We start from the raw sequence: 115,343 nt of genomic DNA on the forward strand, positions 1-115,343 counted from the left end.
ACACACAAAGCATTCGGCCCGCATCAACACGCCGGAAGATGGGCGGTAAGCGGGGCCGCTGATATATTATATTTCTTAAACCGTACTACCCGCCCAACATGATGGAATGTGAGGCTTTAAATATAATTCAGGGGACCAAAACTGTATAGATCAAATCGGCGAAGAAACCAGCTTATTTATCACATGCTTGGGCTTTGCAAGATCCACGGTTTCCGGTGTCGGCAACGCCGGAACGACGTTGATCTCTCCATCACCTTCAGGCATGGCGTGGGCCTGGTTTCATCAAAAAGGCAAGCGCAAATACCATTTTGCATATGCAAAACACAAGCAAAAAAAGACCGGGGTTGTTTTGACGGATGTGAAGGGGAGGGGCAACCAGGGAGGCTGTCCCATGGATGGTGTCTGTAATGGTTTGATATTTGGAAGGAATGTGACTCGTGTGGGATGCGTGTTGGCGACGTTGCCGGGCCGGACAGTTCCTTCATATTCCATACCGGCCCGGCATGGTGCGTGACGTCAAAGCTTCGATACGGGACTGACGGCCACTTGGTATTAGTGTTGAAGCAAATATTGTGATCTGTGGCGATATTACTGATATTAGGTTTGTCGAAATCAAAATGCATTAATTTCATGATAAATCGATGCAATAGGTATGGAATCTTTTGTGGCGGATGATATAATGGGCATAAAAATAGTATTGATAGTTTAGAAATTAGTTTTTTGTTGTGTAAGCTGTTTGACCGTCCGGCCCCACCCCGACCCATTGCCGGACCGGTTATGCCTCGCAAGGGGGAGGAGGCGCTCATGGCAACGTTCAGTGACATGAGACATACGTCGTGGGATGCATTGAATATTCCCGTTACCCGCACGTCAGGCCACGCCACAACGCACCACATCGCCATGATGCACAATTTCAGCGAAGACGGACTCTATTTCGAATCCAGAGACCCGGTTGGGCCAGGTACCCACGCCATCGAAACAACGGCAGGTACAAGTGCCGTAACCAGGGTGCCCAAAAACCGGCCATGACGTTGCCGATCGGTTTGGATTGATCTTCTCTGTTTTACCTCTTTCGTATGACCCACTCTCTTCATCCACACTCTCACCCATGTCAGCTTTGACGTTCTGGTACAGGCCTTCAATGACCCCGCAGCCCCTGAGATCGGTCCCCATAAGGGCTCAACCTTTTGTCTGTTTACCTGTTCGCTGCCGCGACAAGCAGGAAACAAAGGGGAGTGGCTTTTGGAATCTACGGTGATCTCAATAAACGGAAAGAAAGTCGGTTGCCCGGCCGGGACATCCGTTCTCGGGGCTGCGGACTTGGCGGGGATCTATATTCCGAGGCTTTGTTATCACCCGGAATTGAAACCCCACGGGGCCTGCCGCATGTGCCTTGTTGAGGATGAGTACAGCGGAAGGCTGCTGGCCTCGTGCGTCACCCCGGTCTCGGACGGGATGAGCGTATTGACTGACACAAAGGGCGTTTTGCGACACAGGCGCAATATCGTGCGGCTGATGATAGCCGAGCACCCGGAATCCTGTGTGGTCTGCAGCAAGGGCAACAGGTGCCAGCTCCGACGGGTTGCGGCCGAGCTCGGGGTAGGGGAGCCCGAGCTGTATCCCATGCCCCATGTCAATGAACTGGACCAGTCGAACCCCTTTATCGTTCGGGACCTCTCCAAGTGCATCCTGTGCGGACGGTGCATCAGGGGCTGCAAGGAACTCGTTGCCCAGGGCACCATCGACTACAGCTTGCGTGGATTTGATTCACGTCCGGCAACGCTCCATGATCACCCGTTAACCGAGTCGTCCTGCACATTCTGCGGGACCTGCGTTTCCCTGTGCCCCACCGGGGCCCTGTCCCAGAAAAAGAGCGCGTTTTCCGGGACCCCGGAGCGCGAGCATGAAACGATCTGTGGGTATTGCGGCGTGGGCTGTTCCCTTTCCCTGGGTGTTTTCGGCAGCAGGGTTGTGGAGGCGGGTCCTGCCCGTTCCCAAGAAAGCGTCAACGGCGTCACCCTGTGCGTCAGGGGGCACTTTGCCCATGACTACCTGAACTCAACGCACCGGCTTCGTTGCCCAAGGTTGCGGAAGGCCGGAGAACAGGCTTCCGTCCCATGGGCTGAGGCTGTGTCTGCAGTATCTGAAAAGCTCCTTGAGATCAGGGACAAGCACGGTGCTTCGTCCATCGGTTTTTTCGGCTCCACAAAATGCACGAATGAGGAGAATTACCTTTTCCAGAAAATGGCAAGGGGGATGCTCGGAACACACAACATCGACAACGGGGGCGTTCTCTGCGGGCGAAACCGGTTGGCTGATTTTTTCAGGAAAACCCGTGGCATCTTTGGGGCTACCCGGCTTTCCGATATTGGAAAGGCTGACGTCATCGTCATGGCCGGGGCCGATCAGGGGGAAACCGTCCCGGTTGCGAGTTACCACGTGAAAAGGGCCGCACGAAATGGGGTCCCGCTCATCGTGATGGACAGCCTGGCCTCGGATTTTACATCCCTTTCGACACGCTGGCTGAGGCCATTACCCGGTAGCGGGCATCTGGGGCAGGTGATGCATGCCCTCTCCGCCCTGGTGCTCAGCCACAGCAACACCCATCGAGACGGCATCGCCGGGTTGACCGATAATTTGGGTGATTTCGAACGGGACGTTAGCCGCCTTGACATCGAAACGATGTGCCGCACAGCAGGCGTGGGCGTTGAAGTGCTCAAGGAGGCCGCAGGAATCATCGCAGGCCGCCGGGTTGTGTTGGTTGCCGGGTGCGAGGTGTTGGAGGCCGACGACGGGGGCTCGGCGCTGAATGCCCTGGTCAATCTTGCCCTTGTCTCAGGAGACCCGGGACGCTCGCCTGCGGGGGTATGGTTCTCAACACGGGAGAACAACTTGTTGGGTGCATGGGCGATGGGCACGGATTTTTCTCCTGACGCGGGGCTGTGCATGGGCGGCATGATTGAGGCCGCTGAAAAGGGCGACTTAAAGGCGCTCTACATCATGGGGGAGAACCCCCTTCGGGCCATGCCCCAGCAGCAGAGGGTGAAGGCGGCCCTTGAAAACCTCGAGCTTGTGGTGGTGCAGGATATCCTTGAAACCGAAACCGTGAACATCGCGGATGTGGTGCTTCCCGGAGCAGCCCCAGCTGAAAAAACCGGATCGTTCACAAATATGGAAGGAAGAACTCAGGCCTTTACCCCTGCGGTGCCTCCTCCGGGGGAAGCCAAGGCCGATCTCGATATCCTGGGCCTGGTTGCAAAAGGGCTGGGATACCGTGGAGATGACCTGGGGTTGGAGGCGGTTCGGGCCGAGATCAAACGCATAATCCCATCGTGGACACGTGACCGGAGCCCCGCAGAGAACCATGGGGACGGTGCCAGGATCTCTTTTCAGCCCATCGCATGTGCGGAAGGCACGGACGATCCGGCTTATCCCTTCATGATGGTTGCAGGATCCCGAAGGCTTCACGCAGGCAGCGGAACACGGACATCTCACTCGGAACGGATCAGGACGGCAGGAGAGGGCGGGGCCATGGAAATTTCCGAAGCGGATGCCGGGATGCTCGGCCTTCGGGAGGGAGACCCGGTGCGGATTGAATCCCGCCATGGAACCATAGAAAGACGCGTTGTTATCGCGTCGGACATGGCCAAGGGCGTGGTGCTTATCCCCAGGAGCTTTTTCGGCAACGACGTCATGAATCTTTTTCCCCTTTCGCATCCGGGTAAAGAGGGCATGCAGGGGTGGCTGACGTGTCGGGTGAATATCGAACGATCAGTGAGTGGTGAATAGACAGTAGTGAATAGTGATGGAGTCGCTTCGCTCCAGCCGTTTTATTCTGCGAGAAGCAGGGCCGTGAAAGTTGGCAATCCACAGCGACTTGTCGAACAAAGAATGCTTTTTGTTATCTACTCACTATTCACCATTCACGACTTACCAGAAGGCAAGGCAACCCATGGAGGATGCTGATGAAACCGCAGGAGATCGACTGGAAAAAGCTATTGGCGATTATCGAGAAGCACCGGGGGGAAAAGTGGGGGCTCATCCCGCTTCTGCAGGAGGTGCAGGAGGCCCTGGGTTACATTCCGCCGGAGGCCATTGCTCCCATCGCCTCGGCGTTGAAGCTTTATCCCAGTGAGGTGCAGGGGGTGATAGAATTTTATGCCGGTCTGAGTCTGAAACCCAAGGGCAAGCATGTCTTCAAGGTCTGTCGCGGCACCGCGTGCCATGTCAAGGGGAGCCGGAGCATCCTGGCCATCATGAAAAAGGAACTCGGCCTCGATGAAGGGGAGACAAGCCCTGATTACAAATATTCCCTTGAAACCGTCGCCTGTCTCGGGGCCTGTTTTCTCGCCCCGACCATGATGGTGAACAAGGAGTACATGGGCAGGCTGTCCCCCAGGAAGATCGAATCTGTTTTAGCGCACTTTACCGAAAGCAAGGAAGAGGAATCGTGATTGTTCGGTAAAAATAGTTGGTTACGATGCCGGTGAAGAAGCCACCGATCGAGAATCGACACAGTTAGGCTGGGATAACCTGCCGTGCTGTTGAACCACGGGCGCAGCCCGTCAGCACATGTGAAGGGCCCGAGGAACGAGGGCTCAGAGCATGTGCGAGCCTGGGGTGCAGGGGCTTAGCCCCTGCCCGCCGGAGGCAACATGGAGTGGACGTCATATGAATAAACTCCTTTCCATAGGGCAGCTTGAATGGCTCAGGAACACGCTCCGTGTGGGCAGTGGTGATGAGAAAACCACCGTGTTGGTCTGCATGACAGGGTGCAGGGCATATGGGGCTAAAGAGGTGCTCGCGTCCATCGGGGACGAGGTGGAGAGGCAGGGCCTTTCGGGGCGTGTGGAGGTTCGCTCCACAGGCTGCCACGGGTTTTGCGCCAAGGCGCCTGTGGTTGCCATCGAGCCCATGGGGATCCAGTACCAGGAGGTCGCACCCGAAGACGCCTCTGATATCGTTTCGGAGACGATCAAGGCCAACAGGCTGGTGGACAGGCTGGCCTACAGGGACATCACCACGAACCAGCCGATATTCTACAAGGACAGGATTCCTTTTTACAAAAAGCAGGTACGTCGCGTCCTGGCAAACTGCGGGAAGATCGATCCGACAAAGGTGGAGCACTATATCGCCTCCGGTGGGTATCGTGCCCTGGCCAAGGTGCTGGGCACCATGTCCCCCGAGGAGGTCATCGACGAGGTGACGGCAGCCAGGCTTAAGGGGCGTGGCGGGGCCGGTTACGCCACGGGCCTTAAGTGGGCGTATACCAGAAAAGCCACGGGCTCGCCCAAGTACGTCATCTGCAACGCGGACGAGGGCGACCCCGGGGCCTTCATGGACAGGGCCATGCTTGAGGGGGATCCGCACTCCGTCATCGAGGGTCTCATGATCGGTGCCTATGCCATGGGGGCCGAGCACGGGGTGATCTATGTAAGGGAAGAGTACCCCATTGCCGTGGAGCACCTCTCCATTGCCATCCGTCAGCTGGAGGCCTTGGGGCTTCTCGGGGAAAATATCCTCGGAACAGGTTTTTGTTTTGACCTCTCACTGAAGAAGGGGGCCGGAGCCTTTGTGTGCGGGGAAGAGACCGCCCTTATGGCCTCCATCGAGGGGAGGCGGGGAATGCCCAACCCCAGGCCTCCGTTCCCGGCCCAGGAGGGGCTGGACAGGAAACCGTCCAACATCAACAACGTGGAGACCCTGGCCAACGTCCCGTTGATCATCAACAACGGGGCGGCCTGGTACACCGAAGTGGGCACGAAACAAAGCGGGGGCACCAAAATTTTCTCCCTGGCCGGGAAGGTCAACAACACCGGGCTGGTGGAGGTCCCCTTCGGCACCAGCATCCACGACATCGTCTTCGGCATCGGCGGCGGGATTCCCAAGGGGAGAGCATTCAAGGCGGTCCAGATGGGCGGCCCGGCAGGGGGATGCATCCCGGCGCAGCTTATGAACACGCCCATCGATTACGAGACGATTTCACGGCTGGGCGCCATCATGGGGTCCGGCGGCATGGTGGTGATGGACGAGAACAACTGCATGGTGGAAATCGCGCGGTTCTTCCTCGGGTTCACCCAGTCCGAGTCGTGCGGGAAGTGCGCTCCCTGCCGCCTGGGAACCACCCAGCTCCTCAACATACTGACGCGGATCACCCAGAAAAAGGGACAGCTCCGGGACCTTGACACCATCCGGGAGATCGGCGCCACCGTAACGGAAACCTCCCTGTGCGGCCTGGGGCAGGCCTGCGCAAAACCGGCCCTCTCCACCCTGAAGTACTTTGAGGCGGAGTACAGGGACCACATCCTGGAGCACCGCTGCGCCGGGGCCACCTGCGACGAGATCGTGATCTCCCCGTGCCAGCACGCCTGCCCAGCAGGCATCGACGTGCCGAACTACGTGGCCGCCATCGCCAAAGGGGAGTACCAAAAGGCCGTGGATATCATTCGGGAGCGGAACCCCTTCCCGGCGGTGTGCGGCAGGGTGTGCATCCATCCCTGCGAATACAAGTGCAGGCGGGGAGAGCTCGACGAGCCCGTGGCGATCCGCTCCCTCAAACGGTTTGCCTCGGACTGGTATTTTAAGAACATCGGGCTTCCGGAAAGCCCCTTTCCCCTTACTCAGGCGCAAAAAGTCGCCGTGGTGGGGGCTGGGCCGTCCGGCCTCTCCTGCGCCTACTTTCTCCGAAAGGCCGGATACGGGGTCACAGTCTTTGAAGCCCAGCCAAAGGCCGGGGGGATGCTCAGCATCGCGTTGCCGGAGTTCAGGCTGCCGCCTGAAGTCATCGACGCGGAAGTCCGCTACATCGAAGCCTGCGGTGTGGAGATCCGGTACAACACGCCGGTGGACTCACGGCACACCGTGGATGATTTGATGGGCGAAGGGTATGACGCCGTGTTCATCGCCGCCGGTGCCCAGACAAGCAAGCGCATGGGAATCCCGGGCGAGGAGAGGGGGCTTTCCGGGCTCCATTACGGCCTCGGGTACCTGTGTGATGTGCGGCAGGGAAAGGTAAGGGGCTTTGACGGGAAGACCGTGGTCATCGGCGGCGGGAATGTTGCCGTGGATGTTGCCAGGACGGCCCTGAGGACCGGGGCCGCCGATGTTCACCTCTTCTGCATGGAAGACAGGGACATGATGCCTGCTTGGGAAAAGGAGGTGGCCGAAGCCCTGGAAGAGGGGGTTGTGATCAACCCGAGGTGGGAGCCCAAACGGATCATCCACGACAACGAAAAGGTGACAGGGATCGAGTTTGTCCGCTGTGTTTCGGTGTTTGATGAAGAGGGGCGCTTTAACCCGAAAAGCGATGAGTCGGACCGTCAGGTCATCGATGCGGACCATGTGGTTATTTCCATCGGCCAGGCCCCGGACACCTCTTTTATCTCAGAGGACAGCCAACTTGAACGGGAACTCTGGGGAAGCCTTGTGGTGGATGAGAACAGCCTCTCCACCAATATCCCCGGGGTGTTTGCCGGGGGGGATTTCACCTCAGGCCCCACCTTTGTGATCCGGGCCGTGGCATCGGGGCGCAGGGCCGCCATCGCCATCGAAAGGTACCTCAAAGGGCTCAAAGGGCGCATCAAGATAGCAGATGAAAAAACGGACATGGCGGTGGATGCCGGGCTGGCCCTTGAAAGCGAGAAAGAGGGCGACACACCGAGGGTCTGCACCAAGCAAGAGGATCCGTGCGACCGCATCAGGGATTTCCGTGAAGTGGAGATGGGGTTTACGGAAGAGGAGGCCATTCGAGAGGCCGTAAGATGCCTCCGGTGCGACCTTGAAAAGGAGAAGAAATAATATGATCCGGGCCATTACACGACAAAAAACGGAAGAGGAGATTGACCGGCTTCTGGACGGGTGTGCCAGGGTCTTTATCATCGGCTGCGGCACCTGCACGACCCTTACCCGCACCGGCGGCGAGCCCGAGGTCCGTGCCATGAAAGAGCGGTTGTCCGGCGCAGGCAAACTGATCACCGGCCATACGGTGGTGCCCGTGGCCTGTGATCACCTGACAGGGGAGATTCTTGCCGACCACGGCAACAGCATCTCCCAGGCCGATGCCCTCCTTATCATGTCCTGTGCCTTCGGGGTCCAGACCATCGCAAGGCAGCTCAAGGCCATGGTGGTCCCGGCGCTGGATACCCTCTTTGTGGGGAAAGAGACGGCCCCCGGCGAATACAACGAAATCTGCACCCAGTGCGGGACCTGCATCATCGGCGAGACTGGGGGGATCTGCCCGGTGACGGCCTGCCACAAGGGGCTGGTAAATGGTCCCTGCGGCGGGACCGATAACGGGAAATGCGAGATCGACAAGGAAAAGGCCTGCGCCTGGACCCTCATCTACAACCGGCTGAAAGAGCTCGGAAAGCTCGATCTGATGCGAAAGCTGCAACAACCCAGGAATTGCCTCGGAGAGCCGTCCCCCGGCAAATCCAGGCTGCCTTTTGAGTAAGGTTGAGGGCTCAGAGAAAAAACAAAAAAAGCCTTCTATCTGGAAAAAAGCATGCCTCCGGCGGCGAGGTGAGCCACCTCGAAAGCTGATTGCCGTTGCGATTTGTCCCTCGTTCCTCGGGCCAAATCGTAACGGCCTTCGCCTGAAGCATATGCTGGTGGTTTGTACGAGCGATGCGATAAGCCTTGAATGGCTATGATTCGTTATCGTAACTCATTGATTATCAGCTTTAACCGGACTGCCTCCGGCAGGCTTTATTGAACTGAGTCGTTACGGCTGACCAACTTTTTACAGTCTGCCACGGGCGAAGCCCGTAAGCGAATGTGCAATGGGCGAGAAACGAGCCCATGGAACATTTGCGAACCCGTAACATTTCAATGGGGAAAGACGCGATATGGCATCCTTATTTAAGCAAGCACTCGATTCGGGAAAATTTGTCGTTACCTGCGAGGTGGCACCTCCCAAGGGGACAAACCTGGAGGCGATGGCTCACCATGTGGAGCTCTTGAAGGATAAGGTGGATGCCATGAACCTCACCGATCACCAGAGTTCGGTGATGCGCTTTCCGTCCCTGGGCGCGGCCCTGCTCGTCAAGGAGATGGGAGGGGAGCCGATCCTGCAGATGACGTGCCGGGACCGCAACCGCCTTGCGCTCCAGGCCGATCTGTTGTTCGCGCACAGCAGGGGCATCAACAACGTCCTCTGCCTCACCGGCGATTCGGTGATGCTGGGCGACCACAAGGAAGCCAAGGGGGTGTTTGATCTTGATTCGAGCCAGCTTGTCATGGCGGTGAGGATGCTGGAAAACGGGAAAGACTTAGGGGGAAGCGAACTGGAAGGCGGCATCTCCTTTTGCGCCGGTGCCATTGTGACGCCTGAGGCGAATCCCCTTGAGCCCCAGTTGATAAAGTTTGAGAAGAAAATTGAGGCGGGGGCGGAATTCATCCAGACCCAGGCGGTGTTCGACATGGAGAAGTTTACCTCGTTTATGGGCTACGCAAGGCAGTTCCCGGTGAAAGTGCTGGCAGGGATCATCCTGCTGACATCGGCTCCCATGGCCCGGTTTATGAATGCCAACATTGCAGGGGTGTACGTCCCGCCGGAGCTGGTTGATGAAATGGCATCAGCCTCCAAGGGCGGGGCGCTTAAAAAGGGAATAGAGATTGCCGGTCGCATGATCAGGCAGATCCGTGACGAAAAGGTGTGTGACGGTGTCCACATCATGGCGATCGGTAAGGAAGAGCTTGTGCCGGAGATCATGGCTGCGGCAGAGATCCAATGATCACTGGCAGGGCTGGCCCTTTTCCGGCCCGCGACGTTTCCGGGCCCGGGGGCGGGGACATAGGGTGCCGCCCCATTGAAAGGGCATGATTGCTTTACCCTCGTTTGGGGAAAGGGGGAGACCATGAACGAATCAAAGGAGAAACGACACGAAGAACGCAATGAGTTTGATACCCAGGTTGTATTTACCGATGGGTCTGCCGATCACTACCATGATGCCATGATGTGCAACTTCAGTGAAGACGGCATGTGCTTTGAGTCCGACACGCCCATGGAGCCCGGAACCGAGGTGTTCATCAAAACGGTGAACTTTCCTTCCACCAATAAATGCACGGTGGCATGGTGTCACAAAATCGGATCCGGGGACGACGAAAAGTACGATATCGGCCTCAAGTGTGAGATTTGATCGACATCGGGGGGCCTTGGGATCGTTCGCAGGGAAACAGGCGGTGTTCTTGTTCTGTCTGAAGGGTGAGTGGCGTCGGGCCCGGGAGCCCGGGCCGCCCATCCTGTCTCGGAACATACAAAAACCACAGCATGGGGGATGCTGTGGTTTTTTTGTTTTTGACAAGGTCTCGGAGAATGCGTAGTATTGCCGAGAGACCGACCGGTCTGTCCTATGGATTGTTGAACAGGAAACAGCATGGCACTTAAAGACAAGATTATTACCGAATCCCTGCGTTTGTTTTCCACAAAGGGCTTTATGAACACCTCCATCTCCGATGTCATGGCAGCGGCCGGGGCATCCAAGGGGGGGCTCTACAACCATTTTAAAAGCAAGGACCAGCTCTTTTACGCGGCCCTGAGTGAGGCCCGGAGCATCTGGCGGGACAAGAACCTGGACGGTCTGGATGAACTGGACGACCCGGTGGGCAAGGTGGTCCGTCTCTTTGACAACTACCAGTATCGGTACTTGACGTCCGACGATCTTCCGGGCGGGTGCATCTTCGTGACCTTTGCCGTGGAGCTCAATGATCAGCGGGCCGACCTGGCGGCCGAAGTGAACAAGGGGTTTGAAAGGCTAAAGGCCATGGTGAAAGGGCTCCTGGATGAGGCCCAGGGCAAAGGAGGGCTGAACGCCTCTGTCGATACCGGTGCCGTGACGGAGATGCTGGTCTCAGGGCTTTTGGGGGCCTGTGTGATGTATACTTCGGATAAGTCCAAGGCCAATCTGGAGGCCACCATCCAGTCGCTGATGGGGTATCTTACAAGCCTCAGGCCTTGAGTTTATTCCGGTGGGCAAAGGATTTTTGGGCTTGCCTCCGGCGGGTCGCTTTTTTGAAAAAAAGCTCCGCAAAAAACGTTCCTGATGCAAACAGGCAAAGACATCACCTCTCCGTCGAACGGGAGGTTTGTATAATAACCGCTCAAAGCGGTCTGTTTCTGCGCCTTAAGGCGCCAATATCAGGTTTTTTGGCCTTTTGCATCGTTCCATTAGCTTGTTTTCATTACCATTGAGTCCCCCTTGACCCCTGGAGCGCCGCACTCCGGTGCGGCATGGGGAACAACGGACCAAAAAGCCGCACAGGAGTGCGGCGCTCCGTTTCAGTGCGTCTCGCTCAGTATGATGAACCGTTCATATTTTTGATAAGTTGTCTGCTTCTACTGGTGGAAGTGTCAAATTTTTTAAGTGTTTGGCCCCTGGCAAGGCCGCCGGAGGCATAAGCTGAATAGTTACTACTTTTTTTGTTAATCAAAAGGGGAGACCGGTCGGTCTCTCATGAAAGGAGAAAACATGATGAGAACATTCAATGCGTTGGTGGTTCGGGAGATGGCAGACGGGTCATGCAAGGGCACCATTGAGGCCAGGAGCATCGACGATCTGCCCGAAGGGGAGGTTGTGGTGCGGGTCTACTACTCCTCGTTAAACTACAAGGATGCGCTGTCCGCCACGGGGAACCGGGGGGTGACAAAGGCTTATCCCCATACCCCGGGCATTGACGCGGCAGGGGAGGTGTACCGGAGTTCGGATGCGCGTTTCAAGACCGGGGACAAGGTGATCGTGACAAGTTATGACCTCGGGATGAATACATCGGGGGGCTTTGGTGAGTACATCCGTGTGCCTGCAGGATGGGTGGTGCCGCTGCCTGAGGGGCTCTCCCTGAAAGAGAGCATGGCCTACGGCACCGCAGGCTTCACCGCGGCCATGTCCGTGGATTCCCTTGTGGCAGGCGGGGTGACCCCGGACAGGGGCGAGGTGCTTGTGACCGGAGCCTCTGGGGGCGTGGGCAGCGTTGCCGTGGCAATCTTGAACAAACTGGGGTACCGCATCGCCGGGGTTACGGGCAAAACGGACGAAACCCCGTATCTGAAGTCCCTGGGGGTAGAGACAGTGCTCTCCGTGGCCGAGGCTGCGGATACTTCGGGGCGCCCCATGCTGAAGGCACGGTGGGCCGGGTGCATTGACACCGTGGGGGGCGATATCCTGGCATCGGCCGTTAAGGCCACAGCACCCACCGGGGTGGTCACAAGCTGTGGCAACGCTGCCGGGGCGAATCTGGACCTTACGGTGTATCCCTTTATCCTGCGCGGGGTATCCCTGGTGGGTATCGATTCCCAGAACTGCCCCATGGTGCGCCGCCAAAACATCTGGAAAAAACTGGCCTCGGACTGGAAGCTCGACACCATGGACGAGGTGGCCAGTGAAATCCGGTTGGACCAGCTGAGCGCAAGGATAGCCGACATGCTGGCCGGTCGCCACAAAGGGCGGACCGTTGTTGGGCTGGGGTAGGTCGGGGTGTCACCGAACCGATGGAGGGATGCCCGGTACAATAAGAAGCCGGGAGGTGCTGATTGCCTCCCGGCTTCTTGCAGACCCCTGCGGGGACAGTGACCCAGCTTATGAGGCCATGTCAATCACCAGGACATGGTCCCTGGTTTCGACGGCAAAATGATGAACCGGGCGTTTGGCGGCCCCTGCCACCGGGGTGCCGGAGCAATCGAAGGTCGAGCCTGAAACACTGCAACACGTCACGGTTCCCGGCTTGCTCCCGGGGTCCAGCCGCCGCCCCATGTGGGTGCATTTGTTCTCCATGGCGTGGTAGGTATCCCCTTCTCCGCGGATTACAAAGATCCTTTTGTCAAGGCCCTTGCCCTCCAGTCGAATGGCCCCTCCGTGCTCCTGCAGTTCGGGAAGCTTTGACAGGTCCAGGGTCAGCAGGGAGCCGGTCCGTGTCCATGCCTCGGGGTCTGCCGGTAAGCGTGTGTCGCAAATGCCCAGTATCTTCTTGATCAAGCCCAATGTGTCCATCCTTTGTTGTGGGTGGGTTTTATGTGTCACAGGGTGGTGTTTGCCTGCGTCCGTAAAGGTCTCGTTTTTTGTTGATAGGATGTTGACGCACCAGCTTAGCCCCTGTGATACCTTAACGTCAATCCATAACAGGTGGTTACAAAGAAGGAAGAGCTGAGGGTTCCGGTGGGCCCTTTGCAAGGTTTTTATCTCTGTAGAAGAAAATCATGTTGGAGTGCAGACGTGGCATGGAATCAGGGCTTGGATGCCGCATGGGCTGATAGAACCAGGGGCGTTTTTGGGGCGATATCTCGTCGGGGTGGCCTGTCCTCTGACGTTATGTCGCCGGTTGCCCGTTCCCCAAAACTTGAGAGAGGCCTCTCCTGATCCTTAATGCTGGCTTTTCCCTTTTTGGCTCATACCTTGCTTTGCTCATTCGTCAACCCCGATCTCTTGGTCGGGCGAGGGGTCTCTCCGGTGAGGAGTCGATGGTCACAGAGGCTGCTAAAAGGCTCGGGAAACACATGGCATCTCTCGATGCCAACCTTGATGATGGAAACCGTGACTTGCGGGCTTCAGTGTTGAACCTTTACCTAACCCGGCTCGCCCGAAGGGTGAGAAAATCAAACAGCAAACGCTGATTTACATTTTAAAAAGAGCTGATATTTTTATTGTAGCTGTATGAAATTATGAAAGTTTCTTTTGGAGTAGTTGTTTTCTCATGAAATATCCGGGCTAAAAAATCAGGAGAAGGACATGTTTGATGCAAGACGATTGAAGATTGCTGTTTTTATGGGGGTTCTTTGCGGGATTGCCTGCTTTCTCATGGGGAAATACCTTTATGGTCTTCCCTTGGGGGCATCGAATTTGGGCTTTATCCTTCTCAACAGGGCCATGATCGGGTTTGCCGTTGGCATATCGAGCATCACCACACTGACCTGGAGTCGACACGGTGCCCTTATGGGGGCGGTTGTGGGAGCGATTTTCGCCTATGCCGATGCCATGCTCGGGTTCTCGTGGATTGTCATTGTCTCCATTCTTTGTATCAATCCGATCTTCGGCACTATTATTGAGTTCGGAACCACGGTTCTGTTCGGCGCCCCCATCAAAAAACCGTGACAAAGGCCCGGATATCTCTCAGAATTTTTTGTCGGATGTTCAATATGTTGCTGTTTGCTGGTATGATGAGCACCCCCCAGAAAGTGGGTGGGGAGAAACCAAAAAAGGAGCATAGCACATGACCGAAACAACATCGTATCAACGCTTTGCCGCCAACATGCTTCACCCGGATTCCGTATATATCCCACACATTTTAAAGAGCATGATTACTGACGTCCAGGCCGATCTCCTGGTGGCCCTTCCGGGCACCGTGGCTGACCTTGCGATGAAAACGGGTCGCCCGGAAGAGGCGATTGAAAACGACCTGAACGATATGTTTCGCAAAGGGCTTGCCTTTAAGAAAAAGAAGCCCGGCCAGCCAGTAAGCTGGCGTGCTCCCATGCACATTGCCCAGTTCCACGATGCAAGCATTGTCTGGCCCGAAGCAACGCAGGAGTTCCTCGGGTACTGGCAAGCCTATATGGAAACCGAGTGGCCCGTCCTTGCACCTCAGCTCGCAGGGTTTCTGCCCAAGCCGTATACCCGGGTGATCCCCGTCAATGAGGCCCTTTCTCCGGTTGAACACACCATACTGACCTCTGAAAACCTGATGGGGATCGTAGATAACGCCAAACAGCTTGCCGTCACCAAGTGCACCTGTCGCCTGACCATGCAGAAGTGTGATGCCCCCATTGAGGTCTGCCTCCAGATTGGCCGGAGTGCGGCGTATGCCTTGGAGAGGGGATCCGGGCGGGAAATTGATAAAGAGGAAGCCCGTCGGATCATCCGGGAGTGTGCCGAGGCAGGCCTGGTCCACGTGGCAATGAACACCTCTGATGCAGGTCATTTTATCTGCAATTGCTGTGGTTGCTGCTGTCAGTCCTTTTCCATGATGATTTCAGAAGATGTCTCCCTGTGTGATCCCAGCAGGTATCAGGCCCGGGTGGATGGGGCGCTGTGCACGGCCTGCGGAACCTGCGTGGACCGATGCTACTTCAATGCCATCAATCTCCCGGAAGGGGATCATGCCATGGTTGATCTGGAAAAATGCATGGGGTGCGGGCAGTGCGCTGTGGGATGCCCGGAAGGGGCGGTCTGCATGAAAGAGGTCAAGGAGCCGTCATTTATCCCCGGTTAAATGCGGGTTCCCAGAGCATGAAGCGCGTTCATCCTGTCGGTGTGGTGGCGAATTATCTGTGAAAATAAGATAAGTGCTTTAAATGACAGGTTGATGGTGGTAATATTCTGTTCGAGTCAATTCCCGGGATTTCCTGTGGCGCATGGCGTGCCATCGCCACACGGGGTGATCTCGCCTCTCTCCATATCATTCTTACCTTACCGATTACGAACGTGAAACAGAGAGCGTGCAACGCGACGTCGAATCGTTGTGCGATATGTGGGGCCACATGGCTCTGAAAGGGCGGCAAGGTGGTTCTTTGGTTTTCAACCAGGGGAAGGGCCGATGTGCATCGTCATGCGTCACCATATCAGATTGTAAACAGAAAATTTCAAAGGAGAAACGAACGATGAAACAGCGAATCAGTGCAGTTGTGTTTGTGGTTTGTCTTGCTCTCTTTGCCCTGCCTCAGGTTGCTTCGGCCGGAGACGACGGATTCTTTATCGGTGCCAGTCTTGCGTATGCCGAGGTAGGGGCGGATTTTGATTTTGATGATGCCACAAAGGGGGAGTTCGAGGAGAGTGACCTGGGGTATAAAATTTTTGGGGGGCTCAAGTGGGGGCTTCTCGGTGTTGAAGGGGGCTATGTGAACTTCGGCAACCCCGATGGCGATACCAACGGCAGGAACGGTGATGTCGAGCTGGACGGCTTTGATCTTTTCGGGATGCTGATTTTTGGGTTGGGGCCCGTGGATGTATTCGGCAAGCTGGGCGGCTTTGTCTGGGATGCAGATTTTTCCGGAAGTGACCTCGTCAACGGTGGTGACGATGGCTTTGATGTGGCCTGCGGGCTGGGTGCGGCCATCAATCTGGGGAGCTTCGGTATCCGGGCCGAAGTGGAGTATTTTGACGTCAGCGGCAGGATGGACGGGGCCACCATGCTCTCAACCGGCCTTGTGTATACCTTTTAAGAAAACCCATGGAGGGGCGGTGAATGGCAGCAGGGTTGCCATGTCACCGTGCGATTTTTTAAAAAGAGGTTATGGGTAAAAAATGGGCCGCAGCATCCGTGGATGCTGCGGCTTTTTGTTTTTGCATAAACCGGGGAATACCGTGCCCTTTGAGGGGCTAATCAATGACAAAGACGATGAGGTCCGTGGGCCCGTGCACACCGAACTGGAGGATCAACTCGATGTCCGCTGTCTTGGAGGGGCCGGAGATAAGCAGGCTGTTGGTGGGGGCTTTTTTGGACCAGTTCAGTTTTTTGATGGCCTCTGGAAAGGATGTGAAAATCTCCTTGGACCTGACCAGTGCGATATGAACCGGAGGCACCAGGGAGAGAAGGCGTGGTTCCTGGGGTGTGGGCCAGAGGATCAGGGCAGCGGCTTCGGCGATGCCCCCCATGGTGGTGGTGATCCCGGCGTTGATATCGAACAGCTCATCGCGAAATGCCTCCACGTCTTGGGTCCAGGGGATGAGGTCCGTGGGGTGGGCTTTCTCTTTCCAGCTTTTTTCAAGGATATCCCCGCACCACGTCCCCTGGCCGTAGGCCATGGTGGCAATTTCCCGGGTGCGAAGGATTTTTCGCAGGGCAGGAGCCCACTCGTCCCCCTTGACGCGGTAGACTTCCGATCGCACAGCCTCCATCAACTCCACAAAGCGGTTGATGCGTTTGGCCGGGCTCAGGGTAGGGGGGCTCCAGGGCGGGGCCTCCGGGGTGTAGCCCGCTGTTTCGGCGTTTTTGTAGAGGCGCGAGAGGATCCGGGCTCTGGCAGACGATCTACTCATGGCGTATTCCCTCCTGTCGAATCAGCTCTTTGAGGCTCTCTTTGGCAAAGACGGGTTTTGTCCGGACGCGGGACCAGGTTTTCAAGGGGCCAACCTTCGGGAGAATGCGGCCGGTAATGGCCAGGGTTTTCAGCATGGCCCAGTGGAGCAGGGGAATGGTGTGAGCATACCGCCACCCCTTCCAGATTGCCCACTCAAGGGCATTGCGTTTTGAGCCGTGCCCCGGAACCACCCCGGTGCCTTTTTTCAGGTAGCTCTCATCTCGCATGCGTCGCAGCAGCTCGGGGATGGGGATTTTTACGGGGCAGACATCGCTGCAGGCGTTGCAGAGGGAGGAGGCAAAGGCCAGCTCCCCTTTGGCCTTGAGCCCGGCCAGTTGCGGCATGAGGATGGAGCCGATGGGGCCGGGGTAGGTGGCGTCGTAGGCGTGGCCACCGATGCGTGTGTACACAGGGCAGTGGTTGAGGCAGGTACCGCATCGGATGCACTGCAGGGTCCGGCGAAGCTGGGGATCCCCAAGCATCCGGGATCGACCGTTGTCCAGGATCACCAGGTGCACCTCTGTGGGGCCGTCTTTTTCCCCTTTTTGTCGCGGGCCCTTGATCATGTTGAAGTAGGTGGTGATGCGCTGGCCGGTGGCCGACCCGCAGAGCAGGCGGTACAGGGGCGGCACATTTTCCAGTTTCTCCACCACCTTTTCAAGGCCCATGAGGGCCACATGCACGGGGGGCACCGTTGTGCACATGCGCCCGTTGCCCTCGTTTTCCACCAGGCAGAGGGTGCCTGTTTCGGCCACGGCAAAGTTCACCCCGGAAAGCCCTATATCCGCCGTGCGGTAGTGCTCCCGAAGCACCCTTCTGGCCGTTGCCAGGAGGATGTCCGTGTCTTCGGTGTAGGTGGTACCGGGGATGTTGTCGGCAAAGATTTTTCCGATCTGTTTCCTGTTTTTGTGGATGGCCGGCACAATGATGTGGGAGGGGGGCTCGTTGTTCAGCTGGATGATGAATTCCCCCAGGTCGGTCTCAAGGGCTTCTTTGCCGTGCTCTTTCATAAAGGCGTTGAAGTGCATCTCTTCGGAGACCATGGATTTGCCCTTCACCACCTTCCGGGCACCGTGCTTCTCCATGATGGACAAGACGATGCGGTTGGCCTCGTCCGTGGTCTCCGCCCAGTGCACGGTCATGCCGTTTTCCGTGCAGCGGGCCTCCAGTTGTTCCAAGAGATCGGGCAGCCGGGTGAGGGCCCCCGCCTTGAGGAGGTTTCCCGTATCCCGAAGGGCCTCGGTGGCTTCAGGGTCGTCAAAAACGGCCATGCGCTTTTGCCTCAGGCTCTGGGTGGCAAATCGCAGGTTGTCCCGAAGCTGGGTATCGGCAAGGGCACCGGCCGCTTTCTGGGCAAAGGTGGATTTTCTGGTCTTATCCATGGATTCGCTCCAGTATGAATTCTGCAATGTGATACCCGGAGACAGGTTTTTTGACGGTTCCCATGTGGCCGCTGATGTTCATCATGCAGCCGCAGTCTCCGGTAAGGTAGGCGGTGGCGCCTGTGTCCTGAATGTCGCGGACCTTGTCCTTCACCATGGCGGCAGAGATTTCCGGTCGTTTTACGGAAAACGTCCCGCCGAATCCGCAGCACTCGTGCTCATTGGTCAGCTCCACCAGGGTGACGTTGGTCAGTTGCCGGATGAGGGCTTTGCTGTCTTCGGTGCAGGCCATTTCACTTCTGGCGTGGCAGGAGCCGTGCCAGGTGAGGGTCACGGGAGGGCCCTTGTCCGTGTAGGTGACCTTGAGGCTGTGGCGTAAAAAGGAGGTGAGCTCAAAAATGCGTTCGGAAAAGCGCTTGACCTCGAAGTACTCGGGTTCGTTCTCAAAAAGAAGGGGGTAGTGGATGTGCATCATGCCCGCGCAGGATCCCGAGGGAACCACAATGGGCGCGTTGCTTCCGGAGAAGGCCTTTACCTGGGCCAGGGCCACGGCCCGTGCCTCATCCGGAAAGCCTGAATTGTAGGCAGGCTGTCCGCAGCAGGATTGTTTTTTGGGGTAGATGACTTCCACCCCTTCTCGTTGGAGAAGGCGGATGCCCGCCAGGCCGGCCTTTGGGTAGATCATGTCCGACAGGCAGGTTCCAAAGTAAAACACCGTGGAGGGGTTTTGTGGAAATTCGGTCATGGTATCGTCCTGTATCCGGGATGGATGGGGAAAGTTGGAAGGATCCTGTGAGGGTGAGATGATGGGGTGATGCGGTCAGGATCAAAGAAAAATCAATGGCTTATTATGCCGAATTGAGGGGCGGGTGTCAATGAGGTGCCGTGGGGCGGCGTTGCCAGCTGGTGGGTACGTGGCTGACGTGTGAACTAGGGAATCGACCGGGATGGGATGACGTGATGCATCGGGGCGGACGGGGAAATTGAGCAAAAAAAAAGGGCGCCTCGGCTCGAAAGCCGGGCGCCCCTGGATAAGCTAAATCTATACGACAGTTACGTTAACTGCGGCGGGACCTTTCTGGCCCTGCTCGATGTCAAACGTAACTCGCGCACCTTCTTCAAGGGATTTGAAGCCGGTGCCGTTGATACCTGAGTGATGTACGAAAACATCGGGTCCGTCTTCCTGCTCAATGAAACCAAAACCTTTTGAGTCATTAAACCATTTTACGATTCCATTAGCCATAGTGACTTTTCCTTACTTAACTTTGATGATTTAAAGTTGGTTCGATGTTCAGGTATCGCCAAGCATTACATGGATCTTCCTAAATAACGAAACCCTTCGTCCCTTTTGAGACACTGGCGGACATTTTTATCGATCTCAAAGAAAAGGTCAATGATTTTTTTATGATTTTTCAAAATATTGGGCCCATTAGGGTGGATATCGCGGCCTGTGGTGGCCCTGGTTCGTTTCGCCGGTATGGTTCTTTCCAAGGTAACCCGTTTGATATTAAACCAAATACGTGTTGGATGGTGAAACGTCCGGCAGGCAAGGGTCTCACACCCCGTGGCGTCCGTCAGGGGGGATTCTCCTTGATTCCATTGGAGCAAAGGGGTATGGAGAGCGGATGATCCGGCCGCTTCGGGAGAGGGCTTCTGGGGCAGAACCGGTGAATCGCCCTTCGGGATGCTGTATTAACGCCGTTGTGTTTCGTCGACACAGGCATGCCCCTTCATACAACGGAGTGCCAATGAACCTGACCACGCCAGCTTTGCTGTTTCCCGCCATTTCCCTGTTGTTTCTCGCCTATACCAACAGGTTCCTTGTCCTTGCGCAGTTGATCCGCCAGCTCCATGACCGGGAAGGGGATCAGGTGAGGGAGATGGTGTATCGGCAGATCAACAACCTAAAGAAACGGATTGCCTTGATTCGCTGGATGCAGGGGCTTGGCGTGTTTGCCTTTATTCTCTGCGCCGTGGCCATGTTTTGCCTGTTTGTCAAGATGGACCTGGTGGCGGAGGTGAGCTTCGGCCTCAGCCTGTTGCTTCTTGTTTTATCTCTTGTGGTGTCTCTGTATGAGATAGCCATCAGCACACGGGCCATACAGATCGAGCTCGAAGACCTGGCCATGCACCATCCCAAAGACAAGAAGGCAGATTAAAGGTAAGGGCTGCAGGTGACGGATTTTGGCGGTTTACATCTGCTTAACCGTTATGTATTCTTTGGTATACACCAACAATTTACACATAGGGAGGGGTTATGTTTTGTAGCGCATCAAAACTGGATGACAAAAAACTTGACGCCATCAAGGCGCTGGAAAGGGATCTCGGCAAAACCCTGGTGGCATACTCCTGCTCAAACCCCGAGCCAAGCACCCTCAGCGATGCCGAACTCATGAAGATCAAAAGCCTTGAGGAGAAATTGGCTGTCACGCTCGTTGCCTTCGAATAACCCGTCGGCCTTGTCCGTCGGTATCAGATGAAAAGCACCTTCCGGATTCGGAAGGTGTTTTTGTTTTTGTCCCTTTGCATGTCCATGCTGTAACGTTTATTTTTCTTGATTGTGATGTTTATGACACTCCCCGCACGTACCTCAAACTTCCATGGAGCCCCAAGAAGCCGGAAGGCGGAAGCCTTCTCCATTGCAAGGCTCGCCCTTCCCATTATCCTTTCCCAGCTTTCCGTAGCGGCAGCGGGTTTTATCGATACCATGATGGCAGGGCATTACAGCAGCAACGCCCTTGCAGGGGCTGCGGTGGGCGGCAGCCTGTGCTTTCCTTTTATCATCGCCATGAACGGGTTGATGATGGCTGTAACCCCCATCACGGCTCAGCTGACCGGCGCAGGCCGGAAAGGAGAGTCCGGCCGGGTGGTTCGCCAGGCGTTGTGGCTGGCCCTGGCATTTTCCATGCTGCTGTTTGTGGGGATTCGGCACATGGACCCTGTGCTGGACTTGATGAAGATCACGGATGAGGTGGTTCCCATCATCAAGGGGTACCTTGAAGGGATCTCTTTCGGGTTTCCGGCCATTGCCGGGTACTTTGTCCTGAAGTCCTACGCCGAAGGCATCGGAAGGACCAAGCCCCAGATGATCATCTCGTTGCTGACGGTTCCCTTTAACTACGTGGCCAACGATATATTGATATACGGGAAATTCGGGCTGCCTGCCCTGGGCGGGGCGGGGTGCGGATGGGCCAGCGGGCTCACCTTCTGGCTCTTTTTCCTGCTGATGCTCCTTTACACCTTGTCCAGCGAGACCTGCAGGGAGGGGGCGCCCTTTGCCGAGTTCAGCCTGCCGTCCCCGGCCGGTATGGGCGAGCTGCTGGCGTTGGGGCTTCCCATTGCCGGGACCATCTTTATGGAGTGCAGCATTTTTGCCTGCATTACCCTGTTTCTGGGGGTGCTGGGCCCTGTGGTGGTGGGCGGCCATCAGGTCGCCCTGAACTTTTCCGGGCTGGTGTTTTCCATTCCATTGAGCATCGGCATGGCCCTGACCATCCGGGCCGGGCACGCGGTGGGGGCACGGGACCCTGAGGGGGCAAGGTACTCCTGTTTTACCGGGTGCATGATGGCCATGGTGGTGTCCCTTTTTACCTTGAGCTTCACCCTTGGGTTTGCCCGGGAGATCGTGGCGGTGTACACCCGGGACCCCGAGGTCACGGCCGTGGCCGTGGATCTTCTCTTTCTGGCTGCCCTCTATCAGGTCTCCGACTCCGTGATGACCACGTCCCAGGGGGCGCTTCGGGGGTACAAAGACGCCAAGGTGACCTTTTTCCTGACCTTTACGGCGTACTGGGTCATTACCCTGCCCCTGGGCTACACCCTGTCCATGACCGATTTTCTGGTTCCGGCCATGGGGGCTCGCGGGTTCTGGCTCAGCCTGATTGCGGGGCTGACCGTGTCCGGGTTGTTTCTCGGGGTGAGGCTGGTGCTGGTGAGCGGGCGTGCCGTTGCGTCGGGCAGGGCGGCTGATGACGCCGGGGAGGGGCGGTTGGCGGCCTGAGGGAACGTTCTTCTTTCACGACTCCGTCGGCAGCCATTTGCTGAGGATTTCGGCCAGGTCTCTGGGGGAGAACGGCTTTGAGATGAAGTCGTTCATGCCTGCATTGAGGCACTTCTCACGATCCCCGGCCATGGTGTTGGCTGTCAGGGCGATGATGGGGATGGCGCGGTTCAGGGCCGTGGAGCCCGATTCGCGAATCTTTCTGGTGGCATCAAAGCCATCCATCTCCGGCATCTGGCAGTCCATGAGCACCAGGTCGTAGGGAATGGATGAAAGGGCCTGGATCGCCTCTTTGCCGTTGGCCACGGCATCGGCCCGAAGACCCAGCTTTTTCAGGATTCCCATGCCCACTCTCTGGTTGATGGCGTTGTCCTCCGCCAGGAGAATGCGACCGCTTTCGGTTTTCATCTCCGGGATGATCTGACGGGTCATCACAGGCCTCCATGTGTTGTCCTTGTTGCCTGCCAGGACCGTGACCAGGCTGTCGAACAGGTCGGACTGGCGGACAGGTTTGGTCAGGTAGGCGGAGAAGCCGATCTCTTCGAGTCGCCGTCTGTCGCCCCGTTCTCCCAGGGAGGTCATCATCATCAGGCGTGTTTCGGAAAACCGGGGGTTCGATCGAATCGCCTTTCCGAGCATCTCGCCGTCCATTTCGGGCATCTGCATGTCAAGGATGGCCAGCTGGTAGGGAGCCCCCTTGTCAACGGCCTCCTGCAGCCGTTCCAATGCTGTCCGACCGTCCTCCACCTCCTCCGGTTTCATGCCCCATGTGGTCAACTGAATGCGAATGATGTCCCGGTTGGTCCTGTTGTCGTCCACCACAAGGATTTTTGTGCCCTGGATGTCGGTGGTGGGGAGCTGTTGGGGCTTCTGGTCCGTCTGTTTGATGAACTGGGTGGTAAACCAGAATTCCGTTCCCTTGCCGGGCTCCGAGTGGACCCCGATTTCCCCGCCCATGGCTTCTGTGAGCTGTTTGGAGATGGCAAGGCCCAGGCCGGTGCCTCCGTATTTGCGCGTGGTGGAGGCGTCCACCTGGGTGAACTGCTCAAAGAGGGACTCCTGCTTCTCTTCGGGGATGCCGATGCCGGTATCGCGCACTGTAAAGCGGATCATGGCGGTGTTGTCGGTCTGGGAGTCGAGGTCCGCATGCACTTCGACTTCTCCTTCATGGGTAAACTTGATGGCGTTGCCCGTCAGGTTGATGAGCACCTGGCGCACGCGCCCGGGATCCCCCCTGAGATAGGAGGGGGTTTCAGGTGAGCTTGCGCAGATGAATTCCAGGCCTTTTTCATGGGCCTTAAGGGCCATGAGCTCTCCGAAATCTCCCAGCAGGGAGTTAAGATCAAAGTCCAGTTGCTCCATTTCCAGCTTGCCGGCCTCTATTTTGGAAAAGTCGAGGATATCGTTGATCAGGCAGAGGAGGGACTCGCCGCTGGTTCGGACGGTTTCGGCATAACGGCGCTGTTCCTCGGTGAGCCGGGTGTCCAGCAGGAGACCGGTCATGCCGATGACTCCGTTCATGGGGGTCCGGATCTCATGGCTCATGTTGGCCAGGAACTCCGATTTGTATTTGGAGGTGACCTCCAGGTCTTTTGCTTTCTGTTCGAGCTCCTTGCGAACGGCTTCAAGTTCTTTGTTCTTCGTGTTGATGTTCTTCTTTTGTTCCTTGAGTTTTTCTGACTGGGCCCGGAGGGCGTCGTTGCTCCGGCGCAGCTTGTCCTGCCCGGCGGCGAGTTCATTTGCCTGCTCCTGGGTCTGCTCCAGGAGGTTCTGAACGGTGATGTGGGACAGGAGGGTGTGAACGGACACGGCGATGTGGTCTGATGCCAGGTCGAGAAATTCAAGGACGCTGTCGGAAAAATGTCCCAGGGTTCCCAGGACCGTCACCCCGATGACTTTTTCGTCGTGCACAAAGGGGGTGATGGCCATGGCGTGGGGCGATATGTCGCCCAGGCCGGTGTGGATTCTCATGCCGTTGTCCGGTATCCGGTCCAGCAGGATTCGCCTTTTTTCAAGGGCGGCCTGTCCCACCAGTCCCTGGCCGGACTGGAATTCACGGATGGTTCCCGTGGCCGGTGCGTAGGCATAGCTTCCGGTGAGCGTCAGATCGTTGTTATCGTCGGCAATGTAGATGGCGCCGATGTCCATGTTCAGGTAGGTGGCCAGAAAGGTGATGATACCCCGGCAAAGGTCGGGAAGCCCCTGGATGCCTCGTATTTCCGTGTTTAGGGATACCTGGCCTTTTTGAAACCATTCCGTCAGGCGGTTTGTCTCTCTGTTTTTTCTCAGGGAGTCCATCATGGTGTTGAAGGCGTCGGCCAACTCCCCGATTTCGTTTTTGGACGAAATGTGAATGGTCCGTGAGTAGTCCCCGCCCTCCACCTGCTTGGCAGCCGAGGAGAGATGGGCTACGGGGCCCGCAATACGCCGGACGGTGATCACCGCAAAAAGGATCACGAAAACGGCGGTTGTTCCGATGAGGAAAAGGGTCAGCCGTCGCAGTTCGTAAATGCCGGAGAACGCCTCTGTCTCCTCAATTTCTGCGATAACGCCAAAATCGATTCCCTGGATCAGGAAACTGCGATGGATGCCCAGTACCTGGTTGCCGGTATGGCTGGTGTAGATCGATGCCCCGTGATCGTGGTGCTCCATAAGCGGTGCGGTCTGGTCGGTGAGGATCTTTTCCTTGATAAGGCTTTTTTCCCTGTCCAGCACAGAGTTGGACCGCAAGGTGAGGTCCGAGCCCACCAGAAAGGTCTCGGACCGGTCTCCCAGGCCCGTTTCCCTTTGCATGATGGCATTGATGGGGTCGATGAAGAACTGAAAGGTGAGGCAGCCGATCCGCTGGCCGTCGAGGTTCAGGACCGGGGCGGTAAAAAAGCCGCACACCTTGTTTCCCGAGGGCTCGAAGTGCTCGTAATCGGAAAAGACGATCTCTCGGGTCTGAACGCATTTTCTGAAGGAGGCCGCAAGTTTGGTGGCTTTGTATGGGCCGGTAAGCAGGTTTGTGCCGAGGTCCGGCTCCTGGGCCACCGTATAGAGGACGTCTCCATCCTGGCTGATAAGAAAAACGTCGTGGTAGCCGAAGGTGTCTTTGACATGGCGGAGGTTTTCGCCAAGGGAGGCGCTGATGGCGCCCCAGGTGTCCGATGTGACGAAATCCGTAAGCTCTTTTCCCGAACGGCGAAAAGCCGAGATCATCTCCTCGAGCAGGGCGATGTTGGCGAGGGTTTCGGCTTCGAAGGAGAGTTCAGCTAGCATGTGCTTGAAATAGGTGCTGATCTCCTGCGTCTTCATTTCGGCTGCTATTTCAAGGGTTTTCTGGGTCGAAGCCTTGAGGCTTCGGTGGGCTTTGTCGTAACCGATAATGCTCACCAGGGTCAGTGGAACCAGGGCAAAGAGAAGGAATCCGCTTGTGAGGGTTCGTCCCAGCCCGGAAAAGAGGGTGAAGGACTTGCCGGTTTTTGGGGCAGAGGGTGTCATGGGTTTTGATTCTGTCCTTGGGGTAACGGAGCGGCCGGTGTATGGAAGCCGGCATGGGCGCATTTGGGCGATGCGTTGGGCGCGAGGGCGCCATATCAGACGGCAAGGATAGGATTTATTAAATATACATGACATGACGTGGAACGGCAAACGGCAAATCCGGGGCCGTGGGGCTTTCAGGCTGAGGTGGGGTACGTGCAGCGAGTGCCGAAAACAAAAAAGCCCCTGCTTTTTCAAGCAGAGGCTTTTGAATTCGTTTGGTGCCGAAGGGGAGACTCGAACTCCCACGAGATTGCTCTCACTAGTCCCTGAAACTAGCGCGTCTACCAATTCCACCACTTCGGCGATTTGTGAAAAGCGTTATAGCAGCGCTTTGTCCGCCGATCAAGCCTTTTTGCGCACGTATTGGGACTTTTTTTTGTGGCCGGAACGCGGCAACCCGTGTGGGCGCGCCGGATGCCATGTGAGACTCACGTGTTACCCGTGGCTACCTGCTGCGGTTCCTGATATAAGGCGAGCCGTCTCCCGGGGCACAAAACAAAAAAGCCCCTGCTTTTTCAAGCAGAGGCTTTTGAATTCGTTTGGTGCCGAAGGGGAGACTCGAACTCCCACGGGCTTGCGCCCACTGGTCCCTGAAACCAGCGCGTCTACCAATTCCACCACTTCGGCAATTTGTGAAAGCGTTATAGCAGCGCCTTTCGGCTTGATCAAGCCTTTTTTGCAAAAAAGGCCCAGGAAAAAGGAGATGGGAAAAACATTGATTTTACCAACAAAAAAATTTATAAATTTCTTTTTATACGCAGTCAAGTTGAAAAATGGAGATATGCTGAAATATCATGGAATTATACGAAGGATTCGAGGGAATCGAGCATCCCTTCCAAAATAGTGTGATCACCATCGGTAACTTCGACGGGGTTCATAAGGGCCACCAGGCACTTCTTTCATTGGCCGTTGACAGGGCGGCACAGATCGGGGGCCGGAGTGTGGCGGTCACCTTTGAACCCCATCCGAAGCGGGTTCTCTGTAATGGTGATCATCCGCCGCTTATCACGATCCATGAGCAGAAGGCCGAGCTCATCGGTGCCTGCGGTGTGGATGCACTCGTGACCGTGCCTTTTACCAAAGAATTTTCTTCCATTGATGCTCGGCGCTTCGTGACGGATCTCCTGATCGGCAAGCTGGGGATGAAAGCCATCATTGTCGGAAACGACTATTATTTCGGACGCAAACGGGAAGGGGATATAGCCCTGATGAAACGGTTTGGCGAAGAGATGAATTTTGATGTGATTACCCCGGAGTGGGTGAACCTGGGGGAGAAGCGTATCAGCAGCACCCGAATTCGGGAGATCATCAGCCGGGGCGAGGTGCACCGGGCTCCGGAGCTTCTGGGCCGGTTTTACCAGGTCCGGGGGAAAGTGGTCTCCGGTCGGGACCGGGGCGGCAAGCTCCTGGGGTTTCCCACGGCCAATATCAACCTGAACGACGAACTCTGCCCGGCCTCCGGTGTGTATGCCGTCACCGTGGATTGCAGCCTGGGGCAGTTCCAGGGCGTGGCCAACATCGGCTACAGCCCCACCTTCGACGACCATATCTTTACAGTGGAGGTCCATATTCTGGACTTTTCCGGTGACATCTACGGGGAGACCATCAAGGTCAACATGATCCAGAAACTGCGCGACGAGCAGAAATTTTCGGGCATCGACGAGCTCTCCCGTCAGATCGAAGCGGATATCGACAACGCACGGGTGCTTTTCAAGGACCTCGCCGCCGTCTGATCGCGGCCGGACATACTGATTTGACTTGGCTGAAGCCGGGCACCCCAGAAGCGGGTGCCCGGCTTTTTGCGTTTTCTGTGGGGGGCGTCCTGCCGGTTTAGAACAGGGACATCTGCACCGGTCCCTGGGCCTTTTTCCGGGGGAGGGTGCGTTGTTGGCTCTGTTTCAGGTGTTCTTCGATGTCGGCCAGGTAGGGGGAAGGGGTGCACTCCACGGGTTCGCCGAAGCGGAGGCGCCTGGCAGCGTGGGTCAGGAAGAGGCGCTCTTTGGCACGGGTCATGCCCACGTAAAAGAGGCGGCGCTCTTCCTCGGGGTCGCCGGGCTCTCCGTACGCAGGTTCAAAGGGAAGGTTCCCAGCTTCACATCCTGCGATGAAGACCACGGGAAACTCAAGGCCCTTGGATGCGTGGAGGGTGAGGATGCTCACTTTTTCAGCCTTGACGGCAAGGGTGTCCTGCTCCTTTACCAGGGCGGTCTGGGCGAGAAACCGGGCCGTGGAACCCCGGGATTCAAAGACATCGGCCCGGTCCAAGAGGGCTGTGAGGGCGTCAGCCAGCCCCTCGTCTTTTTGGCACTCCGCAGCAACAGCGGGAAGCTTTTCGAGCAGGCAGCGGATCTGCACGGCGGGTGCGTGGCTTTCGCAGGCCATCCGAAGTTTCAGGATCGCGCCCAGGGCGTCCACCATCGCCTCCCGGTCGCTGCACCAGGTGTCGGTGAGCAGGTAAGGGTTGGCGATGAGATCTGCCACGCTCAGCTGCGTTCCGTCCTTGGAGACAGGGGGGTAGAGGGGGAAGGTCACGGCCTTGTCGGTGAACAGGGGAAGAGCGGTCTCCAGGTCCATGAGGCTTCCGCAGTCCGTGGCAAGCTTCACGGCGGCGATGAAACGGTGCATGACGGGGTGGTCGAAGGCGCCTCCCTTGGCTGTGACGGCACAGGGAATCCCGGCTGCCGTAAGTTTTGCGGCGATTTCCACGCCGTGGGCATGGGTGCGGGTGAGGATCGCCATGTCTCCGAAACTCAGGTCTGTGTCGTTGTAGGTGGCCCCGCCGAAATCCATGGAGTGGAATCCCATGCCCCCGATGAGCTGTTCGACCTGTTTTCCGATGGCCACGGCCTCCTCCTCGCCGCTGCGGCAGGGGAGGATGGTGATGTGCCTGGCGCCGTCGATGTCTGAGACGACTTTTGTCTTGTCCCCCAGGATACTCCCCGATGCCGCCAGGATGGTTTTGCTGGATCGGTAGTTCTGGGTCAGGGTGATCCGGGTTGCGTCGGGCTGATCCGAGAGGAACCGGTGGAAGTAGTGGGCCGACGACCCCCGGAACCCGTAAATGGCCTGGTCCGGGTCACCGATGACGCAGATGGCGTGGCCTTGGGGGGCCAGCAGCTGGGTGAGGCGATACTGGGCATGGTTCAGGTCCTGGTATTCGTCGATGAAGATATGCGCAAACCGCCGGGTGAGCTCGCATCGGAAGTCGGTGTCTTCTTCCAGTGTCCGGACAAGTCGGAAAATCAGGCCTTCGAAATCCATGAGGCCGTTTCGCTTCAGGAGCTGTTCGTAGGCGCTGTAGCAGCGCCGGAAAAGATCTGCATGGATCTCCGTGATTCTGGAGAGGTCGTCGTCCGGAGAGATGAGCTGCTGGCGCGCCCGCTCAATGAGTCGACTCAGGTGGCCGGGACGCATGGCCTTGCGCTCTTCCGCAGACAGAGAGACAAGGAGCGCCTCCTTCAGCAGCCGGTTCCTGGCGGTGTCGTCGGCGATGGCCACGGGTGTTTTTTCCCGTTGGTTCAACAGATCCAGGGCCAGGGCGTGGAAGGTACAGGCCAGGGGGATGCTGTGGCCAATGAGTCCCCGGAGGCGCTCGGCCATCTCCTCGGCGGCGCGGTTGGTAAAGGTGATGGCAAGGATGGAGGCCGGGTCGATGCCGTTTTCAACCAGGCGTGCGATGCGCCGGGTGATTGTGTGGGTTTTGCCTGTCCCCGGCCCTGCCACGATGAGAAGGGGGCCCGGGGGATGGTTGACGGCTTCATCCTGCAAGGCGTTTAGCCCTTTGGCGGGAGGTGCTGACGGCTCAGGAACGGTGTCGTTTTTTTTTACGGCCGGTGGCACCGGTTTCTCAGATGGCCCTGCCTCGCGAATGCGATCCGCAGAGGGCGCTTTGGGGACCTGAAAGAGAAGGGTCTGGCCGGGAAGCTCGGCCTTGTCGTCTTCTGAAAAGACTTTGACCACCCCGTACTCCCCGTCGAATCCGCCTTCGAGCACCACCCGGCGCTGCCGGACACGCATGATGGCCTCGCCGAGGAGGGGGATCCCTGATTCGGAAAGCTCGTCGCGGGAGCGATCCCGCAGAATGGCAAGCTCAGGGCCCAGCTTGGTGATGAGGCCCGAGAGCTGTGTCTGGACCTTTTTGGATTTTGGGCCCACGGAGAAGATCTCCGAGAGAATTTCCTCCAAAGGAATGAGGCTCTCAAACCCAGGGTAGCGGGGGGAGACGGTCTCCGCCTCCTCTTCGGACCGGTCGGCCAGCGCGAGGACCCGGTGCAGCACGCCCAGGGTCAGGGGTTTGCCGCATACCGGGCACAGGTCTCCCAGGGCCACCGACTCCTGGGGATCCAGGCTTACCCCGCACTTGCGGTGGCCGTCCATGTGGTACTTTCCCTCTTCGGGGAAAAATTCCAGGGTCCCCTCAAAGCCGGGGTTTCCTTCGGTCTTCAGGGCATGGAAGATGGCGTCGTAGGAGAGCTCCGTGTCAAAAAGGTTGGCCTCCCGGGCCAGCTTGGCCGGTGAATGGGCATCGGAGTTGGAGATGAGGGTGATGCCGTCCAGCATGGAGACTCGGCGGTTCATGGGTGGGTCCGAGGAGAGGCCGGTTTCACCGGCAAAGATGTGATCGCTCAGGTCTCCGAAACAGGCCGACACCGAGTCAAAGCCGGATTTGGACCCCAGCATGGAGAACCAGGGGGTCCAGATGTGGGCAGGGATGAGGACGCCGGAATCGTCGGTTTCAAGGACGATTTCCAGAAGGTCTCGGGCGTCCAGGCCCAGGATCGGTCGGCCGTCCGAGGTGATGTTTCCGATGGCGTCGAGTTTTTTGTTGAAGGCTTTGGCCGAGTCGATGCTCGGGAAAAAAACGAGGTTGTGGTTTTTTCGGGTGGCCCCGTCTTTTTTGTAGATGCAGCTGATCTCAGCGGAGAGCATGTAGTGGAGCTCCCCGGAAACAGAAGGGGACAGGCCCTCGGCGGATGCCTCTGCCAGGTCGGGCCTTAAGGTAAAAAGGCCGCCACCGGTGGGGACAAGTTTCTCCTCGATGTCGGCCATCCAGGCCGGGTGCGTGAAATCACCGGTGCCGAGAAGATCGATGCCCTTGAGACGGGCGTGGCGGTATAGGGTTTCAAGGTCAAGGTCCCGTGATGTGGCCCGTGAATACTTAGAATGAATATGAAGATCGGCGATAAACGGCATAATTCTCCCCGCAGGTGGTTCATTTGTTGGGCACATCATAGTGCAGGCGCAGGGCAAAGGTCCACAGGAATATCCGGGTGGGCGCCGGGGGAGCGTTGTCTAAGCATCGATGACGTTTTACATTTCTATGGATGCAGAAGGATATGACTCTATATGCTTCTGTGTCGGTACGTTGTCTGGCAGGCTGTTTTACCACAAGAGTCAAGCTGAGGGAACGATGGGTGATTGTCATGATATGTCTGCAATTCTTTGGTGTTGCCGGTCCCGGGGAGACGTGGGGAATTCTCCCGGATTTTTAATGGTATTAACTTATATACGGGACGTTCAATATCTCATATGATGCGAGGTGAGTGGTAATTTGCAGTCGGCAGAGGTTTAATCGTTTTAAAAGGTAAGGGGGGAGGAAGAGATGCCCGGTTTGGACCAAAGAGAACGAAAGGCGATGGAGGATCGGATGAATCGTCTGGCTTCCAAGGAAGAAGAATATCGCATATCACGCAAGCTTGCAGAGTATATCGATATGCTTGAGACCTACCTCATTGAGATGGACGAACGGGTGGCATCCCTGGAGACGATGCTTGGGCTGAGAGGCCTTGAGCCTCCGCAATACTGAGCCCCATACCTGACCATAGCTTATCCGGGCCCCGCATGGAAACATGCGGGGCCTTTTTTTTGTGCTGAGCCGCCATTTTCCTTTCCATGATTTGCCCACCTTGTTGTCTGTCCTTAGTTTAAAATCTGGTTTTAAGTCATCCTATATCTAAAGAATGCTCCTTGGTGTGACGAATAGGAAATATATCGTCAGCAAACAGGTCTGTTCTCCGGTGGGTAGCGCCGCTGGGCGGGCTGAACAGCGTCTTCGGGTCGCTGTTGTGTGACGATGCAGCGGGTGTCGCCTGCTCTGGGCCACCCAGGTGTTGAACCGTTTTGAGTCGTTATTGAGGGGAACTATGAATTCTGTGAACATCGGTAAATCGGCGGCACCGTTGCGCGTGGCAATGGTGCTTTTCTGTCTGTTGTTTTTTTGTGCCTTCACCGTGGGGTGTGATGATGAGTCGAGCCATGAATCGAAGCTGGAAGAGGCGCGGATGGCCATTGACGACGGCAATTACAGCAAAGCGATCTCTCTGCTGGACGGAATGGTGGGGACCGATGTTCTCCAGGTCCTTGCATCCGCCCATGCGGGGCTCGCAGGTATCGACACCTTTGAGATTCTGAAGCAGGTGGACGACGGGGGCTCGGGGGACGGGAGCATCGATCTCATCGGCAAAATGCTTGGGACCGGAGAGGACGACATCCTCACGGCTGAGGACATATCAACCAAGCTATCCGAAATCGACCTTGCCAAATCCATCCTCCTGGACTCCGTGGGAGGGTCGGCGGCCAACCTTGATGACGACGGCAAGGTCAAGCTTGCCATCTACGGATTCACCGACATTGTGCTGGTGATGGGCAAAATGATCTCGTCAAAGGGCGGGGGCACGGACGTGACCCTCACCGAAGAGGCCATCCGGGCCCAGGGGACTGTCTATGTGGACACGGACATCACAGGTCTGGCCCTGGGGGACGGTGTGGATCCCATGGCTCTCATCAACGGGGACTTAGATGCCGTTGAAGCAGGGATTACGGCCCTGGGGACCGGTATTGAGAACAACGACCTGGGCGAAGAGTTTGATGCGTTTTTGAAGGAGATCGACACCAGCAGCGACGGCTATGTCAGCGCAACGGAATTTGTGACGTACCTCAACACGATTTAATAAGGGCCCCAGGCACAACGGAGATGATGATGGTTTTAAAGATGTATGGAAAAATGTCTATTTTGGTGGCAGCTGTTCTTCTTCTGGCCTCCTCGGGCTGGACCGAACCCTACCGCTCCATGAACATGGGCGCGCGTCCCCTGGGCATGGGCGGTGCTTTTACCGCCGTGGCCGATGATCAAAACGCCATCGACTACAACCCGGCAGGTCTGAGCCGGGCACGGAATTTTGGCATGGGCATCCTCAACCCCCTGGTGGAGGCTTCCGAGGATAGCTATGACCTCTACAATGATTTTGACGACATCGATGAGAACGATACGGCTGAAGTGACCGAGTTGTTGAGGAAATACGTGGGGGAGAACCACCACGTGAAACTGGCTGCCGACCTGTATGCGGGGTTTCGCATGGGCAACGCCGGGGTGATGGTGGCGGGCGTCGGCCGGGGCTATGCGGACATGGCCATTCGAAACCCCACCTACCCGGAACTGCACCTTACCTCAGACATCGACTACGGCGGTCAGGTGGGGATTGGCTATGAACTGGCCATGGTACCGGGGCTGAGCATCGGCGTGGGGGTGAAGGCCCTGAGCCGGAAAAGCATCGACGAGGTGTACACGGCCGTGGACATTGCAGACGATGATTTTGAAGATACCCTGGAAGACGACCAGAAGGACGGCAACGATGCCTCCTTTGACTTGGGCATGATCTGGAGCAGCGAAATTGAAGGGTTGACCCGTGTGAGCCTTGGTCTTGCGGGAATCAACATCAAGGAGATGGACTTTGGGGAGGCACGGGATCAGAAAACCCAGTACAACGCAGGGGTGGCTTTTACCCAGAGTTTTTTCGGGTGCACCCTGACCGAGGCCTTTGACTACCACGACATCACAGACAACCTCGCCGAAGACGACTCCACGGAGAAGAAACTTCACATGGGGGCTGAGTTGAAGTTTCCCATGCTCCTGGCCTTAAGGGGCGGTCTCTCCCAGGGGTACTACACGGCCGGTGCCACCCTGGATTTCAAGGTGCTGCGTGTTGATGTGGCCACCTACGGAGAAGAGATGGGGGCCTACGCCGGGCAGAAAGAGGACCGACGGTATGTGGCCCAGATCTCCATGGGCTGGAGCTGGTAAGCACGCATACCGAGCAAGGTGGTCCACCATTATAAGAATACCTTAATATACATCCGCGCGTTTTTCGGAGAACAGGAAAGCGCGCGGATGGAACCAAGGGCGTTTCTGCGGTCTCCCTCCCATGGGGTTGTGAGAGGCAGGCGTCATCGTCATGGAAAACCTTGCCTTTACGGCCCTTCTCCCCGATAATGAAAAACACGGACATGCGATACAGCATGCGGCACCTCCCCTGAGAATCAACCGATTCGACCTCCCCTTTATCATGAGCGTCCTGAGTTCCCATCCGGGCCTGTTTCCCCGGCCCGTGGCAGCCCGCGTCCTGAGCAGGGATCCCCAATACCTGCGGACTGGGTTTCATGCCCCTTTACCTTATAAGACTTACATACACAGACATTTCGGCGCATGACCGGCGGTGGGTTCTGGAATTCGCCCCGTGATGCGTTGCAACCCGGCAGGATTTGAGTCACGGGAGGGACGATGCAATCAACCCGTTTCGGTTCATGCGTTGTGGGGTCTCTCGCGGCCGTTCTGGCCTGTGCCCTGTTTCTGGCAGTCCTTGGCACTGGCTGCGATGACGGCGACAGCTACGAGGCCCGTCTCGAAGATGCCAGGATTGCCGTTGACGACGGCGACTATGACACGGCCATCGCCATTCTTACCGGTCTGGAGCAGACCGGGGAGGTGCTGGAGACTCTCTCCACGGCCTACGCGGGAAAGGCAGGCGTCGACAGTATAGCGATATACAGCGGTGCGGCTGATGGCGGCGGCACCATCGATCAGTTCGGCAGGATGCTGGGCCAAGGAGACGTGGGGCTTCTGGCCTGTTCCGAGATCGGTGCGAAGCTTTCGACTATGGATCAGGCCATCACTGCGCTCATTGGGTCTGCTGGGGGCACATCCGGTTTGAGCGACTACGGCAAGGCCAAGCTGGGGATCTACGGGCTCACCGATGCGGTGCTGATCCTCGGGCAGATTTTTTGCCGCAACTTCGGGGACCGCTTTACGCCCCCCGATTTCGTGGGGCTCACCGAGGCCTGGATAAAAGAGGCCCGAGGTCTGGTTGCCGGGGATTTTGTCACCTTGCGCATCACGCCGGAGGAGCTTGCGCAGATCAACCGGGATGTCGGCTTTGTCTCACTGGCCGCAGTGGCCCTTGGGCCGGGAAACGTTCTGGGCAGGGAGTTCGAGGCGTTCCTTGGAGAGATCGATACAGGCGGAGACGGGGATGTCTCCTTTATCGAGTTGATCGACTATGTCAACACCCTGGGGGAGTAGAACCAGGGTAAACGCAGCTCGATTTTGCCTCCGGCGGCCAAACTTTTGAAAAGTTTGACAAACAGGTTTTATTTTTTTTGCGTGACTTGATTACCGGAACGTTTTTGCGGAGCTTTTTTCAAAAAGCGACCCGCCGGAGGCAACGGAATTATTAAATGCGTTGGCCCTGGGAGTAGAACCCGTATGCGCACGGAGGAATCCATGGGAAAACCGGTGTACACACTGCAATGCCTCCTTGTTGCCGCCGTGCTTTTTCTTCCAGCGGCCACCGGAAGGTGCGAGCCGTATCGGTCGGTTCTCATGGGCGTGCGGCCCCTGGGCATGGGCGGGGCCTTTACCGCCGTGGCCGACGACCGGAACGCTTTGGACTACAACCCCGCCGGCCTGAGCAGGCTCCGGGGAGGAAGCCTGGGGATCCTCAACCCCATGGTGGTCGCTTCCGAGGATACCTTTGACCTGTACAGCGATTACGACGACATCGATCAGGACGATGTCATCGAGGTCACCGAATTGTTGCGAAAGTACGTGGGGGAGAACCATCACATCACCCTGGGGGCGGATATTCATGCGGGGTTTCGCCTGGGCAACGTGGGCGTGATGGTGGCAGGGGTTGGCAGGGCCGTGGCGGACCTGACCATTCGCAACCCGGTCTATCCGGAACTCCGAATCGTCTCCGATATCGATTACGGTGGCAAGGCCGGTGCGGGCTATGAGCTTCCCCATGTGCCGGGCCTGAGCCTCGGGGTGGGCGTGACGGCCTTGAACCGCAGCAGCATCATGGAGACCTATACGGCCCTGGATATCGCCGACGGAGATTTTGAGGACACCCTTGACGACGACCAGGTGGACGGGAGTGATGCCTCCTTTGACCTGGGTATGATCTGGCGCAGGGAGATTGAAGGGGTGACCGACGTCAGCCTGGGCATTGCGGGCATCAACATCCGGGAGATGGATTTCGGCGAGGCCCGGGACCAGGAGTCCCAGTTCAATGCAGGGGTTGCCTTTACTCAGCGGTTTTTCGGGTTTTCCCTCACCGAGGCCTTTGATTACCACGACATCACGGACAACCTCACCGGAGACGGTTCCACGGAGAAGAAGCTTCACATGGGGGCCGAACTCGTATTCCCCGTGCTGCTGACCCTCCGGGCCGGGCTTTCCCAGGGGTATTACACCGCCGGGGTGACTGTGGATGTTTCCTTTTTGCGGCTTGATGCGGCCACCTACGGGGAGGAGATCGGTGTCACCGGAGGCCAGAAAGAAGACCGTCGGTATGCGGCCCAGCTCTCCGTGGGGTGGAGCTGGTAGTTTTTTTATATGTTGACGGGATGTTGACGAGAAAAGGGAACGGAGCCGCTTCAGGGCAGCTCCGTTTTTGTTTTTTTCGTGTGTTCGGAGTCCCTTGAAGGGGAACTGTTTGACATGATCCTTCAAAATGGGGTTTACTGCAAACGAAGATTTTGCGTTTCCTTGTTTTCTCGCCACCTGCAAGGTGTTTTTTTGTCCTGCGCCGGAAGGGAAAGGGGCCGGAATGCCTAGGTGGCTGTCGTTGCTTTGATGCTCAAAGGTTTCTGCCGATTTGACATCAACCCACAGCCAAGGAGGTCGACCCATGGGACACAGTCTGGACGCCATCTTTTCACCTCAATCCATTGCCGTTCTCGGCACGTCTACCACCAAGGGAAAGGTGGGCCACGACATCTTCAGCAATATCCTGCACGGGGGGTTTCAGGGCACCCTTTACCCGGTGAACCCCAAAGCCAAATCCATCCTGAGCGTTCGCTGCTACGAGTCGATCCTCTCCATCCCCGACCCCATCGACCTGGCCCTGATCATCCTGCCCCCTCCGGCTGCCCTGAAGGCCATTGAGCAGTGCGTGATTAAAAAGGTCAAAGGGGTGGTGATCATCTCGGCGGGCTTCAAGGAAGTGGGGGGAGAAGGCCTGGAGATCGAGGAGAAGATCAAGGTCATCTGCAAGGAGGCGGGGATCCGCATCGTGGGGCCCAACTGCCTGGGGGTGATCAACCCGTCGCCCACCGTGTCTCTTAACGCCAGCTTCTCTGCGCGCATGCCCTCCAAAGGCAACATCTCCTTTATCTCCCAGAGCGGGGCCCTCTGCACGGCGGTCCTTGACTTTGCGGCGGATCGCGGCTTCGGCTTCTCCAAGTTTGTCTCCATCGGAAACAAGGCCGACGTGGATGAGCTGGACCTGCTTCGGTATTACCACGCCGATCCGGAGACCCACGTGATCATGATTTATATGGAGGAGCTCGGGCGCAAGGGCAAGGAGTTCATCGACGTGGCCAAGGAGATCACCTCAGGGGACAACCCCACCCCGGTGCTGGTGATCAAGTCGGGTCGCTCGGTGGCCGGTGCAGCCGCCGCGGCGTCCCATACCGGCTCTTTGGCCGGAACGGACGCGGTATACGACGCGCTGTTTGCAGAAGCCGGCATCATCCGCTGCGAGTCGGTGAACGAGCTGTTTGACCTGGCCCAGGGTTTCTCTCCGAGGAAGTACCCCACCGGGCGAAACATCGCCATAGTCACCAACGCGGGAGGGCCGGGGATCATCGCCACGGACATGACGGAAAACGCGGGCATGAACCTTGCCGTGTTCAGCGAAGAGACCGTGGAAGAACTCAAGCGCCACCTGCCCCCCACGGCCAACTTCAACAACCCGGTGGACGTCATCGGGGACGCCGCCCGGGACCGTTACGAAAACGCCTTGACCACGGTGATCAGCGACGAAGGGGTGGACGGCGCCCTCATCATCCTGACCCCCCAGTCCATGACCGATGCCATCGGCACGGCCACGGCCATCTCCGAGATTTCGCGTCGGACCTTGAAACCCATCACCTGTGCCTTTATGGGGGTCGTGGACGTCTCCCCCGGGGTGAAGATCCTCCAGAAGGCCGGGGTGCCGGTGTACGATTTCCCCGAAAACGCGGCCAAGGTGCTGGGAAAGCTTTATCTTGCCCATTGCTGGCTGAGTCGGCGGGTGCTTCCCCAGTACAAGCTGGAGGTCGATGAGGAGCGGGCCCGGGCCCTTATCCGGGGGCACCTGGACAACGGAGATACCCTCCTGGGCGAGTACGAGGGGAGCAGCATCCTTCAATGCTACGGACTCAGGACCCTGGACATGGAGATCGCCACCTCGCCGTCGGAGGCCGTGGACATCGCGCGGCGCATCGGGTACCCCGTGGTGATGAAGATTGTTTCACCCGATATCATCCACAAATCCGACGCCAAAGGGGTCCGGGTGGGGATCCGAGAGCCCGCCGAGGTGGAGGCCGCCTACGCCGATATCCTTGCGTGTGCCGAAGCCTACAAGGAAGACGCCCGCATTCGGGGGGTCCTGGTTCAGCAGATGGCCATGGCAGGGGAAGAGGTGATCATCGGTACCAAGCAGGATGAGCAGTTCGGCCCCATGGTGATGTTTGGTTTCGGCGGGATCTTTGTGGAGCTCTTTAAGGACGTGGTCTTTCGTGTGGCCCCCTTTGGTCGCAACACGGCGCGTCGCATGATCAAGAGCATTCGGGCCTATCCCCTGCTCACCGGGTTCAGGGGCAAGCCCGTTGCCGATATCGAGGAGATCGAAAAATGCCTGGCCCGGGTGGCGCGGATGGTGACCGATCACCCGGAGATCCGGGAGCTGGATATCAACCCCATGCTGGTGCACCCCAAGGGCAAAGGAGCCACCGTGGCCGACATTGTCCTGCGCCTGAAGGATCTCTCCGAGCCTGGCTGCGACGATGGGGATGAAGAGCCCACCGAGCCGTAAAGGGCAAGACTGTTTGACACACATAAAAAACGCCGTGGAGAAAGGCTCCACGGCGTTTTTTTATTTCAGGGCTTCCCAGGAGAAGGGGAGACCGCCGGTGAGGAGGTTGGCGGCGTGGACCGCACGGACGCTCTCCTTCCGGTTGGTGTTCATGAGGATGTAATCCAGTCCGGCTTCGGCCAGAAGGGGGATGTAGGTGTGCTCCATGGTTTTGCGCTTGTCCTCGGGGACCTTGCCGCTGGTGAGGTTGGAGAGCCCGGCCATGCTTTGGACGGGCCGTCCGGCAAGTTCCTCCAGGGCTCGCAGGGTGCGGATTACCTCCAGGGCCTGGAACGCGCCCTCATCCCAGAGCAGGGGCACCACCACCGGGTCCACGATGAGCCGGTCCAGGAGGTCTGTGCCTGCCTCGGCAACGGCCGTGAAGAGGTGGGCTGCCACATGGAGCCGTCCATCGGGTTCTGTGGGGACCGCCCCGGTTTCCGTGAGCAGGTATCCCACAAAACGGGCCTGTTCATGCCGGGCCATCAGGGGGAGAAACGCGGCCAGGCGGTGGGGCTGGAGGGAAAATCCGTTGATGTGGATGTCCGGGTGGCCCGTTTCCAGGGCCTGGCGCGCGGGCTCCTCATGGGGGGAGTCGATGAACAGGGGCAACGGCGTGATGCCCCGCACCACATCGATGAGGTAGGGGACCACCGCGGGGTTGCGCCTGGCCAGGGGGCCGATGTTCAGGTCGATGGCGTGGGCCCCGGTGGACAGGAGCCCATGGATGACGGCTTCCATGGCCGAGGTGTCTTTTCGGGCCACAGCATCCTGGAGCATCGGGTTGATAAGCTGAAAGTTGTCGGAAACGATACGCATTGGCAGGGGCCCTTTCATGGGTTGGCGTCAGGGGTGCTCGGGGCCTGAATCCGGGCAATGGAGTCAGGTTGCGGCCCATATCGCTTTTTCCGGGGCTTTTTCCTGATTGTTCCCACATGGAAACAGAAACCCTGGGGGTTTCTCCTGGATAAAAAAGGGGCAGGTACGTGGGATTGTCCCGGGAATTTGTATGACGCAACGTTCCTTCGGGGGGAATGCCTATGAAAATGATAAGGTGTATCTATAGACAAAGCATCACCTCCAAAATATTATGGACCCCACGTCGAAGTAAACACACGTTACGGCAAAGAACGCAGTCTGTTCGGAAAATCCCATCCTCTGATACCCGAAGACTCCTGTCAACAGTGATTTTTGCAACCTCCTCAGCGGATCGGCCGGGTTTGACACTTCAGCGATCTTCGCCTCATCTCACCTGAAATCAGTAATGTACAGATCATGGAGGTCTATTATGTTGGAGCAAAAGGAACGTCGTCTGGATGTCACCATGTGCCATCGATGCCTCATGCGTCAGAAAGCTGAAAAAGCACTTCAGGGTGAGCTGTGTGACAAAAGGGCGCCCCGCGGTCTGGCCTGGCTTTCCGACGGCGTGTACGCGGTGATTCCTGAAAAGGCACCTCAGATTTGTCAGGTGCTCTCCATCAGTCATGAATCCATGAGCTTTTTTTATTTCGGCGAACCGCCCCTGGAGCAGGGGCTCCTCTCAAGCGCGGAAATCGTGGTGACGGGTCGCGGGTTCCTGGCGGACAACCTTCCTTTTAAAGTGATTTCGGATACCCCTTTGGATGAGCGGGGGCCTGGAAAATCAAGCAAGCGCCTGTGCAAGGTGCGGTTCCTGGCCCTCAATGAGGCCTCCAGGGCCCAGATCGATCATGTCATCGCAGTGAAAGAGGTGGTGTCCATCCAGTAGCGGAGGAGAGGTATGGAAGAACAAACCAAAGGGGCGTTTCCACCGGCGAGCACGGTGGAGACGCCCCTTCGTATTTTTTAAAGGTGGGTGACGGCGTATCAGATGCCGAGGTACGCCTTTTTTACCTCTTCATTGGCCAGGAGGTTTTCGGCGGTGTCCGAGAGGGTCACGGCGCCGTTTTCCATGACATAACCGCGGTGGGCCGATTTCAGGGCCAGGTTGGCGTTCTGCTCCACAAGGAAGATGGTGGTGCCGCTCTCTTTGTTGATGCGGGTGATGATGTCAAAGATCTGGCGGATGATCAGGGGGGCCAGGCCCAGGGAAGGCTCGTCCAGCAGCAGGAGGCGCGGCCGGGCCATGAGGGCCCGTGAGATGGCCAGCATCTGCTGTTCGCCCCCCGAAAGGGTGCCGCCTGCCTGGTGGCGCCGCTCCTTGAGGATGGGGAAGAGGTCCATGACGTACTCAAGGTCCTGCCGGACCCCGGTTTTGTCCTCCCGGAGATAAGCGCCCATGTCGAGGTTTTCCAGGATGCTCAGCTGGGGGAAGATGCGTCGCCCTTCGGGGACCTGGCAGAGGCCCATCTTGACGATTTTTTCCGGGCTCATGGCGTGGATGGGGACCCCGTCAAAGGTAATCTCCCCGGATCGGGGGGGCACCACACCGGAGATGGACATGAGGGTGGTGGTCTTGCCGGCCCCGTTGGCACCGATGAGGGTGATGATTTCTCCCTCGTTGATCTCGATGGAGAGGTCCTTCAAGGCCTGGATGTTTCCGTAAAACGTGTTGATGTTGCAGATCTTAAGCATCGACCACCTCTTCTCCGAGATATGCCTTGATAACGGCGGGGTTGTTCTTGATCTCCATGGGGGTGCCGGTGGCGATCCTGCTTCCGTAGTCCATGACGTAGATGCGTTCGGAGAGGTTCATGACCAGCTTCATGTCGTGCTCGATGAGGAGGATGGTGATCTCTTCTTCATCCCGGATTTTTCGGATCAGGGTGTCGAGCTCCTGGGTCTCCTGGGGGTTCATGCCGGCGGCGGGCTCGTCCAGGAGCAGAAGGACGGGGTCCGTGGCCATGGCCCGGGCAATCTCCAGGCGCCGCTGGGCTCCGTAGGGCAGGTTTTTGGCAAACTCATCGGCCCAATCCGCCAGGTCCACCTTTTCAAGGAGCCCGTAGGCGTCGTCGGTGATCTGTTTCTCTTCCCGGCGGGCCGAAGGGGTCCGGGTCAGGGCGTTGAAGATGCCGGACCGGGTCCGGATATGCCGTCCGATCATGACGTTTTCCAGCACCGTCATGTTCTGGAAGAGGCGGATGTTCTGGAAGGTCCGGGTCATGCCGAGGGCGGCAATGCGGTTGGGCTTGATGCCGTTGATGCGGGTGGGGTGACGGGTGCCGTCCCCCAGGAACACGTCTCCGCCGGTGGGTGTGTAGATGCCCGTCACGCAGTTGAAGAAGGTGGTTTTTCCTGCTCCGTTGGGGCCGATGAGGGCGACGATTTCGCCTTTTTCGATGGTCAGGTCCACATGGTTCAGGGCGCGGAGGCCTCCAAAGTCCATGGTGAGCTGTTTGACGTCCAGTATTTTTTCGGTGGCCATGCTAGTTCCGTCCTCCCCTGTCGATCTTGTAAATCTTGCGTACGTTGGCGATGATTCCCTGGGGGCGGAAGATCATCATCACCACCATGCTGGCGCCGAAGAGCAGCATGCGGTAGTTGCCCACCTCCCGCAGGTACTCGGGCAGGAGGATGAGGATCAGGGCGCCGATGATGACACCCAGAATGGACCCCATGCCCCCCAGGACCACGATGGACAGGATGATGGCAGACTCCATGAAGGTGAAGCTCTGGGGGTTGATGAAGCCTGTCTTGGCGGCAAACAGAACCCCGGCCATTCCCGCGAAAAAGGCGCTTAAGGCAAAGGCGGTGAGCTTGGTGCGGGTGATGTTGATGCCCATGGCCTGGGAGGCGATCTCGTCTTCGCGCATGGCCATGAGCGCCCTACCGATGCGGGAGTTCTGGAGCCTGTAGGTGGCAAAGACCGTCAGGGCGGCCAGGCCCACGGCCAGGTAATAGACATACATGATGCCCTGCTGGGTGGTGAGCTCCATGCCCAAAAGGCCGGGTTTGGGGATCTGGGCGATGCCACTGGGGCCGTGGGTGAGGGCGTCCCAGTTTTCAAGGGTGATGCGGGTCATCTCCCCGAAGCCCAGGGTGACGATGGCCAGGTAGTCTCCCCGCAGGCGCAGCACCGGGATGCCCAGGGCGATGCCGAAGACGGTGGCCAGGATCCCGCCCAGGGGAAGGGCGGCCCAGAAGCCGATGCCGAAGTGCATGTTCAAAAGGGCGTAGGTGTAGGCTCCCACCGCGTAAAAGGCCACGTACCCCAGGTGAAGGAGCCCAGCCAGGCCCACGGCGATGTTGAGGCCGAGGCCCAGGATCACGTACATGAGGGCCGTGGTAAGGATGGTGGTCTGGTACTGGTTCACAAAGGGAAATAGGAGGGCCGCCACCACCAGGAGTCCGTAGAAGGTGCGTTGGATCATGGGGTTGGACTCCCGGATAACCCCGTCTTTGGTGGGGCGGTCCGAGAGGGGGGCCTTTGCCATGCGCTTTGCAAGGCGGTTGCCGGTGAGCAGGGAGAGGGGGCTTTTACCGGCGGCCTGGCTCTCCTGGAGGTAGCGCCAGATCAGGGAGACCACAAAGCTCCCGATGCCGATCATGAACATGTTGCGCCATCGCCAGGTGATGGCGTTTTCAATGGTGTTTACCTTGATCACCATGATGGGAAAGGTGAGAAAGATAAACCAGAGGGCGACGACAAACGATTTTTTTATTTCAGATAACTTGAACATCCTGGGTCCTGTATCCATGGTTGCGGTTCCGAAGGACGGCCCGACCGGGGGCGGGCCGCACCCGATCAAACCTTCTGGGTGGTGTTGCGCCCGAGGAGACCGGCAGGCCTGAAGATGAGAATCAGGACCAGCAGGGCAAAGGCGAAGACATCTTCATAATCGCTGGAGATGTAGCCGGTGGCCAGGCTCTCGGTCATGCCGAGGACAAGCCCCCCGAGCACGGCTCCGGGGATGCTGCCGATGCCTCCGAGGACGGCTGCGGTGAAGGCTTTGATGCCCGCCATGAAACCGATGTAAAAGTTGATCTGTCCCATCTGGGAGGCCACCAGCACACCGCCGATGGCGGCCAGGCTGGAGCCGATAACAAAGGTAAAGGAGATCACCTTGTTCACGGAGATACCCACCAGCATGGCCATGGTGCGGTCCTGGGCCGTGGCCCTCATGGCCTTGCCCATGGTGGTGTATTTGATGATGTAGGTCAGAAGTATCATGATCACGACGGTGGAGATGAGGATCACAAGGGAGGGGGAGCCGATGATATGGGAGTAGGGTTCCCAGAAGTCGAATTCAGGAATCAGTTCGGGAAAGGGGAGAAACTTGTCGGTCTGGGCCAGAAGCACGTAGTTCTGGAGAAAGATGGACATACCGATGGCGCTGATGAGGGGGGAGAGCCTCGGGGCTTTCCTCAGGGGCTTGTACGCCACCTTTTCCACGGTGAAGCCGTAGGCGGAGGCCCAGATGATGGCCGCCAGCCCCGCCATGATAACGATGGCCAGGTGCGGAAAGCCCAGGACCGTCAGGACGCTGGCGACGATAAGGGCGGTGTAGGCCCCCAGCATGTAGATTTCGCCGTGGGCAAAGTTGATCAATTCGATGATGCCGTACACCATGGTGTACCCCAGGGCGATGAGGGCGTAGATACTGCCCTTCACCAGGCCTCCCAGAAAGAGTTCCAGAAAATACTCCAGATCCATATGTCCGTCTCCAACGGCCCTAACGTGGCCGGTCCTGCTTTGGGGCGGTCCCTTTACGGGCCCGCCCCTGTTTGATGTTGCGGTCAGGCATTAGGGGCCGGTCTTAGTTCAGCTCGACAAATTTGCCGCCCTGAACCCGGTACATGGTGAAGCCCACGCCGATGGGGTCGCCCTTTTCGTCGAAACGGATCTTGCCCAGGGGGGTGTCCACATCTTCGGTCCTCAGGGCCTTGACGATGGCGTCGTAGTCCGTGGAACCGGCTTTTTCAACGGCATTGAGGATGGCCAGGGTAGCGGCGTAGGCTTCCAGGTAGAAGGCACCGGGGTCTTCGCCGAAGGCCTTCAGGTGCTGCTCCTTGGCTTTGATGGCAAGGGGGTTCTTGGAGTAGTCCATGGGGCCGGAGACGTAGACGCCTTCGGCATCTTTACCGGCCACCTTGATGAAGGTCTCGTCCTTGAGGCCGTCGGCGCCCACGAACAGGGATTTAACCTTCTTTTTGTTCATCTGGCGGATGATCTTGGAGGCGTCGGAGTGGTAGCCGCCCCAGATGACAACATCGGCGCGTGAGCGCTTCACCTTCTGGACAATGGGGCCGAAGCTGACGGACCCGGAGGTGACGCCTTCAAAGAGAACCACCTCGGCCTTGGGGCTGGCCTCCACAAATTCTTTGGCCAGCAGGGCCGCGCCTTTGCCGTAGTCGCCCTTGTCGTGGAGGATGGCGATTTTTTTGGCGCCCAGGGTTTCGATGACGAATTTAACCTGGAGCTCGGCCTGGACTTTGTCGTGGGCGATGGTGCGGAAGAAGTTGGGGTAGTCGCCGCTTACGGTGAGGTCCGGAGCGGTGGCGGACGGGGAGATGCAGACAAGACCGGCACCGTTGTAGATGCCCAGGGCTGCCTTGGTGGCGCCGCTGCAGATGTGGCCGAGGACGATATCCACGTTGCTGGTGACGAGTTTGGTGGCGGTACTTGCGGCCACTTCGGGCTTGCAGACGTCGTCTTCGGTGATCAGCTCAACCTGCTTTCCGAGGACGCCGCCGGCGGCGTTGATATCGGCGACAACAAAGCGGGCGGCGTTGACTGTGGGAAGACCGTAGGAGGCGAGGTCCCCACTGTGAGCGCCTGCGACTCCGAGCTTGATGGTGTCAGCCGCAAACACCTGGCCAGCTGTGAGACACAGCGCGAACAATACCGACAATACCGTAGCGGTTAAAGAAATACGAAACCGTTTCATGAGTCTCCCTTTTGATTGGAATTGAGTGAAAAACCGAATTAAATTTGCAAAACAACACCAAATCGTGCACCCTTGTATTTTCTTGGTAAGTCAAGATGTGTGGGGACGAGTCAGTAATCTTTTTTCATAATATAACCTTTGCGTAAAAGTCAATTGCAATTACGTGAAACATTGGGGTTTTTGGTGAGAATATCCTTAAGTATTTCAGGTGGTTTCTTTTGTATTTACAGAGTTTTACTTGACAGGTCCATGGGCATGGCATAGGCTTGAAAAAACGGGAATTATGATTCCCTATCATCCGTGAAACGGATGGCCTCGGGAACCTGTTGTCAATGCTCTCGGGGGATGCAGGTGGCGTTGTCCGTATTTTTCCATGATGACGGTCTGTTGACTCGATTTGTTTGGTTTTAGTAGATTAAAAATAAGATTTGTATTACTTATATTGATGTGTAGATCAGCAATGGCAGGCTTGGAGAGGATGCGCGCCTTTTAGGAATGGCGCGGGCGTGTTTCCTTGAAAATCCATTCTTTATCACGAGGGAGCAGTTATTATGTACGTTGGCAGAATCATGCACACCAACCTGATTACGGTTAAGCCTGAAACCACCATCAAACAGGCGATGGACCTGCTTAAGGAACATCATATCGAGCACCTGGTCGTTCTTGATGATGCGGGCAATCTCAAAGGGATCCTGTCGGACAGGGACGTTAAGGCCAACCTGGCCTCGCCGGCAACCACCTTCAGCACCCATGAACTCAATTACCTCCTGGACCAGGTGACGGTGGGGATGATCATGGTGAAAAACGTGATCACCGTGACACCGGGGACCCCGGTGGAAGACGCCGCCCTTGTGATTCGTGAAAACGAAATCAGTTCGCTGCCCGTGATGAAGGAGGGGCGTCCCGTGGGAATCGTCACCAAGACGGATGTCATGGGGGTGCTCATGGACGCCATCGGGCTGGGGGAAGAGAACGAGCGGCTCATCGTGCTGGTGAGGAACCGCCTGGGCATGATCGCCGACATCACCAGTCGGCTGCGTGATGAGAACATCAATATTGCGAGCCTGATCACCTGGCCGGAGAAAGGGCTCGAGGGGGTCTATCAGCTGGTGATCCGTGTGCACGGGCGGGACAAGGCCAAGGCGGTCCAGGTCCTGGAGTCCATGGATCTTAAAGTGATCACCGGGTATGTCGAGGATCACTCTTCGTACGTATCCGATTGATGGGCGGGCCAAACCGGATACTTCACGGTCAACGGCCAATAAGGCCATGACGGCCGGTTGCTGTGGCGTGTCCGGGGGACGTGCCCGACAAGGAGGCACACCATGATTGAAAGCACCATGAAGCGTATTGAGGCTCTCCTTGAGTCTGCGGATCAGATGGATCCGGTCAGGCGAGAGGAGCTCCAGAAGCTCTTGGAGACACTCAAGGGCGAGGTAAAGATCCTTGCGGAGAGCAACCGGGAGGAGGCTGAGAGTATCGCCGGATTCACCGGGCTCACCACCCATGAGGTGGTGCGGAAGAGTCCCGATCCCAAGCTGGTCTCCATTTCATCCGAGGGGCTCATGGCCTCGGTTGAGGGGCTGGAGGCCTCGCACCCCAGGCTGGTGTCGGCGGTCAACGCCCTGTGTACCTTTTTTTCGAATATGGGGATTTAGACGGTGGTTTGACGGCGGACCGGATGTGTCCGGTTTGCCGATGCTTCGGGCATGCTCAAAGCGGGCGCAGCACCATGGGTGCGGCGCCCGCTTTTTTGTCGCGCTTCGGCTTGAAACAGAGTTCTTAGGGTCGGGTGTAGGCCGGTTCCCCCAGGATGTGGGTGGCGGCCACAAAGCGGTCGTCCCCCAGGATCATCAGCACGAAGAGGAGCTCTTCAAGGCTCTCCGCCCGCTGGGTACGACGCGCCGAAAGGGGTGTGGCCTCGGGGTCGATGATTACAAAGTCGGCCTCGGCCCCTTGCCGGAAGGTGCCGACGGCGTTTTCCAGGCCCAGGGTACGGGCCCCTCCCAGGGTGGCAAGGTAAAAGGCGGTGGTGGCCGATAAGGGGGTGCGGCAGAGCTGGCACACCTTGAACCCTTCGGCCATGGTGTGGAACGGAGAAAAGGAGGTGCCGCCGCCCACGTCGCTTCCCAGTCCCACGGGGATGCGGTGCCTCTCGGCGTTGTCCATGCGGAAGAGGCCGCTGCCCAGGAACAGGTTGGAGGAGGGGCAGAAGGACACCGAGGCGCCGCTCTGGGTCAGGTGTTCATACTCCTCTTCGCCCAGGTGGATGGCGTGGGCAAACACCGACCCCTTGCCCACGAGTCGGAACCGGTCGTAGACGTCCAGGTAGTTTGCAGCTTCCGGGAAGAGCTCCCGCACCGTACGGATCTCCTCGTGGTTTTCCGAGAGGTGGGTGTGCATGATCAGGCCGTCGGCCTGGCTCATGAGCTCTCCGGCGGCTTCCAGCTGCTCACGGGTGGAGGTGACGGCAAAGCGCGGGGTCACGGCATAGCCCAGGCGCCCGTTGCCGTGCCAGCGGTCGATGAGGTCACGGCTTTCGTCGTAGGCGGACTCCGGGGTGTCGGTGAGGGCATCCGGGGCGTTGCGATCCATGAGGGTCTTGCCGGTGATGAATCGAAGCCTGCGCTTTTGCGCCTCCTGAAAAAGGGCCTCGGCGGACCCGGCGTGGACCGTGGCCATGGCAAGGGCCGTGGTGGTGCCGTTTTTCAGGGTCTCGTCAAAGAACCGGGTCGCTCCTTTTTGACAGACCTTTTCATCGGCGAAGCGCTGCTCCTCGGGAAAGGTGTAGGTGTCGAGCCAGTCCAGGAGCTCAATGCTGTTGGAGGCGATGACCGAGAGCTGCGGGGGGTGGATATGGGTGTCGACAAAGCCCGGCATGATCAGCTTGCCTGAATAATCGTACCAGGTGGGCTCGGCGTCGTGGGGCATGGGAGCGCCGCTTCGGTCCCCGGCGTACAGCACGGTACCGTCTTTGATAAGGAGGAGGCCGTCCGGGTGGTGGTGCCAGGCCTTTTTTCCTATGCTCCTGGGGTCTTCCGTAAAGTGAAGGATATTTCCTTTTACAGCAATGTATTGCCTGTTTTTTTCTTGAGTGGACATTTTTATTTTATTTCACATGTTTTTGTAATACATATCGTGGTTCCGGTACCTTGGGTGACGCATGCGTCACGGGCAATGTCTGGGCCGAAAGCTGCAAGGCCCGGAAAAAAGGATATCTCGTGTGCCTGTCATGGCATGGGTACAGCAGGTGCGCAGGTGTCTTTGCTGCCCCGGGAAGAATGCCCGGGGGCTTGGGATTTTGACGCGACGGACAGAATAACCATTTTCATACGGGAAATGCAAGGATTCTCTCTTTTCTACGGATTCAGGCGGCTTTGGTCTTGCTGAATGCAGGACTTTCATATATTTCGAGTGCGTCACAGTTCATTTATGATTGCACCAAACTACACACGTGGAGGATGTACATGCGTAAAGGTCTGGTTCTGCTGGTGCTCGCATTGCTTATGGCAGTGGGGACGACACAGGCGGCAGAAAAGAAAATGAAGGTTGGTTTTGTCTACGTATCACCCGTGGGAGATGCCGGGTGGTCCTATGCCCATGATGTGGCCCGACAGGCCATTGAAGCCCTGCCCGATGTAGAAGTCAAGTACCTGGAAGCGGTCAATGAAGGGGCCGACTCCGAGCGCGTCTTTCTCAACATGGCCCGCAAAAAATACGATCTGATTTTCGGCACCAGCTTCGGCTACATGGATCCCATGCTCAAGGTCTCCAAGCGCTTTCCCAAGACAGTGTTCATGCACTGTTCCGGTTACAAGACCTCCGAGAACATGGGCAACTACTTCGGTCGTATGTACCAGGCCCGATACCTTTCCGGCATGGTGGCCGGTTCCATGACCAAGAGCAACGTGCTCGGGTATGTGGCTGCCTTCCCCATCCCCGAGGTGATCCGCGGCATCAACGCCTTTACCCTGGGTGTCCAGGCCGTGAACCCCGATGCCGAGGTGCGCGTGGTCTGGACCAAGACCTGGTATGACCCCGCCAAAGAAAAAGAGGGTGCCAAGAGCCTCCTGGACGTGGGGGCCGATGTCATCGCCCAGCACCAGGATTCCCCCGGTCCCCAGGAAGCTGCCCAGGAGCGCGGTGTCTACTCCATCGGGTACAACACCGACATGAGCTCCTTTGCCCCCAAGTCTCACCTTGTGGCCCCCATCTGGAACTGGACGCCTTTTTATATGGAGGTGCTCAAGAGCGTCAAGGACGGCTCCTGGAAGAGCGGCTCCACCTGGAACGGCCTGGCCGAGGGCGTGGTGGATCTGAGCCCCATGAGCGATCTTGTGCCCGCCGACGTGCAGGCCAGGGTCCTTGCCCGTCGTGATGAGATCAAGAAGGGCGGTTACGTGGTCTTCTCCGGTCCTGTGAAGGATCAGGCCGGTACGGTCCGCATTGCAGAGGGCGCTGTGCCCGCCGATGGTGAGCTCCTCGGCATGGATTGGTTTGTGAAGGGCGTGGTGGGTACCACCAAGTAACACCCTAATAAGCGGCTCATCCCCGGATCGGGGAAGCCACCGGCCCGTGCTTGACGCTGTGGGGGGAACGGATGTTCCCCCCATTCTTTTATTGATCCACCACAAAGACGAATCCCATACCACGATGTTTGACTTAACCATCAGAAAACGCCCGGAAACCCTGGGATGGACAGCGGCCCTTATTTATTGCGGGGCGGTGGTCATGTCCCTTGTTATCAGCGCGGGCATGCTGCTTTTTCAGGGAAATTCACCGCTGGAAGGGCTCGGGCTTCTGCTCCAGGGCGCCTTCGGATCCTCCTACGCCATTGAGGATTGCCTGATTAAGGCCATCCCCATTTACCTCTGTTCCCTGGGGGTGGCCATTGCCTTTCGGCTCCAGATCTGGAACATCGGCGCCGAGGGCCAGTTTGCCTTCGGTGCCATCGGCGCCACCTGGGTGGCCATCAGCTTTCCCGGTCACTCCGCCTGGGTGATGATCCCTGCCATGATGGCGGCCGCTTTTCTCTTCGGCGGGCTCTGGGGCGTGATCCCTGCGGTGCTGAAGCTCAAGGCAAAGGCCAACGAGATCATTGTGACCCTGATGCTCAACTACATCGCCATCCTCTTTCTCGACTACCTGGTCTATGGGCCCTGGAAGTCCCCGGACAGCTTCGGCTTTCCCATGACCCAGGAGTTTTCCGCCGGCGCCATTATCGGCAAGATCGGTGAGACCAACCTCAACTGGGGACTTCTGATCTGCGTGCTGTCGGGGCTGGTGATCTACGTTTTTTTCCGATTTACCCTTATGGGCTTTGAACTCAAAGCCAGTGGGGAGAACGTGCGTGCCGCCCGGTATGCCCGGCTGCCCTACGAACGGCTGGTGATCATCTCCATGCTTCTCAGCGGCGCCTTTGCCGGTTGGGCCGGGTTTGTGGAGGCATCGGCCACTCTCAACAGGCTCCAGCCCACCATCATGGTGGGGTACGGGTACACCGCCATTGTGGTGGCCTGGCTGGCGCGCCTCAATCCTTTTTATATAGGTATCTCTTCGTTTCTCCTGGCCGGGCTGCGGGTGGGGGTGGAGAACCTTCAGCTGGAACTTCAGGTTCCGGCCGCCTTTGGTGAGATCATGGAGGGGCTTATCCTGTTGACCATCCTGGCAGGTACTTTTTTCGTCAACTACCGATTCGCACGGAGGCAGCGCCCATGACCCCGGATATCCTCATACCGCTGCTGGCGGCCACTGTGCAGTCCGGCACCCCCATCCTGTTTGCCACCCTGGGGGCTATTTTCTGTGAAAAATCAGGGGTCCTGAACCTCGGCGTGGAGGGCATCATGGCCGTGGGCGCCCTGGCGGGTTTCTCCATCTCCCTTGCCACGGGAAGTCCCTGGCTCGGGTTCCTTGCCGGCGGACTCTCCGGCGTTCTGGCGGGATCGATCCACGGGTTGGTCTGTCTCGGTTTTCTCGGCAACCAGGTGGTCTCCGGCCTTGCCCTGACCATCCTCGGGGTGGGCATGGCCAATTACCTCGGCACGCCCCTCATCGGGATGAACGCCCCGGGGTTCGGGCCGGTGGATTTGCCGGTTCTTTCCAAGCTGCCCATCATCGGCCCCGTTTTTTTCCGGCACGATCCCCTGGTGTACGTCTCCTATCTGATTCCCGCGGGCATGTGGTACTTCTTCCGATATACCCGGGCTGGGCTCCGGCTCCGGTCGGCGGGTGAAAACCCGGACGCTGCCCAGGCGGCGGGGATCAGCTCCGTCAATTATCGGTGGATGGGCGTCATGGCCGGCGGTTTTTTCATGGGGCTCGGCGGGGCGTATCTCTCCCTTGCCTACACCCACATGTGGGCCAACCATCTCACCGCCGGCAGGGGCTGGATTGCCGTGGCCCTTGTGATTTTTGCCTTCTGGAACCCGCTGCGCGCCGTTGCCGGGGCGTACCTGTTCGGGGGCGTCATGGCCTTTCAGTTCCGGCTCCAGGCCTCGGGGACCCACATCCCTTCGTCTTTTCTGTTGATGCTGCCCTACGCCCTGACCCTGAGTGTTCTGGTCTTTTCATCCTGGAGGGGCGGCAGCTCTGCCACGCCCCAGGCCCTGGGCGTCAACATAGAACCTGCAGATTGATTTTCGGGGTAACCATCATCCCCGAAGTTGTATATACTTTGCATAGTGTTAACCATTACCGATGCGTAAATGTGGAGTGAAGCATGAGCGATTCGACCCAATACCAGAGAAGCTATCCCATCTCCTGGGAGCAGCTGCACCGTGACGCCAAGGCCCTTGCCTGGCGCCTTCTCGACATGGACATCAAGTGGAAAGGCATTGCCGCCGTCACCCGTGGCGGCCTGGTGCCTGCGGCGGTCATCGCCCGGGAGCTGGATATCCACTACGTGGAGACCATCTGCATCTCCAGTTACACCTGGAAAGACCAGGGGCAGGCCACCATCATCAAGCCCCTGCGGGACAGCGGAGAGGGCTGGCTCATCATCGACGACCTTGTGGACACCGGCAAGACCGCCCAGGTGGTGAGGAACATGCTGCCCGGCGCCCACTTTGCCACCCTCTATGCCAAGCCCGAGGGCAAGCCCCATGTGGACACCTTCATCACCGAAGTGGGCCAGGATACCTGGATTCTTTTCCCCTGGGACTCCGAGTCCCGTTTCGTGGAACCCATAGCCGGGATGAATAAGAAAAAATGACACAGCCTGCCAAGACTGTCATCGCTTTGGAGGGGATCAGCAAATCCTTCGGGACCGTCCACGCCAACCGGGATATCTGCCTGTCCATCCGCCAGGGCACGGTCAAAGCGCTCCTTGGTGAGAACGGGGCGGGCAAGAGTACCCTTATGAGTATCCTGGCCGGGCGCCTTCAGCCGGATACCGGGCGCATTGTCGTGGACGGTGTGCCCCGCAGGTTCGCCTCGGCAAAAGACGCCATCGACGCCGGCATCGGCATGGTCTACCAGCATTTCAAACTGGTGGAGTCCATGACCGTTGCCGAGAACGTCTTTCTGGGCCAGGAAGGCGGCCGCCTGCTCAAGCCGCGGGAGATGGAGGCCACGGTGAAGGAGCTGGCCGTCTCCCACAGCCTGGACATCGATCCGGCGGCCAGGGTGTCGGATCTCTCCATGGGTGAGAAGCAGCGGGTGGAGATCCTCAAGCTTCTCCTGAGAAAAAGTCGGATCCTCATTTTTGACGAACCCACGGCCGTGCTCACCCCCCAGGAAGGGGACCAGCTCTTCAAGGCCCTGGCCCTTATGGCGGAGCAGGGAAAGTCCATCGTCTTTATCAGCCACAAGCTCGGAGAGGTGATGCGTGTGGCCGACGAGGTGGCCATCCTCAGGAAAGGGGAGGTCATCGAGGAGAAAGAGATCGCCGAGGTGGCGTCCCAGGACGAGCTGGCCCGCATGATGGTGGGCAAGGAGACCATTCTTTCGGTGGTGAAAGACGAGGTGGAAGAAGGGGACGTGGTCCTGGACGTGAACAACCTGGCCGGAAACGGGCTCAAGGGTGTTTCCCTTTCCCTTCGGCGCGGGGAGATCCTCGGTATTGTGGGCGTGGCCGGAAACGGGCAGAAACCCCTGGTGGAGACCATCTGCGGCCTGCAGGTGCCGGAGCGGGGTGAGATCTCCATCCTCGGCCACACCTGGAAGTCTTTTTTCTCCAAACGGAAAAACCGGGAGACCCTGAGCTATATTCCCGAGGACCGTATCGGCCTGGCTACCTGTCCTTCCCTGAATCTCTCCGACAACTTTCTGCTCACCACCCGGAAAGGCTTCAGGCGGGGCCCCTGGCTGAGGCGAAAGCGGGTGGAGAACGAGTCCAAAAATGTGGTGGACCGCTACAGCGTCCTGCCCGGGCTCCTTTCGTCCCAGGCCCGTCATCTTTCCGGCGGAAACCTCCAGAAACTGGTTTTGGGCCGTGAGTTTTTCAGGAATCCGGGCCTTATCGTGGCGGAACAGCCCACCCAGGGCCTGGACATCGCCACGGCCAAGGCCATCTGGGCCCACCTGGTGAGCGCCAGGGAAAGCGCCGGTATCCTCCTGGTTACAGGGGACCTGAACGAAGCGTTTTCCCTTTCGGACCGGGTGGCGGTGATGTTTGAAGGCCGGATTGTGGATGTCTTCGACGTCTCGGACAACGACAAACGGGATCGTGTCGGCCTGATGATGGCCGGAGCGGCCTGAGGTTCTTTAAAAAACGTTTCCAACGGGGGGCGCCAGTCGCCCCCTCTCGCATCTGTACCCGGGCTGGACGCCTTGTCCCGGTTATGAGATCATAAACCATCTTTCATCTCGCCCCGGAGTCATCTTTTTTCCCGTTCAACACCTTCCATCGTCTTTATTCCGTTCACCATCTTTGGACAGCAGGACCAACCCCAAGGGGGTCTTTATGAAGACAACAAGCCTGACACTGCTTAAGCAGCTCAAGTTTTCGCCCCATGAAATTGTGCGTCGCAAGGAGTATCTGGATATTGATGAAGAGTGCAGGGAGGCCCTGGTCTCCATGCGGGGGATTGTACGGGCCGGCATTGATGATATTGTCGACGAATTTTATGTGCGGATTCTCTCCTTTGATGAGATGGACCGTGTCATAGGCGATGCCGAAACCCTGCACCGGCTCAGAAACTATCAGCGGCAGTATATCCTGAGCATGTTTGACGGGGAATACAGTGAAGACTATGTGCACTCACGGCTTCGGGTTGGTGTTGTCCACAAGCGCATCGGGGTGGCCCCGAAGTACTACGTGGCGGCCATTTTCGTCCTGAAGGAGTTGTTGTGCGGGCTTGTGGACACCATGGCAGAGGAGAGGTGTGATGTGTGCAGACGGAGCAAGGCGGCCATCGACAAGTTGATCATGTTCGACCTGCTCCTTGCTTTTGATACCTATATTTTCAGCCTGATGACCGAGGCGCAGCGAAGCAATGACGAGCTGGAGGCCTACACAGCCTCCCTTGAAGAGGTGATTGCCGAGCGCACCAAGCTTTTGGTGGAGCAGGCACGAAATGACGGGCTCACCGGGCTCTTGAACCAGCGCGCCTTCTATTCGGAGTTGAAAAAAGAGCTGCTTCGGGGGCAGAGGCGCAATCACTCTGTGGTTCTTGTCTATTTTGATCTGGACGGGTTCAAGGCCCTGAACGATGACGAAGGGCACACCCGGGGGGATGAAATCCTTGTGGCTGTCGGCGAGGCCATGCGGGCGACCCTCAGGGAGACCGAGGTGATGGCAAGGTACGGCGGCGATGAATTCTGCGTCGTTCTGTCCGATATTACCCTGGAAGACACCCAAAAGGTCTGCGGGAGGCTGTGTGATGAGATTGGTAAACGCACAAAGGGCTCGGGGGTGACCTGCAGCATGGGGGTTGCCATTTCGACGCCCGAGAAGAGCGTGGACGTAAATTCCCTTGTGAAGGCTGCGGACAAGAAGATGTACGAAGCAAAAAAGGAACCGGGGTTTTCAATCAAGATGCCGGAAGAGTGACCGATTAAAAGATTGGCCCCCGGCACGTCCGCCGGGGGCCTTTTTCAGCTGGCAGTTGCAAGGGGATGATCATGCCGTTTGTCGGGCTTTGTTCATACTCGGCGGTGGATACCGCCCTGGGAAAGCGCTGGGGGGCATGAATGGAATCAATGGGGTTTCATGGAAATGGAGTTGTCTGATTAATGAGGTTGATTGGTTTAAGGTGTATGATGAAGGCCCTCATGGGCCTGTTGGTTGTTGGTATGTTCTGCGGATGGGCGCCACCGGCGCATGCCGGATCCGACTCTGCCGTGATTTTTATGTACCACCGGTTCGGTGATGGGCGGTTTCCGTCCACCAACATTCGGATGGAGCAGTTCAAGGAACACGTGGCGTATCTGGAGGAAAACGGCTACCGGGTGGCCCCGCTGGATGAGGTGGTGGCTACTCTGAAGCGTGGCGACACCTTTGCGGAAAAGACCGTGGCCCTGACCATGGACGATGCCTATGCCAGCGTGTATGAACACGCCTGGCCCATTTTGAGGGAGAAGGGGTGGCCCTTTACCGTGTTTGTTGCCACCGACGGCGTGGACAGGCGGTTTTCGGACTACATGACCTGGAACCAGATGCGTGAACTCAAGGCGGAAGGGGTGCAGTTTGCAAACCACTCGGCGTCCCACCCCCACATGATCGACAGGGCCGACGGTGAGACCGAGGCCCAGTGGCTTGCCCGGATCAGGGCCGATGTGCTCAAGGCCCAGGCGAGGCTGGACAAGGAGCTGGGGCCGTGCCCGAAGATGCTGGCCTATCCTTACGGGGAGTACAATGGCAAGGTGGCAGACCTGATGGCCGAGCTGGGGTTCCTTGCCTTTGGCCAGCACTCCGGGGCGGCCGGGCCCACCACCGACTTCAGGGCGGTGCCCAGATTCCCCATGTCCGAGGCGTATGGGGCCATCCGGTCGTTCCGCACCAAGGCCCGGACCAAATCCCTTCCCATTGTCTCCATGTCCCCGTGGGACCCGGAAACCACGGATCGGCAACCGGAGCTGGAGGTGTCTGTGGGGGAGGGCGATATCATCTGGAACGAGTTGAGCTGTTTTGTTTCCGGTCAGGGCCGGGTGGAGGTCCGGTGGGTGGTGCCGGGCAAGATCTTCAAGGTACGTGCTGAAAAGCCGTTGCCCGCTGGCCGTCACAAATACAACCTGACGGCCCCGGCAGGAGATCGCAGGGCCTATCACTGGTTCTCCAGGCAGTGGATCGTTCGAGAAGAGTAGGTCCCGGTGAGTGCCCGTCCCCTCGTTTTCCAGGGGGGCGGGCACCGGTGAAGGCCCCCGCCGGAGTGAGGAAGGGGTTTTGCGCCAATATCGTGTAGTCCAACGAAAGCGAGTGGATACATCTTGTATGCCGGTGCCGCCTGAAGAGTTTTTTCAAGACCCGCAAAAAGAGTTTGCCAGAGGGGACCATCTCATGTATTATTCCGCCCAAAAAAAGCGGGGTAACATGAGTTCTTGTCATACTTGCCCCGAACCCAATCCGGTTTTCCCGGATTTTTTTGTACCCCTGATGCATTTTCGGCCCATGGGGCGGGCCTTTTTTTTCGAAATGAGTAAAATCTCGGAAAGAGGAAAAAGGGCTCACGTTCAGCATGATCCCGAGAATGCCGCTACAACCTGAACAAGGCTTCAAGGACCGGGGGGGAACCCGGCCCGCACGACCTGCCTTCTGCATCCCCACACCCCGGAAATGATCCCAGCGGTACTGGGCATTTTTGTATTCGGACGTCGTTACCGAAAGGGTGTCGTGTATTCAGGAGTTGATGAAGGCGAGGTAAACCGAATTTCGGTGCCGGAACCACGGGTTCGCACTGCGGTGATGTGACTTTATTCCAAGGGGATAAGCGCGCCGTGGTAACGGCCGGGTTCGGCTGCCCGTCTTTGCCCTTCCGGGGTGGGTTCGTGTTTTTTTCCCCTGTGGGCTTCGGTCTTTATTTTACACATCCGCTTTTTGGAGGTAACTTCCATGAAAACCATTCCGCCGGAACAAGCTTTTTCCTTTGATGATGTCCTTTTGATCCCCAACTACTCCGACGTTCTTCCCAACAATTGCGACTGCTCTACGCGACTGACCCGGAATATCACCCTGAATATTCCCCTGCTCAGCGCAGCCATGGACACCGTCACCGAATCCCGTGCTGCCATCAGCATGGCACGTGCAGGCGGTATCGGCATCATTCACCGCAACATGCCCATTGAGCGGCAGGTCATCGAAGTCAACCGGGTCAAGAAGTCCGAAAGCGGCATGATCATCGACCCAGTGACCGTCCGGCCCGATGCCACCATCTACGAAGTGAACAAGCTCATGCGGCACTACCGCATCTCAGGGGTTCCCGTCACCGAGGGTGAGCAGCTGGTGGGCATCGTCACCAACCGTGACCTTCGGTTCGAGACCAACCTCGAGCGCAAGGTCTCCGAGGTCATGACCGCCGAGAACCTGATCACCGTCCCCGAAGGCACCACCCTGGAAGACTCCAAAGCCCTCCTGCACAAGCACCGCATCGAAAAACTCCTCGTCGTCAACCCCGAAGGCAAGCTCTCCGGCATCATCACCACCAAAGACATCGAAAAGGTCAAGAAGTACCCCAACGCATGCAAGGACAGCATCGGCCGTCTCCGCGTGGGTGCTGCCATCGGTGTGGGCGAGGACATGATGGAGCGCGCCGAGGCCCTGCTCAAGGCCGGTGCCGACGTTCTCTGCATCGACACCTCCCACGGACACTCCAAAAACGTCATCGACGCCATCATCAAGCTCAAAGCCACCTTTGACTCCGTGGAGATCATCGCAGGCAACGTGGCCACCGCCAAAGGGGCCCAGGCCCTGGTGGACGCAGGGGTTGACGCCATCAAGGTGGGGATCGGTCCCGGCTCCATCTGCACCACCCGTATCGTCTCCGGTTGCGGGGTTCCCCAGCTCACCGCCATCTCCAACTGCAAGGCTGTCTCCGACCGTACCGGCGTGCCCCTCATCGCAGACGGCGGCATCAAGTTCTCCGGCGACATTGCCAAGGCCATCGGCGCAGGCGCCCACAGCGTTATGCTCGGCGGTGTTCTGGCCGGTACCGAAGAGAGTCCCGGGGACACCATTATTTACCAGGGTCGAAGCTACAAGGTCTACCGCGGCATGGGCTCCCTCGAAGCCATGCAGTCCGGCAGCAAGGACCGCTACTACCTGGGTGAGGACGAAGAGAACGAAAAACTCGTTCCCGAAGGGATTGTCGGCCGCGTGCCCTACAAGGGCTCCCTGGTGGACAACCTCTTCCAGCTCATCGGCGGCCTCAAGGCTGGCATGGGCTACGTAGGCTCCCGCACCATCGAAGAGCTCCGCGAGATGGCACGCTTTGTTCGCATCTCCAACGCAGGGCTCCGTGAGAGCCACGCCCACGACGTCATCATCACCGAAGAGGCGCCCAACTACCGCCTCGAGTAAGGTGTTTTCCGGTTTCGGGCGGCCCATTTTTCCATGGGCCGCCAGCCGATTCAAGGCCCCCTCCCGTCCAGGGAGGGGGCCTTTTCTGTTCCCGGAGAGAGCCGCGGATAAAAAGGGTTGCAACGGGGTCCTAATGGCGATATTCCTGACCCTGCCGTAGCCTTCCCATCTGGCGGCCTGGCCTCCGGCAAAACGTGAGCACTTCCTACAACCTCCATACACCCCGATTATAGAGATCATGACCCAATCTACCGATATCCCGGATTTTGTTCATCTGCACGTACATTCCCAGTACAGCCTTCTGGACGGTGCCATCCGACTGGACCCACTGCTCGACCGCACCAAGGAGTTCGGCATGAGCTCCGTTGCCGTCACCGACCACGGCAGCATGTTTTCCGCCGTGGAGTTTTACGACAAGGCCAACAAAGCCGGGGTGAAACCGATCATCGGGTTTGAGGCATACATGGCGCCCCGGGGGTTGAAGCGCAAGGAGGGGGCCGAAGACGGCACCGGCCTGTTTCACCTGGTGCTCCTGGCCGAGAACAACGCCGGGTACACCAACCTCTGCAAGCTGGCCTCCATTGCCCAGTTGCAGGGATTCTACTACAAGCCCCGTATCGACCGGGAGGTGCTGGCCCAGCACAGCGAGGGCGTCATCGCCCTGTCCGCCTGCCTGGCAGGGGAGATCCCCAAGCTGATCATGAAGGGAAAGCTCCAGGAGGCCGACGACCTGGCCCTTCATTACCAGAAGCTTTTCGGGGAGCAGAATTTTTTCCTGGAAGTCCAGGAAAACGGCCTCACCGAGCAGTACCAGGTCAACGAGGTCCTCTTCGACATGGGCAAACGCCTGGGGATTCCCATGGTGGCTACCAACGACTGCCACTACCTCAACTACGAGGACCACAAGGCCCACGAAATTCTCCTGTGCATCCAGACCGGCACCACCATGGACGACCCCAGGCGGTTCAAGTTCGGCACGGACCAGCTCCACTTCAAGTCCCCCGCCGAGATGGCCCGGGCCTTCGGCGACACCCCGGAGGTGCTTGCCAACACCGTGGCCATTGCGGACCGCTGCAACATCGAGTTTGATTTCAACACCTACCATTTCCCCCAGTTCGACGCCACCAACGACCTCTCCACGGACGACCTGTTCCGGAAAACGGCCCGGGACGGTTTTGACCGGCGCATGAAGGCCATTCTGGAGCGAAACCCGGACACGGATGTGGCGGTGTATGAGGAGCGCCTCAAGTACGAGGTGGATACCATCATCACCATGGGTTTTCCGGGGTATTTCCTCATCGTGGCCGACTTTATCCAGTACGGAAAGGACAACGGGATTCCCGTGGGACCGGGCAGGGGCTCGGCCGCGGGCAGTATCGTGGCCTATGCCATGAACATCACCGACCTGGACCCCATTGAGCACGGGTTGATCTTCGAGCGATTCCTCAACCCTTCCCGAATCAGCATGCCGGATATCGACGTGGACTTCTGTATCCGTGGCCGGGAGAAGGTGTTCAACTACGTGGTTGGCCGTTACGGGGGCGGCGATTACGTGGCCCAGATCATCACCTTCGGGACCCTCAAGAGCAAGGCGGTGATCCGGGATGTGGGCCGAGCCCTCAATATTCCCCTGGGCGAGGTGGACCGCATCGCCAAGCTGGTTCCCGAAACCCTGGGTATCACCCTGGACAAGGCCCTCATTGAGGAGCCCGAGCTCAAGGAGCTTGTGGACTCCAGGCCCGATTACACCGAGCTGATGAACGTCTGCAAGGTCCTGGAAGGCCTCACCCGCCACGCCTCCACCCACGCAGCCGGCGTTGTGGTTTCGGACAAGCCCCTGGTGGAGTACCTGCCGCTGTTCAAGGGAAGAAACGACGAAACCATCACCCAGTTCGACATGAAGCGGGTGGAGCAGATTGGCCTCGTCAAGTTCGACTTCCTGGGCCTTCGAAACCTCACGGTCATCGACGACTGCCTGGGCATGATCGAAAAGCAGGGCATTGAGCGCCCCGACATGATCAATATCGATTTTGCGGACAAGGCCACCTTTGACCTGCTCTCCAGCGGCAACACCACCGGCGTGTTCCAGCTTGAAAGCTCGGGCATGAAGGACCTTCTGGTGCGGCTCAAACCTGAAAAATTCAGTGACATCACCGCCCTGGTGGCCCTGTACCGCCCTGGGCCCCTGGACTCCGGTATGGTGGATGCCTACGTCAACCGTAAGCACGGTCGCGAACCGGTGGAGTACCTGCTCCCCGGCCTTGACGGCATCCTGGAGGAGACCTACGGGGTTATCCTCTACCAGGAACAGGTCATGAAGATCGCCGGTGTCATTGCCAACTACACCATGGCCGACGCAGACGGCCTTCGAAAGGCCATGGGCAAGAAAATTGCCGCTGCCATGGCAGAGCACCGCACCCTGTTTATGAAGGGGGCCCTTGAAAACGGCCACCCGGAGGAGACGGCCGGTGAGCTCTTCGACCTCATGGAAAAGTTCGGCGGCTACGGATTCAATAAATCCCACAGTGCTGCCTACGCCCTGGTGTGCTACCAGACGGCCTGGCTCAAGACCCACTTTCCCGTGGAGTTCATGGCCGGCCTTCTGACCAGTGAAATTGGTAACGCCGAGGGTATCGTCAAGTTCATTGCCGAATGCAAGAACAACCACATTGAGGTGCTGCCCCCGGACATCAACGAGAGCCAGGGCGTCTTCTCCGTTCTGGACGGAAAGATCCGTTTCGGCCTCACCGCGGTGAAAGGCGTGGGGGAAGGCCCCATTGAGGTAATTCTTGAAGAACGTGAGGCAAATGGTCAGTTTTCCACCATTTTTGAGTTTTGTGAGAGGGTGGATCTTCGCAAGGTGAACAAGCGGGTCCTGGAAGCGCTGATCAAGAGCGGTGCCCTGGACTCCACAGGTGCCACCCGAAGCCAGCTCACCGCGGCCATGGAAGACGCCCTGGACCACGGCGCCCGGGTGCAGAAAGAGAAAAAAGATCCCCAGCTCAGCCTCTTTGGCGACCCCTCCCAGGGCGGGGCACGCATCAACGTGCCGGTGCTGCCCGACATGCCGGAGTGGGAAGAGCGCCATCGCCTCACCCTGGAAAAGGAGGTGCTGGGCTTTTATATCTCCGGCCACCCCCTGCACCAGTACGAAGAGGTGATGAAGAGCTACGCCACCCTCACCGGCCTCAACAAGGAGAACGCGGTGGAGGGCTCTGCGGTCCGTTTTGGGGGCATGATCACCATGGTCAAGGTGATCCGTACCAAAAAAGGGGACCAGATGGCCTTCATCACCATTGAGGACCTCTACAGCGATATCGAGGTGGTGGTCTTTCCCTCCACCTTTACCGATGTCCGGGAGTTTTTGCACGCCGACTCCATTGTCATGGTGGAGGGCGTGGCCCAGGTGAAGGAGAATAACGTCACCATCGCGGCCGAGCGCCTGGTGCGCATGGACCAGGTAATCGGGCTCTGGACCGGGGGCATTGCCCTGCACCTGGACGCAGGGGAGATCCAGATGGAGCTGATCCCCCGCATTGACGCCGTGCTCAAGCGCTACCCCGGCCCCAGCACGGTGACCGTCCACCTGCTGCTTCGCGGCCACTCCGTGACCACCATCGAGCTTCCCGACTACGCCGGGGTGACGGTCTCTCCTCAGATTATCGACGACCTCAAGGCCCTGGTGGGGAACAAGAGGGTCCGCACCGTGGCCATGCCTCCCAAATTGAAAGAACGGAAAAAACCGGCCTGGATGAACCGGAAAAAGGCCAATGGAAACGGGAACGGATAGACATCGGCGCGGGTGCGCTGCAAAGAAAAAGTGATCGGGGATACAACGCAAACGGGTCCCGGGGCAAGATGCCCCGGGACCCGTTTTGGTTTCAGGCGAATCTGTGTTTTTTATCGCTTACCCGAGGCGCAGCCCCTGCCGATGTGAATCTCCGAGGCGTCGTCGCGGGTGATGTTTCGGGAGGTGCCGTACATGCGCGTATTCATGCGGATGTAATCGAGGGTGTCTTCGTAAAAGCTGAGCTCGTGGTTGTAGACCTTCACCTCGGTGACCGCCTTGTCCGGGTTCTGCTTGGCGCAGTGCTGGCCCTTGTAGCAGGGGACCAGCTCGATGAGGCCCAGGTATTCTCCTCCCTCGAAGAGCCGGTAGGTGCCGTAGCGTATGGGGCTCCCCGGCCTCAGCTCCCCGTTGGCCGGGACATTGCCGTAATAGGTCATGGCGTCGCTCTCCTCGGCATCCACCGCCTTGGGGCTTTCCACCCGGGAGATGTAGAGCTCTTTTTCTTCGGTGGTGCTGTCCGTGATGTTTTCTTTCTCTTCGAGCTTCAGGGTCCTGAAATCGGTGCGGGTAAAGCCTGTATACCGGCAGAGGCGCTCCAGGCCCAGGGTGGTGTTGTCCGGGGACGCATAGCCCAGGATGGCGTCGTCTTTCAACGCCATGCCGTATTGCCCCTTGATGATGGGAAGCCTGTAGACTTGTTCCCGGCCGCTGGTGTTGTCGATGCCCTGGCTGAAGGCGTCGTTGTACTTTATCCGGTTGAAGAACCGGATGATCTCGCTGAAGTGGATGACGCCGCTTTCCCCGTCTCCCAGTTCAAGGAAGGCGTTGTCGTAGTAGCTCAGGAAGGTGAGGTTGAAGGGGTTGCCGCCGTCGTACTCGTCCACCTTGAGGTAGGCGTTGATGCTGTCGAGGTCCGAGGGGAAAAAGTAGGTCATGCGGATCTCCACCACCTCCAGGTTGGCGCTGATGAGCTGTTGCAGGCGCTTGAGTTCCTGGGTGAGGGCAAAGGGCTGTTTTTTCCCTTCGATGTCCATGAGGGGGATGGTGAACTCCCTGGTGATGATGTCCTCGTTGGTGGTCAGGGCGTGGCTCATGGCAAAATCCCCGGTGCGCATGTAGGCGTAGGCGAGGATCTGGTAAATCTTGGCCTCCAGGTCCCGGACCCGGGTCTGGCCGTGGTTGGACTTGTTGGCCGTGGTGTCCGCATAGCTGATGAACTCTTCGTACAGGGCGTCGAGCTGACCCTCAAAATACTCAAGCTCCCGGATGTAACGCTGGATCATGGATTTGGAGACGGGTTTGCCGGTGCTGATGTCGGACCAGAACCTGGGGTAGTCGCGGTTGATAAACAGCTCGATCCCCTCAAGGAAGATCCGGCAGTCGTCATAGATGCTGGTGAGGTAGTTGGCCTTGAGCTCTTCCATGGTGGAAGACTCCGCGGCTCGCACGGCAGGGACGTGGAGTCCGGTGGTCAGCAGGGCGCATGCAAGGCACAGGCATCCCATGAGGCGAGAGATGGGGTGTCGACCGGTGCGGGCTCGACGGGGCGTGGCGGGGTGATTGGGGTGATCAAGGGTTCGTCGTGTCATGCTAACTCCTGTTCTGCTGTAATGTCGTCTCAATGATGCGATCGGCACGATACTCCCGGGGGGTCGAGGCATCGGGGCTCGTGGGGTATTTTTTCTGGTAGTAGAGGAAGAGCTTCAGGAACTGCTGGGATTCCGGCATGCCCCGGAAGGCCTCGACGTTGCCTCCCTGCCCGTTGAGGGAGAGCTTTTTGCACAGGGTCAAAAAGGCCTTTCGGGAGTGGTAGATGGCCCGTGCTTCGCTCCGGTCTTCATGGGCACCGGCGTAATACTCCGCCAGGCACCGGTGAAACACCGAGGCATAGCGCCAGTAGGAGTTTGCCGATGAGGTGAGGGACTCCACCAGGGTGCCCTCCATGTCGGCATACCGGGCCGAGTTGTCCGTGAGGCCGGAGAGCCTTTTCTTCTCCAGGATATTGGCAACAAGGTAGGCCATGGTGAACCGTGCGGAGTCTCCGATGAACCGGTCCCCGTCATCGGGCCCGGGGATCCGCATGCCCATGAGGCCGTACTGGTAGAGGATGTCCTCCATGAGCCGGAGGTTGCCCGTCTCCACCCCCAGGAGGATCAGCTCGTTGTAGATGGTTTTGCGGAAGGTGATGTTGTACCGGACCTGCTGGGCTGCCCGGTCGTAGTACTGCTGGTAAAGGGTGAAAAGCTCTGCCTTGGAGGCGGGCAATGTGCCGTTGCGCAGCACGGCAAATCCCCGCCTGGCCAGGTAGAGACTCACCAGAAACCGGGTGTTGCCCGAGTCTTTGCTGGCCTCTTCCACGTACCGCTCGTACGGGGTTCCCCCGTGGATACCTGCGGTCTTGCCCAGTTCGCAGAGTCGGCTCAGCAGGGTACGGGTGCGGGTATGGGTAAGGGGGTCGAGCTTCTGGTCGTACCGAAGGCTTCGACCCAGGAAGTGGTATCGCAGGTAGAGCTCGTACAACGAGAAGAGCTGTTCCGCCGACGGGACATACACCCGCTCCCTGCTTTTTCGGTGGTAGCGCTTCCAGAGGGTTTCCAGCCAGTGCCAGGTCTTGGCATCGCAGGTCAGGTTGATGGGCTCCGGTGAGTCCGACCCGATCCAGCCGCCTGCCATGCGTTCCTCTTCAATCATCATGGCCAGGAAGTGGACGTTCAGGTAAGAGTCGGGATTTCCCCGGACCCTGAAGGTGACGTCGTCCGCCACCCGGTGGGACGTCATGGCCTTGTCGGACTCCTTTTTTTCGAGGAAGGGGGAGAGGTAGTGGCGGCTCAGCATCAGGTACTGACGCAGCTCGGTGTCGGTGACGGGGATGCTCTGGTCCGGGAGCCGTTTGGTGTCGCTGAAACCGTATTTGATCTTCTGGTAGTGGAGGTAGAGGAGAAAATACTCGTAGGCAATGTCGAAGCGGAGTCGCTGAAGCCGCTCTCCGTCCTTGGAGGCTTCAAACTCCTCGGTGAGGCCGTCGATGCGCTTGACCATGGTTTCGATGTCGTCCACCGGGAGAAAGGGACCCTCTTCGGGGGTGGCGGCCAGGGTGTTCACCAGGTCCATGTCCTTCCGGCTCAGGGCCGTGATGCCTGTATTGGCCGGGAGGGGGTGCCGGGGCACGGCGTGGAGCAGGCTGATGCTGCGGCCACGGGTCTTGAACTCTTCCATGAAATCAGCGCCCGCAGGGCAGCTCCACAGCAGCACCAGGAGGATCGTCGCCGCAAGGCGTGGTCGTCCCTTTGTCATCATAACAGATACCCTTCCGGATTCCTTGAATCCTGCATCCGGTTGTAAAGGTCCACGTCCTCCGGGGGCAGGAGAAGCAGGATCTTTTTGCCGAGTTGTTTTGCGATGGATTGATAGTACTCGTATTGCCGCTCGTAATCGTCCACCTCCGTGGCGTCGGCGGAGAGGGCCCCGGGCAGGGTGCCGGAGATAAAGCCTTCCCGCCTTGCCGCTTCAATGTAATAGGTGCGGGCCAGGTCAAAGCTCTGGGCCGCCACCTTCAGGGCCCGGGTGCGGAGCCGGGGGGTGGCCAGGTAGGTGTCGGCGATGATGCGGTAGATGTCGTAGCGGTTGTCTTCCCTGTGTGCCAGGGCCGAGCCAAGCCTGTACCGTTCGGAGCGGATCAGCTCCTCCATCTCCCGCTCGTGGAGGGTGATGAGGCTTACCTTGCCCTGGGCGGCCAGTTCCCGGAAAAGCAGGGTGTAGGCGTTCAGGAGGTTGACGTGGTTGACCCGCAGCTCCGGCGCCTTGACAAAGGCGGCGGTGAAGTCGTGGAGGCAACTCCTGGAGGCGTTGGCCAGGGGCAGCCTGGCATCGGAGAGGGCGTCACCGTAGACTTCTGCCTGGAGAAACTCAAAGGTGTAGTCGATCTCGCCCCGGTACCGGTGGAAGGTGTGATTGATGCTGGTGGCTTTGTACTCCCCGCCGTAGATCTCTTCTCCTCCGAAAATCTTGACCAGATCGTTGAACACAATATCGATTCTGGACTTGGCTTCATAGTAGAGGGGCTGGACCTGTGTGTCGAAGAGGGCCCGGCGCTCCCGGCTGCTGAGCTCCTCCCATCCGGCCACGTAGCCCTTCATGGCCGCCAGGGGCTCACGGCAGGCGTAGAGATTGTAGAAGATCCAGCCGGTGGGGCAGACATTGAGTTCGTCGAGGATTTTCTTGTAGGTGGTGCGATCCTCCACCTTGATGCCCTGCTCGATCTGCTTGAGGAGCCAGCTCTTCATGGCCGAGAGCACCACCAGGTCCACCTCGCGGTTGTCCATTTTCAGCATGGACAGGGTCTCGTTGAAGAGTTTTTGCACGCTGAACTGTTTGGTTCCCTTGTTGATAAAGAGCATGAGGGGCAGGACCGTGCGGTGGGAGACCGCCTGCTCGGTCCAGGTCTGGCGAAGGCTGTGGGCAATGACGCGGCTGCTGATGGACAGGGGCAGGGTGCGCTTGAACCAGTCGTAGCTGCTCAGGGCGATGTGGGTCTCGATGTTGGTGAAGTAGGCCAGGGTGGCGTCGAGCCAGGCGCTCTCCTCCGGGGTGAAGATGCGCTCCCAGGGAGACTCCTTGGCGGCAAGGCCCCTTCTACGGAGGTTGTCGAGTTCCGTGCACACCTTCACCGTGGTCTCAAGGCCCCTGATCTGTTCCTGGGTGAAGGGAGGGGCGCCGTTCGGGTCCTTGGATAGGTATGCCACGGCACCGTTTATGGCCCGGACCAGGTCTTCCTGGGTGAGGTAGAGGTAATAGTAGAGGGATTTGTAGTAGGGCTCCTCTTTGACAAACAGGGCTCTGTTCGGGTGGTATCCGTTCTCAAAGTACCGGATGAAGCGGGGGCCTTCATCGGCCCGGTTCAGCACGCAGGTCTCAAGGTAGATGGCGTTGTATCCGGTGAGGTTGAGCTTGTCGTCGAAGTAAATGTTGGAGAAGGGCTTCTCCCTGAGGCCGCTGTACCGGTTCAGCCGGGCTGACGCCTGGCGCGCGACGGCGATGTCCAGGTGGCCGTCTGCCTGGATCCCCAGGTGGCTCTCCAGGGTCTCCAGAAGAGACGTTCGTTCCTTGGGGGACAGGTCGTCTTTCATGTAAAGGCGACCCACCGACGCGATCCAGAGCATCTGCCCGTTGTCGTTGGAGACCGAAATCTTGGGGCTGGTCGCGGGGGGCGGCTCCTCTTCCATCTCCATGCCCATCTGGCTCTCTGTCATGATGGAGACGGCGGCAAGGGACGGCGGAAAGATCAGCAGGGCGCAGGCAAGCGCCCACAGAAAGGCGACTGTCCGTGCATGGCATAGCCCCGGACGGGGCGGCGGTGTGGTGCGGCATTCAGACATCATGGGTTACATCGTCCTCCGTGGCAGCGACCGCTCAAGGGCGGACACCACCTCAAACGTGGCGTCGTTGGGTTCAAAGCTGAGAAGGGCCGTGGGTGGGGCTCCGTTTCGGATGACCACCGTGCAGGTGTACCCCCTTATGCGGAAGGTGTACGGGCTCTTCTCCGGACTCATGTGGCGGGCTTTTCTGTAAATTTCTTCCTTGAGGCTCGTGACACGCAGCGAGTGATCAAGGGTGCTCCCCCGGATGGTGACCAGGGCGTGGATATCCGGCGCTTCGACTGCGGAGGGCGTCGGGACCGGTCCCGTGGGCAGGCTTTCCGGAAGCGCGGTCAGGGACGGGCGCCGGGGGCGCGACTCTTCCTGGGTCGGCGTGGTACCTACGGACGCCAGGGGCAAGGCTGCCGGGCCCTGTGTCGGCGCAGGAGAAAGCCCCTTGAGGGCTGTACCCTGGCGTGGCCCCGGGGCCTCCATGGACGCCGACGGGGCTGCGCTGTGTGCCGACGGGGCGGACAGCTGGCTCAGGACGGGCGCAGGGCCGGAGCGCCTGGGGGTTCCCCCAAGGGCCGGGGAGGGGGACGGCGTTTTGGATCGGCCCATGGGCATTGCGGCAGGTGCATCTGAGAGGGCCAAGGGCGTGAACCGCTTTTGAGGGAGCGCCTCCGGGACCGCTGCAGGGGCCTCGTGAGCCGGTTTCGTGATGACCGGGGACAGGGCTGCCTTGGGCTCTGGAACGGCTTTGTGGGGACGTTGCGGCGCGGGGTCCCGAAGGGGCTGCCGGGGGGCCCGGGCAGAGAGGGGCAGGGGCTGCGGCTGCGCAGTGGAGAGTACAGGGGCTGCTTTTCGCTTCAATTCTTTGGTCACCGGTTGCATTGACCGTGGTGACGGGGTGCGGGGGGCCGGGAGATCAGGGGCCGGTTTCATCCGAGCCGGGGGCCGCGCCTCGGTCAGGGGCCGGGGTGCAGGTGCAGGGATGGCAAGGGCTTTGGGGGGAGGGGCCAGGGGCATCTTGGGTGGCGGTACCAGCAGGCGGGGTTTTGCCTTTGCGGGTGGGGGCGGCTCCTTGGGGAGGGCCACAGGGGGCTCCAGGATGCGTTTGAGCTCCTTTTTTCTTGGCTCGGCACGTTTTTTTGCCGCGTCTTTCACCACCTTGATGAAGCTGATCTTTTTTTCCACCGTGGGTTCGGGCAAGGGCTCTGTGCGCGGGATGACGATGATGGTTCGGGAACGGGTCAGGGAGAGGGGCTCGTTGAAGAGGAGCTTGTGCACGGCAAAGCAGGTCAGGGAGAGCAGCAGGAGCATCAGCGAGGGGCTCACGAGCCATTCGCGGCGAGCACCACGGGCGACGGTCCCCGGCATGGTGATGCGGGCGGAGCCGTAACCGTAATATTGCATGGGAATGGTGCGCATGACGAATTCCGTCCCCTCTTTTCCTGATCTTTGTTTTTCTGATCTTTTTTTCCGGTCCGGGCCCTATGGCATCCCGGAGATTTTTCGGACAGTGACGCGTTTGCCGTGGTCGTCGTAGATTTTTTCGATGAGGGACATGGCCATCAAGGTGTCCTTGCTCAGGGAAAACTGATCCGGAACCAGCATGGGGCGGTTCTTCCCTTCACGGAGCATCTGGGTCAGGCGATCGCTCAGGTCCTGGGCGTTCAACGTGTGTTCATCGGCGTGGAGCACGCCGTCCACCACCGTCACCAGTTGAAACGGCGTGGTTTCGGGGATGGTGGGCTTGAGGACACGGATCTGGTACGACACCCGGGGCTGGTCCAGGCTGGAAATGGTTTGGGCATCCACCACCTTGGGGATGGTCATCTCGCCGATGTGAACGGGGTTCCTGCCGATGGTGGAGGCCTGGGTAAAGGCGATGAGGAGCAGAAAGGCCAGGTCGGCAAAGGAGAAGAGCCAGATTTTTGAATCGTCGTATCTCATGGTGCTCGCCGGATGTTATGGGGTGGTGGCCGCATCTGCGGATAGAGGGGCGTCTTCCGTTGCCGGGGCCGTCATTTCACAAATGGATTGATGGTACCCAAGGGCCCGTTCAATGCGGGAGGTGGCCAGGTTGATGAGGCTTTTTTTGAACACCTCGAGGATCACGAAGCAGGTGAGGGCGATGAGGGTGGTGAAGAGGGCCACTCCGAGTCCGGTGGTGTTGAGGTCGCTGTTGGGGTCGCCCTTGGCCAGGAAGATCATGATCATTCCGAAAATGGTGCCGATGAACCCCATGGGGGGGAGCAGGTTGGTGATCATGGTGATTTTGTTGATGTAGCGGGTGTGGTAGGTGTTTTCCATCATCTGGTGGGTGGCGTCGATGAGGAACGAGACCGGGTAGGCCGTGGCCTTATGCTCGTCGTGGGCGGACCGGAGGGTCTTGACGGTGGCGGTCATCAGGGCATCGTCGAGGGTTGCGGGGGCCGCCGCCAGGGCCATGAGCTCGTTCTCCTTGATCAGGCGGGCATGGCGATAGGCCAGGACAATCAGCCACAGGGCGTTGAGGAACAGCAGGGTACTGCCGATGTACACCACCCCCTGAACAAGGTCGCTGATGAGGTTGGGGTAGAGTTTGAAGATGTGAACGATAAATTCCATACGGCCTCGGGGTGTGGGTTGTCGGTGGTGCGTAAGCTGCGCTGCGCGTGCCGTGATGCCCTCTTGCGAAGGTGTTGCCGTGTTGTCGGTGTGAAATATATGTTCTCTGTGTAATCATTGTAAACTCAGGTAAGCAAATTAGGTGATAAGGCCTGTATTGTCAATACTATTTTGGGTTCGAGCCTGCTGTAGCGGGCCTCTCGGCCCGGGTGGCCCCGTAGCGGTAACATGGAGGCGGAGTCAAAATGGCATCTTGCGTCCGTGGGGCGCAAGTGGCATATCAACACAAGGCTTACTTTAACGATGAATTATTGACGGTATCGGAGACCAACGCGCATGGACGCTGGATTGAATCTGTTTACGGGAAATCGCCTGGAAATCCTTGCCATGGGGCTCTCCAAGATCCTGGAAGCCCCCACGGGAAACCCCTTGAAAGAGGACGTGGTGGTGCTTCAGAGCCAGGGCATGGCCCGATGGCTCTCCCTGGCCCTTGCCCGCAACAACGGGATCTGCGCCAATGTGCGCTGGCGGTTTCCCAACGCCTTTCTCCAGGATATGTTTGCCCTGGCCGTGCCGGGCCTTGCGGACACCAGGCGGTTTGACGCCAAGAGCGCGGCCTGGAAGATCATGGGGAACCTCTCTGCGTGGACGGCGCAGCCCGCCTTTGCCCAGGTGGCCCATTTTCTGGGCGGGGACGGCGACGCCCTGAAGCGGTATCAGATCTCCGAACTCCTGGCCGACACCCTGGACCAGTACCTGACCTACCGGCCGGACATGATCAAGGAGTGGGAAAAGGGGGAAGGGGATGATTTCCAGGCGGTCCTCTACCGGAGCCTCCTTGAAGACCTCGGTTTTCGCCACCGGGTTCACCTGATGGAAGACTTTAAGGCGTGGGTCGAATCTGCTGAAAAAAATAGTGAAAAGGTTCCTGAAAGGGTGTGCGTGTTTGGCATCTCTTCCCTGCCGGAATTTCACATGGAACTCTTCACCGCCTTGTCGGAGGTGTGCCAGGTCAACCTCTTTCTGCTCAACCCCTGTCCCCAGTACTGGGGAGACATCCTCTCCGACTCGGAGCAGCGGCGTCTCAAGGAGAAACAGGGCCTCGATCAGGGGGAGGACGAAACCCTTCTCATGGAAGGGGGCAACCCGCTCCTGGCGTCCATGGGAGGCCAGGGGCGCGAGTTCTTCGACATGATGGCCGAACGCGGCCTGGAGGAGTTTCCCCTCTTTGTGGAACCTGAAGGGGGTACCCTGCTGGGGGCTGTGCAGTCCGATATCTATCATCTTCAGGACCGCTCCCGGGGTGATGGGGAGCCCTTTGTCCTGGACCCGTCCGACACCTCCCTGAGCATCCACAGCTGTCACAGCCCCCTGCGGGAGGTGGAGGTGCTGCGGGACGCCATTTTGGCCATGATGGATGAGGACCCGGAGCTGAAACCCTCGGACATCCTTGTGATGGCCCCGGACATCAACACCTATGCCCCCGTCATCGAGGCGGTGTTCAGCAGGCGCGTGGAAGGGGGCATCCGTATTCCCTTTTCCATTGCCGACCAGGCCAACGGCAGCGGGGACCGGGCCGTGGAGGCCCTTCTCCTTCTCCTGGACCTTGCCGGGTTCCGGTTTGAGGCAGGGGGTGTTCTGGAGCTTCTGGAGAACGACCGCATCCGAAGCGCTTTTGCCGTGGACGAAGGGGACCTGGAACGGGTGGGCAGCTGGATCCGGGAGACCTCGGTCCGCTGGGGCGTGGACGGCTCCCAGCGCGGGGCCGAAGGCTTTTCCCCCTTTGACGGCAACAGCTGGAAGGCTGGCTTTGACCGGCTCTTCACAGGGTATGCCGTGGGGGACGAAGAGGCGGACCTCTATGACGGGATCCTTCCGGCCGGTCCGGTGGAGGGGGAACACGGGGTGCTCCTGGGGCGCCTGAACTGGTTCCTGTCCAGCCTGACAGCCTATGTCAAGGGCCTGGAAACATCCCGGACCGCCCGGGAGTGGGTCGATTTTTTCGAGTGGGTCCTGGGGACCTTTCTCACCGATGACGAGGGGGCCGGAGAAGGGCTCCAGGGGATCCGGGACTGCCTGAACCGCATGGGCGATGCCGCGGAGGAGGCGGAAAACGGAGAACCCGTGGAGTATCCCGTGGTGCGCTTTATCCTCAAGACCGCCCTGGCCGCACCGGACCCGGTATCCGGCTTTATCACCAGCGGGGTCACCTTCTGCGCCATGCTCCCCATGCGGAGCATTCCGTTTCGGGTCATTGCCATTCTGGGCATGGGCCACGGCACCTTTCCGCGCCAGCACAAGGCCCCGGGCTTTGATCTCATCGCCGCCTCCCCGCGCAGAGGAGACCGATCCCGGCGGAAGGACGATCGCTACCTCTTCCTGGAGATCCTTCTTTCGGTGCGGGAGACCCTCTGGGTGAGCTACACCGGCCAGAGCATCCGGGATAACAGCACCCTTCAGCCCTCGGTGCTGCTCTCCGAGCTTCTGGACTACGTGGACGGCATGACCGGCGGGGCGGCCTCGGAGCAGGTTGTGGTGGCCCATCCCCTGCACCCCTTTTCCGGCAGCTGTTTCCAGCCCGGGGATTCCCGGCTGTTTACCTTTGATGCGGCCAGTCGCCGTGTGGCAGGCCGCATGGCCCAGGTGCCGGTGCCGCCCCCGCCCTTTGCGCGCCTTGCCGATCCGGACAGCGCACCTGTCCTGCCCCCGGGGCTCTCCCTGGAGGCCCTGGAGGCGTTTCTTGCCCACCCTTGCCGGTATCTCCTTCGGGAGGGGCTCGGCATGGAACTGGGGGGAGGGGAGGAGGCCCCTGAGAGCTGCGAACCCTTTACCCTCACTGGCCTGGATCGGTATCGGGCCGGGACCTTTCTGTTTGAACGGGCCCTGAAAGGGGACGCCTTGGAAAAAGCCCAGGGCGTGGTCTCCGGCATGGGGATCCTTCCCAGGGGGGAAGTGGGGGCCCACCTGCTTCGGGAACTGACCCATGAGGCGGGGGCCGTGGCCGAGGCCGTGGCATCCCTGGTGGATGGAAACGAACCCTGTGTGGAGCGGCGGTGGGCTGAAGTTTCCGGTGTCGCTCTGTCGGGCGAGGTGGGGCCCTTTTTTGGGGAGACCCTGGTGGCGGGTCGCTTCGGCAAGGTCCGCAGCAGGGACCTGATCTCCGCCTGGGTGCGCCTCCTTATGGCTGCCGAGTCCGGCATGGCCGTGTCCCGTGCCGTTGTGGTGGGGTTGGATCGCAAAACCGGAGGGGCAGAGATCACCTCCATGGTGGTGCCCCCCAATCCGAGGGCGTGTCTGGAAGACCTTGTCCGGCTCTTTGCCGCGGGGGAGGGGGCGCTCTTGCCCCTGTTTCCCCTGGCCTCCGAAACCTACGCCCGGGAGCTGGCAAAGACCCGGGATGAGGCCAAGGCCATGGCAAAGGCACGTTCCGCGTTTTACGGAAACGCCTTCTCCGTGATGGCAGACCTCAACGATCCCTGGATACGGACGGCGGTGCGAGGACGGGATCCCCTTGCAGAGCCCGCCTTTGCGCGATGTGCTGAACTTCTTTTCCGCCCCATGCTGGAGGCAACCGAACAATGACTCATACCCTGGCAACCCTGGACCTTGCAGCCACACCCCTTTCCGGTCGGAACCTCATCGAGGCAAGCGCCGGAACCGGAAAAACCTACACCATTGCCGCCCTGTACCTGCGCCTCGTGGTGGAAGAGAAGATCTCCGTGGACCGCATCCTGGTGGTGACCTTCACCGAAGCAGCCACCCAGGAGCTGGCCGAGCGGATCCGGGGACGGCTGCGCGAGGCCCTCTCTTTCCTGGAAGGGGCGCCCCATGAGGATCCCTTTTACGCCACCCTGTTTTCCGAAAAGGAGGGCCGGGACGAGGCGGCCGGTCGCCTGAGGGCCGCCCTGCGCAACTTTGACGAGGCAGCCATTTTTACCATCCACGGGTTCTGCAGGCGCCTTCTGTCCGACCACGCCTTTGAGACCGGCTCCCCCCTGGACATGGAGCTGGTCACCGACCTGAACCATTTGAAACAGCGGGCGGTGGAGGACTATTACAGGCGTATGGTGGAGGGGGCCTCTGCCCTGTACGCGGCGTGGATCAAGGATCGAAAGATCTTGCCCGAAGGGCTCCTGGCGTTTCTCTCCTTCAGCACCCCCTTGTCCCGCATCACCTTTCTGCCCGACTCTGAGCCGTTGCCCGTGGCCGATGTCGAAATGCGGTTTGCCGAGCTTCAGCAACGGGCCGCCCTGGTGTGGGAGGAAGAGCAGGAGAGTGCCCTGGCCATCCTGGCCACAGACCCGGCCCTGAACCGGAACAAGTACCGCAAAGGGGTGGACAAAAAGGCGGGGGCTGCGGCCCGTGCCCTTTTTTCCGGCAGCATTCCCTTTGGCGACACAAAGGACCTGGAGAAGCTCTCCCGGGCCACCCTGCAGGCTGCCGCCAAAAAGGGAAAAGCCGTGGCTGAGAACCCCCTGTTTGAGGTGATGGAGCCCCTGCTGGAAGCCCTGGACGAACTCAAGGCACTCTATGAGGGGAATCTTGTTGCCCACTGCATTGCCCTTGCGCGGTACGTGGACGAGACCATGGACCGGGAAAAGGAGCGGGCCGGAATCATGGGATTTGACGACCTTCTCTCCCGGGTGGCCGGGGCCCTCGGGGCAAACGGGGGAGAGCGCCTTGCCCGGAGCGTGGGGCAAAACTACGACGCGGCCCTCATCGACGAGTTTCAGGACACGGACCCCGAGCAGTACGAGATCTTTGATCAGCTGTTCAAAGAGACCACCCTGTTCATGATCGGCGACCCCAAGCAGGCCATCTACGGGTTCCGGGGGGCCGATATCTTTGCCTATCTGAGGGCAGCCGGAGAAGCGGAAAAAGGGTACACCCTGGATGTGAACTACCGCAGCACCCGGGGCATGGTGCGGGCGGTCAATACCTTCTTCTCCCGGGGTACCTCCCCCTTTCTCTTTGAGCAGATCCACTTTTCTCCGGTAAAAAGCGCAGGGGACGAGGATGAAGAGACCCTGACCATAGACGGATCACCGGTGAGTGCCATGGTGGTCCAGCGGTTCGAAGCAGGGGAGAAACCCCTCCCCAAGGAGGCGGCCCAGAACCTGTGCATCGACCTGTGCGGCTCCGAGATGGTCTCCCTGCTCAGCCTTGGGCGCCAGGGCAGGGCCTGCATTGGTGAAGCGCCCCTCTCCGAAAAGCATGTGGCGGTGATTGTGCGCACCAACGACCAGGCCCGGGCTGTGAAAAACCACCTGACCTCCCTGGGAATCCACGCCGTTCTCTACAGCTCCGGCAACATCTTTGACAGCGAAGAGGCCGAAGAGACCGCCTTGTTCCTTGCTGCCTGTCTCCGGCCCTGGCGCCTCTCCCTCATCAAGGCGGCCCTTGGGACCACCCTCATGGGCCTGGATGCCGACACCCTGGCCGCCCTGGACGAATCCCCCCGGGACCTGGAGCGCTGGAGCGTTCGTTTTGCCGAGTGGCATGCCCTCTGGAAGGAGGACGGGTTCATGGCCATGATCCGGGGATTCATCAAGGCAGAGGAACCCTATGAACGCCTTGTGGGCATCACCGAGGGCGAGCGCCGTGTCACCAACATGCAGCACCTCATGGAGCTGTTGCACCGGGAGTCCGTTTCAAGGCGCCTCTCACCGGAGGGGCTCTTGAGGTGGCTGTCCCGCATGCAGGATCCGGCCTCGCCGAGGCTGGAGGAGCATCAGCTCCACCTGGAGAGCGACCGCACGGCCGTGCAGATCGTCACCATCCACAAGAGCAAGGGCCTGGAGTACGGCGTGGTGTTTTTGCCCTTTCCTTTCATGGGGTACCGGGAGCCCAAGGGCGGGGCGCTTTATCACGGGGAGGAAGGACGCCTGGTGTACGACGCGGGTTCCGAAGAGCTGGAAGAGCACATGGCCCTGGCCGCCGGGGAATCCCTGGCCGAAGAGCTTCGTCTGCTTTACGTGGCCCTCACCCGGGCAAGGCACCACATGGTGATCCCCTGGGGGCGGGTGAAGGGCATGGAACGCAGTGCCATGGCCCGGCTGCTTCACGCCCCGGAGAGCGCAAGCGCCCCGGAGGCAGCCTCCCTTATCAGCGCCCTGGGCGAACACGAGCTGGCTACCCATCTCCACGAGGTGGCTGCCGCGTCCCAAGGGGCCGTGGATGTCCGACTCTGTGAGCCGGAAGAGGAGGTGCAGACCCTGTCCTTCAAGGAAGACAGCACCGAGCTGGCACCGGCGCGCCGCTTTGAAGGGACCCCGCCGGAACCCCGGGTGGTCACCAGCTTTTCCGGGCTTGCCTCTTCGGGCAGAGAGAGCGGCGAGGCCGATCACGACGCCAGGGCCCACGCAAAACCCGATGACGAGATTCCCCCTGAAGGCATCTTTGCCTTTCCCAAAGGGGCCACGCCGGGCACCTTCATGCATACCCTGTTCGAGACCATCCCCTTTGACGCGGACGCTGAGGCCAGGAACGCGGCCTGTACCGATCTGCTCACCCGGCACGGGTACGACCCGGAGGACTGGGAAGAGCCTGTCTCCACCATGGTGGCCCAGGTGCTGTCAACTCCCCTTGAGTCCTTTGGCACCCCGTTTGTCCTGAGGGAGGTGCCGACCGGTTCACGCCTCCACGAGATGGAGTTCACCTTTCCCCTGAAACGCGTCACCGCAGAGGCCTTGAACGAGGTGCTGAACCGTTGGGGTTATGGCTCCTTTGACGACGGGGAGCTCATCATGGAGGGGCTTCGTTTTTCCCCGGTGCAGGGGTACCTCAAAGGGTTTGTGGATTTGATCTTTCAGGTGGGGGAAGGCTTCGGCATCATCGACTGGAAGTCCAACCATCTGGGAAACAGCCCGGAGCGCTACGGAAAAAAGGCCCTGGCAAAGGCCATGGGGGAGCACCACTACGGCCTTCAGTATCTTCTCTATACCGTGGCCCTCAACCGCCACCTCGCCCTGAAGCTGGGCGAGGCCTACGATTACGATACCCACATGGCCGGGTCCTGGTACCTGTTTCTACGCGGGGTAGACGGAACCGGCAACGGGGTCTTTTTTGATCGGCCCGAAGAAGGGTGCATCCGGGAACTCGATGAGCTGCTCATTGAATGCCAGGCCTGAGAAACAAGCCTCCGGCGTCTCCTTATGACGACGGGCGCTTGAAATCCGGAAGGCGGGTGAATTGGGTCTGTTCCAGGGCCAGCTCGGCCTGGAAGCGGTCGTTGTCGATGGAGAAGGCCAGGCGCCGGTTTTCGTGGTAGTCCGCGTCGATGGTGAGGGTGATGGCGCTGGTGAGAGCCAGGACCTTGGGCTGACCCCGAAGGATGGAGAGGCCGAATTCGGTTTCAACGAGGCGGGTGAAGTCACCCACCACCTGGTTGAAGATCTCACCGATACTGTCCGTCACCTCGTTGGAGGTGAAGTCCTTGACGAGATCTCCTTCGGGAATGCCCATGGAGGTCATGTAGCTTCGGTAGAGCTTGACGGCGGTGCGGTCGTTGAAATTAAAGACAATAAGTCCGTTGAAGTCACCGCTGAGCTGGACAAAGCAGCTGATGTCGGGCCGCATGATGAGCTTGGGGATGGTCTGGAGGGTTCCTGCGCATGCAATGGATTTGCGAGTGCTGATCTCCAGCACATGGGACACCGCTTCGGAGAGGACGGCGGCGATGATGTCGATGGACGATGATTCTTCAAGCTTCATGATTATGCCTGTCGTACTGATGGGTTAAGAATGTTTACCGGCCTGTTCGGCCAGGCGGCCGCATGCCGTGGCGCAGTTTACCACAACGGGGAAGAGATGATCCAATGAATTTAAAGCAGGAGTCCATGGGACAGGTGGAAGAAGAGCCGGGCGGAGTCCCGGGCTGGGAGTCATGGACGGAGCAGGGCTTTTCCCTGACGGATGTGAGTTTTGCGTCGTTTCTGGCGAAAAAACACGGGCAGGATCAGGCCGTTTTCCTGGCTGCGGCCCTGGTGAGCCGGGAGTGCCGTCACGGGCATGTCTGTGTGGATTTGAACCGGTTTGCAGGGGTTGACGTTGCCGGGTGCACCTGGGAGAAGGACGGTGCGGCCTGGGGAGCCCATCTCCGTGCCCTGGGCGCAGCCGGTGGGGAGGATGATGAGACCCTTCTCGTTCTGGACGGGCGGGATCGGCTCTACCTGCGGCGGTATCACCGGTTCCAGCAGGCCGTGGCCCGGTATATGGCCATGGAAACCCGGCTGGATGAGCCCGACCGTGAGGAGATGACCGCCCTTACAGAGGGACTGGATCGCTATTTTCCGGGGCCTTCCGACGGCGAGCCCGACCGGCAGAAGCTGGCGGCGGCCGTGGCCCTGGTGACACGGTTCTGCGTGATCTCCGGCGGACCGGGAACAGGAAAGACCACCACCGTCACCAAGATCCTGGCCCTGCTCGTTGAGCAGCACCGAAGGCGATTCAGCGGCGCCCCGGTCATTGCCCTGGCAGCGCCCACGGGCAAAGCCGCCGCCCGTCTCATGGAATCCGTGGCAGGGGCTGTGGACCGGCTTGGGCTGAGTGATGCGGTCAAAGCTGCCCTTCCCAGGGAAGCGGCCACCATCCACAGTCTCCTGGGCAGCCTGGGGCGCGGCAGTCGGGAGCTTTTTCGCAGCGGGGAGACCCTGCCCTGCGATATCCTGGTGGTGGACGAGGCTTCCATGGTGGACCTGCCCCTCATAGGGCGGCTCGTTCGCTCACTGGCCCCCTCCACCCGGTTGATCCTCATGGGGGACCGGGACCAGCTGGCGTCTGTGGAGGCAGGTTCGGTCATGGGGGATCTTTGCTACGGAAAAAAGGGAGACACGGTCTCCGAAGCCCAGGGCAAGGTTCTCACCGAACTCACGGGCATCCCTCTGCCCACGGGTCATAACCTCCCCCCCCTTGCCGATGCGGTGACCACCCTCACCAAGAGTTACCGGTTCGGGGCCTGCCCCGGCATCGGCCAGGCCGCGGGCGCAGCCAACCGGGGGGATGCAAAGGCTCTGGCGGGTATCACCGCCCAGGGGTTTTGCCTGTGCGGCCCCTCCATGGGGAAGGGCGTCGAAGAGTGGGTGGAGGCCGAGGTGCGACGCCACCTGGCCGGGTACGGGCGGCTCAGCGACCCAAGGGAGATGCTGGCAGCCCTGGACCGCTTTCGCATCCTCTGTGCCGTCCGAAAGGGCCTTTCCGGGGTCGGGCGTATCAACCGCCTGGTGGAGCGCTGCCTGGGGTTTAGTGGGGGAGAACTCTGGTACCCGGGCCGTCCGGTTATGGTGACGGAAAACGATTACACCCTGGGGCTTTTTAACGGAGACACCGGGATCACGGTGCACAGGAATGGAGAGCTGGCCGTGGCCTTTCCGGACGAAAGCGGAGGCATGCGGTATATCCACAGCGCCCGGCTGCCCAGGGTGGAGACGGTATTTGCCATGACGGTTCACAAGAGCCAGGGCTCGGAGTTCACCCATGTTGTGCTGGTGCTTCCGGAGAGTGATGCTCCGGTGCTGACCCGGGAGCTGGTTTACACGGGCATCACCCGGGCCCGGGAAGAGGTGGCTTTGTGGAGCGCGCCCGAGATTCTTGATAAAGCACTGGGCAGGCGAACCCAGCGGGCCTCGGGGCTCCGGGAGCTGCTCTGGAAAAAGGGGGGATGATGAAAGGGACAGGGTTGTTCCGATTTTCCGTCGATCGCGGTGGGACCTTTACCGATGTGTACGCTGAGGTTCCGGGGGAGCCGGGGTTTCGTGTGATCAAGCTCCTTTCGGAGGACCCTGCCAATTACCCGGACGCCCCCAGGGAGGGGATCCGGCGCATCCTGGAGGAGGTAACGGGCGCCCCGGTTTCGCCTGAGGCTGTTCCCACGGACGCCATCGAGTGGATCCGCATGGGAACCACCGTGGCCACAAACGCCCTGCTGGAGCGCAAAGGGGCCCCCACGGCCCTTGTGGTGACCCGGGGCTTTCGGGATGTCCTGCAGATCGGAAATCAGGACCGCCCCCGCATTTTTGACCTGGAGATCCGCAAACCCGACCTGCTCTACACCGAGGTTGTGGAGGCTGACGAGCGCCTCCGGTTCTTCTCGGACCATGACAAGGGCTCCCCAACGGGTCCCGAAGGACCGGTGGTGACGGCCCGCACCGGGGACCGCCTGGTGGTCCGAACCCCTTTGGATGATGCCGGTATCCGGGCAAAGCTGGCGGCGGTGCGCAGCCGGGGCATCGACTCGCTGGCCGTGGTCCTGCTGCACGCCTACGCCTGGCCCGATCACGAAGAGAGGATCGGGGCCATTGCCCGGGAGCTGGGCTTTTCCCAGGTCTCCCTCTCTTCGTCTGTGATGCCCCGCATCAAGCTGGTGCCCCGGGGCGACACCACCCTGGTGGATGCCTATCTGACGCCGCATATCCGCAACTATCTCCATGGGTTCAAAAAAGGGTTTAAAGGGACGCTTAAAGGCGAAACCTGCCTCTTCATGCAGTCCGACGGGGGGCTCACCTCCGCCGACAGCTTCACCGGCAGCAGGGCCATCCTCTCTGGTCCGGCGGGCGGGGTGGTGGGGTACGCCATGACCACCGGCAGGGAAGAGGCGAACCAGCCGGTTGTTGGGTTTGATATGGGGGGCACCTCCACGGATGTCTCCCGGTACGGCGGTGACTACGACCTGACCTTTGAGACCGAAACCGCAGGGGTGCGCATCCAGGCACCCCAGCTCAATATCCGCACCGTGGCCGCAGGGGGCGGAAGCCGTCTCTTTTTCGAGGACGGCATGTTCCTGGTGGGGCCGGAGTCCGCAGGGGCCCATCCCGGCCCGGTCTGTTATCGTAAAAACGGGTACGCCACGGTGACCGACGCCAACCTGGTGCTGGGGCGCATCCAGCCGGAACACTTTCCCCGCATCTTCGGAGAGACCGAAGACCTGCCCCTGGATCGGGAGGCGTCCTTTTGTGCCCTTTCCGAACTTACGGATCGGGTCAACGCCTTTTATGCGGCCAAGGGACAGCCCGTCCTCTCCGTGGAGGAGGTGGCATTGGGGTTCGTCCGGGTGGCCAACGAGGTGATGGTGCGCCCCATCCGCGAGATCTCCGTCATGCGGGGATTTTACATCAAGGACCATGTGCTGGCTGCCTTTGGCGGGGCAGGGCCCCAGCATGCCTGCGCCGTGGCACGGGCTCTGGGGATGTCCCGGGTGTTTGTGCATCGCTTTTCCAGTGTGCTCTCCGCCTACGGCATGGGCATGGCGGATGTGGTGACGGAAAAACAGACTCCCGTATCTGCCGAGGCCACGTCCGAAAACCTGGAGCGTCTGGACAGGGACCTGGGTCGCCTGGAGGAGGAGGCGGCAAAAGAACTCGTGGCCAAAGGGTTTTCACCACGTCAGATTCAGTGCACCCGGTACCTTAACCTGCGCTACCAGGGCACGGACACGGCCTTGATGGTGGCGTGCCCTGGTGATGGCGATTATGTTTCTTCTTTTCTGGAACGTTACAGCCGAGAGTTCGGGTTTACCCTCAAGGACCGAAAGATCGTGGTGGACGACCTGAGGGTGCGGGCCAGGGGCAAGGTCTGCGGCGCTCGCAGGCAACCCATAACACCGGCCAGGGGCCCGGCTGTCCCTTTGAGCCGGGTGACCTGCCGCTTTGATTCCGGGGCCCGGGACACCCCGCTTTACCCACTGGATGACCTCGGCCCGGGCACGTCTCTTCAGGGCCCCGCCCTTATTGTCCATGAGACCACCACCATCGTGGTGGCGCCGGGGTGCACGGCAAGGGTTTCCCCTTATGGCGACGTAGAGATTGACGTTGGAGTCGATGACCTCCCGCCCACCGATACCTCCGTGGATCCCGTGCGTCTGTCCATCTTCAGCAACCTGTTCATGTCCATCGCCGAGCAGATGGGGCGCATGCTCCAGAAGACGGCGGTCTCCACCAACATCAAGGAACGCCTCGACTTCTCCTGCGCCCTCTTCGGTCCCCACGGGGAGTTGGTGGCCAATGCCCCCCATCTCCCGGTGCATCTGGGGGCCATGAGCGAGGCGGTGAAGGCCCAGATCCGCATGCGGGGAAAAGATCTCAAGGTAGGCGATGTGCTGGTGAGCAACGATCCCGGGGCTGGAGGCAGCCATCTGCCGGACATCACGGTGATTACACCGGTCTTCCGTGATGGGGAGATTATCTTCTGGGTGGCTTCCCGGGGCCACCACGCCGACATCGGCGGCATCTCGCCGGGGTCCATGCCTCCCCACTCCAAGACCCTTGGGGAGGAGGGGGCCCGCATCACCTCTTTCAAGCTGGTGGAAAACGGGGTGTTTCAGGAGGAGGGGATCCGTGAGCTGCTCATGGCTCCGGCAAAGGCCCTAAGGGAACCCGGGTCTCCGCCCGCTTCCGGGACCCGGCTCCTGGCCGACAACCTGTCGGACTTAAGGGCCCAGGTGGCGGCCAACCAGAAAGGCATCGCCCTGGTTTTGGAGATGGTGGACCATGATGGCCTGCACGTGGTTCAGGCGTACATGGGTCACGTGCAGAACGCCGCCGAGGAAGCAGTGCGGCAGCGGCTGAAGGAGCTCTCCTTGAAAAACGGCATGGCCGAGGTGGGGACGGTGCGTGCCACGGACCACCTCGACGACGGCTCCCCCATCTCCCTTGCCCTCACCATCGACAGGCGTGAGGGCAGCGCTCGCTTTGATTTTACCGGCACAGGCCCGGAGGTGTGGGGCAACGTCAACGCCCCAAAGGCCGTTACCACCTCGGCCATTCTCTACTGCCTGCGCTGCCTCATCCAAAAAGACCTGCCCCTGAACCACGGGTGCCTGGTGCCCATTGAGATCCATATCCCCGAGGGGTCTCTCCTTGCCCCCTCACCGGATGCCGCCGTGGTGGGGGGCAACGTCCTCACCTCCCAGCGCATCACCGACGTTGTCCTCAAGGCCTTTGGCACGGCCGCCGCTTCCCAGGGCTGCATGAATAACCTCACCTTCGGCAACGAGACCTTTGGCTACTACGAAACCATCGGGGGCGGCGCCGGGGCCGGGCCCACCTGGGACGGTCAGTCCGGGGTCCACACCCACATGACCAACACCCGCATCACCGACCCCGAGATCCTTGAGCGTCGATACCCCGTGCTCCTGCGTGAGTTCTCCATTCGAAAGGGCTCCGGCGGGCGTGGCGCCCATCCGGGGGGCGACGGCCTCATCCGGGACCTGGAGTTCCTTGCTCCTCTGGACGCCGCCATCCTCTCCGAACGTCGCGTTTTTCAGCCCTACGGCCTCAAGGGCGGAGAGCCCGGCAAGCCCGGTCAAAATTTTTTGATCCGCACCGATGGTTTCCCCTTGAACCTCGGGTCAAAAAACCAGGTGCACCTTGCCCCGGGCCAGCGCCTTCGCATTCTCACACCGGGCGGCGGCGGATATGGGGATGCCAGTTAAAACGCATCGCAGGATTGCATTGTTATTCCGGGATGTATGCTTATCTTCCCTGAAGGACCTGTTGAAGGGGAAACCTGTTGACGGAAGAACCCATACCCACGGGAGGGACCATGCGAGCCGCAGACCTTGTCTTCAGCGCGGCGGGAGCCGCAGGGATACGCTACAGCTTTGTGAACCCGGGCACCACGGAGATGCCCCTGGTGGAGGCCTTTGATCGGGTAAAGGGGGTGAGGCCGGTCCTCTGCCCCTTTGAGGGCGTGGCCACCGGTGCTGCCGACGGGTATGCGCGCATGGCCGGGGTGCCGGGCCTCACCGTGCTGCACCTGGGCCCGGGATACGCCAACGGCATGGCCAACCTGCATAACGCCCGGCGGGCACGAAGTCCCGTCATCAATATTATCGGCGAACACACCACAACCCACAGACCCTTTGATCCGCCTCTTGCCATGCCCATCGAGGCCCTGGCCGCCGCCCTTCCGGGCCATGTGCGCACCGTGCTCGAAGCCGCGGATGCGGGCACGGCCTTTGCCGAATGCTACGGGGCAGCCACCCGCGGGCTCATCTCCCACCTTGTTTTTGCCCATGACCTTCAGTCCGCGGAGGTGGAAGGGGACCTGTCCGTGCTGTCCGCGGCAAGGCGGGAGACCGTGCCGCTGGAGACCGTTGCGGCTGTTGCCCGTACCCTGAACCGCGCAGCAAAACCAGCCCTCCTTCTGGGGGGCCAGGCCCTGGGTGGTGAGGGGCTGCGCCTGGCAGGTCAGGTGGCCGAAGCCTGCGGGGCGGATCTATTCCATGAAACCTTTGCCGCCCGCATCGAACGGGGGGCGGGCATGCCCAGCCCCATACGGCTCCCGTATTTCCCGGAATCGGCACGGGATGCGCTGGCGCCCTATGATCTGGTGGTGCTGGTGGGGGCTCCCTCTCCCGTGGGCTTTTTCGGGTACCCGGGGGTGAGCGGTCGCCTGGTGGAGGAAGCCCGGGAGAGCACGCTTTGCAAACCAGAAGCGGATGTGGGCCGCGCTCTCCAGGACCTGGCCGATGCCCTGGGCCTCTCCGCGGATTCCCCCCTGTGTCCTGTGCCCGAGTACCGCCTGCCGGATCTTCCCAAGGGGCCGTTGACCCTGGAAACCCTGGGACAGGCCTTTGCTGCCCTTCAGCCCGAAGAGGCGGTGGTGGTGGACGAGGGGATCACCTCGGGTTTCTTCTACCATCCCCTGGCGGCAAACGTCTCCCCCCACACCACCCTCACCATCACCGGAGGCGCCATCGGCTGTGGCATCCCCATGGCCATCGGCGCGGCCCTGGCCTGCCCGGATCGTCCCGTCCTGACCCTCCAGGCAGACGGGAGCGCCCTGTTCACCGTCCAGGGGCTCTGGACCCAGGCCCGGGAGAATCTCAACATCAAAACCGTCATCTGCTCCAACAAGAGTTACGACATCCTTAAGCTGGAGGTGGCCCGGGCGGGCAACACCGATCCAGGACCCATGACCCAGAGCCTGACGGACCTGTCGCGACCCGACATCGGCTGGACGGAGATTGCCCGTGGGTTCGGGGTGCCCGCCCTGTCGGTTCGAACCGCCGAAGCGTTCGTGGCTGCCCTGCAAACAGCCCTGAAAGAGCCGGGCCCTTTTCTGGTGGAGGCGGTTCTTGGTTAACCCAACGGTCTCATGGCTTAAAAGTCCCTGGTATTTTGTCGGGGGTAAATTGGAGGCGCGAATGATGCGTTACCTTGTGTGTGTGTTTGCGGCCCTCGTGGTCTCTGCATCGGCATTTGCCGACAGCGGGAAGTCGGTTCGCTACCAGGTGAACGGGCAGGATTACGAAGGGTATTATGTATCACCGGAAAAAGGCGCCCCCCTTGTTCTGCTGCTCCACGACTGGGACGGGTTGACTGCGTATGAGGTGACCCGTGCCCGCATGCTGGCAGAGGAGGGGTATGCCGTCTTTGCGGCGGACCTTTTTGGGGCGGGGATCCGTCCCACCAAGGTGCAGGATCGAAGGGAGCACACCGGCGAGCTCTACAAAGACCGGGGTAAAATGCGGGCTCTCATGAACGGGGCTTTGGATAAAGCCGCTTCCCTGGGGGCGAACACCGGAAACGCGGTGGCGGCAGGATACTGCTTTGGGGGTGCCGCGGTTCTGGAACTGGCGCGCTCCGGTGCAGATCTCAAGGGGTTTGTTCTGTTTCATGGAGGGCTCTCCACCCCTGAGGGACAGGATTACAGCCGGGTCAAAGGAGAGATCCTCGTGATGCACGGCACCGCCGATGACGCCATCCCCATGGACTCCTTTGCCGAATTGGCGGAGAGCCTTGAAGGGGCCGGTGTTGCCCATGAGATGGTGACCTACGGGGGCGCACCCCATGCCTTTACCGTGTTTGACAGCAAGCGGTACCGGCCCGAAGCGGACCGGAGGTCATGGGAGCGGTTCCTGACGTTTCTCCGGCTGAAAACCCTTTGACCCAAAGCCCCTGAACGCCTTTAACGACGGGGATCCTCACCATAGCCTCACACGGCCCTTGCAAAATCCTCACACGGGCTCCGTATACCGTTCTTCAACCTTGAACGCATTGGGAGACAACGGGATTTTTTTGAACGGGTCGGTGAAGGAGGATGTGGTGAGTATTGCAAAGAAGAACCTCGCGCTGGTGACGGTGTGCCTGACGGTGTTTGCCGTGGTCACGGTGCTGATCACGACTGCGTCCCTCAGGGAGCGCAGTCGCACGGAGATGGCATCGTTCCGGCTGCAGATGCTGGAAGAGCGCAAAGGGCGGATCCAGGACCTTGTCCTGTCTGCCCTTTCGATTTTTGAGACCGCCAATTTTTACGAAGATGCCCTGCGGGCCCTTTCGGCAACGCGGTTCGGCAACGAAGGGATAGAGAGCTTCGGTATCATGGACCGCAGCGGCATGGTCATGATGCATCCTTCGGATACCTCCTTGGAGCTCAAGCAGATCGAGGAGATGGGTGACCCCTTGTGGTCGGCGTTTCGGGAGAAGACCGAGGCGCTGCTCCAAAGCCGGGGCGAGGGGTTCATCGAGCACACCTGGCTCCATCCGGTTACGGGTGCACAGGTACGAAAACTCTCCTATGTCAGGCTCTACGAACCCTGGGGGTGGGTCCTGCACACCGGGATTTACCTGGATGAAATTGATGCCATGGTCCGGGAAAAGGAGGCGGGGGTGGCCGCGGCCCTGCGGCAGCAACTTATGGGGCTCCTGCTATCGGCGGCCGCGTGCCTTCTGGTCACCGGGCTTGTGAGCGGGTGGCTTTCGCGGCGACTGGTGCGCCCCCTGCTGCAGGTGACCCAGACCCTTGAAGGGCTGGCCTCGGGCGAGGCGGACCTGACCACCCGGCTTTCTGCCACGACCCGGGACGAGGTGGGGGGGCTTGTGGGGCATGTCAACGCCATCATGGACCGGTTCCAGCATGTGTTTGCCTCCATTGCGGACAATGCAGAGCACCTTGGCGGCGCCTCGGAAGGGTTGATCCGGCTGTCCGGATGCATGGCCCGGGATGCGGCCTCAGCGAGCGGTCACTCCCTTCTGCTCAGTGATGTCTCTGCTACCTTGGACAGGGAGATGCGGTTGGTGGGGGAGGTTATGGACGGGGCACGTCGGGACGGTCTTTCTGTTTTCAAATCGGTTGAGGGCATGGCCGAAGCCATTGGCGGGATCTCCGAAGAGACAGCAGAGGCCCGGCAGGAGGCAGAAACTGCGGCCGGGCGCATGGGAGATGCGGTGCGGGAGGCCCAACGTCTGGGTGAAGGTGCAACGGCCATCGGCGAGATTACAGAAACCATCAACGATATTTCCGACCAGACACACCTGCTAGCCCTCAACGCCACCATCGAGGCGGCCCGTGCAGGTGACGCAGGCAGGGGATTTGCCGTGGTGGCAGGTGAGATCAAGGGCCTTGCCGCCCAGACAGCGGTCTCCACACGTGAGATCGGTGAGAAAATAACCCGGATTCAGGAGGCGGTCTGCTCCACGGTGACGTCCATGGAGGAGGCCACCCTTCAGATCGGCCTGATTCGGTCCCGCATTCAGGGGATCGACAACGCCGTGGCCTGCCAGACAGCGAACGGGCAGGAGGTCTCCAGGTACCTGAAAAAAGCCACCGACGACCTGGCCGAGGGCGCTCGGGCCGTGGCCGTCACCACGGGCGTCGCAGGTGACATGGGGGATGCGGTTCACGGCAACAAGGCCCTTTCCGAACAGATAACGGCAAGCAGCGGCAATGTGGCGCAGAGCGCCCGGGTGCTTGAGGGGCTTTCCAGGACCCTCGGCGAGCTGACCTCGGGGTTTGCCGTTTCCGGTCATTCTCAATGAACCCTTCATCCCAAGGGAAACGAAGGGGGCAGGGGCAGCGCATTTAAAAATCCAGTTGCCTCCGGCGGGTCGCTTTTTGAAAAAAGCTCCGCAAAAACGTTCCGGTAATTAATAAAGAAGAGGGGCTATGCCCTGTGGGGATGAATCCACAAAAAATAAAACCTGTTTGTCTAACTTTTTAAACGTTTGGCCCCCAGGGCCGCCGGAGGCAAACCTGGGGGGCTGGGTCAGGTCATGAGGCGACGAGAGAGGCGGGCCAGGCTCTCCAGGTAGTCGCGGAATCCCACGTAGAAGATGTCGTTGTGCCCGGCGTGCCGGATCCCTAAGAACTGTTTTTCCGAGGAAGGCGAGGCCGCAAAGAGGTCTTCCCCTTCGTGGAAGGGGATGATGCTGTCTTCGTGGGCATGGATGATGAGCAGCGGCCCTGGGTAGGTGCTGATCTTGGCCAGGTTGGCGGGGCCTTCGGATTCATCGGGCAGCTCCACCCAATGGGGCAGGCCGATGGTACGCAGCAGGGGGCCGAGGCGGGCAAAGCCGCTTTCGATGACCAGGGCACGGATCGTGTCGGGAAAGGCCGCGGCCAGTTCCATGGCCGGGGCGCTGCCCAGGGATCGTCCCATGGCCACCATGGGGCCTGTGTACCCTTTTTTGATGAGCCATGGCTTTACAAAGGCAAAAGTTGCCCTGGCGTCGGCCAGCATATGGGCCACGGACGGTTCGCCCCGGGAGAGGCCGTAGCCTCGGTATTCTGCGATAACCAGATTGAATCCGCACCCGGTGAGGTGGGCGGCTGCCTCATCGTAATCCGAGGCCACCTCTCCGTTGCCGTGGAAGAAGAGGAGGGTGGGGAGCGCCTTGTCCGTCAGGTGGCAGCGGACGGCGAGGCGTTCTCCGTCATGGGAGGGGATAAAAAGATCAAAGCAGCGGTCCGACTCTTCAAGGACGGGCAGGCCGGGGCGGGGATGAAACAGAAGGCTCAGAAATTCCGGGCGGTCAAAGGGGGACGGTTCCGTCATGGCGGTTCTCCTGGTTTGGGGACCATAGGGGGTGCTGTCAGCCCTATCCCTTGGGGACCACGGGCTCTTTTTTCAGTATCATACGGGCGTCAGCGATGTCGATGCCCTGGTCATGGACGATGACGGGGTTCAGGTCCATCTCCTGGATATCCGGGTAGGATTCTATCACCTCCGAGACGGTGAGCAGGAGCTGGCTGAGGGCCTGCTTGTCCAGGGCGGGAGATCCTCTGAATCCGTTGAGGATCGGGGCGGATTTAATTTCGTCGATCATGCGCGAGGCAGCGGTGCGGGAGAGGGGCAGCACCCGGAAGGAGACATCCCGCACCACCTCCACCAGGATCCCCCCGATGCCGAACATCACCACCGGGCCGAACTGTCGGTCGATTTTGGTGCCGATGATTACCTCCACCCCCTTTTTCTTCATGCTGGCCACCAGGCACCCTTTGATGACGGCGTCGGGCTTGTACTCCCGTGCGTTGTCGATGATGCGGTGGAAGGCGTTGCGAATCTGGTCTTCGTTTTCCAGGTTGAGGCGCACCCCGCCGGCGTCACTTTTGTGGAGGATATCCGGTGAGACGATTTTCAGCACCACGGCCCCGCCGATCTCCTCGGCCAGGCGCACGGCGTCGTCTGCGGTTTTGGCCAGGTGTTCCCGCATGGCCGGAGCACCGTGGCTGCGCAGGATCTCCTTGGCTTCGTGTTCAAAGAGATAGCGGCGGCCCTCGGCACGGGCGTTGTGGATGAGCTTGACGGCCTTTTTTTTCGCCTTGGCCCCCCAGTTGAATTCAAAGGTGGTCTTGTATTTGTAGGCGGAGATGTACTGGCCGTAGCGGGAGAGGGCTCCCACGCACCGTGTGGCGATGTCCAGGGATTCGTACACCGGGATGCCGTAGTAGCGCAGGAGCTCCAGGGAGTGGGGCTTCACCGAATTGTAGAGGCTTTGCAGGACAATGGGCTTGCCCGATCTCTGGACCAGTTTGCCCATCTGGTGGGCTGCGTCCTCTTCCAGGAACCGGAGCTTTTCGGCAAACCGGATGGCGTAGCCCCCGAAGAGCCCGGCAATGAGAAGACCGCCCACGTTGGCGTCGTTTAAGATGATCCTGGCGCAGCGGGCAAAGATTTCGGGGTTGGCGTCACTGCCCCCGGCAACATCCACCGGATTGGATACCGAGGCATTGTGGGGCAGGATCTCTCGCAGTTTGGCCTGGGATCGCTCCGACAGGGTGGGGATTTCAAGGCCCAGATCGGTGAGGAGGTCCGAGGCGATGGTAGCGTGCCCGCCCCCGTCGGCCAGGATGGCTACCTTTCTGTTGCGGATGTGCGGCAGGCTGGAGAGGGTCTCGGCCACGGGAAAGAGCTGGTCCGGGTGTTCGATGTTGATGATTCCCGCCCGCTCAAAGGAGGTGCGGGCCACCTCGGAGATTCCTGCCAGCGCCCCGGTATGGGACCCCGCTGATTTTTGCCCCGTGGAGGTCCGGCCGCTTTTCAGCAGGATGATGGGTTTCTGGCGGGAGGTTTTGTAGACCTGCTGGAGAAAGGTGCGGCCGTCCCGCAGCCCCTCCACATAGATGAGGATGGCCTTGGTCTTCTCGTCGTGTCGGAAAAATTCCAGGTATTCGTCGAAATGGATGTCCGACTCATTGCCCACCCCCACATAATAGGAAAAGCCCTTGTGGCTTCGCAGGGTGGCCTCGGTGATGAGGTGAAGGGCGATGTTGCCGCTCTGGGTAAGCAGGGCGATGTCGCCTTTGGGGACGTTGGAGAGTCCCACCAGATTGAGTCCCGTCCACATGTTGATGATGCCCGAGGTGTTGGGCCCCACCAGTCGCACCTTGTGAGCTCGGGCTGTCTCCAGGATTTCGTCTTCCAGGTGTTTGCCCTGGGGGCCCATCTCGCCGAAGCCCCCTGCAATGATGACGGCACCTGCAATGCCCTTGCGGCCGCATTGGGCCAGGAGGCCCGGGACCGTAGAGGCGGGTGTGGTGATGAGGGCCAGGTCCACCGGCTCTTTGATCTCCTCCACATCGGCGTAGCATCTCAGGCCGAGGACGCGGCGTTCCCGTGGGTTGACCGGGTAGATGCCCCCTTCGAACCCGCTCTTTTTCAAGGTGGCCACGGCCTGGTAGCCCCGTTTGGTCTCATCCCGCGACGCGCCGATGACGGCCACGGAGTCTGCGTTGAGTATGCGATGAAGGTCTTCCATGGCTACACCCCCTTGAATATGGGTCGGCGCTTCTCTTTAAAGGCGTCAATGCCCTCCTGCCAGTCCCGGCTTTTCATGCAGGCAATGATGGCCTTGGTCTCTTCGTCGTAGGTCTCTTCCAGGGTGAGGGCGGGGGCCCGTTCCATGAGGGATTTGGCAAGGGCCATGGAAAGGGGCGCTTTGTCGGCCATGCGTGAGGCAAGGGCCAGGGCCTCTTCCATCAGGTGATCCCGTGGGACGCTGGCAAGGGCCAGGCCGGTCTCCACGGCCTCGGGGCCCGTCAGGATTCGTCCCGTGTAAATAAGCTCCCGGGCCCGCGCCAGGCCCACGATGCGCTCCAGGTGGCGGGTGACACCGCCCCCCACCATGGTGCCGAGGCCGGTTTCGGGAAACCCCAGGGTGGCTGTGTCGGCCATGATGACGAAATCGCAGTTAAGGGCCAGCTCGGTGCCTGCCCCCCTGGCCGGTCCGTTGACCGCCGCGATAACGGGCAGGGGAAGGGTTCGGAGTTTGAGGCAGGTGGCATGGGCCAGTTCAATGTAGGCTTTTTTTTCTTCGGCGGTTCGCTGCCCGTCGGCGTGGTGCTTGAGGTCCGCCCCTGCGCAGAAGGCCTCTTTGGGGGGGCGGGGGAGTGACGTGTCTGTTACGGGGGGGGCACCGGTGATGATCAGGGCCCGGATGGCGAGGTCTGAAGAGAGAGAGTCCAGGACAGACCCCAGCTCTTCGTACATGCGTTCAATGACGGCGTTCATGCGGTGGGGCCTGTTGAGACGCAGGATGCCGGTGTTGTCCCGGGCTTCGAAGAGCACGGTGGCAGGGGTCATCAGAAGCCTCCAGACCGGTTTTCAACCGACGGAAACGGGCCGGGGAGAGGGATGAAAACCGTGTGTGTGGTGTAATTGACCGATAAATCAAAATTTTACCAAAGGCGTTATCTCTCCGTCAAACAGAACGTTTGCAATTTTCAATCAAACATGCAACCCTTTCCTCCAAAGTTCAGTACTTCACCCGGGATGTTGTTTGACTAATAGACGACGATTCGGGTCCTTGTTTCTGCGGTAGCGTCACGGGTGTCTTCTGGTTTGGTGGGCCCGGTTATTATTGGTTATACGGGTGGTGGGGCGTCTTTGCGGAGTGGTCATTTTTTCTGATACGGATGGTGTTATGACATGTAAAAAATTGGGGTTGATCCTGCTGCTATTTGCCTGTACTGCCTGCTCCTCACAGGAGTACAGTCACCCCGTGCACTTCGAGACCCTGTTGAACGATCATTCCATTCTCACCTTTGACGTGACGGTGGTCATGAAAAGCGAGAAAGGCTTGGAAGAGTTGAAAAAAAAGCTGTCCCAGGTGGAGTACGGCATGCGCATCGTCTTGACCCAGAGACGCCCGGATCAGATCGATACCCCCAAGCGCATCAAGAGCGTCATGCGAAAAATCTGCGAATCCCAGATGGCCAACCGGGTGGAGCGGTTTGATGTGACCCAGATGAGGCTCCGGCGATACGTGGGCGGGGCAAAATACGTGGAAGATGGCCCCAAGAGCATCAATCGAAAAGGTCTCACCGGGCAGTAACGAGCCTTGCAGGGGTATGGTTTTTAAGGGCGGGTGCGCTGGTAAACAGCGAACCCGCTCTTTTTGTTTGTCCCTTTAGCGACCGATGCCTTCGTAGTGAAAGCCTTCTGTTTTGAGTTGCTCAGGGCTATACTGGTTTCGGCCGTCAAAGATAACGGGCTGAGCCATGAGGCGCTTCATGGCCTCAAAGTCCGGCTGGCGAAAGGGCTTCCACTCGGTGACCAGGAGCATGGCGTCCACATCCTTGACCGCGTCGTACTGGTGGTCCGCTAAGATGAGGCTGCCGTTTTGCAGGTGGCCGGCCAGGCACTGTTCGGCCTCTTCCATGGCCACGGGATCGTAGGCCGTCACCGTGGCTCCTGCGGCGATCAGTTGCTCGATGACCACCACAGAAGGGGCCTCCCGCATGTCGTCGGTGCCGGGTTTGAAGGCAAGGCCCCAGATGCCGAAGCGGCGTCCGCTCAGGTCCTCCCCAAAGTGTTCCACCACCTTTTCAAAGAGGCGTTTTTTCTGAAAGGCGTTTCGTGTCTCCACCGCCTTGAGGATCAGGGGCGTAAAGCCCACCTCTCCGGCGGAGCGGATCAGGGCCTGGACATCCTTGGGGAAACAGGACCCGCCGTAGCCGCACCCGGCGTAGATAAAGCTGTAGCCGATGCGGCTGTCCGAGCCGATGCCCTTGCGGACACTCTCCACATCCACGCCCAGTTTTTCGCACATGAAGGCGATCTCGTTCATAAAGGAGATCTTGGTGGCCAGAAGGGAGTTGGCTGCGTATTTGGTCATCTCCGCGTCCCGGATTCCCATGGAGACGATTTTGTCATGGATCCGGGAGAAGGGGGCATAGAGGGTCTTCATGATGGCTTCGGAACGGGGGGAGTCCGTGCCGATCACCACCCGGTCGGGGCGCATGAAGTCCCCCACAGCCGCTCCTTCCTTGAGGAACTCGGGGTTGCTCACCACGTCGAATTCTACTGAGACCCCGCGTTTGTCCAGCTCCTCCTGAACGACTTCACGGACCTTGTCCGCCGTGCCCACCGGAACCGTGGATTTGTCCACGATGACACCGTACCGGTTGAGGTGCTGCCCGATCTCCCGGGCCACGGCCAGGACGTAGCGGAGATCGGCAGACCCGTCTTCCCCCGGCGGGGTTCCCACGGCGATAAAAAAGAGGTCGGAGTGGGACATGGCCTCGGCCAGGTCCGTGGTGAAGTTGAGAAGCCCGAGTTTGCTGTTACTGGTCACCAGACCTTCGAGACCCGGCTCATAGATGGGAAGGACCCCTTGGTTGAGGTTGTCGATCTTGGTCTTGTCAACGTCCACGCAGGTGACGTTGTTCCCCATCTCAGAAAAGCAGGCGCCGGTGACCAGGCCTACGTAGCCTGTACCGATGACAGTGATATGCATGGTGATCTCCCGGTTCGGATGGTCCTCATCCGTTTTAGATAAGTTGAGGTAAAAACACTGGCTTGCCCTGTCGTCACCCGGTGTTATCGGGTGCGCTACTCTATCCCCCGGTGTGGTTTAACCTGGGGGCGGTCATACAAAAGGGTGTTGTTGTCTCGGGGTATTTCCTGTAGGCTCTGTGCACGCATCCTGCCGGATGCTTCTTTTTTAGTTTTTATCTTCGCTTTTCTCTAATAAGACTGAAGGGGGGAGAGAACCGGCATCGGTGCGTCCCATCGGCTGTGGCGTTTTGGGGTAGTGTTGTGCCGGCAAGCGCTTTTCGTCTTCAAACCGTAATGTTTCCGTACAGTGAATATGGCTCAAAATCAAGTGGAAAACATCCTGCGTCCCTTCCTGGCGCAACTTCAGGGCAAAGGGACCTCCTCCGTCATCGCCGGGCTGGCCGGGTCTGAAAAAGCCCTGGTCACGGACACCATCTCCCGGCTGGTCCCGGGCCCCCTTGTGGTGGTCCTTCCCACCACAAAGGACGTGGACCTTTTTCTGGGGGACCTCTCCCTGTTTGCCGGGGTGCCCACAGACGACGTGGCCGCCCTGTTCCCCCCTTATAATATTCTGCCCTACAAATCGGTGTCCTATCACGCGGAGACTTCCGCCAAGAGGATCCGGACCCTTTATGCCATGCTGGAAGGCCGCATGCCCAAGATCGTGGTGACCACCGTGGACACCCTGATGCAGCGGCTGATCCCCAAGGAGGAGATGAACGCCTACGCCGATCTCCTCATGGTCAACGAGGAGGTGGATCGCGGGGAACTCATCTCAAACCTGGTGGCAGGGGGCTATGTCCGCACCTCCATTGTGGAGGAGCCCGGGGATTTTTCCGTTCGGGGGGGCATCGTCGATTTCTTCTCACCTTACCATGACGACCCGGTGCGCGTGGAGTTTTTTGGTGATGTGGTGGACTCCATTCGTCTGTTTTCCGCCACCAACCAGAGGCGAAAGGGCTCTCTCATGGAGGCGGTCCTCCTTCCCGCCAGGGAGACCATCCTGCGCCGCGAAAAACTGGAAGAGGTGGTCGGGCGCATTCGCCGTGCCGCCGCAGCCGCGGGCGTCCCCCTCGACGAGGTGAAGGACCTGGTGGGCCGCGTCAAAGAGGAAGAGGGGGGTGCCACGGTGGAGAGTCTCCTCTCCCTGGTCTACCCGTCCCTGGATACGTTTATGGATTACCTGCCCTCCAATGCCCTGATGGTGATCCCGGACCCGGACGGCCTGCGCAGGAGCAGGGATACCTTTCTCCAGAGGGTGGCGGGCAACTACGAGCTGGCGCAGAAGGGGAATCGCCTCACCGTTGAGCCGGAGCAGCTGTTTCTGGGGAAGGAAGAACTGGAAACCCACCTCAAGGCGTGTCGGGTATTGGAGTACGCCATGGTGGCCACCGAGTCCATGGATGCCGGTGGAAGCCTTCCCCTTGCCATTTCCGATCACAGCGCCCTCACCGCTGAACTCAAGACCCGCCACACACGGGACGAGTCTCCCTTGCAGCCCCTGGTGGACCGCCTGGAGTCCCTTCGCCGGGAAGGGCATCTCACCTGGATCCTCTGCAGTCGTGAGCCCCAGGTGGAACGACTCCTGGAGCTGTTGAAACCCTACGGCATTGAGCCGCCCGTGGGAACGTACAACCGGGAGGCGACCCCCCGCGGAGGCGCCCTTCGCATTGCCGTGGGGCATCTGTCCACCGGCTTTTTCTGGGCCGACGCGGGCCTGGCCGTCATCACCGAGGACGAGATCTTCGGAGCCAAGCGGCGGGTGGTGCGCAGTGCCAAGCGGCGGGCCCGGGACGAGCTCCTCTCCCTGGGCGAGTTGAAGGAAGGGGACCTCGTGGTCCACGACGAACACGGTATCGGCCGTTATGTCGGGTTGACCAAGATCGTGGTGGGGCGGATTACCAGCGACTACCTGGCCATCGAATACAAGGACGATGACCGCTTCTACCTGCCCGTGGACCGCATGGGGATGATCCAGAAGTACGTGGGTGTCGAAGGGCACAAGCCCCTTTTGGACCGCATGGGGGGCAAGTCCTGGGACAAGGTCAAGGCCAAGGCCAAGAAAGAGGTGGAGAAGATGGCCGGCGAGCTTCTCAAGCTCTACGCCGAGCGAAAGGTGAAAAAAGGATTCAAGTTTTCCGCCTCCGATGCCTACTTCAACGAGTTCCAGGCCTCCTTTCCCTACGAAGAGACCCGGGATCAGCTCCGGGCCATCGACGATGTCCTGGACGACATGGAGAAAGAGAACTCCATGGACCGCCTGGTCTGCGGGGACGTGGGCTACGGCAAGACCGAAGTGGCCATGCGCGCCGCCTTTAAAGCCGTGGCCGACGGCAAGCAGGTGGCGGTGCTGGTGCCCACCACGGTCCTGGCCGAGCAGCACCTTAAGACGTTTCGGGAGCGGTTCGATCGTTACCCGGTCATCGTGGAGAGCCTCAGCCGCTTCCGCAAGGCTGCGGAACAGCGCCGCATTGTCGAGTCCCTGTCAGAGGGCAAGGTGGACATCGTCATCGGGACCCATCGCCTCTTTTCCGGAGATGTCGACTTCAAGGACCTGGGCCTTTTGATCATCGATGAGGAGCAGCGGTTCGGGGTTCGCCATAAAGAAAAACTCAAGGGGCTCAAGAGCACCGTGGACGTGCTGGCCCTCTCTGCCACCCCCATCCCCAGGACCCTCCACATGTCCCTTGCGGGCATGCGGGACATCAGCGTCATCTCCACGCCCCCTGAAGAGCGGCAGGCCATCATCAGCTATATCGCCGAATACGACGACGCCATTGTGGGGGAGGCCATCACCCGTGAGCTGGGTCGTCAGGGGCAGGTTTTCTTTGTCCACAACAACGTGGCCTCCATCGAGCGCATGGCCGATCGCATTCGTGACCTGGTGCCTGCGGCCCGGGTTGGGGTGGCCCACGGCCAGCAGACCGAGCGGGAGCTGGAAAAGGTGATGTTCGCCTTTGTGGAAAAGCAGATCGACGTGCTGGTGACCACAACCATCATTGAGTCCGGCCTGGACATCCCTTCGGCCAACACCATGATCGTGAACCGGGCCGACCGGTTCGGGCTTTCCCAGCTTTATCAGCTCAGGGGGCGCATCGGCCGCGGGGACGAGCAGGCCTTTGCCTATCTGTTCGTACCCGAGGAGGCCCGTTTGAGCCGGGATGCGGCCAAGCGCATGAAGGTGCTCATGGAGCACACCGACCTGGGGGCCGGATTCCAGATTGCCATGAGCGATCTTCAGATAAGGGGCGGGGGCGCTGCCCTGGGTGCCTCCCAGTCCGGGCACATCGCCGCCGTGGGCTACGACATGTTCCTCACCCTCATGGACGAGGCCATCTCCGAACTCAAGGGACAGCCCAAGGTCCATGCCCTGGAACCCGAGATCAACGTCAATTTCTCCACCTTCTTCCCGGAGGACTACGTCCCGGACATCGAGCAGCGGCTGGTGCTGTACAGGCGTCTTGCCAAGATGCGGGAACTCCGGGAGATCGCCGATATCAAGGGTGAGATCGTGGACCGTTACGGCAAATTGCCGGAAGAGGCCATGAACGTCCTTTTAAAGATCATGCTGAGGATCGAGGCGGTGAGGGCGGGGGTCAAAAAACTCGAACTGTCCGGCACTCAGCTCTCCCTGTCGTTTTCCGATCTTCACCAGAAGGTGCCCCACGCCATCGTGGAGGTGACGGCCAGGGGAGAGGGGCGCTACGAGCTGACGCCGGATCTTCTCTTCCGGGCGACCCTGACCAAGGGAACCAACAGCAGCCTGCTGACGCAGTGCAAGAATATTCTCAAGGAGGTGGCGGCCTATGTTAACCCGTCAGACAATTAAGCGGGGGGTGCTGGTCCTTTCTGTCCTTGTTGCTTCAGGGCTTTTTACAGGGTGCACCGGCGGGGCCGGTCAGGACCCGGAAACACCCCTGCTGTCATGCCGGGGGCGGGCCGTGACCGCAGGGGATTACCAGGATGCCCTGAAGCTGGCGCTCCAGGGCTATCCCTATGAGAGCCTTTCCAAGGGTGAAGAGGTGGCGGCCATTCGCAAGGGGGTGCTGCACCAGCTCCAGGAGGAGCTTCTCCTGCTGTGCCTTGCCGACGAAAAGGGCATCACCCTTCGGGAGGGGGCCCTGGACGCAGCTGTGGCCGATGCCGGGGCAGGGTACCCCGAGGGGGCCTTCGAAAAGGAGTTGACGGATCGCGGGATCTCCTTTGCCCTCTGGAAGCGGCGGCTGGCCAACCGGCTCCTGGCAGAGCAGGTCCTTGCGTCGGAATTCAGGAATGAACGCCTCCTTTCCTATGCTGATTTCCAGGCGGTCCAGGGCGGAACGTCCTCGACATTGAGTGAAGAGGGGTTGGTCAGGCAGGTCAGGCGTTCACGTATGGAAGCAGCCTATCGTGCTTGGCGGCGGAGCGCTCAAGGAAAATATTCAATTGAAGTTAACGGCGAATTGTGGGAAAAGATCCTTGAAGAAGGCAGACCGTAGCGTTCCTTGGTGGGAAAAAACGTCCCGCGGAAATGGGGGGCATTTTGGCTGCAAGTGTTGAATCGCTTTTTATTTCAGGTGATTCGGCGAGGCAGTGTTTAATCGGAGTCGGACGAATTTATGATTAAGTCAACGACCGGACAATGTAAAAAATGGGTGTGGTGTGTGCTCGTGGCTGTTTCAGCCTGTCTTGTGGCAGGGACGGCGGCGGCGAAAAAAGCCGAGGTGATCGATCGCATCGTGGCCGTGGTCAACGATGATGTGGTGACCCTTACGGACCTGAACGAAGAGCTGGCCCCCTATGAAGCAAAGATCCGCCAGATGAATTACCCTCTTGAAAAAGAGATGCAGATGCGGTTCAAACTGCGTGAGGATCTGATCAATCAGCTTGTGGAGAAAAAACTTACCGATCAGCTTGTGGCGAAAAAAGATATCCATATCGGCGAAAAGGAAGTGGACCGGGCCATTGAACGGGTCAAGAGCCTCAACCAGTTCACCGATGAGGCGTTACGGGCCCAGCTCAAAGCCCAGGGCCTGGATTACGAGACCTACCGCAGCGAGATCAGGAACCAGCTGCTGAGAAACCGTCTGGTGAGCTACGAGGTGAAATCAAAAATCGTCATCACCGACGAAGATGTTCAGGAATACTACGACGCCAATAAAAAGGAGCTTGGGAACAAGCCCCTGGAAGAGGCGCTTCACGCATCCATTACCGATCAGTTGTACCAGGACGCCGTGGGCAAGAAATTCGCCCAGTGGCTCAGTGATTTGAAAAAAGAAGCACATATCAAGGTGATTCAGTAATACCGCAGGCCGGCGGCAGTGAAGGAAGGGGGCGCATGGCTGAAAACAAAGATGAGGTTCGGGAACGGCCCCAATTTAACGAATACCTTCGGGATACCCGGTTGCAAAACGGCATCACCATTGAAACGGTGTGCCGCGAAACCAAGCTCTCCCGTCATGTGGTGGAGAGCATTGAGGCGGGAGACCGCAGCGCCCTTCCCGAGGATGTGCTGCTCAAGAGCTTCCTGCGTTCCATGGCAGAGGCGTGCGGCGCCGACGGGGAAACAGCGGTTTCTCTCTACTTGGAAGCGTACCCTCCGGCTCCGGAGGGTGTCCGCTTCTGCAGATCCGGGGACCGGAAACGGAACCTGGGGATTCTTTTTGCCCTGCTTTGTCTGGTGACCTTTGTGGTCCTAGGGGTCTCTTTTTTTTTTGACGCCCCCTGACACCGGCGTATCAGAGCAGGCGGAGCCTCCCTCAGAGGCTCGCACCATACCCGAGAAAAAAATGAAAGAGAAAAGGCGCTCCGAAAAGACCCGTGAGGGGCTCCTTCTGGAGATCCTGTCGGCCGGAAAGGCCCATGTCAAGGTGAGTGCCGACGGCAGTCAGCCCAAGCCCTATGCCATGAGACAGGGGGAGCGCATCTCCATCCGTGCGGTGGAGAGTTTCAATATTCTTCTGGAAGACAAGTGCGCCGTCGCCTTGTTTTACAACGGGCGGCCCGTGGAGATTCCCGGGCCCTGCGGGCGGCCGGTGAACCTCTGGATTCCGTAACAGATCCTTGGAAGGGCCGGGCCACCGCCGCAAAAGCCGGCAGGCACAGGCCGGCTTTTTTGTTTTTACTCCGCCACATTGAGATTGCGGGAAACCTTTTGACCCCGACACGATCAGGACAACAGCGCCTCTGATCTTGTCGGGCCTTGGAAGCAGGACACGGCAGCCCCGAAGGGCGTTCCCCGATTTGTTTCGTGGGGCCCTTGGGGAGTACCGTGCCCTGTCTGCCGTCAGGGCCGTTGGGGCCCTGTCATGCGGGGAGGATTATCATGAGCGAAGACAGGAACAAAATTCTTGAAGAGACCATCAAGCGGCTTTTGAGGCGCGGGGCCCTCACCAACCTTCAAAAGATCGTCAACAAGACACACGCGGCGGACCTCTCCGTTGTCTTCAGGAACCTTTCGGTCAACAGTCAGCGCAAGCTCTTCGACATGATAGAGGACTACGAACAGAGGGCGGTGCTCCTGAGTGAACTCAGCGAGTACACCTTCACGGACTTTATCGAGACCATCGAGGTGGAAGAGCTTCTGGACGTCTTCGACCACATGCCCGCAGACGACGTGGCCGACCTCATCGCAGACCTGCCCAAAGAGAAGGCCGACGCCGTCCTCGAAAAGATGAAGACCGAGGAGTCCGAAGAGGTGGAGGACCTCCTCAGCTACGACGACGACACCGCGGGCGGGATCATGGTCCCGGACTTTGTGGCCCTTGCCGAAGAGATCACCGCACGGGAGGCCATCGAGTCCCTTCAGAAGGACTTCCCCGATGTGGAGATGCCCTTTTACCTTTACGTCGTGGACGACCATGAACGGCTTGTGGGGGTGGTCTCCCTGCGTCAGCTCGTGGTGGTCAAGCCCGGCACGCCCCTGAAGGACTTCATGACCACGGACATCTTCTCCGTGACCACCGACATGGACCAGGAAGAGGTGGCCAAGATCGTGGCGCGCTACGATATCCTGGCGGTGCCCGTTGTGGACGACAACAATCGCCTCATGGGGATCGTCACCGTGGACGACGTCATCGACATTTTCCGCCAGGAGGCCACCGAGGACATGCTGAAGATGGCCGGTGTGGGCGAGGAGTTCGTGGAGACCCAGTCCATTGTGAGCAGTACCCGCATCCGCCTGCCCTGGCTCTTTGCCAGCTGCATCGGTGGGATCCTCGCCTTTTTCATCATCGGGCACTTTGAAGACACCCTGAAGCAGGTGACCTACCTGGCCGCCTTTCTCCCGGTGATCATGGGGATGGGCGGGAACATCGGCACCCAGTCCTCCACCATTGTGGTGCGGGGCCTTGCCACGGGGCGTCTCGTGGCCGACGACCTGAGGAACGTGGTGTGCAAGGAACTCAGCATCGGCATGATCCTGGGCATCATCTACGGGGGGCTCATCGCCCTTGCCGCCCAGGTGCGGTTCGGCTCGGAGATTAACACCATGATGCTCGCCGTTTCCGTGGGGCTGGCCGTTCTCTCGTCCATGTCCATCGCCGCCCTGGTGGGCTCCCTGGTTCCCATGGTGTTCGGGCGCATCAACATCGACCCGGCCGTTGCAACGGGCCCCTTTGTCACCACCAGCATCGACATTATCAGTGTCTATTGCTATTTTAAGATTGCCACCCAGCTCCTGGGGCTTTAGGCCGGTATGGCTCTCGTCCCCCAGGTGATCATCCGGAAGGCCCGGGCTATTTTGCTCCGCAAGGTGGAGTACGGGGACCACGATGTGGTCCTCACCTTCCTCACCCCGGACAAGGGCAAGGTGAGTGCCTTTGCCAAGAACGCCAAGAAGAGCGTGAAGCGGTTTTCCGGAGTCCTGGAGCTTGCCACCCTCCTGGAGATCGTGGTGCGCCAGGGAAGGGGCCTTCCTTACCTGGAAGAGGCCTCTATTCTGGATCCTTACGAATCCATCCGTACCGACTATCTGCGCTCCGCCTATGCCGGTTACTGGTCCGAGGTGACCATTCAGTGGCTGGAAGAGGATGTGCCTCAGAATCGCCTCTTTACCCTTTTCGAGTCCGCCCTGGGCGCCCTCAACGACTCCCGGAGATCTCCGGGGAGTGTCAGTATCCTGTTTCAGATGCTTTTCCTTGATATCGCCGGCTTTGCGCCGTCCCTGGCCCAGTGCGCCGGGTGCGGCGCCTCCATGGAGACCCCGTCCGGGGACCGGGTGCTCTTCGACCTGGATCGCGGGGGCCTGGTCTGCCCGCAGTGCCGGGGGGAGGCCCGCCATCGCATGGCCATCTCCGTGGGGACCCTGAAGCAGCTTCGCTGGGTGCTGGATGAAGGGCTGGAGGGCGCCTTTCGGGTGCGATTCAGTCCCAACACAGAGCGAGAGGCCCTGGCCCTCATGGAACGTTTTCTGCCACGGCACCTGGGACGAGAGCCCAAGAGCCTCTCTTATCTATCCAAAATCCGATCCATGTAAAGGATATCCCGCCATGCCCCATGACACAGGCCGTCCCATCTCTTCAACCGTCGTGACCTCCGCACCCTGCCGGGTGGATATGGGGGGGACCCTTGATCTGGCCACCTTTCATCTCCCGTTGCGGCATCTGGATCCCGTCACCTTCAACCTGGCCCTGGACCTGCGGACGCGGGTTCGCATCGCGCCGTACACCCCCGGGCGGGTGCGCGTCTCCTCCCGGGGCTTTGAACCCGCCGAATTTCCTGCCAGGGAGCTCCCCTTTGATCACCCCATGGGTCTGATGTTCGGCATCGCCGCCTATTTTGATGCTTCAGGGGTGGTCATTGACATCGATTCGGCCTCGCCGCCCCGCAGCGCCCTGGGGGGCTCTTCCGTTGCAGCGGTGGCCCTGTGCGCTGCCTTTCTCATCGCCCTTGAGGGCATGGAGGACGGCCATGCCCTCAAGGAACGCGCCGCCCGCATTGCGCAATCCGTGGAGAGCGCCGTGGCAGGCGTTGTCTGCGGGATCCAGGACCAGATGGCCGCCGCCTTCGGCGGGGTTTCCCTCTGGCACTGGGACGGGGAGGGGCGGTACCGGCGGACGCAGCTGTGCGACGCCGGGGGCGCGGAGCCGTCGGCTCACATGGCGGTGGCCTATTGCGGCATTCCCCATGATTCCCTGGACGTCAACGGGCGATGGGTCAAAGGGTTTCTGGCCGGGCGCCACAGGGCGGAGTGGGTTCGCATCATCGAGCTGACCCACGCCTTTGCCGAGGCCATGGCCGCGGGCCAGTGGCGACGGGCCGGAGAGCTCATGAACCGCGAGACACGCATCCGTCTGTCCATGACGCCGGATGTGCTGGACGAAACGGGAACGCGCCTGGTGGAAAGCGCTGTGGCCCTGGGTTGCGGCGCCCGCTTCACCGGTGCCGGTGGCGGCGGGTGCCTCTGGGCCGTGGGGGAGGTCGGGGACATGGCAGCCGTGAGGGATGCCTGGGGGGCCATCTGCGCGGAGATTCCCGGTGCAAAGCTCCTGCCGCCTGCCGTGGCATGGCACGGGGTGGCCACCGAGGGGGACGAGGCCTGGGAGGCGCCTGTTTCCTGACAATCCGGGCCGCAGAGGACAGGGGTGCCCGTCTCCTTTGTCAAGCTTTTCAAACCCTTGGCCCCTGTCCGGGTGCAATGAGTTATTTTTTCGTGTTTCCGGGCCCTTGCGAAGGCCCCGGCACGGGGTGGATGCCCTGCGCCTTTTGATTGACTATCGCTATCTTATCATGTAGTTTTCTTTGGTTAAAATAAGATGACCGTGCAGCAAAGGGATGTAATCCGGACGTTTTCCACGCATGTTGTGTTGCGGTGGCGAGGTACCCCATTATATAGCGTGTCGCATCGCGATACCCTGCGCCCTTGCAGGCCATCACAGGATATAAACCTTTACGACCGTGAAAGGGGCGGGGTGTGGGTCCACACCCGTTTTTTAAGGAAGCGTCTTTCCAGGCACCGAGTTATTTGAGGAATCAAAAGATGAATTTTCAGGATGTGATTTTAGCGTTGCAGAAATACTGGGCGGGCACCGGCTGTGTGCTGAGCCAGCCCTTAGACCTTGAAGTGGGGGCCGGGACCTTTCATCCTGCGACCCTTTTGAGGTGCCTCGGGCCCGAGCCCTGGAAGGTTGCCTACGCCCAGGCTTCCCGTCGTCCCACGGATGGTCGCTACGGCGACAACCCCATGCGCCTGCAGCACTACTACCAGTTCCAGGTGCTGATGAAGCCCTCACCCGACAACGTCCAGGAACTTTACCTGAACAGCCTCAAGGTGCTGGGGATCGACCCCATGGACCACGATATCCGTTTTGTGGAGGATGACTGGGAGTCGCCCACCCTGGGGGCGTCCGGCCTTGGCTGGGAGGTGTGGCTCGACGGCATGGAGGTAACCCAGTTTACCTATTTCCAGATGGCGGGCAGCATAGAGGTCAAGCCCGTGTCCGTGGAGCTCACCTACGGCCTGGAGCGCATCTGCATGTACCTGCAGGGCGTGGACAGCGTCTACGACCTTAAGTGGAACGACACCCTCACCTACGGGGATATCTTCCATCAGCAGGAGGTGGAGCAGTCCACCTACAACTTTGAGGTGGCCGACGTGGACATGCTCCTCGACCTCTTCAAGAAGTATGAAAAAGAAGCCGAACGCATCATCGAGCAGGGCATCGTCCTGCCCGCCTACGAGTGCTGCATCAAGTGTTCGCACCTTTTCAACCTCCTCGACGCCCGCGGGGCCATCAGCGTCACAGAGCGAACCGGTTACATCGGCAGGATCCGAAACCTGGCTCGTATCTGCGCCCACGGGTACATCGAGCAGCGGGAGCGTCTCGGTTTCCCCATGCTGAAGAAACAGCAGGGCTGATGAGTTCCCCGTGCGGGCTCCGGCCCGTCCTTACGACAGATTTTGCTGCACCATCGTCGCAGCCGACATACAGGTGAGATATGAAGACCTTACTTTTTGAAATTGGAACGGAAGAGATTCCTGCCGGGTATATTCGGCCCGCCCTTGACTTTTTAGCCGCGGCCGTGGCCGACAGGCTGAAAGAGAACCGCATCGACGCCGGTGAGGTGACCACCTACGGCACCCCCCGTCGCCTCACCGTCATGGTTAAAGGCGTGGCCGAGGGCCAGAAAGCCGAGACCACCGAAGTGACCGGGCCCCCTGAGTCCGTGGGCTATGACGCCGACGGCACTCCCAAGATGCCCGCCGTGAAGTTTGCGGAGAAGGTGGGCATCGACGTGTCCGAGATCCAGATCAAGGAGACCAAAAAAGGGCGGTACCTCTGTGCCAGCGTGGCCGAAGAGGTCAAGCCTTCGGTGGAGGTCCTCTCGGAGATCCTTCCCGAGCTGATCCACAAGGTGCCCTTTCCCAAGACCATGCGCTGGGCCGACCTCTCCGTCACCTTTGCGCGCCCCGTCCAGAACATCGTAGCGCTCCTGGGTGAGACGGTGATTCCCTTCTCCTTCGGCAACGTCACCAGCGGAAATGCCTCCTTTGGTCACCGCTTCATGAACCCCGGGCCCGTGGCCATCGATAACCCCGATGCCTACCTGGAGATCCTGGAGAAGGTCAACGTCATCGCAGATTTCGACGCCCGACGCGTCATGGTGAAGGAGCGGGTAACCGAAGCCGCCAAAGAGGCGGGTGGTGTGCTGCTCCCCGATGAGGAGCTCTTCGACACCGTCACCAACCTCATCGAGTATCCGGTGGTGGTCATCGGGACCTTTGACGAGGATTTCCTTGCCGTGCCCGACGAGGTGCTCATCACCTCCATGCGCGAGCACCAGAAGTACTTTGCCGTGGTGGATGAGGCGGGCAAGCTCAAGAACGCCTTCCTTGTGGTGAACAACACCCGCGTCAAGGATCTCTCCCTGGTGCGCCGCGGCCACGAAAAGGTTCTGCGCGCCCGTCTTGCCGATGCGAAATTCTTCTTCGACCAGGACCTCAAAGAGACCCCCGATGCCTGGGTGGAGCGCCTTAAAGGTGTGCTGTTCCAGGCCAAGCTCGGCACCGTTCACGAGAAGGTGGGACGCATCCGTCACCTGGCCGGCGTCCTGGCCCGGGTTGCCGAAGCCTCTGCCGATACCGCGGCCCACACCACCCGTGCAGCTGAGCTTTGCAAGGCCGACCTCGTCAGCCACATGGTTGTGGAGTTCACCAAGCTCCAGGGTGTCATGGGTCGTGTCTACGCCGAGAGGGCAGGGGAGGACGCGGCCGTGGCCGCCGCCATCCAGGAGCACTACAAGCCCCTCTACTCCGGCGGGGAGCTTCCCCAGACCGAAGAAGGTGCTCTGCTGGCCCTGGCCGACAAGCTCGACACCCTCTGCGGCTGCTTTGCAGCGGGCCTCATCCCCACCGGGGGCGCCGACCCCTATGCCCTGCGCCGTCAGGCCATCGGCATTGCCCAGATCATGGTGAAGATGGGGTACGCCTTTCCCCTGCGCCCCGTGCTGGAAGAGGGCGTTGCCGCCTATGCCGATCGCATCGAGGTCAACACGGACGAGACCGTTGCTGCCATCATCGATTTTTTCCGTGGACGCATCGATCACCTTCTCTTTGAAGAGGGGTACGCCAAAGACGTTGTGGCGTCTGTCACCTCCGTGGGCATCAACGTTGTCCCGGACATCTGGATGCGTGTGAAGGCCCTCTCCGAGCTTAAGGAGAAGGCAGACTTCGAAGCCGTGGCCGCAGCCTTCAAGCGTGTGGTCAACATCATCAAAAAAGCGGACCTCTCCGGGGGCGTTCCTGCCGTGGACACCTCGCTTTTTGAACACGAGAGCGAAAAAGAGCTCGTCAACGCCTTTGCCGCCACCCGCACCGAGGTGGAAGACGCCCTCAAGGTCGGTGGCTACGACAAGGCTCTCACCGCCGTGGCCGGGCTTCGACCTTCAGTAGACCGGTTCTTTGAAGACGTCATGGTCATGGCCGAAGACCCCGATGTCCGGGCCAACCGCCTGGCCATCCTGGCCGGTATTGCAGGGCTCTTCGGGGATATTGCTGATTTTTCCAAACTCTCTGCTTGATCTCAACAGGCCCCGCGGTACCTTTTTGAAAGGGGCGGACGTACGCCCGTATCGGCCACGGGGCCTTTATCTAAACCACCACCCATCCGGTTTTTGTGCTTAGGCAAAAAGCGGTATACAGAAAAAAATGGAGGAGTCCATGGCTGGATTTGATCCGGAAAAGGATAAGAAACTCAAAGAGTGGCGATGCGAGGACACCGGTCTTCTTGTCTCCATCAACCAGTACGACAAAGGCGAGCCCAAGGTGCAGATCGGCCCCCGAATCCTCAAGAAAAAGGACGGTACCGACCGAGCCCCCGCCAAGGCGGGTCGCCTCTCCATCAGCGACATCAGCTTTCTGTACGATATCATTGACGATATCAAAGACGAGCTGGAAAACAACCTTGACCCCATGGGGTAACGGGTTGTAGGCCTGCCGGTTTGTCGGCGGGCCATTGACTGATTCAGGCGCCCCGTGCCGGGGCGCCGACAAATGGGTCCCATGACCTATTGCCGCCCTTTTTGCGTTGCCTCCCCCCAATCCGCGCATCCTGCCGTCGTTTTCCATGGGGCGGGGCACGTGCCGCTGGTTTCCTGCAATATTGCGAATCCGTTAAATAATCTAAGGTGCCGTTCAGCGATCTATTATATAGTGAGACTGAGGCACGTGTCGGATGGACGCCACGTGTGACGGCGTGATCGGAAAATTAAGGAGGATGCAACCATGACAACAGGCATTGTGACCCCCCCGGAAGGGCCGGAGATTCCCGAAAAGGTGGTCCTTGTGGCCACTCAGCCCGATTTTTCCGAATTGATCAGGACCCTGGACGCCAAGGAAGTCAAAGGCGTTCCCATGCCCATGCGGTTGTTTCGCACCGGTAATGTCGCCGTGGCAGGGCCCTTTATGGGGGCACCCCAGGGCGTGATGCTCCTGGAGAACCTCGTGGCCTGGGGCGGTAAGTATTTTCTGTTTACCGGATGGTGCGGGTCCCTGACAGGCAAGCCCGGCATCGGGGAGACACTGCTCCTCACCGGGGCCTTTGTGGATGAGGGGACGTCGCTTCATTACGGGGTGGAGGCTGTGGGGCACTGCGTGGCCCCTTCCGCTTCCCAGACCGCCTTTGTCCGGGAGACCCTGGAGAGGGCCGGCACTTCCGTGTCCGAGGGCAAGGCCTGGACCACCGACGCCATGTACCGCGAGACCCCGGAGCGGATCAACCGGTTCAAGGACCTGGGAGCCATCGCCGTGGAGATGGAGGCCTCGGCCTTTTTCACCGCGGCCCGGTACCGCAAGGCCAAGATGTCCGCGCTGATGACGGTCTCGGATGATGTCTCCGGGTTGAGCTGGAACAAGGGCTTCGGGACACCGGCCTTCAAGGAGGGGCGTAAACGGACCCTTGAGGCCGTGAGCCTTATGGCCGGGCAATCAAGCTGGGGGCAACCCCAGGACGGCTGATAAAATGTTCCGTACGCACGGCCTCGTCTCCTTGGAGGCGGGGCCAAAACGACATGATAAAAAATGACTGGCTGACCTGGCCTGCACGATAGAACGGACTCTATGAATGACATTGAACGGCTCGTTGAAGAGCTGAAGCGTTTGAATGCGGCGTATCGAAACGGAGAGCCCCTGGTTTCCGATGCGGAATACGACGAGAAGGTGGAAGCCCTTCGAGCCATGAATCCGGCCCACCCCTACCTCGGGGCCGTGGAACCGGAGACCTTTAACGGCAAGGGAAAGGTGCGACATCCCGTTCCCATGCTCTCCACGGAAAAAGCGTATAAAATCGAAGAACTCGAGCGCTTTGTTAATCGAGTGGATAAAGCGGCCCTGGAGATCGGGCTCTCCTCCGTGAGCTATCAGGTCATGGCCAAACTCGACGGCCTGGCTGGCAGGGACGACGGCACGGAGTTTGCCACCCGCGGCAACGGCTTTGAAGGCTATGAGATCAGCAGCGCCCTGGCCAAGGGAGTGATTCCCGTGGGCGGGCGCGGCAAGGGGCTCGGCGAGATCGTCATGAGCCTCTCTTATTTTGAAGAGAACCTCAAAGACCACTTCGAACATCCCCGCAACATGGTCGTGGGGATCATCACTTCGGATGTCCTCAACGAACACGCCCAGAAAGCCCTGGAAGACAAGGCGGTGCGCTTTGTCCCTTATTCGGAGCTGAATAAATGGACGGGCAGCGGCCCGGAGATGATCGAGTCCATGGATTCCATCCGCGAGGAGGTCTTGGGCGGGATAGATTACCCGGTGGATGGCCTGGTGGCCGAGGTCACGGACGAGGCCCTGCGTACCCACATGGGCGCCACCAGCCACCACCACCGCTGGCAGATAGCCATCAAGACCCGTGGAGAGAGCGCCGTCACCACTGTGGAGAGCGTTACCTGGCAGGTGGGCCGCACCGGCAAGGTCACTCCGGTGATGGAGGTGAGTCCGGTGAAGGTCTCCGGGGCCACCATCCGACGCGTCACGGCCCACAACCTGGAGCGCCTCCGCTCCGAGAGTGTTGGCCCCGGTGCCGAGATCGAGATCATTCGAAGCGGGGAGGTGATCCCCAAGCTTGAAAAGGTCCTCACCCCGTCCGAGGAGGTCTCTATTCCCGAGACCTGTCCTGTCTGCGACGCCCCCCTTGAAGAAGACGACAAGTTCTTGCTCTGCGTCAATCCCATGTGCAGCGCCAAGGCCGAGCAGCGCATTGTCCACTGGTTCAAGACCCTGGGCAGCGCGGACTGGTTCGGCAAAAAGACGGTGCAGAAGCTGGTGGAGAAGGGCTACGACACCCTGGAGAAGATCTACAAGCTGAAAACCGTGGAGTTCCAGGCCCTGGGCTTTGGCCCGGTGCAGTCGGAAAACCTTTACAACGCCCTGGGCATCAGTCGCACCGAGCCCGTGGAAGACTGGCGGTTCCTGGCGGCCTTCGGGGTCCGCAGCCTGGGCAAGAGCGAAGCCCGGAACCTTCTTTCGGTCTTTCCCCTCACCGAACTTATCGAGAAAACGGGGGATGAGATCCTTGCCGCCGATATCAGGGGGTTTAAAGGGGCCAAGTGCGAAAACATCGGCACGGGCCTTGCCGTCGTCCGTGAGACCATCCGTCACATGTTGGATCTCGGGTTTCAGCTGGAATTCACCCCCCTGGCCTCCGAGGTGGCCGAGTCCGCTTCGGATTCGCCCCTTTCCGGCAAAGGGGTTGTCTTCACCGGTAAGATGGTGCGGGGAAGCCGGGAGGAGATGCAGGAGATGGCCCGAAAGCTCGGGGCCGTGGTTCAGTCCTCGGTTTCGGGCAAGACCGATTTTCTGGTGTGCGGCGCCAATGTGGGCGCCAAGAAGGTGGAAAAAGCCAGGGAAAAAGGGGTGGAGGTTATCGACGAGGACCGGTTCTATGAGCTGGTGTCCTAAAAGCGCCTCCGGCGTCTAAGGATTTGTGGCCTCACCCTTGGGCCCCAGATTGCAAAAGCCCTCTCCCTTCGTTCCTTAAGGGGAGGGCTTGCGTGACGGGTCCCATGCAACCAAACAAAATCGGTCCAAACGGAGCGCCGCACTCCGGTGCGGCATTTTAGTCCGTCGTTACCCGTGCCGCACAGGAGTGCGGCGTTCCAGGGGATAAGGGTGTTCGGGGTCTTTAAGCATAGAAGACCGTTTTGACCATAGCTGGTGGGCAGTAACAATTATCAATCATGCGGGTTAAGGTGTTTATGAAGCGATACAAGGAGCTGAAAGAGGAGATTCTTAAAGCGGGCCGTGACTTCAGGGCCCTTTTTTCAAAAGCGGCCGGGGCCATGCCCGTGGCTGACGGGACCTTTGATCGGTGGGAGAGGACCCTGGACGGCATCGACCGCCAGATCGGGGATGAGAGTTTCCGCGTGGCCGTGGTGGGGCCCATCAAGTCCGGCAAGAGCACCTTTGTGAACTCGTTGTTCAAGGGGGATTACCTCAAGCGGGGGGCCGGGGTGGTAACCTCCATCGTTACCCGCATCCATTGCGGGGAGACCCTGGCTTCGGAGCTTACCTTCAAAAGCTGGGACGAGATCAACCGGGAGATTGCCCATGCCGCCGAACTCCTGCCGGGCATGGACCTCGCCGTGGAGGAGACGCCCTTTGACCTGCGTAAGGAGGGGCACCGGGCCGCCCTGGCCGAAGGACTCGAAGGGCTTTCCCGGGACATGCTTATCACCGAGGACGCCCGCAATGTCCACACGGTGCTTCTCTCCTCCTACCTCAAAGGGTATGAGCGCATGGAGGGGATGATCCGCCCCGACGCGGTGACCCGCCGCTTTGAAGGGGATGATTTTGCCTCCCACCGGGACTACTCAGGGGATGAGGTGCTGGCCGTCTACTTAAAGGATGTCTGCCTCACCATCGACACCGTCTCCTGGGACCCTTCGGTGGAGATCGCCGATTGCCAGGGGAGCGATTCCCCCAACCCCCTCCACCTCTCCATGATCCAGGATTATCTGGTTTATGCCGACCTGCTGGTGTACGTCATCAGCTCCCGCACCGGCCTTCGCCGGGCCGATATCCGCTTCCTGACCATGATCCGGGAGATGGGCATCGCCGAGAACACCACCTTTGTGGTGAACTGTGATTTTTCCGAGCACGACTCCGTGGAGAACATGGAGGCCATCGTGGCCAAGATCACCGAAGAGCTCTCACTGCTGATCCCGGAGCCCGAGGTCCACACGGTATCGGCCCTGTACCAGCTCCTGACCTCCCTGGAAGAGACCCTCGCCCAGCGGGACCGCATGCGGTTGGAGCAGTGGCGCCTGGACGAGGCCTTCAGCAGCGCGTCGGTCTCCGGCATGGAGGGGTTCATCAAGGCCCTGGAGGAGAAGCTCACCCTGCAGAAGTACTTCATTGCCCTGAACAACCATGCCGAGCGCCAGATGGTCATTGCAAGCGGGGTGCAGCAGTGGATCCGCCTCAACCGGGAGATGCTTACCCGGGACCGGGACAGCGCCTCTCGCCTTGTATCGGGCCTGACCCACCAGCAGGAGAAGATGGCCCATGTCAGGACCATGATCCGAAGTACCCTGGACGGGGCCCTGAAGAAAGTGAAGGGAGACCTCTCCGGCCGGGTGGATCGTTTTTTCGATGCCTCCAGAGGGCAGGTGGTAACCGATGTTATGACCCATATCCGGCAGTACGCGCCGGACTACGGGACCTATGCCACACAGGACGAAGACGAGGACGCCTTTATTCGCGCCATGGGGGCTCTGCACCGCGATTTTCGGCAGGACATGGATCGGTTCCTGACCGAAGAGATCTCTCCCAAGATCATCGGCCTTGCCAGGGAGCTGGAAGAGTCCCTCATGGCCGATCTTGACAAGATCACCGCCCCCTACGGGCTGATGATCAACGACACCCTGGGAGATTACCGCCAGGCCGTGGAAGAGCTGGGCCTCACCCTGGGGGAGACCGCCCCCTGCAGCCTTCCTTCCATGGACATGGAGACGGCCAGGAAGGTGTCGGGTATCCGTTTTCCTTCGGTGTCGACCGTCCTGGACTACTCCCTGCGTGTGCGTGCCGAGGCCATGGTGCGGTTCGGGGCCTACACGGTGATCAATTTTGTCCGGAACCTCCTGAACAAAGCGCCCCAGGATCGCGCGGCCATCTGTGAAAAAGCCCTTGCCGACGGCATGAACCGCACGAGAAAAGAGGCACTGGAGTCCATGGGCCAGCACCTCCGGGATTACAAGGAAGCCCTCAAGGAGGGGTACCTCTACAAACTGGCCGACGCCCTGGCCGATCAGCTTTTTGAACGGCACGCCGAAGGGTTCCATGTTTATATCGGACGCCTCGACGAGCTGACCCGCCGCATCGAAGAGACGGGCAAAGACAAAGAGACGGTCCTGGACGCCATGGACGCCATGGAAAAGGACGCGATCCGTCTCTTCAGGCAAGTGGATCAAGTGAAAATGATGGTGGCATAAGAGCTAAAAGCTGGCCTGCGGCGGCCAGGGGATAAATCCCCTGGACCCTAGGTTTGGGAATGCTCTTTCGCCTTCGTTCCTCAGGCTCATCACATTCCCTGACGGGCTTCGCCCGTGCTGAATATGGAAAGGGGCAATCTTCTGCATCAGGGTCTCTTTCGTTCCCAGGCTCTGCCTGGGAATGCGACACGGAGGCTCTGCCTCCAGAATTGAGATCGCCTCATCCTGTAAGCTCCAGTGTCAAGGTGGGGGAAACTTGTAAACTCATTTGTAACTATTCAGCTTATGCCTCCGGCGGTCTTTCCGGGGCCTAAGATTATAAAAAACTTAACAAAAAGGTTTGAAAAATTCCTTTTAAATGAATTTTGCGTTTAAAGGCGGATGTGATTTGACCCGAGGAACGAGGGGCAAAACGCATCCGCAACCTGCTTTCAAGGTGGCACACCTTGCCGCCGGAGGCATGTGTTTAAATCTTATTTTAAGGAGTATGGATCGACGTGTCCTTGGTTTTTCGAAATGCGCAGTTGAGTGATGTGGATGTGTGTCATCGTATTGAGTCTTCGCGGTACCCGGAAGATGAAGCGGCAAGCAGGGAGAACATCGAAAAGCGGATTGCAGCTTTTGCCGAGGGGTTCCTTGTGGCTGAGCGGCAGGGGGAGGTTATCGGCTTTGTGAACGGCGGGGCCACCTCCAAGGTGGATCTGGCCGATGAGGAGATCAAGGCGATGATCGGCCATGATTCCAAGGGGGAGAACCTTGTGATCATGTCGGTTGTGGTGGATGAGTCCGTGGCCGGAACCGGCGTTGCCGGGCAGCTGATGAGGGCCTATGTGGCCGGGGCCTGGGAGCAGGGACGCAAAAGCATTTTTCTTCTCTGCAAGACCCACCTCATCTCTTTTTACGAAAAATTCGGATTCCGGTGGATCTGCAAGTCAAACTCCACCCACGGTGGTGCCGAGTGGCACGAGATGGCCGCTGAGGTTCCCGCTTAACGAGTACCGATCATTTCGACTGAAAAAAACACCCCGCAAGAGCGATCTTGCGGAGTGTTTTTGTTTATTGAGCTTGTCAGTCACCGGTTCCCCAGAAGAGATCCAGGGTGGCTTTGCCCGGTTTGGGGTTGAGGAGGCTCACAAGGACAAAGACGCCCAGGGTGATGGCCAGGACCGGGACAATGACGTGCATGCCGGCCACCCGTTTTATGTAGACGGCAAAGATGAAGTAGGAGGCCACGCCCACGACCATGGAAGCCAAAGCGCCTTCGGCATTGGCCCGCTTCCAGTAGAGGCCGAGGACCAGGGGCCAGAGAAAAGCGGCCTGGAGCCCTCCGAAGGCAAAGAGG

The 115,343-nt window shown here is 59.4% G+C and carries 82 protein-coding genes and 2 tRNA genes (1 of these 84 only partly in view); 56 read left to right on the plus strand and 28 right to left on the minus strand.

Annotation, left to right across the window (positions count from 1 at the left end; genetic code table 11):
* Positions 1–1,254: 1,254 nt before the first annotated feature.
* The 8 genes from ACOYW0_RS23435 (at position 1,255) to ACOYW0_RS23470 (ending at position 12,464) form a co-directional block, all read left to right on the plus strand.
* Positions 1,255–3,789 carry a molybdopterin-dependent oxidoreductase gene (locus ACOYW0_RS23435; RefSeq protein ID WP_482418859.1) on the plus strand — a complete coding sequence of 845 codons (2,535 nt, stop codon included), beginning with the start codon at positions 1,255–1,257 and terminating at the stop codon, positions 3,787–3,789.
* A gap of 176 nt (positions 3,790–3,965) precedes the next feature.
* On the plus strand, positions 3,966–4,454 hold the full coding sequence (locus ACOYW0_RS23440; protein ID WP_482416151.1) for an NADH-quinone oxidoreductase subunit NuoE family protein: 489 nt from the start codon (positions 3,966–3,968) through the stop codon (positions 4,452–4,454).
* A gap of 217 nt (positions 4,455–4,671) precedes the next feature.
* Positions 4,672–7,797, plus strand: coding sequence for an FAD-dependent oxidoreductase (locus tag ACOYW0_RS23445; protein ID WP_482416152.1), 3,126 nt, complete (start codon positions 4,672–4,674; stop codon positions 7,795–7,797).
* A 1-nt stretch (position 7,798) separates the two neighbouring features.
* Positions 7,799–8,452 carry a methylenetetrahydrofolate reductase C-terminal domain-containing protein gene (locus ACOYW0_RS23450; RefSeq protein WP_482416153.1) on the plus strand — a complete coding sequence of 218 codons (654 nt, stop codon included), beginning with the start codon at positions 7,799–7,801 and terminating at the stop codon, positions 8,450–8,452.
* A gap of 394 nt (positions 8,453–8,846) precedes the next feature.
* Positions 8,847–9,734, plus strand: a complete 888-nt coding sequence (locus ACOYW0_RS23455; RefSeq protein WP_482416154.1) for a methylenetetrahydrofolate reductase — start codon at positions 8,847–8,849, stop codon at positions 9,732–9,734.
* A gap of 123 nt (positions 9,735–9,857) precedes the next feature.
* The gene (locus ACOYW0_RS23460; RefSeq protein ID WP_482416155.1) at positions 9,858–10,139 is read left to right on the plus strand and encodes a PilZ domain-containing protein; all 282 of its coding nucleotides are present in this window, start codon (positions 9,858–9,860) and stop codon (positions 10,137–10,139) included.
* A 237-nt stretch (positions 10,140–10,376) separates the two neighbouring features.
* Positions 10,377–10,958 carry a TetR/AcrR family transcriptional regulator gene (locus tag ACOYW0_RS23465; RefSeq protein ID WP_482416156.1) on the plus strand — a complete coding sequence of 194 codons (582 nt, stop codon included), beginning with the start codon at positions 10,377–10,379 and terminating at the stop codon, positions 10,956–10,958.
* Between the two features lie 510 nt (positions 10,959–11,468).
* Positions 11,469–12,464: a YhdH/YhfP family quinone oxidoreductase gene (locus ACOYW0_RS23470; RefSeq protein ID WP_482416157.1), complete on the plus strand. Its 996-nt coding sequence runs from the start codon at positions 11,469–11,471 to the stop codon at positions 12,462–12,464.
* Positions 12,465–12,572: 108 nt separating this feature from the next.
* Here ACOYW0_RS23470 and ACOYW0_RS23475 read toward each other — a convergent pair whose 3' ends face one another.
* The gene (locus ACOYW0_RS23475) at positions 12,573–12,968 is read right to left on the minus strand and encodes a QcrA and Rieske domain-containing protein (protein ID WP_482416158.1); all 396 of its coding nucleotides are present in this window, start codon (positions 12,966–12,968) and stop codon (positions 12,573–12,575) included.
* A gap of 750 nt (positions 12,969–13,718) precedes the next feature.
* Between ACOYW0_RS23475 and ACOYW0_RS23480 the strand changes: the two genes are divergently transcribed.
* From ACOYW0_RS23480 to ACOYW0_RS23490, 3 genes are all read left to right on the plus strand, one after another.
* On the plus strand, positions 13,719–14,081 hold the full coding sequence (locus ACOYW0_RS23480; RefSeq protein ID WP_482416159.1) for a hypothetical protein: 363 nt from the start codon (positions 13,719–13,721) through the stop codon (positions 14,079–14,081).
* A 118-nt stretch (positions 14,082–14,199) separates the two neighbouring features.
* Positions 14,200–15,198 (plus strand): ATP-binding protein, encoded by a 999-nt coding sequence (locus ACOYW0_RS23485; protein WP_482416160.1) that lies wholly within the window; start codon positions 14,200–14,202, stop codon positions 15,196–15,198.
* Positions 15,199–15,586: 388 nt separating this feature from the next.
* Positions 15,587–16,147: an outer membrane beta-barrel protein gene (locus ACOYW0_RS23490; RefSeq protein WP_482416161.1), complete on the plus strand. Its 561-nt coding sequence runs from the start codon at positions 15,587–15,589 to the stop codon at positions 16,145–16,147.
* 157 nt (positions 16,148–16,304) lie between these two features.
* On the opposite strand, the gene ACOYW0_RS23495 is transcribed toward ACOYW0_RS23490, so the two are convergent.
* The 4 genes from ACOYW0_RS23495 to ACOYW0_RS23510 form a co-directional block, all read right to left on the minus strand.
* Positions 16,305–16,964 carry a LutC/YkgG family protein gene (locus ACOYW0_RS23495; protein WP_482416162.1) on the minus strand — a complete coding sequence of 220 codons (660 nt, stop codon included), beginning with the start codon at positions 16,962–16,964 and terminating at the stop codon, positions 16,305–16,307.
* On the minus strand, positions 16,957–18,387 hold the full coding sequence (locus tag ACOYW0_RS23500; protein ID WP_482416163.1) for a LutB/LldF family L-lactate oxidation iron-sulfur protein: 1,431 nt from the start codon (positions 18,385–18,387) through the stop codon (positions 16,957–16,959). Before ACOYW0_RS23500 ends, ACOYW0_RS23495 begins: the two co-directional genes overlap by 8 nt.
* The gene (locus ACOYW0_RS23505) at positions 18,380–19,132 is read right to left on the minus strand and encodes a (Fe-S)-binding protein (protein WP_482416164.1); all 753 of its coding nucleotides are present in this window, start codon (positions 19,130–19,132) and stop codon (positions 18,380–18,382) included. The genes ACOYW0_RS23500 and ACOYW0_RS23505 overlap by 8 nt, the downstream gene beginning before the upstream one ends.
* Before the next feature lie 297 nt (positions 19,133–19,429).
* A complete protein-coding gene (locus ACOYW0_RS23510) occupies positions 19,430–19,630 on the minus strand; it encodes a cold-shock protein (RefSeq protein WP_180144650.1) in 201 nt (66 codons plus the stop codon).
* A 505-nt stretch (positions 19,631–20,135) separates the two neighbouring features.
* Between ACOYW0_RS23510 and ACOYW0_RS23515 the strand changes: the two genes are divergently transcribed.
* From ACOYW0_RS23515 to ACOYW0_RS23525, 3 genes are all read left to right on the plus strand, one after another.
* Positions 20,136–20,546 carry a DUF2721 domain-containing protein gene (locus tag ACOYW0_RS23515; protein WP_482416165.1) on the plus strand — a complete coding sequence of 137 codons (411 nt, stop codon included), beginning with the start codon at positions 20,136–20,138 and terminating at the stop codon, positions 20,544–20,546.
* Between the two features lie 98 nt (positions 20,547–20,644).
* Positions 20,645–20,836: a hypothetical protein gene (locus ACOYW0_RS23520; RefSeq protein ID WP_482416166.1), complete on the plus strand. Its 192-nt coding sequence runs from the start codon at positions 20,645–20,647 to the stop codon at positions 20,834–20,836.
* Positions 20,837–20,956: 120 nt separating this feature from the next.
* Positions 20,957–22,387, plus strand: coding sequence for an MATE family efflux transporter (locus ACOYW0_RS23525; protein ID WP_482416167.1), 1,431 nt, complete (start codon positions 20,957–20,959; stop codon positions 22,385–22,387).
* Between the two features lie 15 nt (positions 22,388–22,402).
* Here ACOYW0_RS23525 and ACOYW0_RS23530 read toward each other — a convergent pair whose 3' ends face one another.
* From ACOYW0_RS23530 to ACOYW0_RS23540, 3 genes are all read right to left on the minus strand, one after another.
* A complete protein-coding gene (locus ACOYW0_RS23530; RefSeq protein ID WP_482416168.1) occupies positions 22,403–25,870 on the minus strand; it encodes a response regulator in 3,468 nt (1,155 codons plus the stop codon).
* Between the two features lie 258 nt (positions 25,871–26,128).
* Positions 26,129–26,215 (minus strand) — tRNA-Leu (locus tag ACOYW0_RS23535).
* A gap of 237 nt (positions 26,216–26,452) precedes the next feature.
* Positions 26,453–26,539 (minus strand) — tRNA-Leu (locus ACOYW0_RS23540).
* Between the two features lie 167 nt (positions 26,540–26,706).
* On the opposite strand from ACOYW0_RS23540, the gene ACOYW0_RS23545 reads away from it, so the two are divergent.
* Positions 26,707–27,645, plus strand: a complete 939-nt coding sequence (locus ACOYW0_RS23545) for a bifunctional riboflavin kinase/FAD synthetase (protein WP_482416169.1) — start codon at positions 26,707–26,709, stop codon at positions 27,643–27,645.
* Positions 27,646–27,742: 97 nt separating this feature from the next.
* On the opposite strand, the gene ACOYW0_RS23550 is transcribed toward ACOYW0_RS23545, so the two are convergent.
* Entirely contained in the window at positions 27,743–31,105 is a 3,363-nt protein-coding gene (locus ACOYW0_RS23550) for a UvrD-helicase domain-containing protein (protein WP_482416170.1), read from the minus strand.
* Positions 31,106–31,559: 454 nt separating this feature from the next.
* Between ACOYW0_RS23550 and ACOYW0_RS23555 the strand changes: the two genes are divergently transcribed.
* The 6 genes from ACOYW0_RS23555 to ACOYW0_RS23580 all read left to right on the plus strand — a co-directional run bounded on the left by ACOYW0_RS23555 (position 31,560) and on the right by ACOYW0_RS23580 (position 39,045).
* Positions 31,560–31,718, plus strand: a complete 159-nt coding sequence (locus ACOYW0_RS23555) for a hypothetical protein (RefSeq protein ID WP_180144669.1) — start codon at positions 31,560–31,562, stop codon at positions 31,716–31,718.
* Between the two features lie 337 nt (positions 31,719–32,055).
* On the plus strand, positions 32,056–32,862 hold the full coding sequence (locus tag ACOYW0_RS23560) for a hypothetical protein (protein ID WP_482416171.1): 807 nt from the start codon (positions 32,056–32,058) through the stop codon (positions 32,860–32,862).
* Positions 32,863–32,915: 53 nt separating this feature from the next.
* Positions 32,916–33,992, plus strand: a complete 1,077-nt coding sequence (gene traF / locus ACOYW0_RS23565; RefSeq protein ID WP_482416172.1) for a conjugal transfer protein TraF — start codon at positions 32,916–32,918, stop codon at positions 33,990–33,992.
* 477 nt (positions 33,993–34,469) lie between these two features.
* A complete protein-coding gene (locus tag ACOYW0_RS23570; RefSeq protein ID WP_482416173.1) occupies positions 34,470–35,267 on the plus strand; it encodes a hypothetical protein in 798 nt (265 codons plus the stop codon).
* Positions 35,268–35,468: 201 nt separating this feature from the next.
* Positions 35,469–36,572: a hypothetical protein gene (locus tag ACOYW0_RS23575; RefSeq protein WP_482416174.1), complete on the plus strand. Its 1,104-nt coding sequence runs from the start codon at positions 35,469–35,471 to the stop codon at positions 36,570–36,572.
* 304 nt (positions 36,573–36,876) lie between these two features.
* Positions 36,877–39,045 carry an acetate--CoA ligase family protein gene (locus tag ACOYW0_RS23580; protein WP_482416175.1) on the plus strand — a complete coding sequence of 723 codons (2,169 nt, stop codon included), beginning with the start codon at positions 36,877–36,879 and terminating at the stop codon, positions 39,043–39,045.
* A 60-nt stretch (positions 39,046–39,105) separates the two neighbouring features.
* On the opposite strand, the gene ACOYW0_RS23585 is transcribed toward ACOYW0_RS23580, so the two are convergent.
* Positions 39,106–39,903, minus strand: coding sequence for a pterin-binding domain-containing protein (locus ACOYW0_RS23585; protein ID WP_482416176.1), 798 nt, complete (start codon positions 39,901–39,903; stop codon positions 39,106–39,108).
* Positions 39,904–40,372: 469 nt separating this feature from the next.
* Between ACOYW0_RS23585 and ACOYW0_RS23590 the strand changes: the two genes are divergently transcribed.
* Positions 40,373–40,831, plus strand: coding sequence for a hypothetical protein (locus tag ACOYW0_RS23590; RefSeq protein WP_482416177.1), 459 nt, complete (start codon positions 40,373–40,375; stop codon positions 40,829–40,831).
* 98 nt (positions 40,832–40,929) lie between these two features.
* Here the strand turns inward: ACOYW0_RS23590 and ACOYW0_RS23595 are convergent, their stop codons facing one another.
* The 5 genes from ACOYW0_RS23595 to ACOYW0_RS23615 all read right to left on the minus strand — a co-directional run bounded on the left by ACOYW0_RS23595 (position 40,930) and on the right by ACOYW0_RS23615 (position 45,815).
* The gene (locus ACOYW0_RS23595; RefSeq protein WP_482416178.1) at positions 40,930–41,637 is read right to left on the minus strand and encodes an ABC transporter ATP-binding protein; all 708 of its coding nucleotides are present in this window, start codon (positions 41,635–41,637) and stop codon (positions 40,930–40,932) included.
* A complete protein-coding gene (locus ACOYW0_RS23600; protein WP_482416179.1) occupies positions 41,630–42,427 on the minus strand; it encodes an ABC transporter ATP-binding protein in 798 nt (265 codons plus the stop codon). Before ACOYW0_RS23600 ends, ACOYW0_RS23595 begins: the two co-directional genes overlap by 8 nt.
* A 1-nt stretch (position 42,428) precedes the next feature.
* Positions 42,429–43,682, minus strand: a complete 1,254-nt coding sequence (locus ACOYW0_RS23605) for an ABC transporter permease subunit (protein WP_482416180.1) — start codon at positions 43,680–43,682, stop codon at positions 42,429–42,431.
* A gap of 65 nt (positions 43,683–43,747) precedes the next feature.
* Entirely contained in the window at positions 43,748–44,656 is a 909-nt protein-coding gene (locus ACOYW0_RS23610) for a branched-chain amino acid ABC transporter permease (protein WP_482416181.1), read from the minus strand.
* Between the two features lie 103 nt (positions 44,657–44,759).
* Complete coding sequence (locus ACOYW0_RS23615) at positions 44,760–45,815, minus strand: branched-chain amino acid ABC transporter substrate-binding protein (RefSeq protein ID WP_482416182.1); 1,056 nt, start codon at positions 45,813–45,815, stop codon at positions 44,760–44,762.
* A 626-nt stretch (positions 45,816–46,441) separates the two neighbouring features.
* Between ACOYW0_RS23615 and ACOYW0_RS23620 the strand changes: the two genes are divergently transcribed.
* Positions 46,442–47,113, plus strand: coding sequence for a CBS and ACT domain-containing protein (locus ACOYW0_RS23620; protein WP_482416183.1), 672 nt, complete (start codon positions 46,442–46,444; stop codon positions 47,111–47,113).
* Positions 47,114–47,215: 102 nt separating this feature from the next.
* Positions 47,216–47,548, plus strand: a complete 333-nt coding sequence (locus ACOYW0_RS23625) for a hypothetical protein (protein WP_482416184.1) — start codon at positions 47,216–47,218, stop codon at positions 47,546–47,548.
* A gap of 124 nt (positions 47,549–47,672) precedes the next feature.
* Here the strand turns inward: ACOYW0_RS23625 and guaD are convergent, their stop codons facing one another.
* Positions 47,673–48,992 (minus strand): guanine deaminase, encoded by a 1,320-nt coding sequence (gene guaD, locus ACOYW0_RS23630; protein ID WP_482416185.1) that lies wholly within the window; start codon positions 48,990–48,992, stop codon positions 47,673–47,675.
* A 365-nt stretch (positions 48,993–49,357) separates the two neighbouring features.
* Here guaD and ACOYW0_RS23635 point away from each other — a divergent pair, with 365 nt between their 5' ends.
* The 9 genes from ACOYW0_RS23635 (at position 49,358) to dnaE (ending at position 63,133) form a co-directional block, all read left to right on the plus strand.
* A complete protein-coding gene (locus ACOYW0_RS23635) occupies positions 49,358–50,419 on the plus strand; it encodes a BMP family ABC transporter substrate-binding protein (RefSeq protein WP_482416186.1) in 1,062 nt (353 codons plus the stop codon).
* Positions 50,420–50,465: 46 nt separating this feature from the next.
* Complete coding sequence (locus ACOYW0_RS23640; RefSeq protein WP_482416187.1) at positions 50,466–51,608, plus strand: ABC transporter permease; 1,143 nt, start codon at positions 50,466–50,468, stop codon at positions 51,606–51,608.
* Positions 51,605–52,525 (plus strand): ABC transporter permease, encoded by a 921-nt coding sequence (locus ACOYW0_RS23645; RefSeq protein ID WP_482416188.1) that lies wholly within the window; start codon positions 51,605–51,607, stop codon positions 52,523–52,525. The genes ACOYW0_RS23640 and ACOYW0_RS23645 overlap by 4 nt, the downstream gene beginning before the upstream one ends.
* A gap of 83 nt (positions 52,526–52,608) precedes the next feature.
* Positions 52,609–53,100 (plus strand): xanthine phosphoribosyltransferase, encoded by a 492-nt coding sequence (gene gpt / locus ACOYW0_RS23650; protein ID WP_482416189.1) that lies wholly within the window; start codon positions 52,609–52,611, stop codon positions 53,098–53,100.
* Complete coding sequence (locus ACOYW0_RS23655; RefSeq protein WP_482416190.1) at positions 53,097–54,587, plus strand: ABC transporter ATP-binding protein; 1,491 nt, start codon at positions 53,097–53,099, stop codon at positions 54,585–54,587. Before gpt ends, ACOYW0_RS23655 begins: the two co-directional genes overlap by 4 nt.
* Before the next feature lie 205 nt (positions 54,588–54,792).
* Positions 54,793–55,881 (plus strand): diguanylate cyclase domain-containing protein, encoded by a 1,089-nt coding sequence (locus tag ACOYW0_RS23660; RefSeq protein ID WP_482416191.1) that lies wholly within the window; start codon positions 54,793–54,795, stop codon positions 55,879–55,881.
* Positions 55,882–56,087: 206 nt separating this feature from the next.
* A complete protein-coding gene (locus tag ACOYW0_RS23665; protein WP_482416192.1) occupies positions 56,088–57,134 on the plus strand; it encodes a polysaccharide deacetylase family protein in 1,047 nt (348 codons plus the stop codon).
* A gap of 745 nt (positions 57,135–57,879) precedes the next feature.
* Complete coding sequence (guaB, locus tag ACOYW0_RS23670) at positions 57,880–59,343, plus strand: IMP dehydrogenase (protein WP_482416193.1); 1,464 nt, start codon at positions 57,880–57,882, stop codon at positions 59,341–59,343.
* Positions 59,344–59,581: 238 nt separating this feature from the next.
* Complete coding sequence (gene dnaE, locus ACOYW0_RS23675) at positions 59,582–63,133, plus strand: DNA polymerase III subunit alpha (RefSeq protein WP_482416194.1); 3,552 nt, start codon at positions 59,582–59,584, stop codon at positions 63,131–63,133.
* A 110-nt stretch (positions 63,134–63,243) separates the two neighbouring features.
* On the opposite strand, the gene ACOYW0_RS23680 is transcribed toward dnaE, so the two are convergent.
* The 6 genes from ACOYW0_RS23680 to ACOYW0_RS23705 all read right to left on the minus strand — a co-directional run bounded on the left by ACOYW0_RS23680 (position 63,244) and on the right by ACOYW0_RS23705 (position 71,100).
* On the minus strand, positions 63,244–64,722 hold the full coding sequence (locus tag ACOYW0_RS23680; protein ID WP_482416195.1) for a hypothetical protein: 1,479 nt from the start codon (positions 64,720–64,722) through the stop codon (positions 63,244–63,246).
* 1 nt (position 64,723) lies between these two features.
* Positions 64,724–66,430 (minus strand): hypothetical protein, encoded by a 1,707-nt coding sequence (locus ACOYW0_RS23685; RefSeq protein WP_482416196.1) that lies wholly within the window; start codon positions 66,428–66,430, stop codon positions 64,724–64,726.
* The gene (locus ACOYW0_RS23690) at positions 66,427–68,511 is read right to left on the minus strand and encodes a hypothetical protein (RefSeq protein WP_482416197.1); all 2,085 of its coding nucleotides are present in this window, start codon (positions 68,509–68,511) and stop codon (positions 66,427–66,429) included. Before ACOYW0_RS23690 ends, ACOYW0_RS23685 begins: the two co-directional genes overlap by 4 nt.
* Before the next feature lie 3 nt (positions 68,512–68,514).
* Positions 68,515–69,918 (minus strand): hypothetical protein, encoded by a 1,404-nt coding sequence (locus ACOYW0_RS23695; RefSeq protein WP_482416198.1) that lies wholly within the window; start codon positions 69,916–69,918, stop codon positions 68,515–68,517.
* Between the two features lie 63 nt (positions 69,919–69,981).
* Entirely contained in the window at positions 69,982–70,443 is a 462-nt protein-coding gene (locus tag ACOYW0_RS23700; protein ID WP_482416199.1) for a hypothetical protein, read from the minus strand.
* Positions 70,444–70,458: 15 nt separating this feature from the next.
* A complete protein-coding gene (locus tag ACOYW0_RS23705; RefSeq protein ID WP_482416200.1) occupies positions 70,459–71,100 on the minus strand; it encodes a MotA/TolQ/ExbB proton channel family protein in 642 nt (213 codons plus the stop codon).
* 336 nt (positions 71,101–71,436) lie between these two features.
* Between ACOYW0_RS23705 and recC the strand changes: the two genes are divergently transcribed.
* Together recC and recB are read left to right on the plus strand one after the other, a co-directional pair.
* The gene (gene recC / locus ACOYW0_RS23710) at positions 71,437–74,682 is read left to right on the plus strand and encodes an exodeoxyribonuclease V subunit gamma (RefSeq protein WP_482416201.1); all 3,246 of its coding nucleotides are present in this window, start codon (positions 71,437–71,439) and stop codon (positions 74,680–74,682) included.
* Positions 74,679–78,230, plus strand: a complete 3,552-nt coding sequence (recB, locus tag ACOYW0_RS23715) for an exodeoxyribonuclease V subunit beta (protein ID WP_482416202.1) — start codon at positions 74,679–74,681, stop codon at positions 78,228–78,230. Before recC ends, recB begins: the two co-directional genes overlap by 4 nt.
* A gap of 22 nt (positions 78,231–78,252) precedes the next feature.
* Here the strand turns inward: recB and ACOYW0_RS23720 are convergent, their stop codons facing one another.
* Positions 78,253–78,813, minus strand: a complete 561-nt coding sequence (locus tag ACOYW0_RS23720; protein ID WP_482416203.1) for a DUF3334 family protein — start codon at positions 78,811–78,813, stop codon at positions 78,253–78,255.
* A 104-nt stretch (positions 78,814–78,917) separates the two neighbouring features.
* On the opposite strand from ACOYW0_RS23720, the gene recD reads away from it, so the two are divergent.
* The 5 genes from recD (at position 78,918) to ACOYW0_RS23745 (ending at position 88,856) form a co-directional block, all read left to right on the plus strand.
* On the plus strand, positions 78,918–80,762 hold the full coding sequence (recD, locus tag ACOYW0_RS23725; RefSeq protein ID WP_482416204.1) for an exodeoxyribonuclease V subunit alpha: 1,845 nt from the start codon (positions 78,918–78,920) through the stop codon (positions 80,760–80,762).
* Positions 80,759–84,526 carry a hydantoinase B/oxoprolinase family protein gene (locus tag ACOYW0_RS23730; RefSeq protein ID WP_482416205.1) on the plus strand — a complete coding sequence of 1,256 codons (3,768 nt, stop codon included), beginning with the start codon at positions 80,759–80,761 and terminating at the stop codon, positions 84,524–84,526. Before recD ends, ACOYW0_RS23730 begins: the two co-directional genes overlap by 4 nt.
* Positions 84,527–84,636: 110 nt before the next feature.
* Positions 84,637–86,181: an acetolactate synthase large subunit gene (locus ACOYW0_RS23735; RefSeq protein ID WP_482416206.1), complete on the plus strand. Its 1,545-nt coding sequence runs from the start codon at positions 84,637–84,639 to the stop codon at positions 86,179–86,181.
* A 61-nt stretch (positions 86,182–86,242) separates the two neighbouring features.
* Positions 86,243–86,986 carry a dienelactone hydrolase family protein gene (locus ACOYW0_RS23740; RefSeq protein ID WP_482416207.1) on the plus strand — a complete coding sequence of 248 codons (744 nt, stop codon included), beginning with the start codon at positions 86,243–86,245 and terminating at the stop codon, positions 86,984–86,986.
* A gap of 157 nt (positions 86,987–87,143) precedes the next feature.
* Positions 87,144–88,856: a methyl-accepting chemotaxis protein gene (locus ACOYW0_RS23745; protein WP_482416208.1), complete on the plus strand. Its 1,713-nt coding sequence runs from the start codon at positions 87,144–87,146 to the stop codon at positions 88,854–88,856.
* 227 nt (positions 88,857–89,083) lie between these two features.
* On the opposite strand, the gene ACOYW0_RS23750 is transcribed toward ACOYW0_RS23745, so the two are convergent.
* Genes ACOYW0_RS23750 through ACOYW0_RS23760 form a run of 3 tightly spaced genes read right to left on the minus strand, consistent with a single transcriptional unit; the run spans position 89,084 to position 92,899 of the window.
* Positions 89,084–89,872, minus strand: a complete 789-nt coding sequence (locus ACOYW0_RS23750) for an alpha/beta hydrolase (protein WP_482416209.1) — start codon at positions 89,870–89,872, stop codon at positions 89,084–89,086.
* Between the two features lie 43 nt (positions 89,873–89,915).
* Positions 89,916–92,075 (minus strand): acetate--CoA ligase family protein, encoded by a 2,160-nt coding sequence (locus tag ACOYW0_RS23755; RefSeq protein ID WP_482416210.1) that lies wholly within the window; start codon positions 92,073–92,075, stop codon positions 89,916–89,918.
* Between the two features lie 2 nt (positions 92,076–92,077).
* Entirely contained in the window at positions 92,078–92,899 is an 822-nt protein-coding gene (locus ACOYW0_RS23760; protein ID WP_482416211.1) for an enoyl-CoA hydratase/isomerase family protein, read from the minus strand.
* A 340-nt stretch (positions 92,900–93,239) separates the two neighbouring features.
* Between ACOYW0_RS23760 and ACOYW0_RS23765 the strand changes: the two genes are divergently transcribed.
* Entirely contained in the window at positions 93,240–93,650 is a 411-nt protein-coding gene (locus ACOYW0_RS23765) for a hypothetical protein (RefSeq protein ID WP_482416212.1), read from the plus strand.
* A gap of 75 nt (positions 93,651–93,725) precedes the next feature.
* Here the strand turns inward: ACOYW0_RS23765 and ACOYW0_RS23770 are convergent, their stop codons facing one another.
* On the minus strand, positions 93,726–95,054 hold the full coding sequence (locus ACOYW0_RS23770; RefSeq protein ID WP_482416213.1) for a UDP-glucose dehydrogenase family protein: 1,329 nt from the start codon (positions 95,052–95,054) through the stop codon (positions 93,726–93,728).
* Positions 95,055–95,408: 354 nt separating this feature from the next.
* Here ACOYW0_RS23770 and mfd point away from each other — a divergent pair, with 354 nt between their 5' ends.
* The 15 genes from mfd to ACOYW0_RS23845 all read left to right on the plus strand — a co-directional run bounded on the left by mfd (position 95,409) and on the right by ACOYW0_RS23845 (position 114,993).
* On the plus strand, positions 95,409–98,924 hold the full coding sequence (gene mfd / locus ACOYW0_RS23775; RefSeq protein ID WP_482416214.1) for a transcription-repair coupling factor: 3,516 nt from the start codon (positions 95,409–95,411) through the stop codon (positions 98,922–98,924).
* Positions 98,902–99,573 (plus strand): hypothetical protein, encoded by a 672-nt coding sequence (locus ACOYW0_RS23780; RefSeq protein WP_482416215.1) that lies wholly within the window; start codon positions 98,902–98,904, stop codon positions 99,571–99,573. The genes mfd and ACOYW0_RS23780 overlap by 23 nt, the downstream gene beginning before the upstream one ends.
* A 120-nt stretch (positions 99,574–99,693) precedes the next feature.
* Complete coding sequence (locus ACOYW0_RS23785) at positions 99,694–100,377, plus strand: SurA N-terminal domain-containing protein (RefSeq protein ID WP_482416216.1); 684 nt, start codon at positions 99,694–99,696, stop codon at positions 100,375–100,377.
* A gap of 35 nt (positions 100,378–100,412) precedes the next feature.
* Entirely contained in the window at positions 100,413–100,802 is a 390-nt protein-coding gene (locus ACOYW0_RS23790; RefSeq protein ID WP_482416217.1) for a helix-turn-helix domain-containing protein, read from the plus strand.
* 61 nt (positions 100,803–100,863) lie between these two features.
* Positions 100,864–101,130: a RodZ domain-containing protein gene (locus tag ACOYW0_RS23795; RefSeq protein ID WP_180144811.1), complete on the plus strand. Its 267-nt coding sequence runs from the start codon at positions 100,864–100,866 to the stop codon at positions 101,128–101,130.
* 269 nt (positions 101,131–101,399) lie between these two features.
* Positions 101,400–102,764 (plus strand): magnesium transporter, encoded by a 1,365-nt coding sequence (mgtE, locus tag ACOYW0_RS23800; RefSeq protein ID WP_482416218.1) that lies wholly within the window; start codon positions 101,400–101,402, stop codon positions 102,762–102,764.
* 6 nt (positions 102,765–102,770) lie between these two features.
* A complete protein-coding gene (gene recO / locus ACOYW0_RS23805) occupies positions 102,771–103,550 on the plus strand; it encodes a DNA repair protein RecO (protein WP_482416219.1) in 780 nt (259 codons plus the stop codon).
* A 13-nt stretch (positions 103,551–103,563) separates the two neighbouring features.
* Positions 103,564–104,634, plus strand: a complete 1,071-nt coding sequence (locus ACOYW0_RS23810) for a GHMP family kinase ATP-binding protein (RefSeq protein WP_482416220.1) — start codon at positions 103,564–103,566, stop codon at positions 104,632–104,634.
* A gap of 419 nt (positions 104,635–105,053) precedes the next feature.
* The gene (gene glyQ / locus ACOYW0_RS23815) at positions 105,054–105,932 is read left to right on the plus strand and encodes a glycine--tRNA ligase subunit alpha (protein WP_180144824.1); all 879 of its coding nucleotides are present in this window, start codon (positions 105,054–105,056) and stop codon (positions 105,930–105,932) included.
* Between the two features lie 80 nt (positions 105,933–106,012).
* Positions 106,013–108,094, plus strand: coding sequence for a glycine--tRNA ligase subunit beta (gene glyS / locus ACOYW0_RS23820; protein ID WP_482416221.1), 2,082 nt, complete (start codon positions 106,013–106,015; stop codon positions 108,092–108,094).
* 139 nt (positions 108,095–108,233) lie between these two features.
* A complete protein-coding gene (locus ACOYW0_RS23825; RefSeq protein WP_482416222.1) occupies positions 108,234–108,494 on the plus strand; it encodes a hypothetical protein in 261 nt (86 codons plus the stop codon).
* A 303-nt stretch (positions 108,495–108,797) separates the two neighbouring features.
* Positions 108,798–109,529, plus strand: coding sequence for a nucleoside phosphorylase (locus ACOYW0_RS23830; RefSeq protein ID WP_482416223.1), 732 nt, complete (start codon positions 108,798–108,800; stop codon positions 109,527–109,529).
* A gap of 102 nt (positions 109,530–109,631) precedes the next feature.
* Positions 109,632–111,470 (plus strand): BRCT domain-containing protein, encoded by a 1,839-nt coding sequence (locus tag ACOYW0_RS23835; RefSeq protein WP_482416224.1) that lies wholly within the window; start codon positions 109,632–109,634, stop codon positions 111,468–111,470.
* A gap of 296 nt (positions 111,471–111,766) precedes the next feature.
* Positions 111,767–114,001, plus strand: coding sequence for a dynamin family protein (locus ACOYW0_RS23840; RefSeq protein WP_482416225.1), 2,235 nt, complete (start codon positions 111,767–111,769; stop codon positions 113,999–114,001).
* A gap of 497 nt (positions 114,002–114,498) precedes the next feature.
* Complete coding sequence (locus ACOYW0_RS23845) at positions 114,499–114,993, plus strand: GNAT family N-acetyltransferase (RefSeq protein WP_482416226.1); 495 nt, start codon at positions 114,499–114,501, stop codon at positions 114,991–114,993.
* A 76-nt stretch (positions 114,994–115,069) separates the two neighbouring features.
* Here the strand turns inward: ACOYW0_RS23845 and panF are convergent, their stop codons facing one another.
* Positions 115,070–115,343, minus strand: partial view of a sodium/pantothenate symporter gene (panF, locus tag ACOYW0_RS23850; RefSeq protein ID WP_482416227.1) — the final stretch only. 1,217 nt of this gene lie beyond the right edge of the window; only the last 274 of its 1,491 coding nucleotides appear in the window; the start codon falls outside the window, past its right edge; its stop codon occupies positions 115,070–115,072.

The sequence above is a fragment of the Desulfoluna sp. HI9BLuna genome, assembly GCF_056829775.1.

Excerpts from the sequence above, each read along its gene's own strand:
- ACOYW0_RS23440 (WP_482416151.1), top strand. The coding sequence starts at position 3,966 with ATGAAACCGCAGGAGATCGACTGGAAAAAGCTATTGGCGATTATCGAG.
- ACOYW0_RS23445 (WP_482416152.1), top strand. The coding sequence starts at position 4,672 with ATGAATAAACTCCTTTCCATAGGGCAGCTTGAATGGCTCAGGAACACG.
- ACOYW0_RS23450 (WP_482416153.1), top strand. The coding sequence starts at position 7,799 with ATGATCCGGGCCATTACACGACAAAAAACGGAAGAGGAGATTGACCGG.
- ACOYW0_RS23455 (WP_482416154.1), top strand. The coding sequence starts at position 8,847 with ATGGCATCCTTATTTAAGCAAGCACTCGATTCGGGAAAATTTGTCGTT.
- ACOYW0_RS23460 (WP_482416155.1), top strand. The coding sequence starts at position 9,858 with ATGAACGAATCAAAGGAGAAACGACACGAAGAACGCAATGAGTTTGAT.
- ACOYW0_RS23465 (WP_482416156.1), top strand. The coding sequence starts at position 10,377 with ATGGCACTTAAAGACAAGATTATTACCGAATCCCTGCGTTTGTTTTCC.
- ACOYW0_RS23470 (WP_482416157.1), top strand. The coding sequence starts at position 11,469 with ATGATGAGAACATTCAATGCGTTGGTGGTTCGGGAGATGGCAGACGGG.
- ACOYW0_RS23480 (WP_482416159.1), top strand. The coding sequence starts at position 13,719 with ATGTTTGATGCAAGACGATTGAAGATTGCTGTTTTTATGGGGGTTCTT.
- ACOYW0_RS23485 (WP_482416160.1), top strand. The coding sequence starts at position 14,200 with ATGACCGAAACAACATCGTATCAACGCTTTGCCGCCAACATGCTTCAC.
- ACOYW0_RS23490 (WP_482416161.1), top strand. The coding sequence starts at position 15,587 with ATGAAACAGCGAATCAGTGCAGTTGTGTTTGTGGTTTGTCTTGCTCTC.
- ACOYW0_RS23495 (WP_482416162.1), bottom strand. The coding sequence starts at position 16,964 with ATGAGTAGATCGTCTGCCAGAGCCCGGATCCTCTCGCGCCTCTACAAA.
- ACOYW0_RS23500 (WP_482416163.1), bottom strand. The coding sequence starts at position 18,387 with ATGGATAAGACCAGAAAATCCACCTTTGCCCAGAAAGCGGCCGGTGCC.
- ACOYW0_RS23505 (WP_482416164.1), bottom strand. The coding sequence starts at position 19,132 with ATGACCGAATTTCCACAAAACCCCTCCACGGTGTTTTACTTTGGAACC.
- ACOYW0_RS23510 (WP_180144650.1), bottom strand. The coding sequence starts at position 19,630 with ATGGCTAATGGAATCGTAAAATGGTTTAATGACTCAAAAGGTTTTGGT.
- ACOYW0_RS23515 (WP_482416165.1), top strand. The coding sequence starts at position 20,136 with ATGAACCTGACCACGCCAGCTTTGCTGTTTCCCGCCATTTCCCTGTTG.
- ACOYW0_RS23520 (WP_482416166.1), top strand. The coding sequence starts at position 20,645 with ATGTTTTGTAGCGCATCAAAACTGGATGACAAAAAACTTGACGCCATC.
- ACOYW0_RS23525 (WP_482416167.1), top strand. The coding sequence starts at position 20,957 with ATGACACTCCCCGCACGTACCTCAAACTTCCATGGAGCCCCAAGAAGC.
- ACOYW0_RS23530 (WP_482416168.1), bottom strand. The coding sequence starts at position 25,870 with ATGACACCCTCTGCCCCAAAAACCGGCAAGTCCTTCACCCTCTTTTCC.
- ACOYW0_RS23545 (WP_482416169.1), top strand. The coding sequence starts at position 26,707 with ATGGAATTATACGAAGGATTCGAGGGAATCGAGCATCCCTTCCAAAAT.
- ACOYW0_RS23550 (WP_482416170.1), bottom strand. The coding sequence starts at position 31,105 with ATGCCGTTTATCGCCGATCTTCATATTCATTCTAAGTATTCACGGGCC.
- ACOYW0_RS23555 (WP_180144669.1), top strand. The coding sequence starts at position 31,560 with ATGAATCGTCTGGCTTCCAAGGAAGAAGAATATCGCATATCACGCAAG.
- ACOYW0_RS23560 (WP_482416171.1), top strand. The coding sequence starts at position 32,056 with ATGAATTCTGTGAACATCGGTAAATCGGCGGCACCGTTGCGCGTGGCA.
- traF (WP_482416172.1), top strand. The coding sequence starts at position 32,916 with ATGTCTATTTTGGTGGCAGCTGTTCTTCTTCTGGCCTCCTCGGGCTGG.
- ACOYW0_RS23570 (WP_482416173.1), top strand. The coding sequence starts at position 34,470 with ATGCAATCAACCCGTTTCGGTTCATGCGTTGTGGGGTCTCTCGCGGCC.
- ACOYW0_RS23575 (WP_482416174.1), top strand. The coding sequence starts at position 35,469 with ATGGGAAAACCGGTGTACACACTGCAATGCCTCCTTGTTGCCGCCGTG.
- ACOYW0_RS23580 (WP_482416175.1), top strand. The coding sequence starts at position 36,877 with ATGGGACACAGTCTGGACGCCATCTTTTCACCTCAATCCATTGCCGTT.
- ACOYW0_RS23585 (WP_482416176.1), bottom strand. The coding sequence starts at position 39,903 with ATGCGTATCGTTTCCGACAACTTTCAGCTTATCAACCCGATGCTCCAG.
- ACOYW0_RS23590 (WP_482416177.1), top strand. The coding sequence starts at position 40,373 with ATGTTGGAGCAAAAGGAACGTCGTCTGGATGTCACCATGTGCCATCGA.
- ACOYW0_RS23595 (WP_482416178.1), bottom strand. The coding sequence starts at position 41,637 with ATGCTTAAGATCTGCAACATCAACACGTTTTACGGAAACATCCAGGCC.
- ACOYW0_RS23600 (WP_482416179.1), bottom strand. The coding sequence starts at position 42,427 with ATGGCCACCGAAAAAATACTGGACGTCAAACAGCTCACCATGGACTTT.
- ACOYW0_RS23605 (WP_482416180.1), bottom strand. The coding sequence starts at position 43,682 with ATGTTCAAGTTATCTGAAATAAAAAAATCGTTTGTCGTCGCCCTCTGG.
- ACOYW0_RS23610 (WP_482416181.1), bottom strand. The coding sequence starts at position 44,656 with ATGGATCTGGAGTATTTTCTGGAACTCTTTCTGGGAGGCCTGGTGAAG.
- ACOYW0_RS23620 (WP_482416183.1), top strand. The coding sequence starts at position 46,442 with ATGTACGTTGGCAGAATCATGCACACCAACCTGATTACGGTTAAGCCT.
- ACOYW0_RS23625 (WP_482416184.1), top strand. The coding sequence starts at position 47,216 with ATGATTGAAAGCACCATGAAGCGTATTGAGGCTCTCCTTGAGTCTGCG.
- guaD (WP_482416185.1), bottom strand. The coding sequence starts at position 48,992 with ATGTCCACTCAAGAAAAAAACAGGCAATACATTGCTGTAAAAGGAAAT.
- ACOYW0_RS23635 (WP_482416186.1), top strand. The coding sequence starts at position 49,358 with ATGCGTAAAGGTCTGGTTCTGCTGGTGCTCGCATTGCTTATGGCAGTG.
- ACOYW0_RS23645 (WP_482416188.1), top strand. The coding sequence starts at position 51,605 with ATGACCCCGGATATCCTCATACCGCTGCTGGCGGCCACTGTGCAGTCC.
- gpt (WP_482416189.1), top strand. The coding sequence starts at position 52,609 with ATGAGCGATTCGACCCAATACCAGAGAAGCTATCCCATCTCCTGGGAG.
- ACOYW0_RS23655 (WP_482416190.1), top strand. The coding sequence starts at position 53,097 with ATGACACAGCCTGCCAAGACTGTCATCGCTTTGGAGGGGATCAGCAAA.
- ACOYW0_RS23660 (WP_482416191.1), top strand. The coding sequence starts at position 54,793 with ATGAAGACAACAAGCCTGACACTGCTTAAGCAGCTCAAGTTTTCGCCC.
- ACOYW0_RS23665 (WP_482416192.1), top strand. The coding sequence starts at position 56,088 with ATGATGAAGGCCCTCATGGGCCTGTTGGTTGTTGGTATGTTCTGCGGA.
- guaB (WP_482416193.1), top strand. The coding sequence starts at position 57,880 with ATGAAAACCATTCCGCCGGAACAAGCTTTTTCCTTTGATGATGTCCTT.
- dnaE (WP_482416194.1), top strand. The coding sequence starts at position 59,582 with ATGACCCAATCTACCGATATCCCGGATTTTGTTCATCTGCACGTACAT.
- ACOYW0_RS23680 (WP_482416195.1), bottom strand. The coding sequence starts at position 64,722 with ATGACACGACGAACCCTTGATCACCCCAATCACCCCGCCACGCCCCGT.
- ACOYW0_RS23685 (WP_482416196.1), bottom strand. The coding sequence starts at position 66,430 with ATGATGACAAAGGGACGACCACGCCTTGCGGCGACGATCCTCCTGGTG.
- ACOYW0_RS23690 (WP_482416197.1), bottom strand. The coding sequence starts at position 68,511 with ATGATGTCTGAATGCCGCACCACACCGCCGCCCCGTCCGGGGCTATGC.
- ACOYW0_RS23695 (WP_482416198.1), bottom strand. The coding sequence starts at position 69,918 with ATGCGCACCATTCCCATGCAATATTACGGTTACGGCTCCGCCCGCATC.
- ACOYW0_RS23700 (WP_482416199.1), bottom strand. The coding sequence starts at position 70,443 with ATGAGATACGACGATTCAAAAATCTGGCTCTTCTCCTTTGCCGACCTG.
- ACOYW0_RS23705 (WP_482416200.1), bottom strand. The coding sequence starts at position 71,100 with ATGGAATTTATCGTTCACATCTTCAAACTCTACCCCAACCTCATCAGC.
- recC (WP_482416201.1), top strand. The coding sequence starts at position 71,437 with ATGGACGCTGGATTGAATCTGTTTACGGGAAATCGCCTGGAAATCCTT.
- recB (WP_482416202.1), top strand. The coding sequence starts at position 74,679 with ATGACTCATACCCTGGCAACCCTGGACCTTGCAGCCACACCCCTTTCC.
- ACOYW0_RS23720 (WP_482416203.1), bottom strand. The coding sequence starts at position 78,813 with ATGAAGCTTGAAGAATCATCGTCCATCGACATCATCGCCGCCGTCCTC.
- recD (WP_482416204.1), top strand. The coding sequence starts at position 78,918 with ATGAATTTAAAGCAGGAGTCCATGGGACAGGTGGAAGAAGAGCCGGGC.
- ACOYW0_RS23730 (WP_482416205.1), top strand. The coding sequence starts at position 80,759 with ATGATGAAAGGGACAGGGTTGTTCCGATTTTCCGTCGATCGCGGTGGG.
- ACOYW0_RS23735 (WP_482416206.1), top strand. The coding sequence starts at position 84,637 with ATGCGAGCCGCAGACCTTGTCTTCAGCGCGGCGGGAGCCGCAGGGATA.
- ACOYW0_RS23740 (WP_482416207.1), top strand. The coding sequence starts at position 86,243 with ATGATGCGTTACCTTGTGTGTGTGTTTGCGGCCCTCGTGGTCTCTGCA.
- ACOYW0_RS23750 (WP_482416209.1), bottom strand. The coding sequence starts at position 89,872 with ATGACGGAACCGTCCCCCTTTGACCGCCCGGAATTTCTGAGCCTTCTG.
- ACOYW0_RS23755 (WP_482416210.1), bottom strand. The coding sequence starts at position 92,075 with ATGGAAGACCTTCATCGCATACTCAACGCAGACTCCGTGGCCGTCATC.
- ACOYW0_RS23760 (WP_482416211.1), bottom strand. The coding sequence starts at position 92,899 with ATGACCCCTGCCACCGTGCTCTTCGAAGCCCGGGACAACACCGGCATC.
- ACOYW0_RS23765 (WP_482416212.1), top strand. The coding sequence starts at position 93,240 with ATGACATGTAAAAAATTGGGGTTGATCCTGCTGCTATTTGCCTGTACT.
- ACOYW0_RS23770 (WP_482416213.1), bottom strand. The coding sequence starts at position 95,054 with ATGCATATCACTGTCATCGGTACAGGCTACGTAGGCCTGGTCACCGGC.
- mfd (WP_482416214.1), top strand. The coding sequence starts at position 95,409 with ATGGCTCAAAATCAAGTGGAAAACATCCTGCGTCCCTTCCTGGCGCAA.
- ACOYW0_RS23780 (WP_482416215.1), top strand. The coding sequence starts at position 98,902 with ATGTTAACCCGTCAGACAATTAAGCGGGGGGTGCTGGTCCTTTCTGTC.
- ACOYW0_RS23785 (WP_482416216.1), top strand. The coding sequence starts at position 99,694 with ATGATTAAGTCAACGACCGGACAATGTAAAAAATGGGTGTGGTGTGTG.
- ACOYW0_RS23790 (WP_482416217.1), top strand. The coding sequence starts at position 100,413 with ATGGCTGAAAACAAAGATGAGGTTCGGGAACGGCCCCAATTTAACGAA.
- ACOYW0_RS23795 (WP_180144811.1), top strand. The coding sequence starts at position 100,864 with ATGAAAGAGAAAAGGCGCTCCGAAAAGACCCGTGAGGGGCTCCTTCTG.
- mgtE (WP_482416218.1), top strand. The coding sequence starts at position 101,400 with ATGAGCGAAGACAGGAACAAAATTCTTGAAGAGACCATCAAGCGGCTT.
- recO (WP_482416219.1), top strand. The coding sequence starts at position 102,771 with ATGGCTCTCGTCCCCCAGGTGATCATCCGGAAGGCCCGGGCTATTTTG.
- ACOYW0_RS23810 (WP_482416220.1), top strand. The coding sequence starts at position 103,564 with ATGCCCCATGACACAGGCCGTCCCATCTCTTCAACCGTCGTGACCTCC.
- glyQ (WP_180144824.1), top strand. The coding sequence starts at position 105,054 with ATGAATTTTCAGGATGTGATTTTAGCGTTGCAGAAATACTGGGCGGGC.
- glyS (WP_482416221.1), top strand. The coding sequence starts at position 106,013 with ATGAAGACCTTACTTTTTGAAATTGGAACGGAAGAGATTCCTGCCGGG.
- ACOYW0_RS23825 (WP_482416222.1), top strand. The coding sequence starts at position 108,234 with ATGGCTGGATTTGATCCGGAAAAGGATAAGAAACTCAAAGAGTGGCGA.
- ACOYW0_RS23830 (WP_482416223.1), top strand. The coding sequence starts at position 108,798 with ATGACAACAGGCATTGTGACCCCCCCGGAAGGGCCGGAGATTCCCGAA.
- ACOYW0_RS23835 (WP_482416224.1), top strand. The coding sequence starts at position 109,632 with ATGAATGACATTGAACGGCTCGTTGAAGAGCTGAAGCGTTTGAATGCG.
- ACOYW0_RS23840 (WP_482416225.1), top strand. The coding sequence starts at position 111,767 with ATGAAGCGATACAAGGAGCTGAAAGAGGAGATTCTTAAAGCGGGCCGT.